The organism is Vibrio sp. S11_S32, from assembly GCF_014694465.1.
Taxonomy (GTDB): Bacteria; Pseudomonadota; Gammaproteobacteria; order Enterobacterales; family Vibrionaceae; genus Vibrio; species Vibrio algicola.
On the sequence record NZ_JAAUWS010000002.1, the window covers coordinates 1 to 115,343 of the forward strand.

Consider the following 115,343-nt stretch of genomic DNA (forward strand, 5'->3'; position numbering starts at 1 on the left):
AGAATATTGCTTGGCGACCATAGCATTGTGGACCCACCTGATTCCATGCCGAACTCAGAAGTGAAACGCAATAGCGCCGATGGTAGTGTGGGGTTTCCCCATGTGAGAGTAGGACATCGCCAGGCTTTGATTTAGTATACTGAATAGACACTGCGGAGTGGTAGTTCAGTTGGTTAGAATACCGGCCTGTCACGCCGGGGGTCGCGGGTTCGAGTCCCGTCCACTCCGCCATTATTCATAGATGTAAATTATACTAGATTTTAGGGGTGTAGCTCCAACTGGCAGAGCAGCGGATTCCAAATCCGCGTGTTGGGAGTTCGAATCTCTCCACCCCTGCCATATTAAGGCCTTAGCAGAAATGCTAAGGCCTTTTTTCGTATTATAGTAATATCATACCAATTCAAATAATTAACTGGTCAATTGACACCAATCTCTAGAGCAGAGTGATTTCACTCTGCTTTTTGTGCTACTAAATATATTCAATGCTGAACAAAGTTTATTAATGATATTGTCGTAGCCATTAAAGCATCAGTTTGCGACTTCATTCTAACGCAACCAACTCTATACCGGCTCAATTGGATTTAATTCTGGTGAATAAAGTGGGATGAAGCATACTCACATTATCCAAATTATCTGCAAGATGACTTTGATGTCAACTTTCCGGGTCCACCATAACAAGTGAGTGTTTGCCGAATAGCGTTGTTACCGACGATATTAATTCAAGTTGTTTTCTCATGATATCCATATTGCTAAAAGGAGCCACGATGGCTTCGGTGCATCTGTTGTAATACATACAACTCTAAACAAATAGGAATATTCAAATAGTTACTGCTGAATTGCTCTTGGACGAGAGTCTTTCTCTGCCTAAATTGTTGTTGTGATATGACGTTGAGCAAATATTGCTTTATCTTGAAACCAGATCAATACATCATCGAGATGAACGTGACTAGGGAGCTTAAGGGTCGTTTCAATTTTGAATTTTTTTAAAACTCTCTTGGGTTTCTTCTGATTGCTTAGGATACTGGAACGAGTGGTGATCAAGCTTAAATTCAGATGGTGTAAAAGCTGATAGATTCAAATATTGAGCAATTTCAGTTCGTTTTTTCCCATCAAGAAAATGCTCAGAGCTCCAGAGCTTAACAATTAGCTATGAGCCTGTTGCTTGTTGATGAAAATATCTTTACTCCAGTTAAATATGATTAGAATTGCGAGTATTCCACCGCAACTAATCGTCAGCCAATGTGGTAATAATTCATGCTCCGGCCCAATTTGTGGTGTCACTTGAAAGCCATATTGAGTCACTAAGTAGTCGACAAAGCTCCCCATTATCAATGCACCACCGAGTACTCCACCTAAGTAACCAAAGAGTGCACGTTTTCCCATTTCTTTGGCTACAATACCTAAACTAGCAACATTACTGGCCGGGCCAGCTAGCATAAAGACTAAAACTGCTCCTGGTGATATTCCTGCTAATAAAAGTCCTGCAGCTACAGGGGTTGATGCGGTGGCGCATATATACATAGGTATTGATATTAGAACCATTAGTAACATAGCCAAAATACCACTGCCCCAGCCTTCTAAAAAACCATCTGGCATATAAGCTTGAATTAACGCTGCAAAGCCTAACCCTACCAATAACCACCCACTGGTATCTTTTAATAAGTCTGTTGAAGCAAAAGTAAGTGATAGTTTGATCTTACCTATTAACGTATTAGGTTTTTCTGTATCAGAATCGGATGAAGAACCACAAGAAGTTGTTTTTTTATTTGAACAACACGATGGCTTTATTTTCAATATTCCATTGGGTTTAAGCATGGCACTATCTGGTTTTAGAATAGTAGTTTCTGCATTGCTGCAACATGATGAGGCAGGTGTTAGCTTTGAAGGGGATGATATTGATGAAACCGTAATCTTCTTCTCGTCTCTACCGACTAATATTCCAGCCAAAATTGCACTGAAAATTGCTGATATTGGACGCATTATTGCCATAAATGGGCCTAATAAGACATAAGATATCGCGATAGAATCGACGCCGGTTTCTGGTGTTGAAACTAAAAATGAGGTGGTTGAAGCTTTAGAGGCTCCGGCTCTACGTAAACCTACTGCTGCTGGGATCACGCCACATGAACACAGAGGTAATGGCGCACCGAAAATAGCCGATTTTACAATTGCTTTAAAGCCACTACCACCAAGTTGACGATTAAGCCATGTACTTGGAATGAATACTTTGATGATACCTGCTGTGATTAAACCGAGTAGCAACCAAGGTGCCGACTCTAAAAATAATTCTACAAAGTGAGATAAGAAGTTCATTTTACGCTCCTCGGTTATGTTGATGGTGCTGATGTGTTTCTGGTTTTACATCATCGGTATTGGTTTCTAATGCCTGCAAGATAGTGCAATCCACTGCGCTATTTGGGCCGCCACAACAAGCTGACGATAGAGTTTGTAATGAGCGTTGAAAATGAAGAAGTTCAGCTAGTTTTTGTTCGACTTGTTGTAACTTGAGATCGACAACTTGTTTAACATCGGCGCACGCATTGGTGGCTTTATTGACATCTATATCTAATAATTCTTTGATATCAGAAAGATTGAAGCCGATTTTTTTGGCGCGTAGGATAAATTGAAGCGCTTGTTTATCTTGCTCGGTATATAAGCGATAACCTGAATCAGTTCGAGCGGAAGGGATCAATAACGCTGATTTTTCGTAAAACCTCAGAGTATCGTTATTCACATTACACAATTTTGCCAGTTCGCCAATCTTATACATATCTTGAAACCCTATTTTTAAGTTATAAAGAGTATAAACCTTGGAGGTAACTCTAGGGTCAAGTGTTAAGCGTTATTTAAACAATTAGGGGTTAAAAAAGCTCATAGAAGGCGATCTATGAGCTTATTTTTATGCTTTTATTAAATTGCAGTTTTAAGCTTGATGCTTTTTAAAGATAATCGACGTATTGATGCCACCAAAAGCAAAGTTATTACTCATGATAGTATCGCAATGCATTTCTCTGCCGCTGCCTTTAATATAATCAAGATCACCACAAAGAGGATCGACATTGTTTAAGTTTAGAGTTGGGCTAAACCAACCTGCATGCATCATCTCAAGGCTTAACCAAGCTTCGACCGCACCACATGCTCCTAACGTATGACCAAAGTAACTCTTAAGAGAGCTAATGGGTGTTTTATTTCCAAATAGATTGGCAGTGGCATTACTTTCGGCAATATCCCCACGGTCGGTAGCGGTGCCGTGAGCGGAAATATAATCGATTTGTGAGGCTGGAATATTGGCATCTTCTAACGCTAATTCCATACAACGTTGCATATTATCCATTTGTGGTTGAGTCACATGAGCGGCATCACAGTTGCTGGCAAAGCCTATGATTTCAGCATAAATAGTCGCACCACGCGCAATAGCATGTTCATATTCCTCAAGAACTAAAGTTCCTGCACCTTCACCAATAACCAGCCCATCACGGCTTTGATCGTAAGGACGAGGGGTGGTCTTCGGTGCTTCATTTTGTAAACTGGTGGCAAATAAAGTATCAAACACCGCAGACTCCGTTGGGCAAAGCTCTTCACCTCCGCCTGCCACCATAACCGTTTGGTAGCCGTGTTTAATCGCTTCATAAGAATAACCAATCGCTTGGCTACCAGATGTGCAAGCACTGCTGGTCGGGATCACTCGTCCGCGCAGCCCAAAAAATAACCCGACATTAACCGCAGCAGAGTGTGGCATCATTTGTACATAGGTTGTGGCAGTGATGGCTCGGGTTGATTTCTCGTTCAACATCACCCCAAAGGCAGCAATGGCAGGTGTACTACCAGTGGATGAACCATAGGCCACGCCAGCTTGACCATTGGTTAACGTATCGTGCTTATCGCCATTTTCGTTAATCAGGCCGCTTTGCAATAAAGCATGTTCAGAGGCCAGTGTTGCCATTTGAGAAACTCGACCCATTGAGCGGATCTTCTTGCGAGTGTAGTGCTTTGGCAACTCAAAATTATCAATTGGCGCGGCAAGTTTGGTATTTAAGCCATCATACTGCACATAGCTTTGCATAAATTGGACGGCATTTTCGCACGCCTGAAGCTTGGGTAAAATCGTTGCCCAATTATTACCAAACGCGGTCACACCAGACATTCCAGTTACTACAACGCGACGATTCATATTAAACCTCCATTAACTGAAATAACTTGTCTTGTGATATAAGCAGCATTATCCGACATTAAATAGCGGACTAACCCAGCCACTTCTTCGGGTTTCCCCATTCGGCGTAAAGGCACTTGTGGTAAGGCATGTTCTTTTACGTGCTCATCCACCATTCCGGTATCGATCAAACCTGGAGCGACACAGTTTACGGTGATTTTTCGCTTAGCTAACTCTAAGGCTAATGATTTTGTTGCGCCAATCACACCGGCTTTGGCTGCGCTGTAATTGGTTTGTCCTCGATTTCCCATAATGCCAGAAACAGAGGCAATAGTAACAATTCGGCCACCACTGCGTTTCTGCACCATCGGCATCACGCATGGGTGCAGGACGTTATAGAAACTGTCTAAATTGGTATGGATAACACTATCCCATTCATCTTCCATCATGGCGGGAAAAGCGGTATCTCGGGTTATGCCTGCATTGCTGACGACTCCATAATAAGCACCATATTGTTCAATATCCGCTTCAAGTTTCGCGCGAGCTTGTGCACGATCACTAATATCGAATTGAATAATATGAGCTTGTCCACCGGCTTGTTCTATTTGAGCCTGTGTGTCTAAAGCACCGCTTTGATCCGACATATAATGGATAGCGATATGAAAACCATCTTTTGCCAGTTGAGTAGCAATCGCTTTGCCTATCCCTTTACTGGCTCCGGTCACAAGAACGTGTTGAGTCATTAGTTTTCCTTTTATTTGGTATCCGATATTGCCGGTTGCCCCAGCATTTCGTGTAATTGGGTTTTAGATGGCACAAAAGCATTTAATTGCGCACTGGCGACAGACTCACCTTGATATTTAATTTCGCACTGAAAGACCGCCATACCATTATTCTCCATCACTTTTTCTGCGTGAATATCTAAAGTCGTGTGCAATGGGAAGTGCGGCTGTTGGCTGTGATAACGACGCGATCCAAGTAAGAAGCCAATCGAGGGTGTAGCCCCTTGTTTCCATGCTTGATAACCTGACCACGCCGCGATAGATTGCGCCATAAATTCGATTCCAACATAAGCAGGAACGGTTTGGGATTGTTGATCAAAAAACAAGTTGTTAGATTGAATATCGACTTGAGTATCAATATGTTCATCACCGACATCGATCAAACGATCCACTAAGATCATTGGCGCTTGATGTGGGATCAACTGGTGAATAGGCGGTATGCTTGATTCAATCATGTGGGTACCCAAAAATAAGACTGACGTTATTGCCACCAAAGGCAAAAGAATTACTTAAAATCGCAGAAGATGATTGTGGGTGCGATGAGAGTAAGGAGTTTGATGATGCTAATTGAATACCTAAATCTTTATAAGCAGCAGTACTCGATTGAATCGGAAGCGGCAGTTGATAACGTAAAATATGCCAACAAATCGCCGCTTCAATCGCACTGGCGGCGCCTAATGTATGCCCAGTTAAAGGTTTGGTTGAACTGACTGGCACTTGAGCGCCAAATACTCGTGCAATTGCTTTAGATTCCATCGCATCGTTAAGCGGGGTTGCAGTGCCGTGAGCATTGATATAGCCGATATTCTGCGGCTCTAAATGGGCATCAGCTAATGCTTTACGCATGGCTTGTTCTGCGCCATTTCCCTCGGGATGTGGCGCGGAAATATGATGCGCATCGGAACTGTCACCCACACCTAATAAAGCGATCGGTTGTTGGTTTAGGTCTGACGTTGGCTTATCTAAACAGAGCAACATAAAGGCGGCAGCTTCACCTATATTGATGCCATCCCTATCACTGGCAAAAGGTTGGCACAAAGTATTGGATAAGGCTTCTAAGCTATTAAAGCCATTGAGAGTAAGCTTGCACAGCGTATCTGCACCGCCGACGATCACCGCATCCACTAAGCCAGAAAGCAATAATCGTTTAGCTGAAATAAACACTCGACCACTGGAAGAGCACGCGGTCGAAATGGTGTAACACGGCCCACAAAGATCAAAGTAATCGGCGATAAACTGACTGGTATTGGCGATCTCTTGTTGATGATAATGATAGTCGCTCGGCCAATGTTGCTCTTGTTGATGAGCGAGCAATGCTTGTTCACCATCGGCAATACCTGAAGTACTCGTGCCAACCACCACTGCGATCCGATCGACGCCATAACGTGTAATTGCAGCATCAATATCGGGTTTTATTGCTAATAAGGCTGATAACGCTAACCGATTATTGGCGGTATTTTGATCCACAAAGTTATCTGCAATAGTCGGACGATCACCTGTGGCATAACCGACGACGGTTGATTTTCCATCATTAAGCCATTCATCACTGAGTTTCATATCCGGTGATATACCTTGTCTTAGACGATGATGGATCTGATCCGCTTGTTGCCCTAAAGCTGAGTGGGAGCCACAAGCATGGATATAAATGGGTTTAGACATGTAAAATCATTACCTTTAAAAATCGGGTTGGTGTAACAAACAAAGCTATTTGTATTGTAAGGTTTTTATTTTAATGGTGAAGCCTAATGACGGATTTATAAAAGTGATATCACCTTTCAAGGCATTTTGGTTTTGATAATGGATATCTGCCACCACCTGACCTTTATCATCAATTAATTGGCGCTGCTTACCTTGGCTAGAAGGATCATCAGTTTGAGTTAATCGCCAACCCAGTTGCGACAGCGGTTGTTGCCACACCTCAATTGGCCACAAGGTGATCATTAAATTAAACAGCACTTGTTGCGGTTTTGGCAGCGTATTTCCAAGGCCGGTCATCACATGTGAATCAATCTGATTGTCGGCATACTGCAAACTGAGAATACGCGTGCCCCAAGAGGAGAATCCGGCTAATACCAACGTGTTATCCGACACTTGCAGTTGAGTTGGCAACTGATTATTGGAATCTTGATAGGTGACAGAAATTAATTGGCTCGCGGTTAAGTCATAGCCTAATTGGTTTGGGGTTGGTAGCGTCACCCAGACATCTTTTGCGATCTCTACTTTGGCTTGATCTTTGTCGGAAGAGGTAACGCTATTAGCAGTACAAGCGCTTAATAGCAGCAATATAGCCGTTACCAACAAGCCCTTAATATGATATGAATCTATTCGTTTTAGCATGCAGTATTCTTCCTTATGAGCTTATTTTGCTCGCTGATACCTTCATGGCGAGTGGTGCCAATAACCAACAAACAATAATGCCAAACAGTACGGTAATACCAAAACTGTGGATTGCTTGGGTGTCACTCAAGGCTAATAAACCAAATGATAATAATGTGGTTAAGCCAGACAAACTGATCGCCAGTAAGGTGCTATGCAGTGGTTGCGAGTGGCTTATCGTGGTTGAAGCGATCTTAGCTCGACTGTACTCGGCAAAAAATAAGGTGTAGTCGATCCCGATACCTAAAATTAAAATCAACGCCAGCAGGTTAAATAAATTCAATGGCGTGCCAGTTAAAACGGTCACCGCAATTCCAGCACCGCCAGCAATTAAAGGCGGGATCATAATTTTAATACCTTGTTTGACACCATAACGCAGCGCCACCACCATGAAAATAATCGCACTGGCGAGCGCCAATAATTCTGCCACTCGTTCCCGATACAAGCCAAACAAGCGCGAGATATCATCGGTTTTATCCAGGTAAGTTAAATTCGATTGGCTATTGGCATAGCGTTGAATAAAGGCGGCATCTTTTAATCCGGTTAAGCGCACCACGGCCGATTGTTGACCTTCAATTTTACCTAACCACATAAAACGCACCGGATCGGAGATCGGTGAGGCCAGAAAATCGTTGACGGTTACGGGCTTAAATTGAGCATCAAACTCAATCTTTTGGCGTAGCTTTAAGCTTTGTTTTAATTTCGCGCCTTGTTGAGCGTAAAGTTGTTGGCTCAATTGATAGTTTTGATGTTGGGTCAGCGCCGAAGGAATATACTGAGTGAGACTTTGATAACCCTGCAGTTTGTCTTGAGTCACAAAACCATCGAGTTGTTTGGAAACTTGTTCAAGTCGTTGCAGTAGGGCTTGTTCATTTTTAGCCTTAACCAATAGCATTTGCTGGCCATTTTCGATACCAGAGATCGCTTTAATGCTATTTTCTTGTTGTTTGAGTTGCACCGGCAAGGCTTGCAGTTGGCGAATATCATCATTGTAAGTCGCTTGTGATAAACCGAGGGCTATCATAATAAACAAAGTTAAAGGCAAGCCAATCCGAACGCTGCGCTTGTGCCATAACTCTAACCACCACGACATGGCTTGAGTGAGCGGAAGTTTGGACACTTTAGAAGGTGTCGAGGCTAAGATCGGATACCAACACACCACCGAGGCATACGCGGCGCATAAACCAACTGCCGAGAACAACGCCAATTGTTGCAACCCTGGGAAGGGCGCGACTAACATACCTAAATAGCCAATCAAACTGGTGATCAAGCCAAAACTGATCGAGATAAAAATATGGCGTAAACCTTGTTGGCTATCCCAATTTTTACCCGCCGCTAATCGGTCGGTTAAATAGTGGAAGGCATAATCAATGGAGACTCCAATTAAGCTCGCGCCAAATACCAAACTAAATAGATGCACTTTGCCAAATACGCTGACCGTCACCACAAAGGCACTGAGCAAACCACAAGCGATCGACAATAAAGCTAAATTGAGCGGAGTTATGCTACGGTAAATAAATAAGATCAACAAGATGATCCCAATTAGCGAGCCAACCCCGATGGTGCTGATTTCGCTTTTGGCACTTTCGGTTCCATGAGCGGCATAAAAGATCACCCCTGTGTGCAGGATCTCAACTTTGCTTGATGCATTTTTCTCGCTCGAAGCAGGAGTGAAGCTTTGCTCTATTTGATGCTGTAGCGCATTAAGGGCTGGCAGTTTTGATTGCAAATCTAACGCGTAAGGTGAGCCTTTTAATTCCGCATTGATCAGGGCGTAGGTTTTACCTTGATATTGGGCGGTTAAAAAGCCATTAGAAAGAACAAAATTGCCAGAGTTTGCTGATAATTGAGTTAAAAAGTCGCGAAATAACAAAAATGGGTCGTTTTGTAATTCTGCGCCGGTAACCCCAGAAAATGGATTGTAGACACTTTGGATCACATGCTGAGTCTGCTTGGCGCTTGAGGTTTGTAATTGTTTTCGTTGGGTCGATGTCAGCATTTGAAAGCGATTTGGATAATAGAACTTGCCCCAAGCTTGTTGAGAGTCTTGACCCATTTTCCCTTGGATATGGCTAAATAACGATAAATCATCCAGCTTTTTAGTCAGTTCTGATGCCGCCGCAATCGCATTGCTTTTATTTTGACTGCCAACTAAAAAGATCACCTTATTGCTCATGCTGGTGGCGATATTATCAAATGCAAACTGAGAGCTTGGGTCTTGCTTATCTTTTGGCAGCAACGCCATGATATTGGTTTCAATTGGGCTACTGGTCCTTGAAAGTTGCCACGTCAGTGCCACACAAAGCAGCAATACCATGACCAGCCAAGAGAGTGCTAATGTTTTGCTTTTATTGCTCCAATGCGCCATTACTGATTTACTCTCTAAGTATAAAGTGTTTAAAAATAAAGGTGATTAAAAACGAAATGCGTCTTGCTCTGTGGGGTTAAGGGCATTGGGTTGATTGGTTTGTTGGCTAAATTGCATATCGGATTTATCACCTCGAACTTCTTGTAATAACACCGAATCAATATAATCGCCGCCTTGAATCGTAATGCTGGCGAACACCTTATTTAATGGCGCCGCTTTAGGGGTGAGCACTAACGTCCAATGCTTATCGTTAGAGCTGAGATCTAACTTGAATTGCTCGGTTAGAGTTTTGGTGTCGCCTTGGAATAAAGATAAAAAGATATGGCTAAAGTAAAACACCATTGGGTTATCTTTTTTGGCTAACACTTGAGCTGGTTGATCGGCCATTTTTTGGCTAAGCTTATCTTGTGTCAGCACTAAAGAGACCGGAAAAGGTTGGCTTTGTTGCCACCATAAACCTTGTTTCTCCGACAGTAAAAATTGACCACTTGACTCTAAAGGCGCATCAAACATCTTCATGCTGCGAGTTTGAGTAAAATCGCCTCGCACAATTGGATGTTGCGCCAGTTTGGTTTGTAATTGATCAAGCGTGATCGCCTGAGCGGGGATCGTCATTAAACTGATCATTAAGATCAGTACAGATTGCAGTAATAAACCGATCTTATTGCGCATGCCAGATCTCCAGTTTGTCGGTAAAGGCTTTGGGAGAGGTGAAACACATTTCTTCGCTCTGCATATCGACTGCTACTTGCATAGTGTAGCCTTTGGTGAGACGAACACCGCTTTCGGCATTATAAATCACATAATCCACTTTTAAACGGTTCTCCCACTCGGTCAGTTTCGCTTCAACTCGTACGCTGAGATCAAATGGGATCGGCTTAATGTATTTCACTCTAACATCAATAATCGGCCACATATAACCAGAGGCTTCCATGGCGCGATAGTTATAACCAATCTTATCGAGCATCACTCGGCGCGCCTCTTCAAAAAAGCGAAAGTAATTACCGTGATACACCACGCCCATAGGATCGGCATCTTGAAAAGAAGGCGTCATGATCACGCTGGCAGAAAGAGTTTTTTCAGTCATAACGTACTCATTATTAGTGATGGGTTCGATTGATGGTTTAATCATTAGTGATGCCAATCTTGGTTAAGCGTCTAACCAAGATTATCCATTCCGAAAAGACGTTTAAACTATCCATGGGCACTTGGAAAAGAGCGTCCATGCACTTTTAACACTTTTCTCTATAGATAACATAGATAGAGCTTTTAATCGGTTCAACTTAATTCAGATGCTATTAATATAACGGCCATTGTTGCTGTTGGATCTTAGCGACAAATTTGCGTAAATCCGCTTCTAAAGGTCGATCTTCTTCGACAAATTCAAACTCAGCTTGTACCGCTTCCATCATCGCTTTAAGCGCAGGGCTAAAATGCTGGTGGTCGAGTTCATTATTGCGTTTGCGCAGTTCAATCGCTTGAGTCGCAGCCAGTAAAGACGCTGAAGTCACTTGTTCGGTTAATTGCAACACGCGTAAACAATCACGAGAAGAAATCGTGCCCATGCTGACTTTATCTTGATTGTGACACTCGGTTGAGCGCGAGAACACACTGGCCGGCATGGTATTTTTTAACGCTTCTGCGGTCCACGCTGAAATGCCAATTTGTACCGCTTTAAAGCCATGATTAATCGGTTTACGCTCACCAGTTGCACCAGTTAAGTTAAAAGGTAAACCGTTATTGAATTTGTAATCCATCAATTGCGCCATTTGACGATCAAGTAAATCAGCAATATTGGCGACCGCAGTTTTTAAGGTATCCATCGCCATGGCAATATGACCACCATAGAAATGGCCACCGTGCAGCACACGTTCGTTATCACCATCAATAATAGGATTATCGTTAGCGCTGTTAAGTTCGTTTTCGATCATCTGACGCAACCACGGTAGGGTATCTTGTAATACGCCAATCACATGCGGCGCGCAACGTAGAGAATAACGATCTTGCAGACGATCACTGTTGCTTGGTGGGCGCTCTGCTTGTAGATCTGAGCGCAACCATGCCGCAATTTGTTGTTGTCCTTGGTGGGGCTTGACCGCAAATAAGGCTTCATCAAAATGGAAGTCATTACCTTGCATACCGAGCGAAACCATTGCGGTAATTTTAGTTGCCATTTGAGCTAAATATTCCGCGCGTTTAAAAGCTATACACGCCAATGCGGTCATCACCGAAGTGCCGTTCATTAAAGCTAACCCTTCTTTGGGCTTGAGCTTGATCGGTTGAATATTTAACTCGGCAAACACCTCAGCGGTTGGACGTACTTTGCCTTGGTATAACACTTCACGCTCGCCGATCAGTACCGCGGCTAAATAAGAAAGCGGGGTGAGATCGCCACTGGCGCCGACGGATCCTTCTTGTGGGATCATTGGGGTGATCCCTTGATTGATCAAAGTAACGATTTGGTTAAGAAGATCATGGGTCACGCCAGACATGCCTTGAGATAACGAGCACAAACGAGTAGCCAGTACTGCGCGTGCTTGTTGCTGATCTAAATGCTCACCTAAGCCACAGCCGTGAAAACGAGTTAAGTGCAGCGGCAGTTCATCCACCAAGTTCATTGGGATCGCCACGGTGCACGAATCACCATAGCCTGTGGTCACGCCATAGATTACGCCTTCTTCTTTTAATAAACGCTCAAGAAACGCTACGCTGCGGTCTATCTTACAGGTGAAAGCATCGGTCTGGTTCATTTGCGCTTGGCTGCCTTGAGCAATGTTCATCACATCTTCAATGGTCAGACGCTGCGCGCCAAAGGTAATCGTTTGATTATTTAGATTCTGAGTTGTCATGCTGCTCACTCGAGTTAGATTGATTAGGTGAATTAAATGATGAGCGGGTTTTATTTTCCGCTTCGCCACTTAATTGCCAAAAATTAAAAAAGTTATACCACTGCAAAGGCGCTTGTAGCGTGAAGTGCTGTAAGCGATTGGCATACTGTTGTACTAAAGCTTGCATCGCTTGAGTACGTTGTTTGCGGGGTAATTTGATTTGCTGATTAAAAGGTTCGAAATAGACATCAAAATGCGGTCTTTTGCCGGTATGAGTTTCATCTCGTAGGCCAAATAATAAATACACTGGCGCGGCAAGTATGGTGGCCAACAAAAACGGACCTTGGGGAAAGGGGGCTGGTTTGCCTAAGAAATCGGCCCAGACTACCCGTTGTTCTTTGGTGGTCGAAGTACGGTCGCCAACAATCACAATCCATTCGCCTTGTTCGAGTTTTTGCTGTAATAAAATGGCGGTATCCGGCCCCATGCTATTGACTTGAATAAGATGAATTGAAGAGTCAGGATTGACCGCCTTCATCACATTGTTAAAACGCTCTGCATGCTCGGTAAAGACTAAAGCATTTATGGTGACTTTATTGCGCGATTGACCTAATGCGCGGCACAGTTCTAAATTTCCTAAATGCGAGCCTAGAATGACGATGCCTTGTTTGGCGTTGATCACCTGATCAAAATGTTGCTGCCCATGTACGGTGAGATCGCCAGTATTAATATCGCCGCGCCAACCGGCTAATTTATCTAGCATCGTTTGGCCAAAAGAAAGCAAATGTTGATAGCTAGAAACGGGCGTATTTACGGCGAGATCATGTTGCTGTGCATAGGCTTGTACTTGTTGTAAATACTGCTCGGATGCTTGGCGAGCTTGCTTACCAGTACGGTGGTAGTAACGCATCACTAACTTGAGAATAGCGGTAAAAAATCGTCGCCCAAATAGCGAATACACTGCCATCAATAACTTAATCCCAATCACAGTGCCGCGTTCTTTCCTTTTGGCCCAATGTGGCTGAGAAGCGATTGGTTGCGCCTCAGGATTTGTGGCTTGAGAGGGGAAATGACGTTTAATTAATTTCGGTATGCGTGGCAACATGCCAAAGAATAAACGAGTGTGCATTTTGCTGATACGAATATTGTCATGCAAGGCATCAAAGTGAGAAATGCCACCTTCAGGGTAAAACACGCGGGTATCAATAAAGTGAAAATGCATCCCTTCCCAATACAATTTGACTAATATTTCACTGTCAAAGTCCATGCGCGAGCCAATCGAATAATGATCAATAACTTTAATCGTGACCGCCAGTGGGTAGGAGCGAAAACCACACATGCTGTCTTTTATTTCCAGCGATAGTGTTTCAATCCATACCCAGATATGAGTGGCATAACGGCCATATAAACGCGATTTTGGCACCGAATCATCATAGACAGGTTTGCCTGAAATCAAATGCAGCGGTTGCTGTTTCGACGCGGCAATTAATCTTGGTATCGCTTCAATATCATGCTGACCATCGGCGTCGATTTGCAGAGCATGACTAAAGCCTTGCTGATGGGCCAGGCGCATACCCGCCATCACCGCGCCACCTTTACCTTGATTTTTTGCTAGCGTGATCAGTTGAACGTCAGGTTGAGTTTGTAATGCCTCGAGCACCTGTTTGGTGTTGTTATCACTGCCATCATCGACGATAAGAATTGGGAAATTAAACACCTGCAATGATGCCACTACCGCTGCCATCGTTTGGCCGTGGTTATAACAGGGGATCAAAAAGCAGGGTGAAAATGTGCTCATACTGATAATCGTTTCCTTAATCCTTTAAAGTGACACAAGCAATAACCTAAGCATAAATGAAACGTAAAATTAACCTAACAAAATACGACCCGATGAATGGGTAACGAGGCTGCTTTCACTTGTTGATGTATCCGAGTGAACGGTATCAGGCGAAGTATATGAGAAATACAATTTTTGTTTATCACTATGCCAATCTAGCGTAAGCGTCACTTGGCTATCTTTTAAGATTGGCTGTTGGAACTTAATCACTTCCATGCCTTTAAAGTCACTTGGCGTGGCGAGTAATTGTTGAGCAAAATAGATCGCCCAATCGACTTGAGTGACGCCGGGTAATAACGAATAAACCGGAAAATGACCTTTAAAATCTTCAATCTCAGCCTCTACATGTAAATCTAATATGGCGGTAATTTGCGCCGGATGAGTTTGGCTAATTTGCTGGCTGAGGATGCTAGGTTTACGCTTCATTTTGTTTGTCCTTGCTCGGCGCTGAGGTTAAGGTTGGCACGCTAAATAGAGTCTCAATATTACTGATTAAGCGTTTACCTTGGGTATTGAGCGGGATCTCATCGACCACTTTAAAGCGGCGTGGAATGCCCACCGGTTCAATCCATTGATGTAACTCACTGCGCAAATATAGCCAAAACTTCCCTTTGCCTAATTGCGTTAATTTGGCGAGGCCATCAGTGGTTAACGTAATAGCGGCAGCGGTGATCAAGCGTTGCTCGGTTTGCAAGGCAATCACTGCGCTTTCAGCAACCTCGTCAAGTTGATTTAGGCGGCGTTCGATCTCGGTTAATGAGATACGTTTTTCTTCAATCTTAACCACACGATCAGCGCGACCTTTTAAGACAAACTGTTGCGAGTTTAATAATTCACATTGATCGGCGGTTTGATACCAAGATTGACTGTCTACCAGTGGCGATAAAATCCGTAAACATCCTTCCGCGTTAAGCTCTATTTTTATCGCATCAAAAGCTTGCCAAGGTGTGGTATTACTCACTTGTTGGCGATGCGCAATGCCGCCGGTTTCAGTACTGCCAAGTACTTCTCTTGGCCATTGATTATATTGCTCAAAGCAAGTGCGAGCAGCGTCAAAAGCCAATGGACCGCCGGATGAAAAGATAGCGCGATAATTGGATTTCACTTCGCCTTTAGTCACTCGCTTTAATAGCGCTGGGCTGCTGGCTAATACCGTATTGGGTGAGGCGTGCTGTTGCATTTGTTCTGGGTATTGCCAATCGTATGGATAAAAGGCACGACCGGCCGCCAGTGGCCATAACACCCGAAATAATAAACCGTAAATATGCTGGTGGGAGACGGTGCTAGCAATAATAGCGCCGCTGAGTTCTTGCCCCCAAGTTTGCTCCAATTGCGCCAGTTCGGTATCAAGCAGTACTAATGTTTTTTCGATGGCTTTAGGCGCGCCACTAGAGCCTGAAGTGAACAAGGTGATTGGAGTGTCGCCGAGTAATTCAAAGGGGTAAGCTGTTTTTTGTTTGGCGTCACTAAAGGGCAAACTAATGCTGGATTGAAGCAATGGTTCGGCGAACGCATTAATATCAATCACTTCATCATGCAGTAAAGCCTCAAAATGATCGGATAATTCCAACAACGCACCCGATTGTAAATTGCCCGGTAAGATGATGTGCTTTTGAGCATGGCATGCCGCCATAAATGCCACCGCAAACCAGTAACTGTCTTGAGTGCAAATCGCCCATTTTTGTTGTGGGACGCCACGTAAGCGAGAGGTTAATTGCTCCACATGAGATTGAAAATCAGCCCAAACATAATAAGCATCGTTATCGTTTAAGCCTACCGTTACGGCCAATGAAGGCTCACGCGACGCTTGCATTAAACGATAAATAGGCTGAAATAGGCTAGGCGATTGAGTCATGCGGCTTCCGTGTTAAGTCTTTCCATGCACTGTCATTTACAGTGGGGTAAATCAATTAGAGTTTAATTTTAAGCTATGTTTATATCGTTACTGTTGCTGATGTTTTTTTTGAACAAACTGCCGGACTACCCATTCACAAGCAAATAAACTGCCACCACAAATGTAGCTAAGCAGGCCATTGTAAAGCATCCAAATTTCAATCGGTTGAAAGCAAGTGTAAAGTGCGATCGAGCCATTTAAAACAAAGTAACCACACCACACCTTAGTGACGGTGCGGGTATATTGCACCCCACTAGGAGGAAGATCAGGGTCTTGCAGACGAGCAAGACGCTCCACTAAGGTTTGCTTTTGCCATAAGCTACTGCCAAATAATATAAACATTAGGGCACTAACAATGATGGGATAAAAGGTAAACCAGCCCTGTTGTTTAAAAATAGTAGCGAAAATGGTTAAGATGATCCCCGCACCACCGCTTAACCAAGCAATGTATTTTAATTCGGTTAAACGAGTACGATTACCGGCAATAATGCGAATTAAAAACAACACCCCAAGCAAGCCGGCAATAACGCCAATTCCCCAACGATTTAGCCCATAATAAACGGCCAATGGATAAGCCAATAAGACCAATCCAGACAAGGCGGTGAGAAATTTCATAATCTTGTTATCACTCAGCTTTCCTTGAGTAATTCAACCACAGCATCGACCACATCATTGACGCTGCGTACGGCTTTAAACTCGTCAGGCTGAATCTTCTTACCGGTTAATTTTTGTAGATGCACCACTAAATCAACCGCATCAATGCTATCAAGGTCGAGCTCTTGATACAGTTGCGATTCAGGTTTGATGTCATCAGCATCAATTTCAAACAGCTCAACAAAAGCATCCCTTACTTTGTTGAAGACTTCTTCACGATTCATTTCGGTCATAATATTAGTACGCTTATTGTTAGACGATTAGTTAGAAGATGAATGAGTTACACGCTTACTCTTGGCTCGCTGCGACATATTTAGCCAGATTGGCAACCGAAGAAAAATGCTCACGCGTATTGGCATCATCGGCATCAATTACCACGTTATAGCGTTTTTTGATCGCCAGACCAAGCTCAAGTGCATCAATAGAGTCCAAGCCTAAACCTTCACCAAATAAAGGGGCGTCACTGTCGATGTCGCTCACTTGAATATCTTCAAGATTCAATGATTCGATAATTAAGGTTTTTAATTCGTTGTGTAGTTGTTCCACAGTAACCTACCTAAAAGTATTGTTATGAATAGTATTTAATTTTTATTATCAGTATTTTCTGGAAAAAGTGCAGTCGATAAATAGCGATTCAATTGGCGTGCCGCCGTGGTCGGTGAGTCGCTGTTATCAAGAAAAGTATCAATGGCTATCTTACCTTTCACTTGTATATGAAAAAAGGGTTTTACGTCAGGAACTTGATACCACTTCATTTGTTTGGTCAAAAAAGCGGGTGAGACGGTAATATGGATCAAGCGTAAATCGGATTGAGTGCGGACTGCAATTTGCGCCGCGCCGCGTTGTAATGTCGAGGCTTGTCCTTGCGTGGTGCGAGTGCCTTCAGGAAAAACCAATAATACATTACCGTCATTTAAACGCTGATTACATTGCTCTAATAATGTTTCAGGTTCACGATTGGGAATATAGCCGGCGGCTTTGACGATGCCTTGCATAAATGGATTTTGCCAAATACTGGCTTTCACCAAGCAATCACATTGCGGTAAACGTGAGGCAATCAGCACGTAATCAATTAAACTGGGATGATTGGCAATGATTAAACAGTTTTTATCTTGTAAAAGGATGTCGGTACCGTCAAAGCGATAATCAATCGCTCCCGTAAACTTCATGGTTTGACAAAAGAGGGTGAAAGCGTGCTTGATGATCCCTTGCACCCGTATTTCACGTTGCTTAGGGTGGCGAGAGGTTGCGGTCATCACCGGAAACACGATAAACGTCAAAGCCAGAGCGCCAATCCCAAAGATCGTAAAACAACTGCCGGTCGCAATTACTCGCCAGTATTTATTTAATCGTTGAAACAATGTCAATTTAGCATGCGGCATCTTGTTTGGTCGCGTCCTTAGAGATAAAAGATCGTAATGGTTAGAGTTCAGTTAATCGCTAATCTGTGTTGAATCGCAGTGCCATTGCCAACAAATGCGACTGTCATCAATCTGCCATTGTGATTGTGGCAGCGCAAGATTCGCCAGTATTTGTAAGCTTTGAGTCTCAAATATTGGCGGTGATATTGAAGATTTGGTGCGGTTTGGAGTCGAATTTTTGCGCCAACTCAGTTCAACTTGATTGCCGTGGGTTAACACTAAGCCGAAAGCGTAACCGGGGTGAGGTTGTGATTCAAAATGTTGATAAGGCTGTGACAGTGACTCATCAAAATCGATCACCAACACCCGATGAGTTGGGTGCTGGCTTAAATAACTGCTGGCCTCAATTAAAGCATGATGCAAGGTACTTTCACCCGCTGCTAAAGAGGTGGCGGGAATTGGGCTGTGAGTCGCAATAGTAAACAGACCTGCACTGGTATTATGCACCGATTGAGAAAACGCAGTCGGAGAGGCATCTTCACCACTGAGTACTTGTTGTAATAAGGTGGTGGTACGAGCCAATTCGCCATGACGACAAGAAAATATTAAGTAATCGATTGCTTGTTGTTGCGTATCTAAACGCTGTTTTAATGAGATCGCGACCTGCAAAGCCTGCTTGCTTAACGGACTCATACGACGACGCATCATAGCCGGAATGAGATCCGATTTTGGCGTTGGAGTGTCTTGTGGCCAAGCTTGGCTGGTTTGAGATGGTTTTTTAACCGTCATTTTTAACTGCGCCCAGGCTTGCCAAGACTGAGATGAATCGAGCCCACAAGATAACGCTTGCCAATGCTGAATATTGAACGCAATAGTACTCATAAACGGCTGTAATCCATTATTTCGTCGTATGAAGCGTAAAATAACACTTTTTATGATGAAAACGCTATCTTGTGATAGAAATTATTCGCTAGTATTGAGTCACATACGTCATTTTCTTTCATTTTTCAGGACGAACCTTTGAATACTTACCAAACTGATCCTTATACCGCTTTAGAGGCGAAGACCGAAGCGCAAAAACTCGCCTTTGCTCCGATTGTTTTTCATACCGCCCGCACCTTGCGTGATTTAGGTATTTTAACCGCGCTTGATCAAGCTAAAGATGATGGCCTAGCAGCAGCTCAAATTGCCCAGCAAACCCAAGTTTCAGAGTATGGCGTAAAAGTATTACTCGATATGGCATTAAGTGCGCGCATTGTCACTTGGCAAGCACCGAATTATGTTATTGCTAAGCTCGGTTACTCCTTATTGCATGACGGAATGACCCGCGCCAATATGGATTTTACCGCCGATGTTTGTTATGCCGGCATGATGCACCTCACTGAAGCGATTAAAGAAGGCACACCTGCTGGGCTGAAAGAGCTGGGTGACTGGACCACCATCTACGAAGGGCTTTCAAGCTTGCCAGAAAAAGCCAAACAGAGCTGGTTTACCTTTGATCATTTTTATTCTGATAACTCATTTCCAGTGCTGCTAAAGAAAATATTTTCGAGTCAGCCAAAGCAAATTTTTGATATCGGTGGCAATACTGGTAAGTGGACATTACAGTGCTGTAAACACTCGCAAGATGTGGCGCTGACCTTGATTGATCTGCCGCAACAGATCGCGCTGGCGAAAGAAAATGTGGCGCAACATGGTTTTTCAGATCGAGTGACGTTTTATCCTGCCAACATGTTAGATAAAAGCCAAGATCTGCCACAAGGTGCTGATGTGTGGTGGATGAGCCAATTTCTTGATTGTTTCTCGCCAATGGAAATTTTAAGCATTTTACGCCGAGTGCGCGCCGCCATGAAGCCAGAAGCCAAAGTGTATATTCTGGAATTATTTTGGGATGCCCAGCGTTACGAAGCCGCATCTTATAGCTTAAATGCCACCTCGCTTTATTTTACTTGTCTGGCTAATGGTAATAGTCGTTTTTACCGTAGCGAAGATTTTTTAGAAATCGTCGCGGAAGCTGGTTTCAATGTTAGCGAGCGTACCGATGATATTGGTTTAGGCCATACCTTATTAGAGCTAGTGGCGAGCTAATACCTAGAGGTGTCACTAGCGGGGCATCGAATTACTTTGACCGGTATTTCGCTTCGATTTATCAAGGCGCGATTAACATAATTCTTCGATAAAAATGTAAAGTGCATGGAAGTATTTTTCTTCGGCAGCTTGCCACATAACAATGGAACAAGAATGACAGCAGGAACAGAAGATGATTAAGCAATGCACTCAAGTCGCTAAGGCCCATCCGGTTCAGTTGCCGCTGCACTGTTAAAGCAGCGTGGTGTCGACTGTATCGTTTGGAACGAAGCGTTTTTCCACGTTTTTTGATTGGAGAAAGCTTGCTCCCTGCTTGTATGGAAACCCTCAAAAAAGCCAATATGCTTGATGCGATTAATGATGCTGGATTCCAATTTAAAAATGGCGCGGCATTTCGTCGCAACGATGCGTTTACCTATTTTGACTTCACCGATAAACATAGCCTTGGCGAAGGTACGACTTTCCAAGTTCAGCGTGGACCGTTTGATCAGTTATTAGCTGATGAAGCAATAAAGCAAGGAGTCGAGATCCGTTTTCAAAATACGGTGACCGCCGTTGATATTGAGGCAGATAAACCGTTGTTATCTGTAACCGATGAAAGTGGTGAAGGCTATCAAATTGAAGCGGAATTTATCTTTGATGCCAGTGGCTATGGTCGAGTGCTACCGCGCTTATTGGATTTAGAATTGCCATCGGATTTTCCTGCACGCAAAGCGGTATTTACGCATGTGGTGGATAATATCGACGACAGCACCGCACAAGCGATAAGCTATGATCGCAATAAAATCACCATCTATGTCCATCCAGATAATAGCGATACTTGGTATTGGTTGATCCCGTTTTCAAACGGTGTCTGCTCATTTTGTGTGGTGGCAGCCCCTGAATTTTTTGAGGCTTATCCGCAAGATTCGATTGCCGCATTAGAGCAATTAATTAGCGAAGAACCTCATTTACGCCAGTTATTTGTTAATACGACGCTGCCTAACTCTGGTGGCGTGATTGACGGTTACTCGGTAGATGTGAAGCATTTAGCTACCTCTAAATATGCGTTATTAGGTAATGCGGGTGAGTTTTTAGATCCGGTATTTTCATCCGGTGTTACGATTGCGATGAAATCGGCAGAGTTAGCCGTGGACGCATTATTGCCACAACTAAACGGTGAAACCGTCGATTGGGATAAAGCCTGCTCGGAGCCATTAATGATCGGAGTCGATACTTTCCGCGCTTATGTTGAAGGTTGGTATGACGGCCGCCTGCAAAGCGTGATTTTCACCGAGCACCCAAATCAAGCAGTGAAGCAAAAAATCAGTGCCATTCTGGCAGGTTATGCTTGGGATACCAGCAATCCATTTGTTGAAAAACCGCAAGCTAGACTGACCACACTCGCGGAGTTGTGTTCATAATTAGAGCGTAGCAGATATAAAAACACCCCATTAGTGCAAAACTAATGGGGTGTTTTTTTAGGTTAACGCTTTGCTCGGTACTCAATGTTGATAGGCTATTAAAGTTGATAGGCCATTAAATTTATGCCATCGACATCAGTTAGCATTAGTGATCGAGGTAAATATAGTTCTGCCAACTCTTCATGCGGATCAACACTTTACGCATCACCGCTACATGATGGAAATGCTCAGTATATACCGCGATCTCGGCGTTAACCCCAAGTGGTAAGTTATAACTTGAGAGATCATCGGTAACCTTAAACAGCACCATAGTACGACCTTGGGTGTTTAGCGTGCTGGTGCCAAGTAACGAACCGCTGGCTTGAATTTGACCCTCAGCAATTGCTGGGATCACTTGTACCAGTTTGGCTTTAAAGACTCTTCCAGGAATCGAGCGGAACAACAATTCTGCATCATCACCCACACTTAAGCGTTGTAACGAATTTTGACGAAATGCACCGACAAAATAACGGTCTTGTTTGTTTACAAATGTCAGCATAGGTTTTAGTGGTAATGGCACCGCCATCATACCTGGGTGCAACGCCAATTGAGTAACATAACCTGTGGTGGGCGCGCGAACCGTGGTTTGATCTAAATCGAACTCGGCTTTATCGAGCCTTGCTTGCGCCTCGGCGACATCGGTATTGATGCCATCCACTTGGGATTCAAATGCCAATTTAGCTTCATTAGCACTGGCGATCGCAGCGTTGTAAGCGGCCTGAGCTGCTTTAGAGGCTTGTTGGCGGTCATCAACTTGTTGCACGGTAAAGGCACCATGTTTGTAACCTTTAAGGTAACGTGCAGCTTCACGCTTGGCTTTGTCTCGCTCCGCTTCTGCTTGAGCGGCGATCGACTGGGCTTGCTTGTAAGACGACTCTAACCTAAGAACATTTTGCTGCGCGGCGGCTACCATAGCTTTACGTTGCGTGACCACAGACTTAAACGGGGTGTCATCAATTTTAAATAATACGTCACCTTGTTGTAATAAGGTATTCGGCTTAACCGGAACTTCAGTTACGCGTCCTCTGACATTCGGCACTATAGGGGTTGTCGCATAAATTTGTCCACCGACTTGGGTGAAAGGATGATTGTAATTCATTAATAAAATCAAGGTGCCGATCAACGCAATACCACCGAGTACTGCCGTAGGAACGGTCCATTTATTTAATGGAATACGAAATATTTTAAAGATCGCCACACAAAAAGCGGCGTAAGTCAGAATCAGTAATAAATCCATTATTTAGCCTCTCCATCAGTACTTTTAGGATCGGACTTCTCTACATTTGAGAGTGGGAAGCTCGAGGAGTCGGATTGCGCTGGATCATGATTTAATGGTGCTTGTGATGAAGCATCCTGCGGCGTAACGGATGCGTGTTGCTGAGAAAGGAGTAACGACAGTTGAGTGATTTGTTGTTGTAGCCCCGTGACTTGCTCGGTAAGAACATCGACTCTATGGTGAGCATCTTGTTGCTCTTGCTCTATTTGTTTAAAACCCCAACCGCGATCTTCGCGCCATAATGTTGCCCAAATCCACAGAAACGGCCACAGTACATGTAAAGTAAATAAACTGACCCAACCCGCAACATGAATCGCATCTTGGTGGGGGTGATTACGAGATTTTGAAATTTCGTATGGAATGTCATGCAGTGCAATTAATCCATAGAAAAGGAACAACACTACAAAAATAAGTAGGCCGAGAGCAAAATAGTCTAAAAACATAGGGACTCCTTAAAGTTTTTTGATGATAATCTGACTAGAGAAAATAACATTTTATCTATCGGACTGACTGAAATGAGTATATGTCAATTTAAGGTTAATGTAATGAGTTAATATCGTTACTGTTATAGATCTAGCAATTGAAATGTAAGTATTTTTATTATTACGAGCATGGTGTAAGGAATAAAAGGATTGTGATAATAAATGGCGATAAACATGATAAAGGCAATTAAGAAAGAATGGTTTTTAGTCGCAATGGTGGTGGCAATGGCGCTGGCGACTGTTATCCCTAATGTCGGTCGTTCTGGCGGATTGTTGCATTTAGACCAAGTGACAGGGATAGGCATTGCAATTGTGTTCTTTTTGCACGGCATTGGTTTATCGCCGCAAGCATTAAAAGATGGCGTCAATAATTGGCGGCTGCACCTGTTTATTCAGTGTGCCACCTTTGTCGTTTACCCTTTGTTATGGGTGATCTTTGGTCATGGCATGCAATCGATCATGCCTGCGGCTTTAGCGTTTGGTTTTTGTTTTTTATTTGTACTGCCGAGTACCATTTCATCTTCTGTTGCCATGACCGCGATTGGCAAAGGCAATATGCCGGGCGCCATTTTTAATGCGTCACTATCGAGCATTTTAGGCGTGTTTATTACCCCATTTCTTATCCAGTATTTTATGGGGCTTGCTGGTGGGGCAATCAATATAATGGATTCGATCACGTCAATTTCGAAGTTACTGTTATTACCGATGGTGCTAGGGCAACTTTTGCGTCCGCTATTATTTAGCTTTATTGAAAAGCATAAAAATATTGTAGGAAAACAGGATAAATACGTCATATTGTTAATTGTATTTAACGCTTTTAGTGATTCAATTGCAGAAGGGATCTGGCACAGTTTTTCGGTCGATGATTTACTGCTGTCAGTGGTGATTTGTTTGGTGGTGCTGCTATTTATCGTAAACTTTATGCGTTGGAGTGCGAACAAGATCGGCTTTAACCATGCAGACGAAGTCGCGGCGGTATTTTGTGGCAGTAAAAAAACCTTGGCTGCAGGTATTCCTATGGCTAAAGTGATCTTTGGCGCCGATCCAAGGCTGGGAATGATCTTGCTACCGATTATGATTTATCATCCATTACAGATTTTTTATTGCGCAATTTTAGCCAGCCGTTACCAAAAGCACGCCTTAGCGCTTGAGCAACAAACAAGGACAGAACCATGAACCAAGAATGGATCGCGATACTGCAACAATATTATCAATGGATTATTACCGTAGTGGTATTGATCTTCTATCCGATGTTACGCCGCATTCCTGCTCGAATTTTTTTAGGCAGTATGAAAACGGGGATCAGTCCGCACCGTAAACATCGAGCCACCTTATTACTGAACACTATTACTTCAATAATTATCATTGCGCTCTTATTGATGGCGTGGGGAATAGAGTTGCGTGGTTTGCTGGTGGTCGGTTCATCGATGTTTGCACTACTCGGTGTAGCGTTATTTGCAGGTTGGTCTTTGCTAAGTAACTTAACCAGCTTTCTTATATTATTTGGACAAAATGATTGTCGAGTCGGGCGCTGGGTGCGAGTAATTGATGGTGCCAATTATATTGAAGGCGAAATCACAGAAATGGCATTTATGAGTGTCCAGTTACGAAATATCGACGGTAATGTGGTGCTTTATCCAAACAATCTATTTTTAACGCGACCTGTGATTGTATTAACAACACCGCCACAAGCAAGTTCACCAGCCGATAGTACTAAAACAGACAGCAGCAAAACAGACAGTGCAAAAATAGAACCACTACTAAAAGCAGAGACGGTTACGATTGAAGATCCAAAAGTAGAGAAAAAACGTTGGATGAAACGTTCTCGAAGCCATTCTCATAACAAACCAATGTAATGATATTTTTTTGCTGTTAATCTATTGAATATTAATCATTTTAATTTAGATTGAATTCGGTTTTTATATCGAATTCATTCTAAATAACATGATTTAAAATAGTTTTTTGTGATTTAACTCGTAAAAATAATTTACAAACCTAAAATCATCGATAATAATACGCCGCTTTTCTTTGTTCCGATCATATTTTAATCAGGTAATATTATGTCAACGCCAAATTCTGCAAAACCAGCAAATCCAGCACCATTAGGCCTAATGGCTTTCGGTATGACCACTATTTTATTAAATCTACATAACGTAGGTTTATTCCCATTAAGCTCTGTTATTTTAGCCATGGGCATCTTTTACGGCGGCATCGCGCAAGTTATCGCCGGTATCATGGAATACAAAAACGGCAACACCTTTGGTACCACTGCATTCACCTCTTACGGTATGTTCTGGTTATCATTAGTTGGCTTGATCTTAATGCCAAGCATGGGTCTAGGCGAAGCAACGTCGGAAGCATTCCTTGCCTCTTACCTTGCGATTTGGGGTATCTTCACGACTTTCATGTTTGTAGCCACTTTAGCGCGCTACCCAGTAGCCAAACAAACCGTATTTGGCAGCCTAGCAGTATTGTTCTTCTTACTAGCGGCTGGTGACTTCACCGGCAGTGTGGCGATTGGTCACCTTGCTGGCGTAGTGGGCATCTTCTGTGGCTCAAGCGCGATTTACCTTGCAATGGCCACCGTGATCAACAATGAATTTGGTCGTACGGTATTGCCAATCGGCGAGAAAAAAGTATCAGCATCGGTAGAGTCTATTAAAGCCGCTGCTTAATACTGAATAAAAGCAACACGATGAAAACCTCAGTCATATGGCTGGGGTTTTTTATTGTTTGCGATTTATGAGATAGATTTTATTTTGAGGCTGTAATACTATTGAACCACACCATTAGGTGTTAACAATTTTATTAATTATTCTCAGGGCGGGGCGCAATTCCCCACCGGCGGTATATAGCGCAATACGACGTTATCAGCCCGCGAGCGCTTGATCTCATGATCAAGGTCAGCAGATCTGGTGAGAACCCAGAGCCGACAGTGATAGTCTGGATGGGAGAGGATAAATATACGCGTTGCGTTGAAGTTAATACTTCACGATGACGGGTATGACATTTAGTATTTTACTAAGTGAGTTTGACCTTGCTTGCGCGATTTAAAATGCATGGCACTGTCTTACCCCTTCTGCAATAGCCCTGATTCTGGTACCTACAGGAGCTTTACCATGAATCAGAACCAACCTTCTCTACTTGCCGAATACGGTAACCCAATCGAACGTGTTGAAGCGGCATTAGTGGCACTACAGCAAGGTAATGGCGTATTAGTGCTTGATGATGAAGATCGCGAAAACGAAGGCGATATCATTTATTCAGCAGAAAATCTGACCGATGCACAAATGGCATTAATGATCCGAGAAGGCAGCGGTATTGTGTGTTTATGCTTGTCTGATGAGCAAGCCGAGAAACTGGCATTGCCGCCAATGGTGGTTAATAACAACAGCCAAAACCAAACGGCTTTTACCGTGTCGATTGAAGCTAAGCAAGGCGTGACAACTGGCGTTTCAGCAGCTGATCGCGTCACAACCATTAAAACTGCTATTTTTTCGGATGCCAAGCCTGATGATCTGGCGCGTCCTGGTCATGTGTTCCCATTGCGTGCGCGTAAAGGTGGGGTGCTGAGCCGTCGCGGTCATACCGAAGGCACAACCGATCTGATGCAATTAGCCGGTTTAAATCCTGCGGGCGTATTGTGTGAAGTGACCAATCCAGATGGCACTATGGCACGAGCACCCGAGATTGTCGCTTTTGGTAAATTGCATAATATGCCAGTCTTAACCATTGATGATATAGCGTTATATCGCGAAGCGTTAATGAAGAAGCAAGCGTAACGCTCACCAATAAGTCGAAGCTAGATTAGAAACCTCGAACCGAAAATAACCAGGTTCGAGGTTTTTTTATGCCGCTAGCAAAATACTCTCCATGAATGTGATGTAAGCGTGATTTTTATTTTTCAAACTGGCGTTTAATTACTGGATCGTTAGTAGCACATAAAAAGAGGCAACAAAATGTAAACATCAACACTAAATAAAATCATGATTATTGGTTCAGGTGTACTTGGCGGTCAAATCGCTTTCCAAAGTGCATTTAAAGGCAAAGATGTCATTTTTATGATATTAATGATGAAGCGTTAGATCGCTGTCGTGCTGCGCATGCGAGCTATCATGCGATATACAAAGATCAAGTTGGTGCTACTGAAGCTGAAATTAACGCGGCGATTCAGCGCCTCACTTATACCACTGATCTAGAAGGTTCGGTGGAAGGTGTGGATTTTGTGATTGAAGCTGTGCCAGAAGTACCAGAAATTAAAAATAGCTTTTATGCACAATTAGCGGCATGCCTACCTGAAAAAACCATTATCGCCAGCAACTCTTCAACGCTTTTACCAAGTGATTTTGCTGCCGTGACTGGTCGTCCAGAAAAATTCTGTGCGCTGCATTTTGCCAATTATGTATGGGAATATAACTTTGCCGAAGTGATGGCTCATGCCACTACGAGTGAAGCGACACTAGAACAAGTATTCAAATTCGCGATTGAAATTGGCATGGTGCCAGTACCAGTTGAAAAAGAAAGTAACGGTTACGTGCTAAATGATTGGTTTATGCCTTTATGCCAAGCCAGCTTAACGCTATTGGTTAACGGTGTCGGCTCGGCAGAAAATATCGACCGTTCATACATGCTATTTAATCGTGGCGGTAAAATGGGTCCACTCGCAATGCTGGATATGGTTGGTATGAACACTGCGATCAATATTCTTAATTACTGGGGTAATGTCGGTAACGATCAGCAAATGCTCACCAATGCTGAATACCTAAAAACCCATTACGCCGATAAAGGTCACCTTGGCGTATTAAGCGGCCAAGGCTTCTACACCTATCCAAACCCAGCGTTTGAATCAGACGATTTCTTATCTGTGCAGAACTACGACGTAGTGGCTGAAATGGTGGCAAAAACCAAGCATTAATACTGTTGTCGCTTGCTAAAACCTCAAGCAATACAAACAAAAAAGGCGTAGTAGGAATTAACCTGCTACGCCTTTCTTTAATATGGTGGCCCCTCCCAGACTCGAACTGGGGACCTAACGATTATGAGTCGTGCGCTCTAACCAACTGAGCTAAGGGGCCAAATTTGTGCTGTGATTATAGGGGAATGAGTGAAAGCTGTCTAGACTCTAGGTTGCCCAATTGTGTACGCTTTATAACCACTTAAACCAATGTTCTATTCTAGACGCAAAAAAGGTGAGCTAAGCCCACCTTTTTAATTATTCATTACAGCAAATGTGCGTATTCAATAAAGAATATTACTCGTCTAGGAAGCTGCGCAATGTTTCTGAGCGGCTTGGATGACGAAGTTTACGCAGTGCTTTCGCTTCAATCTGACGGATACGTTCGCGTGTTACGTCGAATTGCTTGCCCACTTCTTCTAACGTGTGGTCGGTGTTCATATCGATACCAAAACGCATACGCAGCACTTTCGCTTCACGTGGCGTTAGACCTGCTAGAACATCTTTAGTGGCAAACTTCAAGCTGGTTGAGGTTGCAGAGTCTAAAGGTAGCTCTAGGGTAGTATCTTCAATAAAGTCACCTAAGTGCGAATCTTCGTCATCACCGATAGGTGTTTCCATTGAGATTGGCTCTTTAGCAATTTTCAGTACTTTACGGATCTTGTCTTCCGGCATTTGCATGCGTTCAGCCAATTCTTCTGGTAACGGTTCACGACCCATTTCTTGTAGCATCTGACGAGAGATACGGTTCAATTTGTTAATGGTTTCGATCATGTGTACCGGAATACGAATAGTACGTGCTTGGTCGGCAATTGAACGAGTGATTGCTTGACGGATCCACCAAGTCGCATAAGTTGAGAACTTATAACCACGACGATATTCAAACTTATCAACTGCTTTCATCAAACCAATGTTACCTTCTTGGATCAGATCCAAGAATTGTAAGCCACGGTTGGTGTATTTCTTCGCGATAGAAATAACCAGACGCAAGTTCGCTTCAACCATTTCTTTCTTGGCGCGACGAGCTTTTGCTTCACCGATAGACATACGACGGCTAATGTCTTTAATGTTTTGTACGCTTAACGACGTTTCATCTTCAATGGTTTTTAGCTTGTAGATGCAGCGACGAAGATCTTCCTCACTTTGACGAATTTTCTCAGAGTAAGGTTTGCCTGACGCTAATACGTCATCTAACCATGCATCGGAAGATTCATTACCAGTAAAGGCTTGGACAAATGCTTTTTTCGGCATTTTTCCGTATTCAACCACGGTACGAATGATCAAGCGTTCTTGAGTTCGTGCACGATCCATTGAGTTTTTCAAACCATTAACAAGGTAATCAAACTGTTTTGGGATCAAACGGAATTGACGGAAAACATCCAAGAATTCTTGTTTGCTGGCGTTAATCGCTTTGCTTTGACGACCGTGTTCATTGATCGACAATTGGAGATTCTGATAAGTATTACGAAGCTCAGTGAAGCGTTCAAGAGCAAGCTCAGGATCGATACCTGTGTCTTCTTCTTCCTCGTCCTCATCTGAATCGCTGTCTTCATCATCTTCGTCATCACTGTCATCATCACTAACAGCAAGCTCAGAACCAACGTGTGTTGCGGTTGGCGCAGCATTGCCATCATCATCAGGATCAACAAAGCCTGAAATGATGTCAGTAAGGCGAAGCTCTTCAGCTTGAACTTTATCGAACTGTTCAAGGATGTAAGAAATAGTGCCAGGGAATTCTGCAACCGAACACTGTACTTGGTTGATGCCATCTTCAATGCGTTTTGCAATGTCGATTTCACCTTCACGAGTCAGTAGTTCCACTGTTCCCATTTCACGCATGTACATACGGACTGGGTCGGTGGTGCGGCCAATTTCACTTTCTACGCTTGAAAGTGCGGCAGCAGCGGCTTCGGCTGCATCTTCATCGGCTACGGCTTCATTCAACATTAGATCGTCCGCATCTGGTGCGGTTTCAACGACTTGGATGCCCATGTCGTTAATCATTTGAATGATGTCTTCTACCTGTTCTGAATCTACGATTTCTTCAGGTAGGTGGTCATTTACTTCGGCGTAGGTCAGATAGCCTTGTTCCTTACCTTTTGCGACAAGTAACTTTAGCTGTGACTGCGGATTTTGATCCATCGACGATATCCAACTTGAGGTCTGAGTGAAGAATATTAGTATGCGAAATGCAAACCGCCAATAATAACAAATTTATTCATTGCTGACCACCGAGCTTTAACAACCCAAAGTTATACCAACTTTAAACGCGGTACGCTTTAAGTTTTGATTGCCTGAGTGTTAATGGCTAAGTGGTTGGAGCGAGATAACTAAGGACGTTGAAGAATCAAGTCTTGCAACTCCCGTCTCTCCTCGACTGATAAGCCGGAGCTTCTTTCTCTCGCTTGCAAAGTTTCAATTTGTTTACTGATACATTGAGCTAGTATTTTATCCAATGTATCTAAAAAAACATCTTGTTCATTATCATCATTGAGGGGGATATCCCAATTCATTAATCTTGACAATAATGCTTCAATTTTGGTTTCACGCCAGTTTTCTATTAACTGACCCGACTTGATATGGGGCTTTTCTCGACAAATATCAAGTACGTTGAGCAATAAACTTAATCCGGGTATGTCTATATCTTTAATACTGGTTAGATCCGGTACTAATTCAGCATAGCTCGGTTTTTGCAAAAGCAGAGCAATAACTACCCTCATTGGGGTGCGTTTTATTTCTTTATGTGGTTGAGGCACGCTTTGCTGTTGGCTGGTTTTTGAAATCAACTGCTGCAGTTGTCTTTCGTCCAATAGTCCGAGTTTTTTACCGAGTAAATCTCGTAAGTATAGTCGTAATGTGCCACCAGGGACTTTTTCGATCAAAGGGACCGCTAATGCTGTAAGTTTAGTTTTACCTTCATTGCTACTGGTATCGACTTCCTTCATCAAGGTGCCAAATAAAAATTCAGACAATGAGGTGGCATGAAAAACTTGTTGCTCGAACGCTTCTTTACCGTGCTGGCGAATGTAAGTATCAGGATCTTCACCATCGGGTAAAAACATAAATTTTAGTTGTCGGCCATCATTAAGATAAGGTAGGGCATTTTCCATTGCGCGCCAAGCGGCTTCTCGGCCAGCGCGGTCACCATCATAACAACACACCACAGTCCCGGTTTGACGATACAAGAGTTGCATGTGATCGCCTGTGGTTGACGTGCCCAATGCCGCAACAGCGTAATCGACGCCATATTGCGCTAGTGCCACCACATCCATATAGCCTTCAACCACTAAGATCTGTTCTGGATCTTTGTGACTCTGCAATACGTCGTATAAGCCGTATAGCTCTTTGCCTTTATGGAATACGGGGGTTTCTGGTGAGTTAAGGTATTTGGGTTTTTCATCACCAAGTACACGGCCACCAAAGCCAATAACTCGGCCACGGCGATCATGAATCGGGAACATCACTCGACCACGAAAACGGTCGTAGCGGTTGCCTTTTTCGTTCTCAACCAACATGCCGCCTTCAACCAGCATGTCTTGAATATGGTTTTGTTGGCCAAAGTTTTTGCGCACGCTGTCCCATTCATCGGGCACATAACCAATACCAAACTTTTGAACGATTTCACCCGATAGGCCGCGATTTTTTAAATAATCAATCGCCGCTTTATTAGCGCCCAGTTTAAGCTGAGAGCGATAATATTGGCTAATACTGCCCAATAAATCATAAAGATTGCGTTTTTGTTCAGCGTTAACTTTGGGCGTGTTTGATTGGATTTCTTGGCCAGTTGCGCTTTCGCGTGGCACTTCTAAACTCAACTTGCTGGCTAGCTCTTCTATTGCCTCTACGAACTCGAGACGTTCGTATTCCATCAAAAAACCAATCGCATTCCCGCTGACGCCACAACCAAAGCAATGGTAAAACTGCTTGTCTTGGCTGACGTTAAAAGAAGGGGATTTTTCGTTATGGAAAGGGCAGCAGGCGGTGTAGTTCTTCCCTTGCTTTTTTAACTTAACGCGCGGATCTATCACATCGATAATATCGGTGCGAGAAATAACATCGTCGATAAAGTTGCGGGGAATTCTTCCAGCCATAAAGAAGTTTGAGTCCTTAAAATACAAACAAGCCGTGCGATCCCGAAGGAGTGCACGGCTTATTAAAACTTAAGCTTGGGAAATTAAGCTACCTAAGATTAGGCCAGTTTAGAACGAACTAAACCACTTACTTTGCCCATATCTGCACGACCTTGAAGTTGAGGTTTTAATACCCCCATTACGTTACCCATGTCTTGCATGCCCGCAGCACCAGATTCAACAATAGCACTTTCAATCAGTGCAATCACTTCTTCTTCGCTTAACGGTTGAGGCATAAATTCCTCAAGTACGGTAATTTCTGCTTTTTCAGCATCAGCAAGATCTTGACGATTTGCTGCTTCAAATTGCGTAACAGAATCGCGACGTTGTTTAACCATCTTAGTCATTATCGCAATGATGTCTTCATCGGTAAGCGTAATACGCTCATCGACTTCACGTTGCTTAATGGCTGATAGAGCTAAACGAATAGTGCCAAGGCGCGGTTTGTCCTTGGCTTTCATCGCTGATTTTTGCTCTTCTTTGAGTTGTTCAATTAGAGCCATAACTCAGTCCTTAATTGGAATAAGTTATTAGTACAAGCGAACGCGACGAGCGTTTTCGCGAGACAGCTTCTTAGCATGACGCTTTTGAGCTGCTGCTTTAGCGCGTTTACGTACAGTTGTTGGTTTTTCGTAATGCTCACGACGACGCACTTCAGAAAGAACACCTGCTTTTTCGCAAGAGCGCTTGAAACGACGTAATGCTACGTCAAACGGTTCGTTATCACGTACTTTAACTACTGGCATATGCCTTTCACCTCAGGGGTTATTATTTAATGCTGATTCTTACAATCGACCCTAAAAAGTTAGAGTAGATATTAATCAGCCAGATCAAAATGGTGCGGAATTTTAATCCGATCACTACCTATTTGTAAAGCATTATCAAGGTAAGAACTGGTTAATTTTTTTCCGAGGCGGTAAGATTACCCATAATTTAAGAAAAATCAACTATTCGACACCATTGGTCGTGAGAAATTTTATGCGCATTTTAGGAATTGAAACATCGTGTGATGAAACTGGCATCGCTATTTTTGATGAACAACAGGGTTTGTTATCACATCAACTGTACAGCCAAGTAAAATTACACGCCGATTATGGTGGCGTAGTGCCTGAGCTGGCATCGCGAGATCACGTTAAAAAAACCATCCCTTTAATTAAGGCGGCCTTAGCAGAAGCTGGCTTAACCTCAAAAGATATTGATGGCGTGGCTTATACCGCAGGCCCTGGACTAGTCGGGGCGCTATTGGTTGGCGCAACTATAGGCCGCAGTTTGGCTTATGCGTGGGGCGTTCCTGCTGTACCTGTGCATCACATGGAAGGGCACTTACTTGCACCAATGTTAGAAGACAATCCGCCAGAGTTCCCATTTGTGGCATTGTTGGTATCGGGTGGTCACACCATGATGGTCGAAGTGAAAGCGATTGGTGAATACACTATTTTAGGGGAGTCGGTCGATGATGCCGCCGGTGAAGCGTTTGATAAAACCGCTAAGCTGATGGGATTGGATTACCCTGGTGGACCATTATTATCGAAGCTGGCAGAAACGGGCACCAAAGGGCGTTTTCGATTCCCACGCCCAATGACCGATCGTCCGGGCTTGGATTTTAGTTTCTCCGGTTTAAAAACTTTTGCCGCTAATACCATTCGCGCCAATGACGATGATCCGCAAACTCGCGCAGATATCGCTTATGCGTTCCAAGAAGCGGTATGTGACACCTTGGTGATTAAATGTCGCCGCGCGCTAGAACAAACCGGTTTAAAACGTATCGTGATTGCCGGTGGCGTGAGTGCCAACAAGCAATTGCGCTTGTCATTAGAAGCGCTCGCGAAGAAAGTCGGTGGTGGAGTGTATTATCCACGAACTGAATTTTGTACCGATAATGGCGCGATGATCGCGTATGCCGGAATGCAGCGTCTACGCAATGGTGAGATGACTGATTTATCGGTGCAAGCGCAACCTCGCTGGCCGATTGATCAATTAAAACCGATCACTGAGTAATACCCACTCCATTTTGATAAATTATTAAATATCTGGAATGGGTATAACCACAACTTCAGCTCTATCCATAAACTAAAAACGGCAACCTATTGAAGGTTGCCGTTTTTGTTGGGTATGCTTTTGATTCGGGGCTAGATCGTACTCTTCGATTTCACTTTTGGCTCACTGCCATCGATCAGGCGTTTGATATTTTGATAGTGCCGAAAGATAATTAAGCACGACAGCATTGCCACCGGAATAGTGTACTGCGGCTTCACCATCCAAGTGTAAAACGGGATCAACAGCGCGGTGATAATCGCCGCCAGTGATGAGTAACGAGTAAAGAAAAAGGTCATTAACCAAGTGGTGATCACCATGCCGGTTAAATCCAGTCCAATCGGGGCCAGTGTTCCTAATGCCGTCGCCACCCCTTTACCGCCTTTAAAGTGAAAAAATAACGGATAGATATGGCCGATACAAGCCGCTAAGCCAATAAAGCCTAACATTAAAGGTTGAATATTAAGAAAGTAACTGGCCCATACCGGGATCATGCCTTTTAACACATCACATAATAATACAGCAACGGCCGCCCATTTACCGCCGACTCTTAATACATTGGTGGCGCCGGGGTTGTTTGAGCCTTGGGTGCGAGGGTCGGGAAGATGGCAGACACGACAGATCAGCACCGCACTCGAAATGGATCCGAGTAAATAGGCGAGAATGATCATTATGAGTACCACTATGCTCATAGTCTTCCTTGGAGGTAGTGTATTATCTTGAAGTTACTTGGGTATATAATATTATGCTCAGCATCTTACGTGTTTTTATACCGCTTGGGTATCCGATCAGTCACACTCAAGGGGAAAAACCAATCAAAAGGAATCAACATGGCTTTGGATAAAGTATTTATCGACCAACTCGAAGTGATCACCACCATTGGCGCTTACGATTGGGAGCAAGAGATTAAGCAGAAGTTAGTACTTACTATTGAAATGGCGCATGATAATAGAAAACCCGGTTCAAGTGATGATGTAGAAGATGCTTTAGATTATGCCAAAGTGAGTCAGGCGGTGTTGGCGCATATTGAGGGTGGTCGATTCTTGTTGGTAGAGCGAGTAGCAGAAGAAGTGGCGCAATTAATTATGCAAAGCTTTAATGTGCCTTGGGTTAAAATCCACTTAACCAAACCAGGCGCAGTACCACAAGCTAAAGGTGTTGGCGTGATCATTGAACGAGGCCGTCTGTGACCCTAGCTTACATTGGGGTAGGCAGTAATCTTGAGCGGCATCAGCATATCCAAGCAAGCTATCAAGAATTATTAAAAGTAAGTAATCACTTACGCTGTTCTGCTGTGTATGAGTGTCAGCCGGTTGGTTTTGATAGTCATGCTTTTTATAATTTGGTCATCGAGATAGAAACCTCTCTGTCTTTGCTTGAACTGCAACAAAGGTTAAAGCAAATCGAGCTAAAATGGGGTCGAGCCAAAGATGCCCAGAAGCTGCAAGATCGTACTCTTGATTTGGATATATTGCTGTTTGGTGAGCAGGCTTCAATCGATAACCCAGTGTTACCGCGAAGCGATATTTTCAACTATGAATTTGTGCTGAAACCATTGTATCAACTAAACCCTTATTTAGTCTTACCTGATGATTGCCGAACGGTTGCGAAGGTATGGCAGCAGTTTGAAAACAAAGGCAGTTTAACGGTGGTTGAGTTTAAATTTACGCCTTAAGCTCTAATGACAATAAGTTCTAATAGTTCGAAAATGAACATAAAAAAAGCAGAGAATATGATCTCTGCTTTTTTGATTTAGCTGTTATGAATAGCTGGTTAGGGTTATTACAACCACGCCATGCCCAGCAATAACAAACCAAATAGAATGCGGTAAATACCGAAGCCGACAAAGGTAAATTTGGCTAAGAAATTGATAAACCATTTGATCACAAAGTAGGCCACGATAAATGCGGTGATAAAGCCAACTGCTAAGTTGATAAAGTCGCTACTAGTGAAATCTTGATAATGCTTTAATAAGTCATAACCTGATGCCGCCGCTAAAACTGGCAAGCCAAGCAAGAATGAAAATTCAGCACAAGTTTTACGATTCAAGCCAACTAACATCGCGCCAATAATGGTTGAACCCGCGCGGCTTGTGCCGGGAATTAAAGCAAAAATCTGCGCAAAACCAATCCACATAGCTTGCTTCATGGTGACGTCATTTACATCGGTAGTCGGGCATTGTTCTTCTTTATAAAAGCGCTCAACCCAAATAAAGATGATACCACCGATAATAAACATAGTGCCAACAATAGTGACACTAAACAACGCTTTCACAATATCACTCATCAAGAAACCAATAATACCAATCGGTAAAAATGCCACTGCAACTTTGACCCATAACGAGAAATATTTAGGGTGGAATTTTTCTTTATAATTGGCAATGACCGCTAAAATAGCCGCAACTTGGATGATAACTTCAAAGGCTTTATTTGAGGCAGTATCAGGAATGTTTAACCATTGGCTGGCAACAATCATATGTCCGGTCGACGAGATAGGTAAAAATTCCGTGATCCCTTCAATGATACCGAGAATAATAGCGTGAAAAATATGCATATCGAGTTGTGATCCTTATACATTCCATTACATCAATAATGGCGATTTAGCGTTAATATTAAAAAATTATGCACACTTTGCCTTGCTAACGGTTAACAATCAACCTTGTAACGGGCTTATTTGCGTTATTGACAATAACCTTACTTATATCGTACTTATGACAGTGCTAATTTGATCTGCTCAATACTGGCAATGCGCTGCTTATCCAGCTCTTCTCGAATCGCTTTACCCTGAAAACCTTGGGCAATAATATCACTGACATCAATCGCGTTTGCAGCTTGATAATAAGCTTGTAGGCGCTTGGCTTGAGGATACGGTTGTCGCTCCAAGCCTTTGCGCCCTTGATGGTCCGCTTGGCAGCAAAGTAATACTTGCTTAAAACGTTCAGGTCTTCGCCAAGCATCGAGTTGACTCAGGAGTTTGAGGGCGGTTGAAGCTTTTAGTTCCGCCGCGCGATGAATATTGGAATGATGCTGGCAAACCAGTAGTGCTAGCTCTCGGCATTCATTTGGCACTTTCACGCGCGTGCTGAGGGCTTTGATTAAGTTAAGGCCAGTATGACAATGCATCTTATGACTTGGCCATTCGGACTCAGGAGTGACCCCTTTGCCTAAATCGTGCACTTGAGCAGCAAAACGGACACTGACTTGTGAGCTTAGTAATGCCGCTTGCTCTGCCACCATTAAAGTGTGAATGCCGGTGTCGATTTCTGGGTGCCATTTTTCAGGTTGAGGTACGCCAAATAATGCGTCGATTTCCGGTAAGATCACCTTTAAAGCGTCGCAATCTTTGAGCACTTGTAAGAACACTTGTGGGGCGGATGTTGTTAACGATTTATGCCACTCTTGCCATACACGTTCCGCAGTTAGGTGAGTCAGTTCTCCACTGTCTGCCATGCTTTTCATTAAGGTTAGAGTTTCTGGCGCTACGCGAAACCCTAACGGTGCTAACTTAGCCGCAAAACGAGCCACACGCAGCACTCGCAGAGGATCTTCACTAAAGGCGTCGGAAACGTGGCGCAAGATCTTATTCTCAAGATCGGCTTGGCCACCGTAAGGATCGTACAAGGTACCTTGTGCATCTTCAGCAATGGCATTAATGGTGAGATCGCGCCGAGCCAAATCCTGTTCGAGGGTGACATCGGGGGCGTAAAAGCACTCAAAGCCGTTATAGCCTTGGCCCGATTTACGTTCTGTGCGAGCAAGGGCATATTCTTGTTGGGTTTTGGGGTGTAAAAATACCGGAAAGTCTAACCCGACCGCGCGAAAGCCTTGGCTTAGCATTTGCTCGGGCGAACTGCCGACCACTACCCAATCTTGGTCGTGACTGGCAATGCCAAGCAATTTATCGCGCACCGCCCCGCCTACTAAGAATATCTCCATCATCAATCCTATTTCCATTCGCTAGCAATATGCTATTCATTTACACCTAATATGCCAACATTCTAACAAGAAAGCGAAGTACACCGCATGTGTGTAGCTATAAATAAAGTGGCGATTAGTGTAGTTTAGGACGCATTAGAGAGTGAATCTCCCGACGATTTGAGAGTGTGACATGTACAAGGACTTTTTTGGCCTATCAGAATTACCGTTTACCATAGTGCCGAGCTCGCGTTATATCTTTTTAAGTGCCCGTCATCGAGAGGCGATGAATCACTTGCAAGCCGGTTTAGGTGGCGGCGGCGGGTTTGCGTTATTAACGGGGGAAGTAGGAACCGGTAAAACCACGGTATCCAAAGCCATGTTGACGCAACTGGAAGATAACGTCAAAACCGGATTATTACTCAATCCAACTTATAGCGGTTCGGATTTATTGGAAGCGATTTGTGATGAGTTCTCAATTGAATATCAAGAATCGGCATCATTAAAGCAATTGACTCAAGCGATTTACCTCTACCTACTTGAGAACCACGGCCAAGGGCTGCAAACCCTATTATTGATTGATGAAGCCCAGCATTTATCGGCAGCTGTGCTTGAGCAGTTACGCTTATTGACTAACCTAGAAACTGAAAACCAGAAGCTACTTAAAGTGCTATTAATTGGCCAGCCAGAATTGCAATATAAACTGCAAACGGAAGAGTTGCGCCAATTAGCTCAGCGTATCACCGGTCGTTATCATTTATTGCCTTTGAGCACCCAAGAGGTGGCGCAATATATTCAATTTCGAGTAAAAGTTGCTGGCGGCAGTTACGATATGTTTAGCGCCAAAGCAGTCAAAAAAATAGCCAAGCAAACTTATGGTGTACCTCGACTGATTAATTTAGTTTGTGATAAATGTTTGTTGTATGCCTACTATGGCGGCGAGCCGATGGTGTCGGGGGCGATCGCCGCCAAAGCGTGTGAAGATGTGATGACATTTCAGCGTCCTAGGTCTACTCAACTGGCCAATGGATTGGTGCGAATGGGCTCTCAACAAACTCATGCAGGTTTACAGCACCAGGGTTTTCAATTGGCAGCTAAGTCAAAAAAACCTTGGTTGAGTTACAGCATAAGTCTGATACTTGGCGTTGCGGTCGCGGTATCAGCTTGGTTGTATGCCCCGCAATTATTAAATAAAGCCACGGGTTTAACCTCCAAAATAGCCTTATCCAATCAAAGTTCAACCCAACAAAAAAATAACCAAACCGACCCTGTTATTAGCACGAATACCGAACAGGTTGAGCAGCTTATTTCCCCTTATATTCAATTAAGCCATAATCCAATTAGTGCGATGCAGTCATTATTTTCATTATGGGGTTATCAAGTTGATAGTTCTGATGCCAATTGTGACCAAGCGGTTCGAGCCGATTTATATTGCTATCAATCGAAAGGCAGTTTAAATGATCTGGCAGTGATCAATCGCCCGGCAATGTTGACGCTACAAGCCAATTATCGCACCTATTTTGCTATTCTTTACCGAGTAAATAAAAGCCAATCGGAATTGTTGTTAGCTGATAAACGGGTGCGAGTACCCAATCAGTGGTTGGCAAAGAATTGGAACGGAGAGTATCAATTACTTTGGCATAGTAAAATGGCCGATCAAACCTTAAAAATCAATGATCGTGGTTCAAATGTGACTCAGTTAAATAATGAGTTATCTCAGGTTTTAGGTGACTCATTATCACAAACTTCAGTGTTTGATCAGAGGGTGAAAAGTAAAGTTGAAGCCTTTCAAATGTGGCAAGGGATCAATGTCGATGGTATAGCCGGTAAAAAAACTTTGATGCTTCTCGATAGCTATTCCAATACGAATGCCCCTCAATTGTTGGTTTCACCGACCAAAGCGGTTTCTCCAAAAATTGGGAGTGAGAGCTAATGTCACAAGTGATGAAGGCACTACAACAATCAGAACAAGCACATCAATCTCAACTGCCACCTAAGCCTGATGTCGCCAGTTATCGTTATGTTCCAGTACAAAAAACAGTGCGCAAATGGTTGATGGTCGCTTTGTTTGTTTTACCTTGTTTGGTGGTGCTGGCTTGGTTGTTGATTAAGCCACGAATAACGCCAAAACCGATTGAAAAACCACTACCGACAGCGATGGTGCAATCAAAGCCAACTGCCGAGTTATTACCTTTTCCATCGGTGGGGGATTTACGTCCGTTACCTGCTAAAAAAATAAAGCCAAAACCAGCAGTAAGAAAAGTCACCACAGTGGCGAGTAAACCTAAGGAATCAAAATCGCAAGGTCGCGTGATCAAAACCAATCAAGTCAATGCTTCATCAGAGCAAAACCAAGCATGGAATGTCGATGATATTGATATGTCAGGTGTGTCTTCGGATATTGCCGAACGCTTTAAGCAAGCAATGGAAGCTCAAGAAGTCTCAGACGATACGCCAACGTCAATCAGCGAAAAAAGCACCATTCAGACCTATAAAAATCCGAAGTCTTATGCTAGCAAGCCCCAACCTAATCCGACTTTTGATAAGCCGATGGTGAACTTAGTGGGTAATGAAAAACGCTATAAAGGTCGACTGCCTAAAATGAATTTCCAAACGCACATGTATTCTTCTAAATCGAGCAGTCGTTGGCTTAAAGTCAATGGCAAAGATATGCACGAAGGAGATTGGATCATCGACGATACGGTGCAGTTAGAAAAAATTCTACCGGGTAGTTTAGTGGTGCATTTTGATGGGCAGAATATTCAAATTCCCGCTTTATATGAATGGGGTGGTTAGGCAATTTTTCCTACCAAATAATCTAGAAAAAACATAAAAATCGTGGTCTAGTGCCACGATTTTTTTTGGCTTGATATTTTTAAATGCGCGCCATTTTCGCAACGTAATCGATTTCTTATTGATAATAACAGCATTTAGCGCAATGTTTGTTGTGTTTTTGATGGTAGAATTCGCGAGTTTGTTTTTCATATCAAAAGAAGGGTGATGTATGTTACAGGTTTTACAAGGTGCTCAAATGTTGTTTGTCGCATTTGGCGCGCTGGTATTAGTACCGTTATTAACTGGGCTTGATCCCAACGTTGCACTATTTGGTGCCGGTCTGGGTACTTTGATTTTTCAGGTGATCACTAAGCGTAGCGTTCCAATTTTTCTTGCCTCTTCTTTAGCTTTTATCGCTCCGATTATTTATGGTATCCAAATGTGGGGCGTACCAAGTATGCTCGGCGGCCTGATGACAGCCGGTGCGGTTTATGTGTTATTAGGTGTGGTGATCCGCATTCGTGGGGTTGGTTTTATTCATAAATTACTACCACCAGTTGTGGTTGGCCCAGTGATCATGGTGATCGGTTTAGGGCTTGCGCCAGCAGCGGTTAACATGGCAGTCGGTAAAAGTGGTGATGGCGGGGTGCAAATTGTGGCGCATGATGCCGCATTGTGGATCTCGGCAATTTCACTGTTCGTTACCATATTATTAAGCGTATTTGGCAAAGGCTTTTTTAAGTTAGTGCCTATTTTAGGTGGCATTACCTCGGGTTATATCGCCAGTTTATTTTTGGGGGTAGTTGACTTTACCCCAGTACAACAAGCGGCATGGTTGGCACTGCCTAACTTTACCTTCCCTGAGTTTAATATTAACGCCATGTTATTTATGATCCCGGTAGCCATTGCACCGGCAGTCGAGCATGTGGGCGATATTCTGGCGATTTCCAATGTGACCGGTAAAGATTACCTTAAAAAGCCGGGCCTACACCGCACTATGATGGGCGATGGTTTTGCCACTATGGCGGCATCGATGTTTGGCGCGCCACCGAATACCACTTATTCAGAAGTAACTGGCGCGGTAATGCTGACCAAAGCATTTAATCCAGTGATCATGACATGGGCTGCGGTAACGGCGTTAGTGTTGGCGTTTGTGGGTAAACTGGGCGCGATTTTACAAACTATTCCTGTCCCTGTCATGGGCGGTATTATGACCTTATTGTTCGGCTCGATTGCGGTGGTGGGCTTAAACACCTTAATTAAAAACCAAGTCGATCTGCATAAATCACGCAATCTTGTGATCGTGGCGGTGACCTTAGTGTTTGGTATCGGTGGCATGGCATTTGGTATTGGAGAGTTTAGCTTACAGGGTGTGAGCTTAAGCGGTATTGTGGCGATTTTATTGAATCTACTATTGCCAAAAGATCTTGGCGAAAACCATGTAGTAGACAGTGCTCAAATGGAAGTGGATAAAGAATAATACCAATTCAAGAAACTTAATGATCTCTCTATATTGTTGGTGATGAAAAATGTCAAAGAACAGGGACGTTCTTTTTCAAGTGCCCAAGGAGGGTTTAAACGTTTTTTCTTAATCAACAATATGAGCGAGAAAGTTAATGTATAGTGTTTTTTGCTATTTAAGAACTCTCAATTTTACGCTATTCCCATCACCTCAATCCTCTCGGCGATCAACTTGCCACACTCTTGTTTTACGACTTTTCTGAGCCACTCTTGTGCGGGTGAATGATGACAGCGATCATGCCAAATCATCGAATAATCAAATGGCTCGAGACGAAACGGCAAGGTCTTAATGATTAAGTTGTAACGCTTAGCCACTAAGTAGGCCAGATCGGCCGGAACGGTGATAATCAAGGGAACGGTATTGATTATCGCAAGAGCGGCTTCTAAATGATAAGAGCGTAAAACCAGTTTGATCTCGGGTTGTTCAGCTAATGCATCATCAATCAAGGCTTTAACACCGTCACTGATCGCGATCATGGCATGACGAGCGTTTAAGTAATCCTCTAAAGTGAGCGTTTTTTCTGCCAGCGGATGAGACTTTGAGACTAAGCAAAACACACTGACTTTACCAAGCACTTCGCTGTGCAAAGGTGCAACCGCATAAGTTGGGCGACAGATCGCCAGATCGGCCCCTTGGGTGGTCAACTGTTGAGTCAATTGACCATGTTGTAATGGCATCAATTCTAATCTAATGTCGGGCGCTTCTTGGTAGATGCGTGGCAAGGCAAACGGCAAAATAGTCTGAGTGGCATAATCGGTCGCGGCAATAGTGAATTTTTGCTGACAAGCTTGGGGATCAAAATCTTGCGGTGATAATAAATCGCGTAAATTTTCTAATGGCGTGGTTAAAGAGCGATTAAAATCGAGTGCTTTTTGGGTAGGGATTAACGATTGCCCCTGGCGGGTAAATAACGGATCGTCGAGCAATAAACGTAAGCGAGCTAGAATTCGACTCATGGCAGACTGGCTTAGATTCAAACGCACCGCCGCTTTACTGACGCTGCCTTCTTCGATCAATATGCGTAGCGCAACTAATAGATTTAAGTCGCGGCGATAGATATCTTCAAGTTCCATCTCAATGCTTCCGTTAATGCGAATAAAATTATGACAAGTGCAAATCGAGCGGGGTTTTGCTTTTCTCTCCGCCTATTTCACGGGCAAGTTTTGGCACCAAATAGCCTGAAACTTGCGTCAGTAGTCCAGCCATGATTTCTCGTGCTCGCTTATCACTAACAAAGAAATGCGCCGCGCCTTGGACTTTATCTAACACATGTAAATAATAAGGTAACACGCCAGCTTGGAATAAAGCTCGACTGAGATTAGCTTGCGCTTGCACCTCATCGTTCACCCCTTTTAATAATACACTTTGATTGAGTAACATCACCCCAATCTGCTTGAGTTTATTTAACGAGTGAGTGAGATCGTGATTGATCTCATTCGCATGGTTGATATGAGTCACCATCACCACTTGTAGCCGAGTGTTGTGCAATAGTTGGCATAATCGCTCAGTGATCCTGGCGGGGATCACCACAGGTAAGCGGGTATGAATGCGCAGGGTTTTAATATGCTCAATGGCGCTGATCGCATCAACTAACCATTGCAACTCTTGATCTTTGGCCATCAAAGGATCGCCGCCCGACAAGATCACTTCATCTAGCTCAGGATGGGCGGCAATATAATCTAAGCTGATTTGCCACGCGCTTTTATTGCCTTTGTTATCTTGATAAGGAAAATGGCGACGGAAACAATAACGACAGTTAATCGCACATCCCCCTTTGACTATCATTAATACTCGGCTTTGGTATTTATGCAACAAGCCCGGAATATCGTTATCTTGTTCATCAAGTGGGTCGGTTGAGTAACCTTCATGCACTTCAAATTCTTCACTTAAAGGCAGCACTTGACGCAATAGGGGATCGTGTGGGTTGCCTTTTTCCATTCTATCGACAAAACTTTGTGGTACTCGTTGGGCAAAAAGTTGACGTGCTTTTATGCCTTCAAGCCATGGCGCAGCATCAATTTCAAGTTGAGCGAGTAATTGTAATGGATCCGAAATGGCACCATTGAGCTGCGTTAACCATTGATTTGGGTCATTAGAATGCTCTTGTAATAGCTTTTGTGAGCAACAAGACGAGGAATTTAGGCTGTTTTGCTCAACAGACTCGACTTTTCGGGTTATGATATGCGGCATTGAAATTAACTCAAAGATCTGTAAGAGGACATCATGGCTACAGTTAGCACTAATGAATTCAAAGGCGGTTTAAAATTCATGTTGGATAATGAGCCTTGCTCAATCATCGACAACGAATACGTTAAGCCAGGTAAAGGCCAAGCGTTTAACCGCGTAAAACTGCGCAAACTTTTGTCTGGCAAAACGTTAGAGAAAACGTTCAAATCGGGTGAAAGCTTTGAACAGGCTGACGTGGTTGATGTTGAACTCGGTTACCTATACAGCGATGGTGAATTCTACCATTTCATGAACAACGAAACGTTTGAGCAAATCGCAGCTGATGTAAAAGCGGTTGGCGATATGGCGAAATGGTTAGTTGAAAATGACGTTTGTACTCTAACGTTGTGGAATGATACCCCGATTACAGTCACTCCACCAAACTTTGTTGAACTAGCGGTAACAGAAACCGATCCTGGCCTTAAAGGTGATACTCAAGGTACTGGCGGTAAACCAGCGACATTGAGCACTGGCGCCGTGGTTCGTGTACCACTCTTTATCGCCATTGGTGAAGTAGTGAAAGTGGATACTCGTACTGGTGAATATGTTGGTCGTGTTAAGTAATTTTCATCGTACTAAGTTTAATTCACACTCTATGTTTCAGACGTCATCCCATACCTGATCCTAAGCGAAGAAGATACGGGATCTCGCTTTTTATCTTACTGATGAATTAAGAGCGAGATTCCGGATAACTCGTCCCTCGTTTCCAGAATGACTAATATTGTTATTAATCATTAATTTAATGATGGGGTAATGATAGCGAGGGCAGATATAAAAAAGCGAGTCACTTCCATTTTGAAGTGACTCGTTTTTTTTTGTTGCTTAGTTGCTTATACCCATTCCATAAATGTAATGCTCGTTCAAAATTGAGTACAGAGAAAAGTGTCAAAGGCCATGGATGGCCTTTTCTCAGCGACCAAGGACGGATCAGCGTCTTTTCGGCGTATTCAAATTGAGCAAATATTAAATGGAATTGATATCAGTTGCTTAGTTGAGTGATTGGTCTTAAATTTAGCGTAAAAATGACGCTACGGCGAAGTTCTGAGTTTGCGCCATAAGCAAGCCAATAATGATCAACAATAAGCCGGCAACCGTTTTACCTATAAGTGAGACATACTGCATATTAAATCGAGAGCTGCCTTGATAGATCTGAATGATCTTCTTACCAGACAGGGTTAATAAGGCAATAGCTGAAATCGTCAACGCAGTACCTATTCCCATTAAAAAGCTGCTTAATACCCCGAGCCAGTACAATCCCATCACATGCGAAAACAGCAACACCATGATCGCACCCGTACAAGGGCGCATGCCTATCCCCAGAATGATCAATAAGTATTGTTTAAAGTTATTGGCATTATTAATGTCATCGGCTGCCACGAAATGCTGGTGGCCACAACCACAGTTTGCATCGTGCTGATGGTTTGTATCGTAACTCTGCAGATTGAGTGATGAGGTGAGCGGTTGCATCGAATGAGCCGCGTCAGTTATCGGCGTCATTTTTTGTATTGATAATCCGGCAGGCTCGCGATTCTTACGCGCTTTGACAAAGTTTTTAACCCCATTATAAATCATCAATATGCCCAGTAATGCCATGATCAACGAACTAGCATCCATAAAATAAAACGATTTATTGTTCACTTCACGCATCGAGGCATTAAATACCCATAATAATGTCGTGACTAAACAAATCGCGACTAACGCTTGAGTGATAGAGGCGGTCACCGTCAACCATAAGCTGGTTTTTACTTTGGTTGGGTGGGTCGATAAGTAGGTAGTGACGATCACTTTGCCATGGCCTGGGCCGAGCGAGTGCAAAATCCCATAAGCAAAACTTAACCCCGAGAAATATAAAATAGCGTGCAGATTATTTGATTTACTTTCAATCAATAAGTTAGCCAGTACATCATTGATTTCTTTTTGCCAATGCATACTTTGCACCAGCAAGTAAGGCCAGATTTGATAGAGAAAATACAATAAACCAGTGAATAACAATGCCAAGATAAAAAACAGGGCATTAGGATTGGTTTTTCTCGCAGTCAACTTCGCTGTTGATGTTGACGGTTTAATAGTGAGCATGAATATCAGCCTTTATTGACAGTTAAGGTGAATGGTTTGGGCAAATAACTGCCCGAGTGGTATGTCAGGCACTACATCCGGTGGGAGCGAGGCTGCATACATCATTTGTTTTGGACTTGGATTGGCCTTATCAATAGATGCTTGGCAATGTGATTTTAATTGATCCGAAAATTGGATTGATGACGTATTTTCCCATTACATATCAACATAATAGGTCGGTTCATATATTTTCAAGGTTAGGTTTTTACTACTGATTGGTACCGGTTGAGCTAACTCTAAATCAAACGATAAGATCAACCTTTTCTTATCATAGCGATAGTTTGCTCGCTCCGCTTCTAAATAACGAATAGGTGTCTCACCTTGGTAGAAATAGGTGTAGTAATGCTCATTTAACAGGTTTTTAATCACATTATCGGCCAATGATTGTAAGGTTTTATCTATGTGTGGCGGCGACGTATCGAGTCCGTCAAGGTTATAAGCACTGATGATCGGATCGTAACGCCAACTCATGGAAATTTTATCAATGCTTTTCCCATCACCATGGAATGTGGTTTGCATATCAATCCAAGCGTGCGGGTGCGCATTGGCTGATAGCGGCAGGAAGACGAAAAAGAGAAATAACGAGATAACTTTCATTGGGTGCCTGTTTAGATTGATTGACAAAAAATGATGGGCTTAGAAAGTAGAATAGTACTTGTCACTTTTTGCCACGCCAACCTTTTCGAGAGTTTTTTCTCATTCATATTTTGAAACACTTTAATTGTTATGATATAACATAATAAATATTTTTGTTATTTCTATAAATAAATGAGGTTGAAATGCGCTGTTTTCTATCAAAGATCCAAACATGTATTGTTATATTATTGACTGTTTTTACGCATAATAGTTTCGCTAAATCGGATGTTAGCCCTAAGGTTTTAGCTTCAATCAAGCCGCTTGCTTTGATTAGTAATGAAATTACTCAAGGGGTAACCGAAGCCGATGTGTTGCTGAATAAAACCGCAAGCCCACACGATTATGTTTTAAAACCTTCCGACATGGTGAAGTTAAAGCAAGCCGATTTAGTGATTTGGGTTGGGCCCGTCCTAGAGCATTTTCTCAACAATACCTTAACGGATGCTTCAAATTCATTGGCATTGTCTGCTCAACCTAGTATTGAGTTCCAGCACTTTACCCATGAAGGGCAAATTTCTATTGGCGATTTTGAGGATGGTGATGGCGACTTGAATCCACATATTTGGTTGGGGCCAGATCAAGCGCTGCAAGCGGCAACGGTGATAGCCAACCGTCTGTCACAAATCGATCCTCAGCATAAAGAGCAATATCAAACCAACTTGGTGAAGTTTAAACTTAACTTACAACATACGGTCGACAGCATTCAACAGCAATTGGCCTCAGTGCGCGATCAAGGATATTTTGTTTTCCATGATGGGTATGATTATTTTGAAAACAAATTTGGTTTGGATAATTTAGGTTATTTTACCGTTGATCCTGAGCGCAAGCCTGGCGCTAAAACAGTGGCAAAGATTCATCAAGCGTTACTGAGCCATAAAGCCGTCTGCGTATTTTCTGAGCCGCAATTTACCCCAGCCATCGTGACCACGGTAATCCAGGGTACGCCGGCAAAACATGGCGAGGTTGATCCACTTGGCAGCGATATTAAAATTGAACCTGGTGCCTATTTTAACTTCTTAACCTCAGTCGCCACGGGTTTTAAGTCGTGTTTACAGCAAGGATAAGACGGGGTTCTGTTTTTATCGTATGATAAGCCTCTATCAATCATCATAGGTTTTACAATGAAACGATATGGGCTGTTATTACTGATGTTCTGGGTGTGCTTGCCAGTACAAGCGCACCCTCATTCATGGATTAGCATGAAAACAAAAATAGTGGGTAGTGATGGTTATATCACGAAGCTTTCTATGGCTTGGCAGATGGACCCTATGACATCGGCTTATGCACTCGATGGTGAAAATGTTTCTCCGGCTAAAATCAAAAAAAACTTAGATGCGTTAGCTTATGAAGCGGTCAGTAATATGTACCAACAGCATTATCTGACTCAAATGCTGGTGGGGAATAAATCGATTGATTTTGTCAAAACGAGCAAAGGGCATTATCGATTAGATGGCGCGAAGTTGACCTTGATGTTTGATTTAACCCTGCAACACCCAATCCCATTATCAAGCTCAGATATTCGATTACAAGTGTATGAGCCAACCTATTATGTGGATATGGAGTGGCAGAAGGCATCGGATGTGAGTTTATCGGAGCAGCTAGCAAAGCAATGCAAAACCACGCTAGTGCAACCACATCCGACCGCTAAACAGATTAGTTATGCCGCTTCAATACCAATTGATGTAACAGGCGATCCTGATTTGGGGAATCTATTTGCTCAAACGATCAAGCTTGATTGTCACTAACGAGGGCGATACCTCAAAGATAAAACAAAGCGAGCCACTTACATTGAAGTGGCTCGCTTTTTTTTACCGCTCAATATCGACGATTTAAGCAACGCCAAGTATGGTCCACCAACTTAAGCCAACCGCCATAAAGGCAATCGCACCAACGATGGAAATCACTAAGCCGATTTTCATCCATTCGCTGTCAGTGTGGTAACCGTAACCGAGCAATAATGGGTTACGTGCATGGCTATAAGTCGCCAAGTTACAACCAATATTCATAATACCGGCAATCGCTAATACCGCCATTAAAGGTGATACGTGCAATGATACTAATGCCCCTAAAATTACCGGACCTAACGCCACAACTTTCGCGGTTGCCGAAGCAAAGAAATAAGCGGTAAATAGGAAGAAAGACATCATCGCCAGCAGGAAGATAATGGCACTGGCACCGCCTAAATGGACGGTTAGGAAGTTTGAAACCATATCGCCAACCCAGTTTGTAAAGCCCAGAGTTTTTAAATTATCGGCCATACCCATTAATACCGAGAACCACACTAAGGTATCCCATGCACCTTTCTCGCCTTTAATATCATCCCAGCTTAATACGCCAAAGACTAATAAAGCGGCAAGGCCAATGAAGGCTGCAGTCGTAGCATTTAAATCAAATGCCGCACCGCCAACCCAAAGCACAATTAAACCAATAAAAACGCCAACCAGTTTCCATTCACTTAATGAGACCGAACCCATTTTGCTTAGTTCACCTTTGGCAAATTTAGGTGCTTCAGGTGTTTTCTTAGTTTCTGGGTTAATGGTTTTATAAAGTACAAATGGTAGTAACACCAACAAGAATAAAGCGGGAACCAATAAGTACAGCGCCCAATCGGTAAAGGTTAACGTAATACCTGCCACGCTTGAGGCAATACCGACTAGGGCTAAGTTACCGGCAAAACCAGTTTGAAAACCAATGGCGGAGGCATCGTTCATCGCACTTGATGATGAAATTAAGAATTGACCTAATTTACGATCTTCAGCATTGACGGTTTTAGCGAGTGAATCGGCGATTGGCGACACAATGGCAGAACGCGCAGTGTTACTTGGCGTTGCTGGTGCAATTAAGAAATCGGCGATGCCTAAGCAATAAGCGATGCGTAATGTCGATTGACCAAATTTACTCAGCAGCATCAAGGCAATACGACGCCCTAAATCGGTTTTAGTAAAGGCGCGAGCAATCATAAAGGCGATGACGATCAGCCAAATTAAGCCGTTATTAAAATCGTTCATCGCGTTTTTGATCGCAAGCGCGCCATTCACTTCGCCGCCTGCTTTTAAGGTGGCATAGCAAGCAAGGCTTAATATTGCCAGCGAACCAGTTGGCATCACATTGGCAACAATTGCCGCAATGGTAGCGATGAAAATAATCGCAGTATGATAGGCCGGTTGCGCTAAGCCAGTTGGTGCATCAAATTGCCAAACAATGGCAGAAAGGATCAAAATGACAAAAAATGGGATCGGTTTTACTGCCAACCAGTTGGTTGATTTATCAGAGGGGGGATTCATATTTTTTAATCTCAGTTACAACAAACGACTAAGAGATAATGAAGCTTGGATGATCTCACCATATCCAAAATAAAATGGATTGCGTGTCTCGTTGCTTGAAAATCACCGTCAAGGAAACGGTGAAGGGGCTATCTATGATGTTTTCATTCCGTGAAACAAGTATGTCCTATCGGGATAACTTTACACCTGCGTGCGTGATAAACACGACGGCCAATGTTTAAGTCTACCCATACCACAATCTAGTACCTTTTATCTTCGAGTAACGAGGCTTGAGATCCCAAGCCTCGTAATTTTCTTTTATAGTAAGAAAATAAACACGATAGCTAATACGCTAACAATTGCCGCAATAACATAACAAGCAATTTTGCCAATTAAGCCAGTGTGGAATTTTAGGTCGTGCATGCCGTGATGAACACGGTGCATTGCATGCCACATTGGTAGCGCAATAGAGGCGATTAAAAATAATCCGCCAATAAAGCTGCTAGCAAAAGCATGAGCTCTTAAGAAGTTAAAGGTGCCCATATCGAACACACCTAACGGCATTAAGATGCCAAGTACTAAAATCGTTACAGGGGTGATCATGGCGAACCATGTACCGCCAGCGCCAAATAAAGACCACCAAATTGGCTCGTCTGAACGTCTTGGATTTGGATTAATCATGTCTATCTCCTACACCAAAGCCAATACAATCAATGAGATCACAGCAACTGCGCCCCATTGTGCGGCAATAATTACTTTCGGGCTCAGTAGTTTACCTTTTACGCGAATAGGCATTACTTGAGGCATCATGCTAAAGAAGGTGGTCGCATGGAATAAGCTGCCTGCCAGTGCCACGATGTTAATCGCGATCACCAGTGGATTTTGCATAAAGTGCTGCCACTCAACCCAAGATTGTGGGCCTTTCACTAAACTTGCAAGGCCACATAGCATAAACAATGTGAACAAGATTAATGGTAGAACGGTTGCTTCACGAACCATGTAAAAACGGTAGAACGGATGTTTGCTCCACCAGGTACGCTCCATTGTGCGAACATAAGGCTTACGTTTGCTCATCCTAGATCTCCTCAGACTTAAACATAGAGATAACGAAATCCATTGAAGATTCTACTTTGCCTTGGTTTACAGCAGCAGCAGGATCGACATGTTTTGGACAAACCACTGAACAGTAACCAACAAAGGTACAACCCCAAGCGCCATTTTCACTGTTGATCAGTTTCATGCGCTCTGCTTTACCGTTATCACGGTTATCGAGGTTGTAACGATGTGCAAGGGTTAGTGCCGCAGGACCAATGAACTCTGGGTTCAAACCAAATTGAGGACAAGCCGCGTAGCAAAGACCACAGTTGATGCAGTTAGCAAATTGCTTATACTTTTCCATCTGTGCTGGAGTTTGCTTGTTGGTGCCATCTTCAGGTTTACGGTCGTTACCAATAATGTATGGCTTGATCGCTTCCAAGCGCTCGATGAAAGGGCTCATATCAACGATAAGATCTTTCTCGATTGGGAAGTTAGCTAAAGGCTCAATCGTGACGCCATTTGGGTAGTCACGCATAAAGCTTTTACAACCAAGTTTTGGCACGTTATCCACCATGATGCCACACGAACCACAGATCGCCATACGGCAAGACCAGCGGTAAGACAGATTTTTATCAAGGTGATCTTTGATATAACCAATCGCATCTAAGATTGATGTTGTGTCATCACAAGGGACTTCAAATGTTTGTAGGTATGGCGCGTCATCCACTTCTGGATTGTAACGTGACATATGTACTTTTTGCATACGGGTCGCAGTTATTGACATTATTTGGCTTCCTTCGCTGCAGCGGCTTCTTTGGCGGCGGCTTCTTCAGCAGCAGCACCATATAAGCGAGCTTTAGGTTGAGATTTGGTGATTTTTACTGCGCTGTAATCGATCACTGGTGCTGCATCTTCTTGGTAGAAAGAAAGCGTGTGCTTCAAGAAGTTGTCATCATCACGAGTTGTACAACCTTCGTCTAAACGCTGGTGAGCACCACGAGATTCAGTACGACGAATCGCAGATTGAGCCATCGCTTCAGCAACATCTAAGCCGTAACCAATTTCAATCGCGTAAAGCAGGTCGGTGTTAAACACTTGGCCTTTATCTTTAATGCTGATTTTCTTGTAACGAGCTTTAAGTTCAGTCAGCTTGTCGATCGTCGCTTGCATTGATGCTTCTTCACGATAGATACCACAACCGGCTTCCATTGAGTGGCCCATTTCAGTACGAATATCTGACCAGCTTTCATCGCCTTCTTGATTCATCAGTGCCGCGATACGAGCTTCAACCGCTTGCATTTGAGCTTTGATGCCTTCCTCATTCCAGCCTTTGAATTCTTTAGCGCGATCAGCGGCATTTTCACCGGCAACACGACCAAAGACAACAAACTCGGCTAATGAGTTAGACCCTAAACGGTTTGCGCCGTGTAGACCAACTGATGCACATTCGCCTACCGCAAAGAGACCTTTAATTTGAGTCTCACATTGACCATTGGTTTCAATACCGCCCATGGTGTAGTGCACGGTTGGACGAATTGGAATTGGCTCTTTAGCTGGATCAACGTTGACATAAGCTTTAGCAAGTTCACAAATAAACGGTAGACGCTCATTTAAGTACTCTTCACCTAAGTGGCGCAAATCAAGCATCACCACATCACCTAGTGGGTGCTTAATGGTGTTGCCTTTTTGCATTTCGTGCCAGAATGCTTGAGAAACTTTATCACGCGGACCGAGTTCCATGTATTTGTTCTTAGGCTCGCCAATAGGGGTTTCAGGACCCATGCCGTAATCTTGTAGGTAACGGTAGCCGTCTTTATTGACGATGATACCGCCTTCACCACGACAACCTTCCGTCATCAAGATGCCAGTGCCAGGTAGGCCGGTTGGGTGATATTGAACAAATTCCATATCACGTAGTGGCACGCCGTGACGGTAAGCCATTGCCATACCATCGCCGGTTACAATACCGCCATTGGTGTTGGTATGGTAAACACGACCTGCGCCACCTGTAGCAAGAACCACAGACTTTGCTTTAATCGCCACCAATTCACCTTCAGACATGTGAATGGCAACAATACCTTGTGCTTCTTTCGCGTCATTCTCTCCATCAACCAGAAGGTCGACAACAAAGTATTCGTCGAAACGTTTGATATTTGGGTATTTGATAGAGGTTTGGAACAGAGTATGAAGCATGTGGAAGCCAGTTTTATCGGCCGCAAACCAAGTGCGTTCGATTTTCATGCCACCAAAACGGCGTACGTTTACATCGCCATTTTCTTTACGGCTCCAAGGGCAACCCCATTGCTCCATTTGGATCATTTCACGAGTAGAATTCGCAACGAAATATTCAACAACATCCTGTTCACATAGCCAATCACCACCACCAACGGTATCGTTGAAATGGTTGTCTAAGCTGTCTTCTTCCTTGATAACTGCTGCTGAACCGCCTTCGGCTGCAACCGTATGTGAACGCATAGGATACACTTTTGAAATCAGTGCAACTTCAAGTTCAGGGTTTGCTTCTGCTGCCGCAATTGCAGAACGTAAGCCAGCGCCGCCGGCTCCGATTACTGCGATATCTGTGGTTATGACTTTCACAGTTATCCTCCAGAGTTGGTGTGTTCTAATACTGAACACGATTGGAAAAATAGTTTTTGTTTTTGCTAGGAGTAATTGTAGGTAATTCAACAGCAGAATAAATTGATCTGACAAGGTATATGGTGGTAATTCATAATACTAAGTAGGTAATAAGTAGTTAAAAATGTTACATCACGCGTGTTTTCAGATTTTTAATGAGTGGCATCTATTCATTGAATGAAATTGTGTTTGTTTTTAAAGTTTATTGCTTAGTTAGGGGCTGTTGATCTTTCGTGGTTGTTTTGCCTCGATTAAAAGGCTTTTATCTCGAACAAAATTGAATCACAAAAGATCAACCGCCCCTAGTTTTACATTAATTTACAGCTTGATTTGTTGGCTCTGGCTATAAAACCCTCTATGGTGTGCGCACTCATTCCCGAATAAGAATATCTAATGAATCACCTGTCACGCTTTGTCACTTTATGCTTATATGCCGTCGCTTTATTGTTACCGACAATATCGATGGCACAAGTGAAAGCAGAAAAAGACAAACTGCCGGAAGATCCGACTAAAGTCGTGACGCAAGTAGGGATCAGTTACAGCAGTTCAGTGCATATTATGGGTTCGGTTAATGTCGGTAATACCAAGAAAATTAATGCTAGTATTAGCCCTGATGGTGATGAGTGGCGCTTAGGCGGTTCTTGGTTATTTGATATTGGCATAATGAATTTTAATTTTGGCAAACACCAAATGGATCATGGCGCCGAGCAAACCAACTATAGTGTCGGCACTTTTGTTCCGCTAAGTTATTTTAATGTTGAACCCCTTGGCTGGCAGTTATTTGTTATGGGGGGAGCTAATTACAATGATGGTGATGCAGCCTGTGAAGTAAATAAAGATGATTGCGCTGAAACAAGTGATAACTTTGACGATGATTATGTATTAACCCCCAGTCATTCTGCTGGTGGTTATGTCGGCATGAAAGCAATGAAACCTCTAGGTAAAGACTGGACATTAATCGCAGCGACGGCTTATTCTCGCGGTTCGGATGATTACTCTGGTTATGTGTTTGGCGGCGGAGTGGGTTACCATATTACCAAGCATCAATCGCTCAGTTTACATGGTAAGGTGCAGCATAATAGTTATGGCGACGACGATAAAATTGGTATTGGGTATAAGTATCAATTTAATTAAACCTTTCTAACTGAAGAACGGTTGTGCTTTCTTTGTTATGCCACTCGATTTATTATCACGCCTCTATTTCATCAATGAGATTTTGTGATGCACACTTGGCAACCTTCCGCTTCTATTCCTCAGCTTCAACAACGAGCACAAGTCATTCAAAGGATTCGCGCCTTTTTTAGTGAGCGCAATGTGTTAGAAGTGGACACCCCCGCCATGAGTCATGCCACCGTGACTGACGTGCATCTGCATACTTTTAAAACTGAGTTTGTTGGTCCTGATTATGCGCATGGTCAAACGGTGTTTTTGATGACCAGCCCTGAGTTTCACATGAAGCGCTTACTGGCAGCGGGCAGTGGCTGTATTTATCAAATCAACAAAGCCTTTCGCAATGAAGAAAATGGCCGTTATCACAACCCAGAGTTCTCTATGTTAGAGTGGTATCGAGTTGGATTTGATCATCATGATCTGATGGCGGAAATGGACGCATTATTACAAGCGGTTTTAGCTTGTGAAAGGTGTGAGAAAATCACCTACCAACAGGCTTTTTTACAAGTACTAAAGGTGTGTCCGCTTGAAGCGTCAATGACTGAATTGAAAGTGGTCGCAGCGCAATTAGGGCTGCAAGATATTGCTGAGCCAGAAGACAATCGAGATACCTTATTACAGTTATTATTCAGTGTCGGAGTTGAAGCGAAAATAGGGCAGAACGTTCCCGTCATGGTGTACGATTTTCCGGCCTCACAAGCGGCACTGGCTAAGATAAATCAACAAGATCCAAGAGTGGCCGATCGCTTTGAAGTGTATTTTAAAGGTATTGAACTGGCGAATGGCTTCCATGAACTGGACGATGCTAAGGAGCAATTAACCCGTTTTGAACATGACAATCAGCAGCGCATTCAAATGGGGTTAAACCCACAACCGATTGATCACCATTTAATTGCTGCACTTGAAGCTGGTTTGCCGCAATGCGCCGGGGTGGCATTAGGGATTGATCGCTTAATTATGCTGGCGATCGGTTGTGATCATATCGATCAAGTCACCGCATTTCCGTTTCCGAGGGCGTAATGGTTTTTCTTCATGTGTATATCGGCAAGTTTATAAGAACAAGGTTAAAAATAATGAGAAATAGCCAGATAGCGCGTGCGGATATGCTCGATTAACAACCTGACATTATTAGGAAGTTGTCGAGTGAAAGGGTACACCGCATACACCCCCAATTTTTTCCCAACCTGCTCAGGAAAAATATCAATTAACTCCCCATTACGTAGGTCGTGGTAGACAAGGCAGCGAGGTACATAAGCAACACCGTGTCCAGCTAATGCGGCTTTACGGAGTGCGGTGGCATTATCGGTAGAAAAAGACCCTGATACCTTAATTAAATAATTACCTTTATTTCCCTTAAATTCCCAGTCGCAAGCACCTGTTGTTTGGTAGGCGTATTGCAAGCAATTGTGTGTGGTTAAATCGCTTGGTTGAAGTGGTTTTCCGTTGCGAGCGACATAAGTGGGAGAAGCGCACACGACCCATTGAGAATCTAAAATATGACGGGCAATTAAACTGGAGTCGTCTAAGTAGCCAGTACGAATAGCTAAGCCATAACCGCCTTCAATTAAATCAACAAATCGATTATCGAGAGACATATCGACCGTTAACCCTGGGTGTAAATTACAAAATTCTGCCACGGCATCCGCTAAGATGAGATCGCCAGAGATAGTTGGCACTGACATTTTTATATGACCACTGATATTTTCGCCTAACCCCGCTACGGCATCGATCGCTTCTTGAGTGGCGAGCTTCACATTTATCGCACTTGCCAGTAGAGCTTTACCTGCTTCGGTTAGCGTCAATTTACGCGTTGTTCGATATAATAGCTGTACTCCTAACTCCTTTTCTAATCTTGTTATTCTTTTACTAACTACTGAATTTGTAAGGTTATTTTTATCTACGACCTTAGTGAAGCTCCCCAGCTCGACGACCTGAGCGAATAAAATTAAATCATCAGCTCTCATTAATTAAACCTATTTTGGAAAGAATGAAATTCATTATTTCCCTAAATGCATAAAATAAAAAGCCCTATATTCACTCCGAGTTAACAACTTGTTCATAAATTATAAAAATAACGTGAAACGAAGTTCATTACTTAATTCGCACCTTACACAGGCGAATTAAGGCATCAATTAAGATTAAGAGCTTAACGACAAGGAAGCAGCCTATGAATGATTCATTATTAGCCATCATCGCATTTTCTCCCATAGTGGTAGCTGCGGTTCTTTTGGTTGGTCTTAATTGGCCAGCGAAAAAAGCCATGCCAGTTGCATTTGGATTAACCGTTTTGGTTGCGTTAACTTTTTGGGATATGTCAGCCAATAGAGTGATTGCTTCGATATTGCAAGGGTTAGGGGTCACGGTAACTGTGTTGTGGATTGTGTTTGGAGCGATCCTTTTACTCAACACCTTAAAATACACAGGAGCTATCACGACCATTCGGAATGGTTTTATCGATATTTCACCCGATCGCCGAGTTCAAGCCATTATCATTGCTTGGTGTTTTGGTTCGTTTATCGAGGGTGCTTCTGGATTTGGTACGCCTGCAGCGATTGTGGCTCCACTGCTTGTCGCGATTGGTTTTCCTGCGCTGGCGGCGGTGTTAATGGGCATGATGATCCAATCAACACCGGTTTCTTTTGGCGCGGTTGGCACGCCTATTTTAATCGGTGTAAGTAAGGGGTTAGATACCCATAATATTACCGAAACTTTAGTGTCTCATGGCTCTAATTGGGAGGTGTACCTACAACAAATTACCTCGACCGTTGCATTGACTCATGCGGTTGTGGGGACATTGATTCCTGTGCTTATGGCAATGATGCTGACTCGTTTTTTTGGTCAGAAACGCAGTTGGACTGCCGGATTGGATATTCTGCCATTTGCTTTGTTTTCAGGCATTGCCTTCACGGTGCCTTATGCGATAACCGGAGTGTTTCTTGGTCCTGAATTTCCATCGCTAGTGGGCGGGCTATTTGGATTGGCCATTGTGGTTACCGCAGCAAAGTTCAATTTCCTTGTGCCTAAAACCACTTGGGACTTTCCTCAAGAGAAAGATTGGCCCGCCCAATGGTTAGGTTCATTAAAAATGAATCTTGATGAGATTAAAACCAAACCGATGGGCTTGGTGTTAGCGTGGTTACCTTATTTATTGTTAGCCATCATTTTAGTATTAAGCCGTGTGAATAAAGACTTTTTGGGCTGGTTGCTAAGCATCAATGTGTCCTTCAATAATATTTTAGGTGAAGCGGGAGTGAGTACCTCTATTGCACCTCTTTATTTACCTGGTGGGATCCTGGTTTTTGTTGCTTTACTCGCGGTATTACTGCAGTCACGTAGTTTGGTTCCGATGGGAAAAGCATTGGGCGAATCTACCAAGACGTTGATTGGCGCTGGATTTGTACTGATTTTTACCATTCCAATGGTGCGCATATTTATTAACTCTGGTGTGAATTACTCGGATTTAGCCAGTATGCCAGTTATGACTGCAAACTTTGCCTCGAATGCGGTTGGCGAGGCTTTCCCTGCTTTAAGTGCGACCGTTGGTGCGCTGGGAGCTTTTATCGCTGGATCCAATACGATTTCTAATATGATGTTTAGTCAATTTCAATTTGAAGCTGCACAGACGTTGGGAATATCCAGTGTTGTTGTTATTGCCTTACAAGCAGTCGGCGCAGCAGCAGGTAACATGATTGCTATTCATAATGTTGTGGCTGCTTCGGCAACGGTAGGTCTACTTGGACGAGAAGGCATCATTTTACGCAAGACCATTATACCGACATTTTATTATTTGGTGGTGACTGGTGTGATCGGAATGGTATTGATTTACGGAGTCCACATGACCGATGTTTTGATGGTATCCCCATAATATCGATTTATAAATTAAAAGATTAAATGAGTAATCGCTGGCTATGGAATGTGAATAGCCAGCTCTTTATCGGAGAAGCCCATGCGTATTTATCCTGCAAAACCGAAAAAGGTGTATTTCTACGCCACTTGTCTTGTGGATGTCTTTGATCCAGAGGCAGGTCTTGATGCCATGACGTTATTAGAACAACAAGGGATCGATGTCGTTTTTATTGAAAAGCAAACATGCTGCGGTCAGCCTGCTTACACTTCCGGTTATGATGATGAAGCGAAAAAAATCGCGCTAAGCCAAATCGCACTGTTTCTTAAACCTTACCCGGTGATTGTATTGTCCGGCTCTTGTGGTGGGATGATGCATCATCATTATCGTCGTTTATTTAAAGAAGATAGCCACCAAGAAAAGGTGGGTGAATTTTGTGATCGCGTATTTGAGCTAACGGAATTTTTAATTAAAGTGTGCAGAATTCGCTTGGAAGATCAAGGCGATCCTATGGCGGTAGTGATGCATACTTCATGTGCCGCTCGTCGTGAAATGAATGTACATGTTACCGCCACACAGCTTATCGAACAGTTAGATAATGTGGATCTACGAATGCAAGATTATGAAAGTGAATGTTGCGGTTTCGGTGGCACATTCTCTGTTCGTCATCCGGATATTTCGGCCGCCATGGTAGAAGAAAAAACTCATCATATCCTTGAAACCAAAGCAGAAACACTCGTGAGCGCCGATTGGGGGTGTCTACTGAATATTAACGGCGCTCTTGAATATCAAGGAAAAGCGATGCGTGGACGACATTTAGCGAGCTTTTTATTAGAGCGTACGCAAAGGAGCCCATCATGAGCCAGTCACCGGAGCATTTCCATGAGCAAGCAAAGGTAGCGCTTGCCGATCCGCAATTACGTGCCAATTTTAGAGGTGCGATGGATTACCTACAGGATAAGCGTAAAAGTGTTTTTCCTAATGCCACAGAAGAAGCGGACATTCGAGATTTAGCGGAATCTATTCGTCAGCGAAGTTTACGAAAACTCCCGGAATTACTTGAGCAACTTGAAGCTAACTGTATTGATAATGGTATCCAAGTTCATTGGGCGTTAAATGCAGAAGAAGCCAATCAGATTATTGCCAAGATTGCGGAGCGTCATCAAGCCAAGATGATCATCAAAGGTAAGTCGATGGTCAGTGAAGAAGTAGAACTTAATCATGAGATGGCGAAGCTGGGCATAGAATGCCTTGAAAGTGATATGGGTGAATACATTGTTCAGCTTGATGGCGATAAACCATCGCACATTATCATGCCGGCTATTCATAAAAACAAACAAGAGGTCAGTGATACTTTTGAAAAGAATCTTGACGATTTCACGCCGACAGTCGATGTTGATGAATTGATCCAAACTGGTCGAACACGTTTACGCCAAAAATTTCATGATGCCGATATTGGTTTGTCTGGTGTGAACTTTGCGGTCGCCCAAACGGGCACATTATGCTTAGTTGAAAATGAAGGCAATGGCCGCATGTCGACGACCATTCCGAATGTTCATATTGCGATTACGGGGATTGAAAAAGTCGTCGAAAACCTGGCTGATGTACCGCCACTGTTTAGTGCTTTAACTCGTTCTGCCACCGGACAAGCGATCACCACCTACTTTAATATGATCACATCGCCGAGAAAGCCAGGTGAAAAAGATGGGCCGAAAGAAGTACATTTAGTGCTGCTTGATAACGGTAGAAGCCAAGCCTATCAAGATGAAGAGGTGCGTAAAACCTTACAGTGTATTCGCTGCGGTGCCTGCATGAATCATTGCCCTGTATACACTAAAATTGGCGGTCATGCTTATGGCACGGTTTATCCGGGGCCAATAGGAAAGATCATTTCACCGCATCTTTTAGGCTTAGATAAAACGAAAGATTTAGTGACGGCGTCAAGTTTATGTGGGGCATGTGGTGAGGTGTGTCCGGTTCGGATCCCCATACCTGAAATGTTGCAGCGTTTACGACGTGAAGCAAAAAATTATCCCAAGCCAAATACGACACCAATTCAAGGGCAAAAATCAGCCGAGAGTCGTAGTGAACATATTGCGATGCAAGGATTTTCTTACGCGGCTTCTCACCCCAGTCTCTATCATTTTGGAACCGGAATGGCGACAAAATTGCGCTCATTCATGCCTAGCAAAATAGGGCCTTGGACTCAATGTCGAACTGCGCCTAAGTTGGCTAAGCGATCACTGCACCACATCATGGCTCAACGTCATAAACTTAGCGGGGAAAAATAATGACGACTTCTCGTAACCAGATTTTAGAGCGTTTAAAAATGGCAAAGGTCAGCTCACAGGCGCAGAAGGATATAGCGTTTCACCCTTGGGGAAGTGATGGTAAAAAAAATGAACAGAAAATGACTCGATTTTGCCAGGCTTTGAGCGCAAATCATGCTGAGATTAAATCCATCCATAGTGAGCAGCTAAGCCAAACATTAAATCAGTTGAGCGATGAGAAAGGATGGAAAAAGGCTGTCATTGGTACGCAAGGAAAATGGCGCCATGTTTTTCAACAAAGCCTTACCGGAATTGATGTAAAAGAATTTAGTCAGGAGATAGAAGGTTGGAAAACTGAACTATTTACTGATATTGATGTTGGTATTACGCATGTTCTAGCGGGGATTGCGGATACTGGAACTTTGGTTTTATGGCCTACACCACAAGAACCAAGAACTTTATCTTTAGTGCCACCTTGTCATGTTGCGGTTATTCATGCTTCGACCTTACATCATCATTTTTTGGAAGTCATGGCGGTGCAGAATTGGGCGGATAACATGCCAACCAATGCGTTGTTGATTTCAGGGCCCTCTAAAACGGCGGATATCCAACAAACGTTGGCTTATGGGGCTCATGGGCCCAGCGAGCTAATCGTAGTGATTTTAGAAGATCAATAAGCTGCTCCTTAGCTTACTAAAATACTGGTTCCAACGACTGCCAGCACCGCCCCCATCCATGCAAAAGGAGAGGGGCGTTGTTTGGTGTAGATCCAAAGCAAAGGTAAAATCATAATCGGGGTGGTGGAGGATAATAATGCCACCATGCCGACATTGCCTTTTTGTAGGGCGTATAAAATTAATGTCATGCCAAACACCATTGCTAGCAGACCATTAATGGCGGTGATGCCTAAAATTTTCCAGTTAATGTGTTGCAACGGTTTGGCAATGTTTGCGCCGGTTGCTCTTAATGTCAGATGTGCAGCAAAAGCGGTGATCATTCGAATCGCAGAAGCGGCCACTGGATCGGCGGCGGTTTCCATGACGGGCTTGGCAATGATTCCTCCCATTGCTTGGCAAAATGCAGCTAATAAACCTAATCCTATCGCGATATGAATTTTGCCTTGAACAGCTTCCCAAGTATGTTGATTTGCTTGCTTACGGCCAAAGAAAATAGCTATGACGACACCAGAAAAAACCATGGTTGCTCCGAATAGCTCTTTTCCACTTAAGGTTTCATGAAATAACCAATACCCCAGAATCGTTGAAAATACCGCATGGCAAGAAAATAATAATCCTGCTTGCCGAGGTCCCATGCGATTCATGCAGGCAAAAAGAGCGGTGTCACCAATAAATATGCCAACAAAACCAGACAGAGCCATCGGCAATATGTGACTTGATTCTATGCTTGCCCAACCACCAATAAACCATGCCAAGCTAGTGAGCATCATTGCTGTACAACCCATGCGCCAGCGACTATAAGCAAATGAGCCTAAATGACGCGCAGGAGTCACCGATATTAAGCTAGAAATTGCCCATAAAGCGGCAGCAGTGAGGGCTAGCCATTCGTAGGTCATCGTGATTGTTCGTCCTTGAAAATGTTGCTTTGTTACGACTAAATGGCGTGTCTAATTAAAGTGGATTATTGCCACAAAAATGAGCTAGGTTGGGGATAAAGTGCAATCGCATTGGCGGGACAATCACAAAACACCCCATCGACACCGATATCCGCTAACCATTGCCAATCTTCAGGCTGATTAACGGTATACACAAATACCGACAAACCTAATTGCTTGGCATGATGAACGTAATCCTCATCCACAATATCCAGATCGAGGTTAATACTTGTCGCCCCCAGATCTTTGGCAAATTGCGATTTATCTATACCCTTTGAGGCACTTAGTGCGCCGAGTAACCATTGTGGTTGTTGTTGTTTTATCTGCTTTAACCAATCGTGCTTAAAGGACGAAATAATTAACTGATCAGCGTCGAAATTGCATTGTTCAAGCGCGAAATCAAGATGGTGATAAAGCAATTCAAGATGTTGAACCCCTTTGAGTTCAATGTTTAATGCACATTTTCCATCAATCAGTTTCAACACTTCGATTAAGGTTGGAATGGTTTCGGTTTTGGCCACTTTCACTTTTTTGAGTTTCTCAGCACTAAGCCAATGCAATTTACCAATATGGTCAGTGGTGCGATTAAGCCATTTGTCGTGGATCACCCAAAATTGACCATCGTGCTCCTGCACATCGATTTCAATTGCTTGGCAACCAACATCTAATGCAGCTTGAATGGCAGACAGTGTGTTTTCTGGATGAGTTGAGCGTGCGCCACGGTGAGCGATGATGAGCATAATAGTTAACCACCATTGTCAGTATTCATAACGGATATCATAAGTATATAAAAAAGGGTGAACATTTATCATGCTCACCCTGATTGGTTGTTCTTATATTATGTATTTATTTGGCAATATCGGTATTTTCAGCATTGTTTTCCGCTGCTTCAGACACATTGTTGTGAGCATAAGGCGTACCCAGTACGGTTTTTTCACCTTCTTGCATGCTGTTATCAAAGCGAATTGAGTCTTTAGAAAATAGGTTAATCACGGTTGAGCCTAATTTAAAGCGACCCATTTCCTCACCTTTTTTGATGGTGATAGCTTGTTCGCCTTCGTAGTTCCAACGATGCACCGACGATCCGGTTGGTGGGGTAATGGTGCCACCCCAAATGACTTCAATGCTGCCGACAATCGTTGCACCAACCAGTACTTGCGCCATTGGGCCAAACTCGGTATCAAAGATACACACTACACGCTCATTACGGGCAAATAAGTTCGGTACATTCGCGGCAGTTAATGGATTGACCGAGAATAAATCCCCTGGGACATAAATCATCTGACGCAGCACACCATCGCATGGCATATGGACGCGATGATAATCACTTGGTGATAGGTATAAAGTGGCAAACTCACCGTCAGTAAATTCTTCTGCTAATGTGGCATCGCCACCTAATAATTCTTGCGCAGAGAAGTCATGGCCTTTAGCTTGAATTAAACGACCATTTTCAATTGGGCCAAATTGACTTGTACGAGCATCTGCAGGGTGAACAATCACATTCTCACCTTCTGCAATTGGGCGCATGCCATCTTTAAGTTCACGAACGAAAAACTCGTTAAAGCTATTAAAATAAGCTGGATCAGAGTGAACAGCTTCATCCATGTTGACTTTGTATTGTTTAATAAACCAACGGATCACTGCTGTGCTTAAACTGCCCATTTTAGCAGAGGCTAATTTGCCCATTAGGCGAGTTAAACCATGTTGCGGGATCCAATATTGCAAAGTTACTTTAATTTTATCTATCACGTTGTTATCCATTCTTATCAGGGCTTTTCGGTTTGACTCTATAACAGAGTTAAATGAAAGGGACGATAGTATTATTAAAACTCGACCTCTGTCAGAGTTTTCATTTGACGTTACTTAATGTGAATTTTACAAATCTTTCTTGTTTTTAGAAAAGGTTCGATTGGCTTTATTTTCGCCCATGCTTTCGATAATACGATGGTAGTTATCAAAGCGAATACGATGAATCGTGCCTTTTTCGACAGCATCACGAATGATACAGCCAGGGTCATCATTATGCTTACAGTCGCGGAATTTACAGCCGCCTAAGTAAGGGCGAAACTCAATAAAGGCTTGTGTGACTGCATCAGCCTCTAAGTGCCATAAACCAAATTCACGCACCCCAGGTGAGTCGATTAAATCACCACCTTTAGGGAAATGATATAAACGTGCGGTAGTGGTGGTGTGTTGACCTAAACCGGAGTTCTCCGATACTTCCCCTTCGAGTATTTGCACTTCTGGGATCAGCGCATTGACTAGGCTGGATTTACCCACACCAGATTGACCAACAAAGATATTTAAGCGATCAATTAGAGCAGTTTGTAGCTGGTCTAAACCTTCTTCTGTTTCACGGCTGACGAATAATACCTCATAACCAATCGATTGATAATGACTGAGCGCTTTTTGATATTGTGCCAGCTCACCTGCTGGAATAAGGTCGGTCTTATTTAATACGATTAATGGTGCGATCTGTAAGGTTTCTGCTGCGATCAGGTAGCGATCGATAATGTTTAATGATAGTTCTGGCAAAACAGAAGCAACAATTACCATTTGATTGACATTTGAAGCAACTGGCTTAATTCCATCGTAATAATCAGGACGAACCAGAATAGAGGTTCTTGGTTCTACCGCCTCAACCACGCCTGAAATGCCCGCCATCGATTCTAAACCAGGGCGCCAAATAACGCGATCGCCCGTCACTAAGCTTTCAATGCCACGACGTAAATTACAACGATGGATCTCTCCGCTCTGTGTATCTTCGATATCGGCATGTTGACCAAAGCGAGTGATCACCAATCCTTTTTGCAATTCACCCAACATTTCATCATCCCATTGGATGGAATCTTCGCGTTTGAGGCGTTTGCTTTGATTAGTGCGTACTTGACGTACTTGACCTTTAGTCAGCTTTTTCTTCTTAGCCACAGGTAATATATATTCCGTAATAATTAAGAGGGTTTTGGATTTAACCCTAGCAGGGTATGATACACCTATTATGTCTTAAATAGACAATTCATCGAATAGGAAATGCTATGACACAGTCTCAAAATCCTAAGTTTCATCAAGATAACTTAATTTGGGTTGATCTTGAAATGACTGGATTGGATCCAGAAACGCATAAAATCATCGAAATCGCTTCGATTGTTACCGATAGCGAATTAAATATTTTAGCTGAAGGTCCAATGCTGGCTATCCATCAATCGGAACAAGAATTGGCAAAAATGGATGATTGGTGCACTAACACCCATACTAACAGTGGATTAGTGAAGCGTGTGCAAGAGACTACTGTGACAGAAGATGATGCAATTGCTCAAACTATTGCCTTTTTAGAGCAATGGGTACCAAAAGGGAAATCACCAATTTGTGGTAATAGCATTGGTCAAGACCGTCGTTTTTTATATAAACACATGCCATTGCTGGAAGAATACTTCCATTATCGCTACCTTGATGTCAGCACGATTAAAGAATTAACACGCCGCTGGCAGCCAGAAACTTTAGAGGGTTTCTCTAAAAGTGGCAGTCATTTAGCATTAGATGACATCCGTGAGTCGATTGCTGAATTGAAATATTACCGTTCAACAGTGTTTAAAATCTAACGCTTTTGCAGGCAATAAGAGCAATTTGTTTTATTTTCAATCAATCAAACGATTATTTTCATTTTTTTGCAAACTAGGGCTTGCATCAAAATCAAATGCTCTTATAATTCGCACCCCTAAACGGAGAAACTGTTTAGACCTGCGAATCTCTGAAATAGTGAGAAACGTTATGCGACACTAGCTCAGCTGGTAGAGCGCAACCTTGCCAAGGTTGAGGTCACGAGTTCGAGCCTCGTGTGTCGCTCCAAATTTTAAAACGAAATACGAGAGTGCTTGTGGCAGAGCACATCCTTGCCAAGGTTGAGGTCACGCCTAAGCCTTGAAGACCGGGAGTCTCGTGTGTCGCTTCAAATAAAAAGACTTTTAGTTTATGCGAATTTAATTTCGAAAGCTGGAAGTCTCTAGATTAGAGACTCGATTCTAATCAACTAAAAAAATCGGACGCGGGATGGAGCAGTTTGGTAGCTCGTCGGGCTCATAACCCGAAGGTCGTAGGTTCAAATCCTGCTCCCGCAACCACAATAGTTTTCATTGTTATTTTATAACGATGAGAGCACATAGTTTAACGCGACACTAGCTCAGCTGGTAGAGCGCAACCTTGCCAAGGTTGAGGTCACGAGTTCGAGCCTCGTGTGTCGCTCCAATTTCTTTTAAGAAAGATATTGGAAGGTAAAGTTCTCATTGTACTTAACAATGACATCCGGACGCGGGATGGAGCAGTTTGGTAGCTCGTCGGGCTCATAACCCGAAGGTCGTAGGTTCAAATCCTGCTCCCGCAACCACATTAGTTTTCATTGTTATTTTATAACGATGAGAGCACATAGTTTAACGCGACACTAGCTCAGCTGGTAGAGCGCAACCTTGCCAAGGTTGAGGTCACGAGTTCGAGCCTCGTGTGTCGCTCCAATTTAAAATGAAGTTGAGTTACTCAGTTTCTTTTAAGTGGAAGGTAAAGTTCTCATTGTACTTAACAATGACATCCGGACGCGGGATGGAGCAGTTTGGTAGCTCGTCGGGCTCATAACCCGAAGGTCGTAGGTTCAAATCCTGCTCCCGCAACCACATTAGTTTTCATTGTTATTTTATAACGATGAGAGCACATAGTTTAACGCGACACTAGCTCAGCTGGTAGAGCGCAACCTTGCCAAGGTTGAGGTCACGAGTTCGAGCCTCGTGTGTCGCTCCAATTTAAAATGAAGTTGAGTTACTCAGTTTCTTTTAAGTGGAAGGTAAAGTTCTCATTGTACTTAACAATGACATCCGGACGCGGGATGGAGCAGTTTGGTAGCTCGTCGGGCTCATAACCCGAAGGTCGTAGGTTCAAATCCTGCTCCCGCAACCACATTAAAAGATTTTGTGAAAACGCTATAGCTCGTCGGGCTCAGCACTTCATAAAATCGGCGAAGGACGTAGATTTAAACCCTGCTTCTGGAACCACATTAGTTTTCATTATTATTTTATAACGATGAGAGCACATAGTTTAACGCGACACTAGCTCAGCTGGTAGAGCGCAACCTTGCCAAGGTTGAGGTCACGAGTTCGAGCCTCGTGTGTCGCTCCAATTTGTAAACGAAACACGACGCGCTTGTGGCAAAGCGCACCCTTGTCAAGGTTGAGGTCATGCCAATACCTTGAAGATCAGGGAGCCTCGTGTGTCGCTCCAATTTGTAAACGAAACACGACGCGCTTGTGGCAAAGCGCACCCTTGTCAAGGTTGAGGTCACGCCAATACCTTGAAGATCAGGGAGCCTCGTGTGTCGCTCCAATTTTTAAACGAAACACGATATGCTTGTGGCAGAGCGCATCTTTGCCAAGGTTGAGGTCACACCTAAGCCTTGCCTCTTTGCTTAAAGAGAAGCAGGAACCTCGTGTAGCGTAATTAAAAATAAAAAACGATCTCATCTGAGATCGTTTTTTATTCCCTGCAATATAGTGATTTGTATACCGCGAATCGATTTCATCGTTAATCCATAATTAATGGATTATAGCTCTTTTTAGTTTGACTCCTTACCTTGATGTTAGTGTCACTTCTCAAGTTGTCATACTCTCAAAACGATTACCCGCTGTAAGCACCGTTTTTATTGGTGATGAAAAAGCTATCTACAAGTTTATCCACAGATTGATTTTTGTGGATAACTTGGTGTGTAAGTTGTTTTTTAGCCGTTGATATTTCGATATTCATTTGGATCTTTCTGGTTTTTAATAAATTAAAAAGCGAATGAAATTGTCATAAGTTATTGTTTTTTATATCAAAGAAAAAGTAACTGTATAAAAGATCAGGTTCAATAAAAGATCTTTATTTGATGTTTACTTGATCTTTATCATGAAATTTGAATGTGTTTAACTTTTCGTTACACCTTGTCACGTTGCCTATCTTGATACTTTTTCCACATTACAATTTTTTTTGAGATCAGTATCACTATCCTCGGCTTGGGCGTTAAGCATCGCGCGGTAAACCTTTCTCAATAATTCTGACTAACCGCTCCAATTTAATGTTTCTTACCGCGACTTCTTTTTTGTTGTCTTGCTGCTCTAAAGCCCAATGGATATGAACATCTAATAGCGCATTTAACCCTAACCTTGCATTTAAGGCGTCATAAATTTCGTTCTGATAAGGGGCATTGCCTAAAGCAATCGCGATATTTCTTAGCCATTGAATATGACCAATTCGGCGAATAGCAGAGCCTTCCATATTTTTTAGGAAAGCCGCTTCGTCCCATGTAAATAATCCGATGAGATTACTGTCATTAAATATAGGGCGTCGATGGAAACTGTCTTGTTCGGTAATATCGCCTTCACGGTTCCACGGGCAAACTAACTGGCAATCATCACAACCATAAATTCGATTACCCATCTTGCTGCGTAACTCTTCTGGGATCACGCCATCAAACTCAATGGTGAGATAAGAAATACATAGACGAGCATCCACCACGCCATCACTTAATATCGCCCCAGTCGGGCAAGAGGTGATACAAGCGGTACATTTTCCACATTGATTGCTCTGCGGTTCATCAACTGGAAGAGGAAGATCAATCAGTAGTTCACCTAAGAAAAACCAAGAGCCTTTATCTTTATCAAGAATAAGCGAGTGTTTTCCTGTCCAACCAAGTCCGGCTTTTTGAGCTAATGGACGTTCTAAAATAGGTGCGGAATCTACGAATGGGCGATAACCAAAAGCGCCAACTTCTTGTTCAATACGCTGACCGAGCTTTTTCAGTTGGTTACGCATTAATTTATGATAGTCACGACCTAATGAGTAACGACTAATATAAGCTTGGGTAGGATCGGCAAGGTTGGCGGCAAACTGGGCTTGCGGTGGAAGGTAATCCATTCGCACGCTGATCACTCGCACTGTGCCAGGGTGAAGTTTGGCCGGACGCGCACGCATCATGCCATGTCTTGCCATCCAGTCCATGTTGCCATGGTGACCTGCATCTAACCAGCGCTGCAGTTGAGCTTCATGTTCGGATAAATCGACATCACAGATCCCCACTTTTTGAAAGCCAAGCTCTTGGCCCCACTGTTTGATGTTTTGTGCAAGTTCGGTGTAATTCATGGCGGTTGGCTTTTAAGTGATAATCGAGGGCAGATTTTAACCAATCTAATCCAGGGTTGCGATGGCTCTTAATGGTTATTTATTAATTATATTCTTTCGCCAATCTTACTTGAGCCACTTCTTGCCAGAGTGCTCTTAATTCTGCATCTTGACCTTACTTGGGTATAGATAGCAGAATAAAGCGGATATTGAGTTAAATTCTGACACTTTGTTTAGAATTTATTGGCAATATGTAGAATAATGACGTGCTTAAGAGAATATTACTCTTAACACTGTATTTAAACTCTTTTTATACCCACTGAAATTGAAGCTTTATGTTGGTGGGTATATAGCGTTAGACCATTACCTTTTGATGAGCAAGAGTAACATGACAAAAATCAAACAAGCATTATTGATGGATGAAGCCGCTACTATAGATTTAGGGACTCAATTAGCCCATTTATGCTCACAACAAACTACGATTTATTTGCATGGTGATCTTGGTGCTGGAAAAACCACATTCAGTCGTGGTTTTGTTCGAGCATTAGGTCATCAAGGCAATGTAAAAAGTCCAACGTATACCTTAGTTGAACCTTATATATTAGATAAATGGCAGGTCTATCATTTTGACTTGTATCGCTTGGCCGATCCTGAAGAGTTGGAGTTTATGGGGATCCGAGATTACTTTACCCCAGATGCGATTTGTTTGGTTGAGTGGCCTGAAAAGGGCGAGGGCATTTTGCCGCTGGCCGATTTAGATATTGAATTGCGCTACATTGAAACCCATAGACAAGTGGTGTTGACCGCCAATAACGAATATGGACAATCTTTATTAAGCGAGCTGACGTTGTGATTAAATTAGTTAAGGCAAGAACCTTTTTTTTAGTCATGATACTGGCGGCATTGTCATCGACCGTATGGGCTAACTCTTTAAATACTATTCGTGTATGGCCCTCAGAAACCGATACCCGTGTTGTAATGGATATGGGAAGTGAACCCACCTTTAGTTATTTTACCCTCTCTGGGCCTAACCGTTTAGTCGTGGACATTAAAAACACCAGTTTAAAAACAAAACTACCCGTTAAAGTTACCGACAGCCCTATTTTGACTAAAATTCGTCGCAGTGGCGCGCCGGTTGCTTCAACTTATCGGTTAGTGTTTGAATTAAAATCGAAGCAAAATCCTGAAGTGTTTAAATTAGCCCCTACCGCCAATGGTCAATATGGTCATCGTTTGGTGGTGGATTTTAAACATGGATCAGCGGCAGTTAGCAACCAAAAATCAGGGCTAGTTAGCCATGCTTTGCCGGTAGTCGCTAAACCAACAGTAATAAAACCTGCGACTAAACCTCAAGCAATACCGAATACAGTGTCGAGAACTCCAACTCGAATTATAGTGGCGATAGATCCTGGGCACGGAGGCCAAGATCCAGGCTCTATTGGCCCAACCCGAAAATATGAGAAAAACGTCACGTTAGCGATCGCTAAAAAAGTGGTGAATGATCTTAATAAGAAGACCCCTAATATTCATGCGATATTGACGCGTAAAGGGGATTATTACGTTAACTTAAATGAACGTTCAGAGATCGCACGTAAGAATAAAGCGCTGTTATTAGTGTCAATCCATGCTGATAGTTACACCACATCAGGCCCGCGTGGTGCGTCGGTGTTCGTATTAAGTACTCGTCGAGCCAATACTGAAATTGGTCGTTGGGTGGTAAAAAAAGAAGAGCAATCTGAGTTATTGGGTGGTGGTGGTCTATTGCTAGCCAAAAATGCTCATGATAAAAACGTCAGCCAAACGGTACTCGATCTCCAATTTGGCTATTCACAAACTGAAGGTAACAAGCTAGCACTGCATGTGATCAAGCAATTGCGTCAAGTAACACGGATGCATACCTCTAAACCCGTTTATGCCAGTTTAGCGGTTTTGAAGTCTCCTGATATTCCATCAATCTTGGTTGAAACTGGTTTTATTTCCAATCCTGCGGAAGAGAAGTTATTGGTGCAAAACTATCATCAAAATCAACTTTCAGGAGCTATATCTAAGGCTATTCAGCAATACTTTAAAGATAACCCAGTACAAGGAGCAATGGTGGTTAATCATGCTTCTTCTGGCACTCACAAAGTAAAAAGTGGTGAATCGCTTTCGGTTATCGCTAAGAAATACAACACCAGCACAGCCAATCTAATGCAGTGGAATAACTTAAAAAGCTCGAGCTTAAAGGTGGGGCAGCAATTAAAAGTAACCGCACCAAGCACAACGGCTTCCACTTCAAGCACTCAAGCTTCTTCGTTGTCAATCGGTACGCAAGACATTACTCATGTGGTTCAACGTGGGGATTACTTAGGTAAAATAGCTGAAAAATACAATGTATCGATCAGACAAATTAAGGCACAAAACAACTTGCGCAGCAATACGCTAAAGTTAGGTCAGAAGCTTAAAATCGCGGTGCCAAAATCGACTAAGACCGTCACGCACCAAGTAAAAAGTGGTGAATATTTAAGTGGTATCGCACAAAAATATAACGTCAAGGTGAGCGAAATCCGTAAAGCCAATAATTTGCGCTCTGATAGTTTGGCGGTGGGTCAGAAGTTAACTATTCCTCAATAAGCAATAAGCAATAAACGATAATCTGAGATAGCGTTAAACATTAAACATTAAACATTAAACATTAAACGTTTGTTGAGGTATTAGTATTCATAGTGAAAATCAGTGGTGTAGCGATGGCAATTAAAATTTTACCAGCTCGACTGGCCAACCAAATCGCCGCTGGTGAAGTGGTAGAACGCCCTGCATCTGTGGTGAAAGAATTAGTTGAGAACAGTATTGATTCTGGTGCGACCCGTATTGATATTGATATTGAAAAAGGCGGTAGCAAGCTCATTCGAGTGCGAGATAATGGCTCGGGAATCGCCAAAGATGAATTGGGTTTAGCGTTAAGTCGCCATGCCACTTCAAAGATACACAGTTTAGATGACTTAGAAGCGATCATTAGCCTTGGTTTTCGCGGTGAAGCGCTGGCCAGTATTAGCTCGGTTTCTCGTTTAACCTTAACCTCGCGTATTGCCACTCAAAGCGAAGCTTGGTCTGCTTATGCTGAAGGGCGAGATATGACGGTGCAATTAACCCCAGCCGCTCACCCTATTGGCACCACAGTTGAAGTGGTGGATTTATTTTTTAATACTCCAGCGCGACGCAAATTCTTACGCACGGAAAAAACCGAATTTACCCATATTGATGAACTGTTAAAGCGAATTGCGCTCAGTTGCTTCGAGGTGTCGATTACCCTGCGTCATAACGGCAAAGTGATCCGCCAATATCGCGCGGCAAAAACCGATATTCAAATTGAAAAACGTATCGGCGTCGCTTGTGGTTCGAGCTTTATGCAGCATGCGGTGTCGATCGCTTTAGATCACAACGATCTCAAACTAAAAGGCTGGATCACTACTCCCGACGGTGCGCGCAGTCAAAGTGATTTGCAGTACTGCTATGTTAATGGCCGTATGATGCGAGATAAGCTTATTAATCATGCGATTAGGCAAAGTTACGAGTCGGCGCTGCGCCCAGATCAATTTGCCACCTATGTACTCTTTATTGAAATAGATCCACATCAAGTTGATGTCAATGTGCACCCTGCGAAACATGAAGTCCGTTTTCATCAAGCGCGCTTAGTGCATGATTTTATTTATCAAGCATTGCGCGATGGATTATCGCAAGTGGTCGATATTACCGCTCCTGCTATTGCTAAATCAGCGTATGCTAGCCCGCCTCAAGTGGATGAACAAACTGAACATTCATCTCAAAACGAGGATCTTCAGGGCCGAGATGACAGCGCGCAAGGTAAGCGCAATGCGAGCCAATACATTAGCGATCAGCGACAAGGTTATACTGTATCGACTCATCAGGCTTGGCAAACGGACGATCAAGATGAAAACTCGCGCCCTAATGCTAATGCTAATGCTAATACTAATACTAAAGCTCATTCGAGTCGCCCAAGAGCGTCATCGACAAGTTATCACCCTAAGCAATCAGAAGTCTATCGCGCCTTATTTCAAACACTCGACCCAATTGAAAAACCAGAATGCGTAGAGCAACCAGAAAATCACCAATCCAGTCATGCCTCAGAGTCAACTGAACCGAACATTATCACCAGTTTGGGTAAGTCTCTAGCGGTGGTGCAAGAGTGTTATTTGTTGATGCAAAATCCTCAAAGCTGTCTATTGGTGGATCTCAACAAGGCGGCGAGTTTAAAGATACAAGGCCAATTTTTGCTTAATGGCGAACCAAGCTTGAAAGCTCAGCCTCTATTGATCCCGTTAAGTCTTCCGCTATCGCTGGATTTGATAACGACCGCAGCAAGTCAGCATGCACTCTTAGCGCAACTGGGGGTTGAATTACAAGCCAAAGGGCAGCATTTAATGGTGGTGGGGGTACCACAACCGTTAAGACAACAGAATTTACAAATCTTGATCCCTGAGCTTTTAGGCTACCTTAACCGTCACCAATATGACAACCAAAGTGGTGGCGAAGAAATCACTTATCAGGCTTTGAGTTTATGGCTCACAAAACATATTAGTGTTACTCAGACTCGCTATACTTTATCGCAAGCCATTCAATTGGTGTCGGAACTTGAACAAATTTGGGGAACCGCTTTGCCATTACAACAATATAACTGGGTTCAACCCGTTGATTTTTCATCTACTCTAGCGGTGCTGCAATCATGAGCCAAACATTACCTTTAGCATTATTTTTGATGGGGCCGACAGCCTCAGGTAAAACCGAGCTGGCAATACGTTTACGTCAAAAGTATCCAGTGGAAATCATCAGTGTCGATTCCGCCTTGATTTATAAAGGTATGGATATCGGCACCGCTAAACCAGATGCTGCAGAACTGGCATTAGCGCCCCATCGATTGATTGATATTTTGGATCCTAGCGAATCTTATTCGGCGGCGGATTTTCGTCGTGATGCACTGCAACAAATGGCGGAAATTGTCGCGCAAGGCAAAATTCCATTATTAGTTGGCGGGACCATGTTGTACTACAAAGCACTGCTAGAAGGTTTATCCCCATTGCCAGCTGCCGATCCGGTTATTCGCCAACAAATAGAGCAGCAAGCACAAGATATTGGTTGGGAAGCACTGCACCAAGAGCTTGCCAGTATCGATCCAGTTGCAGCTAAAAGAATCCACCCGAATGATCCACAGCGTTTATCTCGTGCGTTAGAAGTTTTCCGTATTTCAGGTAAAACCTTAACTCAACTAACCGAGCAAAAAGGCGAGCCGATCCCGTATCGAGTCAAGCAGTTTGCGGTTATGCCGAAAGAGCGAGCGGAATTGCATCGTCGGATTGAGCTGCGATTTGAGAAAATGATCGAGGCAGGGTTTGAACAAGAAGTGAGCGGTTTACATCAACGCAGTGATCTACATCTTGATCTACCATCAATTCGGTGCGTAGGTTACCGACAAATGTGGGAATATCTTGATGGAAATGGCACACTAGATGAAGCGGTATTTAAAGGGGTGTGCGCTACTCGTCAATTGGCGAAAAGACAAATCACTTGGCTGCGTAGTTGGGGTGATTTAACTTGGCTAGACAGTGAAAAAATTGACGCATCAGTAGAAACTTTATCAAATGCGATAACCAGTGACGGCTGATCCGTGCATCTTACCGTGATTTGAGTATATACTGAGACTAATCAGTATGATTGCTACTTTGATCGCTGAAAGTAAGTATCTAGGAACTAACTAGCCTAGAAGATTCATTATTTTCAATATGAAGATAAAAATTCGGCAGTCGAGCCATTTTGCTCGTTAATGCACAACTTCTTCTATTTTAGATGAAGTCTTAGCACTGCTTTTATTGTGTGACCACTTTCTTGTATCGGTTTTTTGTAACTTGATGCGTAGCAAAGTGAGATTAGCTAAAAATAAAATAACAAATAAATAAGGAAGAAAAACATGGCTAAGGGGCAATCTTTACAAGACCCATTCTTGAATGCATTACGACGTGAACGTATCCCAGTTTCAATTTATCTCGTTAATGGTATTAAGCTGCAAGGACAAATTGAATCATTCGATCAATTTGTTATCTTGTTGAAAAACACCGTCAGCCAAATGGTTTATAAACATGCCATTTCAACGGTTGTTCCTGCCCGCGCGGTGAGTCACCATACGACTGAGCGTCCGGCGCAGCAAGAGAAACCACAGCAAGATAATTCAGAAGATTAAGACTATTTTATTACCAAAACTAAGGAGCGAACTACTTGTTTGACCGTTATGAATCTGGTGAACAGGCAGTGCTTGTTCATATCAACTTCACCCAAGAAGGTGAGTGGGAAGATCTCAGAGAATTTGAAATGCTGGTTTCTTCCGCTGGGGTTAATAAGTTACAGGTTGTGACAGGTAGTCGCCAATCCCCGCATGCTAAATATTATGTAGGGAGCGGCAAAGCACAAGAGATTGCCGATACAGTGCAAGCTCAAGGTGCTGAAATTGTTATCTTTAATCATGCATTAACACCGGCGCAAGAGCGTAACTTAGAAATGTTGTGCCAGTGTCGAGTACTTGACCGTACCGGCTTGATCTTAGATATCTTTGCTCAGCGCGCTCGAACCCATGAAGGTAAAATGCAGGTTGAATTGGCGCAGTTGCGTCATTTATCGACGCGTTTGATCCGAGGCTGGACCCACTTAGAGCGTCAAAAAGGCGGGATTGGCTTACGTGGACCGGGTGAAACTCAACTAGAAACGGATAGACGATTACTGCGTGAGCGAATTAAAGCCATTTTGCGTCGTTTAGCTAAAGTTGCAAAACAACGCGAACAGGGCCGAAAAGCCAGGCAGAGAGCTGAAATTCCGACCGTTTCATTAGTTGGTTATACCAATGCGGGTAAATCGACGTTATTCAATCGAATTACTGAAGCCGGAGTGTATGCTGCCGATCAGTTATTTGCGACATTGGATCCCACGTTACGTAAAATCGAACTAGAAGATGTGGGCGATGCAATCCTAGCCGATACGGTTGGTTTTATTCGTCACCTTCCTCATGATCTAGTTGCAGCATTTAAAGCGACCTTGCAAGAGACGCAAGAAGCAGACATTTTGTTACATGTTGTCGATGCCAGTGATGAGCGTTTTCGTGAGAACATTCATGCGGTTGATGTGGTTTTAGAAGAAATTGATGCGCATGAAGTACCGTCACTGTTAGTGATGAACAAAATTGATAGTATGGATGGACAAAAACCAAGAATAGATCGAGATGAAGAAGGTCTTCCTCGTGTGGTTTGGGTTTCTGCCATGAATGGAATTGGCTTAGATTTGTTGTTTACCGCGCTTACTGAGCGTTTGGCGACACAAATTGTTCAATATCAGCTGTGTATTCCACCTATGCATCAAGGACGTATTCGTAGTTTATTCTTTCAAATGAATGCGATCCAAGCAGAAGAGTACGATCAAGATGGTAACTTATTGATTGATATTCGAATGCAACAAGTTGATTGGTTAAAATTAGAAAAAAGAGAAGAGGTGGTTTTGAGTGACCTTATCGTCACAGACTTAACTACTACAATATGATATCAAAACAGCGATATTATTAAGTGGTTTACGACTAATGGTTTGATTAAAAACTATTTTGTATGAACTTTTTATTATTAATGATTGGTATGAACGTCATATCTACACGATGGAGCTTTCTAATGGCGTGGAACGAGCCTGGAAATAACAACGACAATAATGGCAGCGATAAAGACCCTTGGGGTAAGAATAAAAATCGCGGCGGTCGAGATCAAGGACCACCTGATTTGGATGAGGTGTTTAATAAACTCAGCCAAAAATTAGGTGGAACATTCGGTAAAAAAGGAAATGGAAAACCACTCTTTGGTGGCGGCGGTGCAATGGGCTTTGGTGCTATTGCTCTGATCGCAGTCTTAATCTGGGTTTTCTCTGGCTTCTATACCGTTGGTGAAGCTGAGCGCGGTGTGGTACTTCGCTTAGGTAAGTATGAGAAAATGGTTGACCCTGGTCTAAACTGGCGTCCTCGTTTTATTGATGAAGTGACGCCTGTTAACGTACAAGCGATTCGTTCATTACGCGCTAGCGGTCTCATGCTAACCAAAGATGAAAACGTGGTAACGGTAGAAATGGGGGTTCAATACCGAGTATCAGACCCTTATAAATACCTATATCGCGTAACCAATGCTGATGACAGCCTACGTCAAGCAACCGATTCTGCGCTTCGTGCCGTAATTGGTGATTCTTTGATGGACAGCATTCTAACCAGTGGTCGTCAGCAAATTCGTCAAACCACAGAAGAAACGTTAAACCAAATTATTGATAAGTACGATATGGGTCTAACGGTAACGGACGTTAACTTTCAATCTTCTCGCCCACCAGAGCAAGTAAAAGATGCCTTTGATGATGCGATTGCAGCTCGAGAAGATGAAGAGCGTTTCATTCGTGAAGCCGAAGCGTATAAAAATGAGATTTTACCGAAAGCAACCGGTCGTGCCGAGCGCTTGAAGAAAGAAGCTCAAGGTTATACCGAACGCACAGTGAACGAAGCATTAGGTCAAGTGGCTCAGTTTAATAAACTATTGCCTGAATACAACGCGGCGCCAAAAGTAACGCGTGATCGTCTGTATCTTGATGCGATGGAAAAAATCTACACCCGCAGTTCGAAAGTGCTGATTGATTCTGAGTCATCTGGCAACATGTTGTATTTACCGATTGATAAGTTAATTTCGGACGCTAAATCAAAACCAGCGAAAGCCCGCACCGGAGATAAATCCTCTTCTGAGTATGATGGCATTCAGCTAGATGCAAGCAAACCAAATGGTGATGAAACTGATCAACATTCAAGTTCGACTTCAACACGTAAAGGGAGATTCTAAACATGCGTAAGTTATTTATCCCTTTAGTGGCGATTTTAATTGTTGTGACACTGATGTCAGTGTTTGTTATTCCTGAAGGTGAGCGCGGAATCGTGATCCGTTTTGGACGAGTGCTTAAAGATACCAATGATGTGTCTTCAAGAATTTATCCACCAGGTTTGCATATTAAAATGCCTTTCTTTGATAACGTCAGAACGCTCGATGCTCGTATCCAAACTATGGATGGCAAAGCGGATCGTTTTGTTACATCAGAGAAAAAAGACGTCATCATTGATACCTATGTAAAATGGAAAATCAGTGACTTTGGTAAGTATTACCTAGCCACTGGTGGTGGTAACGCATTAACAGCAGAAGCATTGCTTGAGCGTAAAGTGACTGATGTTCTTCGTTCTGAAATTGGTTCGCGTGAAATTAAGCAAATTGTTTCTGGTCCTCGTAGTGAGATCGTTGCAGCAGATACCATTAAAGATGATGAAGGGTTGCCAGAATCAGCTAAAGAAGCATTAGAAGTTGATGGTGAACGCGATAAGATCATGCAAGATGTATTGGATGATACGCGTGATAGTGCAATGAAAGATTTAGGGGTTGAACTGGTTGACTTCCGTATGAAGAAAATCAACTTACCTGATGAAATCAGCGAATCTATTTATCGTCGTATGCGTGCTGAACGTGAATCTGTTGCTCGTAAGCACCGTTCTCAAGGTCGTGAAAAAGCCGAAATCATTCGTGCTCAAGCGGAACTTGAAGTGGCAACTACACTAGCAGAAGCGGATAAAACAGCTCGAGTGACTCGTGGTAACGCTGATGCAAAAGCGGCGGCGATTTATGCACAGTCGTACCAAAAAGCACCTGAGTTTTATAGCTTCTTGCGTTCACTTAAAGCTTACGAGAAATCGTTTAGCAATAAGAGCGACTTGTTAGTACTCGATCCTAAGAGCGACTTCTTCAAGTACATGAATGCCAGTGATGGACGTAAAACTGACAAATAATTATCTATTGATGAATACTCAATCAATATCGATATAAACTAGGGAGCCGAATTGGCTCCCTTTTTTTCATGAAATCTATGATGATAAATCGTAGACAAAATATGAGTAATGAACATGACATCTTTATTAATAGCGCTAGGCTTGGTATTGGTTTTTGAAGGTTTAGGCCCAGCATTTGCACCAAAAGCATGGCGTAATATGGTGGCTCAAGTCGCTCAACTGCCAGATGCTCAATTAAGGCGAGTGGGTGGCGCATTAGTGGTTGCCGGTGGGGTAATGGTATTTATGTTGGTAAAGTAGTAGTGATTAACGCTGATATATCATTGATACCAGCCACAACATACTGTCAAGTAAGAAAAAATCAGCAAAAAATGAAACTGCATAAAAATTCATCTAAAAAATGACTGCAACAACGATTGTTGGTATGCTAGAATCCTTTTTTAACTAGCAAGCAGATTTAAAAATGGCAAATAACGTAGTCGTTCTAGGCACCCAATGGGGTGACGAAGGTAAAGGTAAAATAGTTGACCTTTTAACTGAAGATGCAAAATATGTGGTTCGCTATCAAGGCGGTCACAATGCAGGTCACACTCTAGTCATTGACGGTGAAAAAACCGTTCTTCACTTAATTCCATCAGGTATTCTACGCGACAATGTGAAATGCATTATCGGTAATGGCGTAGTACTGTCACCTGACGCTTTATTAAACGAAATGAAACCGCTTGAAGCGCGAGGCATTCCTGTTCGTGAACGCCTATACATTTCTGAAGCTTGTCCTCTCATTCTTCCTTACCATATTGCTTTAGACCAAGCGCGTGAACTCGCTCGCGGTAAAAAAGCGATTGGTACAACCGGTCGTGGTATCGGTCCTGCTTATGAAGATAAAGTATCTCGCCGCGGTTTACGCGTTGGCGATCTATTTGATATGGAATCTTTTGCAGAGAAACTAAAAGAAGTAATGGAATACCATAACTTCCAATTAGTGAACTACTACAAAGTAGAAGAAGTGAACTACGAAGAAGTACTTGAGCAAGTGAAAAGCTATGCTGATCTACTAACTTCTCTTGTTATCGATGTAACCGATGAGCTGGATGCTGCTCGTAAACGTGGTGATAAAATCATGTTTGAAGGCGCACAAGGTACATTACTTGATATCGACCATGGTACTTACCCATACGTAACTTCTTCAAATACTACCGCTGGTGGTGTTGCTGCAGGTTCTGGTTTTGGTCCGAGTCACTTAGGTTACATCTTAGGTATCGCGAAAGCGTACTGTACTCGTGTAGGTTCAGGTCCGTTCCCGACTGAATTATACGATGGTATTGATAAGCAAGATCCAATTGGTAAACACCTTGGTACTGTTGGTCACGAATTTGGTGCAACCACGGGTCGTTTACGTCGTACTGGTTGGTTTGATGCGGTTGCGATGCGTCGTGCGGTGCAACTAAACTCAATTACCGGTTTCTGCTTAACTAAGCTTGACGTTCTTGATGGTTTAGAAGAACTTAAAATCTGTACTAGCTACCAAATGGAAGATGGTTCAGTAATGAACGTGTCTCCATTAGCGGCTGATGCATTTGAGAAAGCGACTCCAATTTACGAAACCATGCCAGGTTGGTCTGAAAATACTTTCGGTGCTAAATCAATCGATGCGCTTCCACAAGCTGCTCTTGATTACATCAAACGTATTGAAGAATTAACTGGTGTGCCAGTGGATATCGTTTCAACGGGTCCAGATCGTAACGAAACTATCGTTAAGGTTCACCCATTTAACAGCTAATACTTGCTCCAATCTTCTGTGATTGGTTTTCAATGTATTTAAGTTAAATGAACAATCAAAAAAGCCGACGTATAATGCGTCGGCTTTTTGTTATCTAAAATATTACAGTACTTTGTGTGGTCCGAAGCATTCATAGTGAATACGATCTTCGCTGACACCTAATGCTAATAATTGCTTAGCAACATGCTGCATAAATACCACAGGGCCACAGAAGTAGAAATCGGTTTTATCCCAATCTATATCGGCTTTAATTTGGTTTAAATCGATCAGACCGTCAAGATGTTCAATTTCGTCATCTTTTTCTTGATACCAAGTGTATTGATTCAAGTTAACGGTTTGCTGGGTAAGCTCATGTAGGCGAGCTTTAAAACCATGACGCTGGCTATTATCTGCTGCATGCAACCAATGGATCGGTGCGCTGTGAGTTCCTTTAATCGCTTCTAACATCGCCATCATTGGCGTAATACCAACACCGGCTGAAATGAGCGCGATAGGGGTATTTGGTTCTGTGGTTAAGAAGAAGTCTCCAGCTGGCGCAGCTAACTGAACGCTATCGCCAACATTAATACTGCTATGCAGGTGATTTGAAGCAATACCTTGATCTTCACGTTTAACTGAAATGCGGTAAGTTTTGCCATTTGGCGCATCTGACAAGCTGTATTGACGAATTTCTTGGTTATCAAACTTATCTGAGTTTAGGTAAATACCGATATACTGCCCAGGCTTGTAACCTACCACCGTATTATCATCAACTGGTGCAAACACAAAGCTGGTGATCACTTCGCTTTCGACGATTTTTTCGATGACTTTGAATTCACGGGTACCACGCCAACCGCCACTTTGGCTTTCGGTTGCTTGGTAGATTTCTTCTTCACGAGTAATAAATACGGTAGCTAACAGGCCATAAGCTTCAGCCCAAGCATCAATCACCGCTTGTCCTGGGCTCATTAATTCATCAATGGTTGCCAGTAAGTGACTACCAACAATTTGATATTGCTCGGCGGTAATATTAAAGCTAGTGTGCTTTTGGGCAATTTTTTCAACCACTGGCAATAGAACTTCAATATTCTCAATATTGCTGGCATAACCATAAATCGCATTAAATAGCGCTTCACGTTGGCTGCCACTTTCTTGGTGGGTGAGATTGAAGATATCTTTCAGTTCTGGATTATGCGATAGCATGCGATCGTAAAAGTGCGCAGTAAGAGCCGGACCCGCTTGTTCGATCAGCGGAGCGGTAGATTTTACGATGTCGATAGTAGATTGAGTGAGCATTGTTAGAACACCTTTATAGTTATATGGACGATTACTTTGTAAGTTGTATCTAAAATGTATCTTTTAGTCAAATGAATATTTATAATGAAGTCACATCAGCAAGATGACCTTGAGGTTAATTAAGCGTATATTGAACACATTCAACAGGAGATAGTATGCAATTAACCACTTTTACCGATTATGGACTGCGGGCGCTAATTTATTTAGCCTCACTACCTGAAGGTGAAAAAACCAATATCAACACCGTAAGCCAAGTTTTTAATGTGCCTAAAAATCACATGATCAAAATTATCAATAAATTGGCTCAGCTTGGTTATATTACCACGATCCGTGGTAAAAATGGTGGGATCTTGCTCGGGTTACCGGCAAAAGATATTATTATTGGCCAAGTGGTACGCGGTATTGAACCAATGCAGTTAGTTAATTGTGCTCCTGAAGCGTGTCATATTACTTCTGCTTGCCGTTTAAAAAGCCATATTGCCAAAGCAAAACAAGCTTTTATTGCTGAACTCGATAAAGTGACACTGCAAGATCTCTTAGCGGATAATGACGAATTACTTTTGTTTTTAACGCCAGTTTAAGAATATAGGCCGTTTTTTTCGCTATTTTTGTCATTTTCCAAACCATTTCTGTAGCTTAATGCTGCTGTCAGATATAATCATAATTACACTTTGCGTCTATAAGCAGGTTTGTCATGTCCGAACGTCCCGAAATAATTGATCCTTTTGCCAAGCGAGAATCAGAAAAATACGAAAACCCCATTCCGAGTCGAGAATTCATTTTATCGTTCTTAACTAAGGCGAATGTGCCGATGAATCGTAATGATCTCTTCGAAGCGCTAAATTTAGCAGGCGAAGATAATTATGAAGGACTGCGCCGTCGTTTACGTGCGATGGAGCGTGATGGTGAATTAATTTTCACTCGTCGCCAATGTTACGCCGTACCTGAAAAAATCGATCTGATTAAAGGTACCGTCATCGGTCATAAAGATGGCTTTGGTTGGGTGCGCCCAGACGGTAGCGTAGGTAAAGATAACGATGTCTTGTTACCATTTCATCAAATGCGCACTATTATCCATGGCGATTACGTATTAGTGCAACCCAATGGCGAAGATAAGCGTGGCCGTAAAGAAGGGCGTTTAGTGCGCATTCTTGAAGCGCGTAAAACTAACTTGGTTGGCCGCTTCTTTATGGAAGATGGCCATGCTTACGTGGTATCTGATGACTCTCGTATTTGCCAAGATATTCTCATTCCTGAAGAGTTTCGTGCTGGGGCTCGTATGGGCAACGTGGTGATCGTTGAGCTGACCGCTCGTGCCACTCGTTCACGCGCCATGATGGGTAAAGTCATCGAAGTATTAGGCGAAAATATGGCGCCAGGTATGGAGATCCAAATTGCGATCCATACTCATCAAATCCCCAATGAATGGCCACAAGCAGTTGAGCAACAAGTTAAAAATTTAGCCGAAGAAGTACCAGAAGAAGCGAAACAAGGTCGAGTTGATTTACGTGATTTACCGTTAGTGACCATTGATGGCGAAGATGCGCGTGATTTTGATGATGCCGTTTATTGCCAAGCTAAAAAAGGTGGTGGCTGGCGTTTATGGGTGGCAATTGCTGATGTAAGTTATTATGTTCGCCCTAAAACATCCCTCGACAAAGAAGCGATTAAGCGCGGTAACTCGGTTTACTTCCCTGCGCAAGTGGTGCCGATGTTGCCAGAAGTTCTGTCCAACGGCTTATGTTCACTTAACCCTCAAGTAGATCGCTTATGTATGGTATGTGAAATGACCATTTCAGCGGCGGGTAAGCTGTCGGGTTATAAGCATTACGAAGCAGTAATGAACTCTCATGCTCGTCTTACCTACAACAAGGTTGGGGCAATTTTAGATGGCAATCAAGAGCTGCGTGAGCGCTATTCAAAAGTGGTGCCGGATCTCGAGCAGTTGCATAAGATGTATCAAGTGCTGAAAGTAGCGCGTGAACAACGTGGCGCTATTGAGTTTGAAAGCACCGAAACGAAGTTTATCTTTAATGAATTACGCAAGATCGATCGCATTGAACCTGTAGTGCGTAACGATGCGCATAAGATCATTGAAGAATGTATGATCTTAGCCAATATCGCTTCAGCAACGTTTGTTGAAAAAGCCAAAGAGCCGGCTTTGTATCGCGTGCATGATACTCCGGGTGAAGAGCGCCTCACGGGTTTTCGATCTTTTCTTGGTGAACTCGGTTTAGGTTTAACTGGCGGATTAACCCCAACACCAACCGATTATGCCGCCTTGATCCAATTGATTGCCGAGCGTCCAGATAAAGAGCTTATCCAGACCATGTTGCTGCGTTCAATGAAGCAAGCGGTGTATAACCCAGCTAACGGTGGTCACTTTGGTTTAGCGTTGCAACGTTATGCACACTTTACCTCGCCAATTCGTCGCTACCCAGATTTGCTGCTGCATCGTGCGATTAAGTATCTCATCTCTCAAGGCGAAAGTTCATCAACCGGTGGTCATCACTATAACGTTGATGAAATGGACTTTTACGGTGAGCAATGTTCAACCACAGAGCGTCGCGCCGATGATGCTACCCGTGATGTATCCGATTGGCTTAAATGTGAATACATGCAAGATCATGTCGGTGAAGAGCTTGATGGCGTGATCGCAAACGTGACCGGTTTTGGTTTCTTTGTGCGTTTAAGTGATTTGCATATTGACGGCTTAGTGCATATTTCATCGCTGGCCAATGACTACTATCAGTTTGATCCTATGGGTCAACGCTTAGTCGGTGAAAGCTCAGGCCTGATTTATCGCTTAGGTGACACTGTTAAGGTGAAGGTTTTAGCGGTGAATCTTGAAACCCGTCAAATTGATTTTGAAATTGTTGGCAGCAGCCGCGAAGTGCGTGGTAAAGGCAAAACCGCCAAGAAACGCGCCGCGAATGCAGATAAAAAAGAAATCAGTAAAAAGAAACAAGCGGTAAAAGCCAATAAGCCAGGCAAAAAAGCCAAGCCTTTAATTGAACCGACTAAGCGACCGGAAGAAACATTAGGCAAACCGGCGAAAAAGAAAAAAGCCAAGCGTAAGCCAAAAGAGGCGGGTAAACCTGGCACTAAGCCAAAAAGCAGCAAACCGTCGGCGTCGAAGCGCGCGAGCAGTAAGTAATATTATTTTCAGTCATTAGGATCGATCACTAAGATCGATCCATAATTAATATGGGGTCGATGATCGACCCACAAGGTAGACCATGAGTAACGAATTTATCTTTGGCATCCACGCCATCAATGCGGTTCTAGAAAAAGATCCTGCGCGCTTAATTGAAGCTTTTGTTTTAAAAGGCCGTGAAGACGACCGTTTAATGCCGGTAATTAACCAACTAAAGAAGTATGGTATTTCGGTACAGCAAATGGGGCGTAAAGCGTTAGATGACAAGTCTGAAGGGGCTAACCACCAAGGTATTATCGCTAAAGTAAAACCGGCTAAACAGCTGAATGAGAATCATCTTGATGACATTATGATCGCTTACAAAGCCAAAGGTGAGCATCCGTTATTATTGGTGCTCGACGGTGTGACGGATCCGCATAATCTAGGCGCTTGTTTGCGTAATGCCGATGCGGCAGGTGTTGCCGCGGTTATCGTACCCAAAGATAAGTCAGCGCCATTAACCGGTACAGTAAGTAAAGTCGCGTGTGGCGCGGCAGAAAGTGTTCCATTTGTGCGTGTCACCAACTTAGCTCGCACGATGCGCGCGCTGCAAGAGCAAGGTGTCTGGTTTGTGGGTACAGCGGGTGAAGCGACCCAAGATATCTATCAAGCAAAATTAACAGGACCTTTGGCGATTGTGATGGGCGCAGAAGGTGATGGAATGCGTCGTTTAACTCGTGAAACCTGTGATGATTTAATCAAGATCCCAATGGCAGGTAGTGTTTCAAGTTTGAATGTATCGGTTGCCACTGGCGTATGTTTATTTGAAGCGGTAAGACAACGCTTGGCAAAATAAGCCATCATTGAAGCAATGCTATACACAAAAAAGCGATCCGGTTGGATCGCTTTTTTTATGGCTGAAATAACCAGCAAGTTGACTATAGCAGTCCGACCTCTTTGTAATAACGGATCGCTCCAGGGTGAAGTGGCACTGAAATCCCATCTTTGACCATATTCTGCTTTTTTAAATGGGCAAATGCCGGGTGCAGACGTTTGAATATCTCAAAGTTTTCAAATACCGCTTTGGTTATTTGATAAGCGGTTTCATCGGGCAGTTCGGTGCTGGTGACGACGGTTGATAGTACCCCAAAGGTTTTTATGCTGTCTGGATTGTTAGGGTAAATTCCGCCAGGTATGGTGGTGTAAGTATAAAATGCACTGCGTTTAACAATATTATCTACCCCTTTTCCGACCACCGGAATCAGTTGGGCTTTACAGGTTTGGGTGGCTTCTTTAATTGAAGCATTGGGGTGGCCAAGAAAAGCCACAAAAGCATCGATTTGATTATCACATAATGCTTTAGCGCGATGAGAACCCGCGAGAGCTTGGGTTGAGGCAAAGCTATCATCATCCCATTTTGATTGTGCCATTAAAATATTCATAGTGGCGCGATCGCCCGAACCATTGCCGCCTAAACTGACTCGCTTATTTAATAAATTGGGTAGGCCATGAATGGCTGAGTCTGAGCGCACTAATAAATTAAAAGGTTCGTTATACAAAGAGAACAAAGCGCGCTGCTCTTTATAGGCTCCTGCACTGGCAAAAGGACCACTGCCATGATAGGCGTAGTATTGCCAATCAGCTTGAGTGATCGCGATATCAATATCTTGCGCTTGCAGCTGAGTGAGATTATCGATTGAACCATTACTGGATTCTACCGAGCAGCGAATATGATGTTGTTTACGACCTTTATTGATTAACTTACAGATAGAAGCGCCAGCAGGATAATAGACACCCGAGACCGAACCGCTACCAATGGTGATAGAGGTATTTTCTTGGGCGTGTAAAGCGGAGCTAATCACTAATAAGGCAGACGCGAGCCATAACCAGCAAAAGCGCAGAGGTGAATCAGGTGAAATCATCGTAACGATCCTTGTCGTTTTAACCATAAATAACGCAATCCATCGCGTTAAGTCCTTGCTGCTAGAGTTGAAAACCAAAGGGCTCTACAGGGAATAACAAGGTACACAGTTATCCTAAAGGCAAATGTCATGGAAGGGGTAGAAAAAAACGAGAAAAGTTGTGTATTTGAGAAGGCGTTCACGTCATGAACGCCAATATTGCTTTAGTCGGCGTATTCGAATAAATCACAAACAGAATCAAACAGTTGCTTTGTAGTATAATTCATTGTCGGGGTGATAAAAATGGTATCATCGCCAGCCACTACGCCAAGAATGCCTTCTGACTTACCTAGTGAGTCCAATAAACGCGCGATAAGTTGCGCTGCGCCCGGGCCAGTATGGATCACTACGAGCGCATCATTGTGACCAACATCGAGTACTAATTCTCGTAATGAGCTTGATACTGTTGGCACCCCGAGCTCAGCAGGTAAGCAGTACACCATGTCCATTTTGGCGTTGCGGGTACGAACGGCGCCAAACTTAGTTAGCATGCGAGAGACTTTAGATTGGTTGATATTATCGAAGCCTTCTTCTTTAAGGGCATCGACAATTTCGCCTTGTGAGCCAAAACATTCTTCTTTCAATAATGATTTGAATGAACGGACGAGTTGATCTTGTTTATCGCTATTTCGCATGAGACACATCTTTAATTTACATAGAATTGCATTATTTTCGCATAGAAAGGCACTTTGTGCCAATAAGAACTGGTGGCGGAGTTAACGAAAAAGAAAAATTGAAATGTAATATATATTATTGAGATTTTAATCACTGACCTAATATCCTTTATACCTGAAAATAAGAGGTCAGATGAGGGGAAGATCTCAAACTAAAGGTTAATGAATTGTAATCAATATGTCTATGTTGTAGTTTGTTTTTAGTCACTTTATTGACGTAATTATAAAATTGTTTTCCAAAGGAGAAGGTTTATGAAAGTAGCGGTAATTGGTGCTGCAGGTGGTATCGGACAAGCATTGGCTTTATTGCTTAAAAATGGCTTGCCAGCAGGTTCAGATCTTGCATTATATGATATTGCACCAGTAACCCCAGGGGTTGCGGCTGATCTTAGTCATATTCCAACCCCTGTTTCGATTAAAGGTTACGCTGGCGTTGACCCTACACCGGCACTGGAAGGTGCGGATGTGGTGCTGATTTCTGCAGGTGTGGCGCGTAAGCCCGGCATGGACCGTTCTGATCTTTTTAATGTTAATGCCGGTATTGTTAAGTCATTAGCAGAAAAAATTGCGGTAACTTGCCCTACAGCGTGTGTCGGTATTATTACTAACCCTGTTAATACTACGGTTCCTATTGCCGCAGAAGTATTAAAGAAAGCGGGGGTTTACAATAAAAACCGTTTATTTGGTATTACTACTCTTGACGTTATTCGTTCAGAAACCTTTGTGTCTGAATTAAAAGGGGTATCTCTTGACGGTCTAGAAGTACCGGTTATTGGTGGTCACTCTGGTGTGACTATTCTGCCATTACTTTCACAAGTGAAGGGCGTTGAATTTAGCACGGAAGAAACCGCAGCATTAACTAAGCGTATTCAAAATGCCGGTACTGAAGTGGTCGAAGCTAAAGCGGGTGGCGGTTCAGCTACACTGTCGATGGGCCAGGCGGCTTATCGTTTTGGTCTGTCTTTAGTTAAAGCGCTACAAGGCGAGCAAGGTATTGTTGAATGTGCATATGTTGAAGGTGATGGCGCAAATGCCCGTTTCTTCGCTCAGCCTATTCGTTTAGGTAAACAAGGGGTTGAAGAGATCTTAAGCTATGGTGAGCTAAGTGATTTCGAACAACAAGCTTTTGATAGCATGCTAGAAACACTGAAGAGTGATATTGCCCTAGGTGAAGAGTTCGCTCAATAATATAGCAGACGAACCTACACAAGTATTTTAGAAAAACAAAACCCCGTGATGGCTTAAACCGTCACGGGGTTTTATTTTAATCTCGTTCGCTATTTATGGTCACGAAGCCTAAGGCCGGAAACCTAAAGCTAATAGCAATTCCATTTAATATTTGCTCAATTTGAATACGCCGAAAAGACGCTAATCCGTCCTTGGTCGCTTGAGATAAAGGTTATCCATGGTCTTTGACACTTTTCTCTGTACTCAATTTTGAACGGTCATTAAATTTATAGAATTGCTATAAAGCTAAAAACGGAAGCTATTTTGTTCTTCTCACTGCCATATGCGCTAGTGTGATCAGTGCTTGCTTATATTCAGACTCCGGAACGACCGCTAGCTCTGCAATCGCTTTATCGGCTTCTTGCTCGGCGCGTTGAGTGGTGTACTCCAGTGAGCCAGTTTGATGCATCGCATCCATAATGGCATCGAGCTTTTCCATTCCATTCGAGTGCTCAATCGCTTCACGGATCATGGTTGCTTGTTCCGGAGTACCATTACGCATCGCGTAAAGCAGTGGCAGCGTCGGTTTGCCTTCAGCAAGGTCATCACCGACATTTTTTCCCATCTCTTTACCATCAGACGTATAGTCCATTACATCATCAATTAATTGGAATGCAGTACCTAAATAACGACCGTAGTTTTGCAGCGCAGTTTCGGTTTGTTGCGGGGCGTTAACCAAAAGGGCACCGATTTGAGTGGCCGCTTCAAATAAACGTGCAGTTTTCGAATAGATGACCTGCATGTAGCTTTCTTCTGTGGTATCTGGATTATTGCAGTTCATTAATTGCTGAACTTCGCCTTCGGCTATTACGTTTACCGCATCACTCATTAGCTTGAGGATTTCCAAAGAGCCTAAAGCGGTCATCATTTGGAATGAGCGAGTATAGATGTAATCTCCGACCAGAACGCTAGCAGCATTACCAAATGCCGCATTGGCGGTTTCCTTGCCACGGCGCATATCAGATTCATCGACAACGTCATCGTGCAGTAACGTCGCGGTATGAATGAATTCTACAAATGAGGCGGCGGTAATGTGGTCTTGACCTTGATAACCAAGCGCCTTGGCTGAAATAAGCGCGAGCAAAGGGCGAATTCGTTTGCCACCACTACTGACAATGTAAAAGCCTAATTGGTTAATTAGGCTTACATCTGAATTGAGTTGAGCGTGAATGGTTTCATTCACTTTGGTCATGTCATCAGAAGTCAAGGCTTGGATAGCAGTAAAATCCATATTCATTCCAGCGAAAGTTAAGCGTGATATATCCCCATGTTACTTGAAGCCACCGTTTGTTTGATTAACGGTGAATCAGTCAGAAAGTCGAAGCAAATAAGACATATCCGAGTGTTACTTCAATTGGTTTGGGGGATAAATGAAAATAATGTTGGATTCTACACTAAAAAATATTGATAAACACGGCTCTAAACGGCATCATTACACCACTTTAATCAGGCGATGATCTTTTCGCCATTTTTTTTAATATTTATCTTGTCAAAGGCTAAGCTCTCAAGTAGAATCTGCGCCCTATTGATGACAAGTTTAAGCGCACACCTGATATGTTTAAAATAACTAACATGATGCTGTGCGGAAAAAGCGGAGTAAAATATGTACGCTGTTTTCCAATCTGGTGGTAAACAACACCGTGTAAGCGAAGGTCAAACTCTTCGTTTAGAAAAATTGGACGTAGAAACTGGCGCAAACGTAGAGTTTGATTCAGTTCTTATGGTTGCTAATGGTGAGGAAATCACTATTGGTGCACCTCTGGTTGCTGGCGGTAAAGTAACTGCAGAAGTAGTTAAGCACGGTCGTGGCGATAAAATTAAAATCGTTAAGTTCCGTCGTCGTAAGCATTCTCGTAAGCAAATGGGCCACCGTCAGTGGTTCACTGAAGTCAGAATTACTGGCATCAGCGCTTAATTAACATAACGGAGAAGCTAACATGGCACATAAAAAAGCTGGTGGTTCTACTAATAACGGTCGCGATTCAGAAAGCAAACGTCTAGGCGTGAAGCGTTTTGGTGGCGAATCTGTTCTTGCAGGTAACATCATTGTTCGTCAACGTGGTACTAAATTCCACGCAGGCACCAATGTTGGTATCGGTAAAGACCATACTCTATTTGCTTTATCTGAAGGTAAAGTTAAATTTGAAGTTAAAGGTCCTAAGAACCGTAAGTTTGTAAGTATCGAAACTGCATAAGTTTTCTACTTACATTATGAATTCAAAGCCCTGCCTTAACGGCGGGGTTTTTTATTTATAAAGTACCAATTGATATTCGAAATAGACCCTAGACCCTAGACCCTAGAATGAATCATTTAGATATAGCAATATCACTGGGATTTATAGTCTGTGGTCTACACTCATAATAGACTTGCCAACATGCAGGTGGAGTAGCAAATGAAATTTGTTGATGAATCAACCATAAAAGTAGAAGCGGGCGACGGCGGTAACGGCGTAGTCAGTTTCTGGCGTGAAAAATTCGTAGAAAAAGGTGGCCCTGACGGCGGTGATGGCGGTGATGGCGGCGATGTGTATATGCAAGCCGACGAAAACCTCAACACCTTAGTTGATTATCGTTTTGAGCGTTTCCATAAAGCAGAACGTGGTAAAAATGGTAGTGGCGGCAACTGTACCGGTCGTCGTGGTGCGGATAAAACCATTCGTGTGCCTGTTGGTACTCGTGCGGTTGATATCCACACTAACGAAGTCGTAGCCGAAGTCACCGAACATGGCAAAACCATTATGATCGCTAAAGGCGGTTGGCATGGTTTAGGTAACCAACGTTTTAAATCGTCGGTTAACCGTGCACCTCGTCAAAAGACAATGGGGACGAAAGGTGAAGTTCGTGAATTGCGCCTAGAATTATTGTTGTTGGCTGATGTTGGCATGCTAGGTTTGCCCAATGCCGGTAAATCGACTTTTATTCGCGCAGTTTCTGCCGCTAAACCAAAAGTTGCCGATTACCCGTTTACCACTTTGATCCCAAGCCTTGGTGTGGTTCGTGCCGGAGCTGAGCGTAGCTTTGTAGTTGCCGATATTCCTGGTTTGATTGAAGGTGCCGCAGACGGTGCTGGTTTAGGTGTGCGTTTCTTAAAACACTTAGAGCGTTGCCGCGTATTGTTGCATATGATTGATCTTCTACCGGTTGATGGCTCGGATCCAATCACCAATGCTCTAACGATTATTGATGAGTTAGAGCAATACAGTGAGAAAGTTTCGGCTAAACCGCGCTGGTTGATCTTCAATAAAGTGGATCTTATCAGTGAAGAAGAAGCAGACGAAAAGATCCAAACGATCATCGACGCTTTAGGTTGGGAAGGCCGCACAGCCCGTATTTCAGCCATCAATAAATTAGGCACCAAAGAGCTGAGCTTCGAATTAGCTGAGTTTATGGAATCGTTGCCAAAAGAAGCATTGGAACTGACCGTTGAAGAAGAGAAAGTCGACTTCAAATGGGATGATTACCATAAAGATGCGATCAGTGGTAAAGATGTTATCACTGAAGAGTGGGACGATGATGATTGGGATGATGATGACGAAGATGATGGTCATGTTATCTATGTTCGTGACTAATCCCCATCTTAAACTGAAGTGATACCAAGAAAGCTGCAATTCTCTTTTGAGATTTGCAGCTTTTTTATTTTAAATCATATTTTCCAATCTCGTAGTGATGCACACTAATAATGATAGGCAGGAAGCCTATTATTAGTTTGATTTCTTAATGAGGAAGAGTGATTGGCAATGGAAGCAAATCAGAAAAATATAACCCGCTTTATCATCAATGCGGGACAGATGTTATTAGCCCACGGCGCGGAAAGCACGGTGGTGGCCGATATCACTCGCCGTTTAGGTTTAGCCTGCGGAATGGAAGAAGTCGAAGTGTCGTTATCGGCCAGTTCTATTATTATCACCACCATTATGGATGATAACTGCGTGACTACGGTTAGACGCAGCCCTGACCGAGGGATTAATATGTCGGTTGTGACCGATATTCAACATATCTGTATTATGGTTGAGCGTCGCGTGCTTGATTTTACCTTAGCTCAACATAAACTCGAACAAATCAAGCCTAAGCGCCATAACCGGTGGATTGTGGTTTTAATGATAGGTTTATCCTGTGCCGCTTTTTCGCACCTTGCGGGTGGGGATCGCATTGCCTTTGCTATCACATTTGTCGCCTCAGCGATTGGTATGATTGTGCGACAAGAAATAGCTCACCGAAATTTTAATCCGTTGCTTAATTTTGCCGTCACTTCTTTTGTTATCACATTAATATCCTCACAAGCGGTGATTTATCAAATCGGTAGTCACCCTTTTCTTCCTATGGCTTCCTCAGTGTTAATGATGGTGCCAGGCTTTCCGTTAATTAATGCCGCCGCCGATATGCTCAAAGGTTATATTAATATGGGAATCGCTCGTTTTGTGATGGCAACATTGCTGACCTTGGCGACCAGTATTGGTATTGTGGGGGCGATGACGCTCACTGGTGCATGGGGGTGGGTACACTAATGGATCTATTACTCGCACTGCTCAATGATATGTTTTTTGCTTCTATTCCAGCGGTCGGTTTTGCTTTGGTGTTTAATGTGCCGGTTAAAGCGTTAAAGTATTGCGCACTGGGTGGGGCGCTTGGTCATGGCACTCGTTTTTTACTTTTGCACTATGGCGTACCGATTGAATGGGCGACATTATGCGCCGCGACTTTAGTGGGGATGGTGGGGGTGCATTGGTCGCACCGATTCTTAGCTCATCCGAAAGTATTCACTGTGGCGGCGATGATCCCAATGATCCCTGGGGTTTATGCCTTTAAAGCCATGATCGCAGTGGTTGAGTTGAGTCATGTCGGTTATAGCCCTGAATTACTAGCAATATTAATCGATAATTTTTTACAGGCGATATTTATCATTGCCAGTTTAGCGATTGGACTCGCGATGCCGGGATTATTATTTTATCGGCGTAAGTCAGTGGTATAATCCTCTGATATTTAACTGTTGAAGGATGGATAGTGCGTGAAAATTAGCATGATAGCCGCAATGGCGAACAATCGAGTGATTGGCAAGGATAATCAAATGCCTTGGCACCTTCCGGCTGATTTTGCTTGGTTTAAACGTTGCACCTTAGGTAAGCCAGTAGTGATGGGAAGAAAAACCTATGATTCAATAGGTCGCCCATTACCAGGCAGAATGAACATTGTGATCAGTCGAGATAAGACCTTATTCATTGAAGGTGTGACTACGGTGTCCAGCATTGAACAAGCAAAAGAGGCCGCCGGTAACGTTGATGAGTTGATGATCATTGGTGGTGGCAGTATCTACCAAGCTTGTTTAGCTTTTTCTGATCGACTTTACTTAACTTATATTGACGCTGATCTTGATGGTGATACTCAATTTCCTGATTGGGGCAAAGGTTGGCATGAAATTCAAAATGAAACTTATGCCGCTGATGACAAAAACGGTTATTCGATGCAATTTGTTTGCTTAGAACGAAAATAATAATAATTGAAGGTAATTAATGCGTCTTAATAGCGCGGTTTCTCCCTTAGAGCTTTGGATATTTAAATATTATCGCTTTGTACATGGCGCTCGTATTGCACTTGCGTTTGTGATGATGTTAGCTATAACACGCTTACTTGATATTCCAGACAGCACTTGGCCATTGATCACATTAGTGGTGGTGATGGGGCCTATTTCTTATTGGGGGAATGTCTTTCCTCGCGCGATTCAACGAGTACTCGGAACCTGTATCGGTGCGGCATCGGGCATGGTGGCTTTATACCTAGAAACCTTTTCAACCCCATTATTGATGTTGTGGTGTGCGATTATTATGTTTTTGTGCGGCTACCTTGCATTAGGTAAGCGGCCTTACGCCGGTCTATTGATTGGTATTACTTTAGCTGTGGTGTTAGGGGCGCATAGTGGCGAGTTTGAACAGGCATTATGGCGCAGTGGTGATGTGATTTTTGGCTCAGCATTTGCGTTGTTATGTTGCAGTATTTTCCCCCAACGTGCCTTTATTCACTGGCGATTAAATGTCAGTGAGCATTTACTTCAAATTGCTACGCTGCACCATACATTATTATCACCTAACGTGGTTGAGCGTCCTCGCCTACAAGCAAGACAAAAAGAAATGTTGGGTAACATTATTCGTAATCGCAGCTTAGTTTCGCCTTCGGCGGCAGAAACACATTTAAGCTCTAGTTTATTAAGTAGCATTCAAAGCAGTATGGTGAACTGTCTATATACTGTCGATAAATTGTCGGATATTTATTGGCAAGACCGCCACCATCATTTAGCTTTAATTCAGGCTAAAAGTTTAAAGATAAGTCATCAAGCGACCGAAAAAACCTTATATCAATTATCTCATATGCTGAAAACCGGAGAGATTGAAGGGGGAGAGTGGCATTTTGACAATATGAATGAAGCAATTGAAGAAGTGAAAAGCTTGTTAGATAAATCCCAACACGATACTTCATTGTATGGCTATGTGTGGTTAAATGTGCAACTTATTGAAGAGCTGGCCAAGTTGCGCCGTATGATTATGTTAGCTTTGAATCTCACCAAGTCTTCAAATTTTACTTAGAGCCGCTTTGTTGCTTTGCTCTACTGTGTTACTGATTTTTTGTGTTGGCCACAATACGTAAAAATAGAACATCAGCAATACGGTTATAAATTAAATACTATCAATGGTTTATTTGGTTTTTTTGGGTGTTTGAGTTAGGTTATCTTGAGTAAATACCTGCTGATCTTCCCAACATAGCATCGAGAGATACTCTCCCCATACGCATCCGGTATCCAATCCAATCACGTTCGCTTGCTTATCATGACAGCCCATTAATGATGCCCAATGACCAAAAATGACAGTTTTTTCCAATGGAGTACGATTAGGTACTTGAAACCAAGGCACTAAACCATTGCTGCTGGCTTGCTCTGGTGGCAGTTTGCATTCTAAATTAAGCTCACCATCTGACTGGCAAAATCGCATGCGGGTAAAAGCATTGATGCTATAACGTAAGCGATCTAGGCCTTGTAGCATCGGATCCCATTTAGTCGGTTGATCACAATACATATTTTCGATTAGCCAAGGCCATTTTTCACCTTGTAAGTGAGTGGAAATCTGCGCTGATGCTTGACGTGCATCTGTGAGATCCCATTGTGGCGAAATACCAGCATGGCACATCACAAATTGATCATGTTCGGCCAATAATGGTTGTTGGCGTAACCAATCCATTAACTCATTTCTATCAGGCGCGGCAAAAATATCAGCAGTTTTATCTTTTGTTTTACAAGGGAATAAACCAAGATGCACGGCCAGTAAATGCAGATCATGATTGCCTAATATACAACGAGCAGCTGAGCCTAAAGAGCGTACAAAACGCAGCGTCTCGAGTGATTTAGGCCCACGAGCCACAAGATCGCCCGCCAGCCAGAGCGTATCGATTTTAGGATCAAAGGCCACTTGTTGGAGTAGTTTTTGCAATTCATCCAAGCATCCTTGAATATCACCGACAATATAAGTCGCCACAAGGCCTCTCTAGTTTAAAATGTTGGGAATGGCTAAGCGGAACGGTTCAATTTCAGCAATGAATGCCTGTCCTTGTTCATCGAGCATGCCGTAATGACCTTGCATAACACCAACCGGCGTTTCAATCGCAGTACCACTGGTATAAGTGTATTCTTGCATCGATTCAATCACAGGTTGCTCGCCGACCACGCCTTCACCTTCAATACTTAATTGCTTGCCATTTGCATCGGTAATTAACCAACGTCGAGTCTGTAGTTGTACGCTTTGCTGGCTTAAATTACGGATAGTGATGGTATAGGCAAATACATAACGGTGTTGTTCCGGTTGAGATTGCTGAGGAATGTAACGGGTATGCACTTGGCATTTAATACAAGGGGTCGAAACTGCTGGCATGGAGTTCTCCTATCCTTAGGGGAAGGTATGTTTTGTCTTTCAGTATTGGTTGTTAGGGTATCTAGGGTTTACCCCAATCACCGAAACAAGTTTGGCTAATGGGGTAAACGACCTTGCGAGCTTTCAATTCTTAACGTTCTAGCATCATTCGCATTTTAATTATTCAATCAAAAGCGAAAGGCACTAAATTAGAAGCATTGATTTAAGCTTATTCTTCAGCGTCTGACTGCGCTTCAGGCGAACCTGATCTAGCGTGAAGGTAATTAGCTAAATCGACAAACTGCACCAAAGTTAAGTTCTCAGGACGAACGCTTGGATTAATTCCCACTTGTTCGAGTTCTTCCACTGTCGCCAGGTTTTTAAAACAGTTACGTACGGTTTTACGACGTTGGTTAAAACCTTCACGGCATACACGTTCTAGCCATTTTAAGCTAGTGGTCGGATGCGGAAGCACTTCGTATGGCATTAAGCGAACCACGGCTGAATCTACCTTTGGCGGCGGAATAAAAGCCGTCGGTGGCACTTCTAATACCGGCATCACTTGGCAATAATATTGCGCCATCACAGTTAAGCGACCATAAGCTTTTGAGCCCGGGCCCGCCGCTAAGCGATTAACCACTTCTTTTTGCAACATAAAGTGCATGTCTTGAATATCACTATGGAATTCAAACAAGTGGAACATTAATGGGGTTGAGATGTTATATGGCAAGTTGCCGAAAATGCGCAGTTTATTGTTTGGCTTCACCAGTTGGTTAAAGTCAAAACGCATCGCATCGCCCTCATGAATGGTGATTTTACTTGCCAGTTCAGGGTGGTTGCGTAGCCGTTCTGCTAGATCTCTATCTAGTTCAATCACGGTCAGTTTATCAACTTCACGTCCAACCGGCTCTGTAATTGCGCCAAGGCCAGGACCAATTTCGACCAAGTTTTGCCCAGGTAGTGGGTTAATTGCCGATACAATACCGTCAATAATATAAGGGTCATGAAGGAAGTTTTGACCAAAACGCTTACGCGCTTTATGACCTAGATGGACATCATTACTCATTAATATTTCTCATTTTTTAATAAAACTAACACCATTAAAGATAGGCTTTAAATGCGGTTAGTGCTAGAGCTTTCAGCAAGCTCTAAAGCGTGGGTGATAGCAGTTAAAAAACTGCCAATGTCGGCTTTCCCTGTGCCGGCTAAATCAAGTGCAGTCCCATGATCAACTGAGGTGCGTATAAAAGGCAGACCTAAGGTAATGTTGACTGAATTACCAAAGCCTTTGTATTTTAGTACAGGTAGGCCTTGATCGTGGTACATAGCTAATACTGTATCAGCTTGTTCCAAGTATTTAGCATTAAAGATGGTGTCGGCAGGTAATGGGCCAACTAAATCCATGCCATCTTGTTGTTTAAGTTTTTCCAGTGTCGGGCTGATGGTTTCAATCTCTTCACGCCCTAAACAGCCATCTTCACCGGCATGTGGATTAAGACCACACACATAGATCGATGGTTTTTCAATACCAAATTTGGTCACCAAATCAGTATGTAAAATTCGGATGATGCTTTCTAAGCGTTCGGCAGTAACCGCTTGGCTAACATAAGCTAACGGAATATGAGTGGTGACTAAAGCCACGCGTAAACCTTCGGTTGCCAGCATCATAACCACCAATGGGGTATTGGATTGCTCGGCAAAAAATTCGGTATGGCCACTAAATGCCACACCAGCGCGATTGATTACACCTTTATGTACCGGACCTGTAACTAAGGCATCAAATTCTTTACTAATACAGCCTTGGCAAGCGTGCTCTAAGGTTTTAAGTACATAATGCCCATTGGCTTCATTCAGTTCGCCTGCCACTACTTCAACCGAAGCCTCGATATGCTGAACGTATAATTGCCCTGCAATAGAAGCGCAGACTGGTTGCTTGGCTTGATAATCGAGTAAATTGACTTTGATCCCTAACAATTGTGCGCGCTGTTGTAACATATTTTTGTCGGCGCAGACAATCAATTGATGTGGCCAATCGCTTTGAGATAAAGCTAAAACCAGGTCTGGACCAATACCAGCCGGCTCACCTGCTGTAATAACAATCCGCTTGATCGTGGCGGTGGTATGGTGATGCTCTTTATGGGGTTGATTGTTATTTTGCATCGTTCGTACCTTGATCATTATCAAGCATTTCAACATAAGCACTGGCACGAATTTCTTGTAACCAAGCACCGGCTTCTTCATTAAATTTACGCTTAAATAGGATCTCATAGGCACGGTTTTTCATGGCCGATTCAGTGCGGTCGACAGTGCGACGATCGAGGACTTTGACAATATGCCAACCGAAGCTGGTTTTAAAGGGTTGGCTGATCTCACCAATCGGTAAAGTATCGACTTGATGTTTAAATTCAGGCGCATAATTATCAGAAGTTTGATAGCCGAGTTTACCATCATTAACTGCCGTACCTGGGTCTTGGCTGTATTGTTTCGCCAACTCACCAAAGGTTCGCTTGCCAGATTCAATTTGATCAATAAAGCCATTTAGTTCTTGTTCGGCGCCTTGATCACTTAAAATAATCGAAGGTTTGATTAAGATATGTTGGGCGCTAGTTTCCGTTACCGCTACCGTTTTAAGCCCTTTAACATCTTCAATCTTCATAATGTGAAAACCAACGCCGCTGCGGAATGGACCAATAATTGCGTCTTTTCCTTGAGTGGTTATTTGGTCGGCAAAAATGGTTGGCATTTCTTCTTTACGCATCCAACCCCAGTCACCACCTTCTAACGCTTTTGGACCTTTTGAATAAGTGTAAGCCAGCGTAGAGAAATCTTCCCCTTGTTTTAAACGCTCGACTAACTCTTTTGCTTGTTTTTCGGTTGCGGTTTTATCATCACCAAAGCGTAGTTGTAATTGGGCGATCTTATATTCAACCGTTGAGGTGGTTTGGTCGGCCAGTAAAGCTGATAAAGTATCAACTTCGGAAGGTGAAATATTAACGCGGCGTCGAACCTGAGCATTACGTGCTTCACTAATCGCAATTTCTTTGCGTATTTGTTCACGGAAAATAGGGTAAGTTAAGCCTTCACTCTCAACCGATGCTTTGAGTTGATCAACGGTTTGTTTATGTCCGCTGGCAATTCCCTTTATCGCTTGTTCTAAACGGTCATCATCGATTTGGATGCCCATTTTTTTTGCTTCTTGCAGTTGGATCTCATCTAAAATCAGTTTTTCTAGTACTTGTTCATGCAAAACCTTGGCATCCGGCAGGCCTTTTTTACCTGCGTTTGCCTTGACCGTTTTCATGGCATTATCGACATCGGTTTGTAAAATAACGCCAGTGTTGACAATGGCGACGACGCTATTTAGCTCTTGCGGCGCAGCAAAGGCGGTGTGCCCAATACCTAGAGTGAGTATGCTCAATAATGCAGGGATCCATTTTTTCATTACTACTTCCAAAATAATAGAGATAGAAAGCCAGCCCAATTGTGGCTGACTTAGTCATTTATTTGTTGTTTTGTGATCGTTTTTTATGATTAATTTAAGCTAAATGGACGACCATAACTTAAGGCGTTACCACCATCGCTGTAGGCAAGACCTGCACTGGTACCTAAGCCTTTAATACCAATGTTGATACTGACTTTACCTTCGTACTCTGGTCCTGGCCCATTCTGGGCATATACATTTTCAACACTACCTGATGACATAATATGATGCGAATAGGTGACACCTAAGAACCAACAATCATCGTTGTAAGTGACGCCCGCTAAGCCTTCTAACATGTTGTTTTCAGTTAAATCATAATAATAACTGGCATTAAAGTCCAAACGCTTCGTAATTTTAAATTTCGTTAAAGCACCAAGTTGAGAAATACCACTTCGAGTGTATGAATCGAGCTGGGACTCTAAAATATTGGGTGCACTCTGTTGGATATAATCTTTCGATGTATAACGATAGTTTAACTGGGTATAACCGGTTGGCAATTTATATTCAAGCGTACTGTTCGCTTGCTGTAAATTGGATAAATTGGAGTCATATTGAAGACCACCTTTATATTGCCATTTGTCACTGATATTCCATTCGTTCTCTAATGCCCATGCCGAGAGATGATTATTGTTAGAATTATCACTTTCTTCCGATGGTGTAAGATAGAGTATCTGGCCTAATGAAATATTAAAACGTTCTTTAAAATCGGCATCATAAAAACGAGAGGTAGCACCATAACTAAGCTGGTTAGCTGAGGCGATATAATCGACACTGCTGTATTTCATATCACGGAATAATCCGTAATAATCTTGCGGCATTAAAGTTGTGTCATAACCATGATAAATCTCATCTTGATCGACTTTGGGAATATACAAGTATTGCAATCTTGGCTCGATGGTTTGGGTGTAATCACCAAAGAACTTTTCGTTACTGTCCATGAATAGATTACCGTTAATTCTAAATTCTGGCACTACTCGTTGAGTGTGCTCTTTTAATTTGGGAACGTTGGTGTTTTTTAAATCTTGATCATAGTAGGTATACATTACCTTAGCTTCTGAAGTTAACTGCCCCCATGGCGCAGAAAAAGGCAATATAACGCCTGGCTCCATATGTAAGCGTGTTGCATCTGGGAGTTTATCGTTATCGGTTTCAAAACGCGAGATATGGCTATTCCACTCAAAATCTAGGTGTGGCAATGCGCGTGGACGATAATATTTAAAGCCCAACTGTGGTAATAATCGGTATGGTTTGTTATTGGTGAGCACCTGGAAATTACGCACCTTTAAGGTGGTGTCAGAGAATTCGGTTCGGTAATCGACTTCACCAATTTGGTTCAGCTGCCCATCTTCACGCTGACCAATATTAGAATCGAGATCATCTAAATAAGTATTATCACTGATTTTTGCGTAATCGACCGAAAATTTCCAGTGTCGATTATAGATACCTTCATGCTGCAAGTGCCCCCCCCAACGAGCGCCTTTATCGGTGTAGAGACCATCTTTATTCAGGTATTCAAATTGAGCTGAACCTGCACCAAAGCCATCGGTTCGGTAGCGAAACTCGTTCTCAAATTGAGTGCCGCGCTTTTGCATGTAGTTGACGGTGGTGGTGAGATCGTAATTGGGTGCTAAGTTGAAATAAATGGGAATATTTAACTCTAGGCCATTTTTTGTATCATAAGCAGCATTAGGGTATAGAAAACCGGTTTTACGTTTAGCACCAATCGGCACGGTGATGTATGGCCAGTAAAAAATAGGAATATCTTGCACTTCAAAGCGAGTGTTGTAAAAAGTAGCTTCTTGCTCGTCGTTATCAATATCAATGTCACTGGCTTTCACGCGCCATGATTTGTTATCTTCTGGACAGGTAGTTAAGCTGCCATCTTGCATTGAATAAATCGCTTGGCCATCTTTTAGAATATAGGCTGCGTCACCACGAGCCGTTTGGCACAGTAAATTATATTTAGTATTGTACAGTTCAACTCGATTCCCTTTCAGATCTGAGTTAACCTTGGTCGATTGTGATTTAATTTGACCATCATTGGTGACCACGTTGCCATCGGCTACCGCGGTATTATTGGCTTGATTGAGCGTTACTTTGTCGGCTGTTATGGTCTTATGACCTTGAGTTACCACCACATTGCCATGATAGGTCGCTTGATTTTGACCTTGAGACGTTACACTATCTGCTTGAATATTAACTGGGATACTATTGCTGTTTTTCGGTTGACTGGCTGGATCAATACATTGATCTACTGGGGGCGTATTGATTGACGCGCTATCATCAGAGTCACTCTCATTTAAAGGAGTGTTACTTGTACTTGAGTCAGCAGGGGTAGCATCAACCACTGCGGTTTCAGACACACTATCGCGACTGCTATCGTCAGCGAAAGCAGGAGATAAAAAAGCAGCACTAAGAAGAGTGGTGAAAAAAGTGCGAGAAAGTCGAAGCATTGAGTAAAATAGTCCTTTGCAACGTTAAAGTTGATATTGTTTTTTATAAAATTTCATAAATAAGACGAACTCTATAGAGATTTCTATATCATATACGGAAACGGCTTTAAGATACATTGTTCAACCAGATAAAAATGGTTTGTATTTCACATCGTCAAATGGCGAAATAGAGAAGACCAACCTCGCTCGGGTTGAGAACAATAATCATCTCGTGCGATTGTTACTATACAGACAACGGTAAAGAATAAAAATTCATAGTTTGGGAATTGGATAAGTAGATGATAGGTAAATTACTCGGTATTTTGTTTGGCTCCATGGTAGGTAATATCCCAGGGGCGATTATTGGCTGCTTTATTGGTCATATGTTTGATAAAGCTCGTACAAATCAACAAGGTTTTCAATCTGCGTTTGGTTCTGGTGCGTCACAAGCGGAGCGCCAAACGGAGTTCTTCCAAGCTGCATATGCAGTGATGGGACACGTTGCTAAAGCCAAAGGGCAGGTGACCAAAGAAGAAATCCAACTGGCGAACGTGATGATGGATCGAATGAACCTGAGCGCGGCGCAAAAAACAATTGCTCAAGAGGCATTTCGTCAAGGTAAGGAAGCGTCTTTTCCATTACAAGAAACGTTACGGAAAGTACGGTTTTCAGCCGGACGTAGACGTGATTTGTTACAGTTTTTCTTAGAGCTACAAATCTCAGCCGCTTTTGCTGATGGTGATTTACATCCTAGCGAAATTCAAGTTTTGCAGGTTGTGGCTCAAGAGTTAGGGTTTACTGCGCAATATTTACAGCAACGTTTACGCATGCAAGAGGCTGCTTTCCGTTTCCAGCAGCAAGGTGGGTTTGGTGGCTATCAACATCAAGGCCAGCAATCGGGCGGCCAATGGCAACAACAAACATCGGCTTCGCAACTAAACCATGCTTACGACCTACTAGGGGTGAGTAAGGATGATGATGCAAAAACCATTAAACGTGCCCACCGTAAGTTGATGAATGAACATCACCCAGATAAATTAGTGGCAAAAGGTTTACCGCAAGAAATGATGGAAGTGGCAAAGCAGAAAGCGCAAGAAATTCAAAGTGCTTATGACCTGATCAAGAAAGAAAAAGGCTTTAAGTGAGTTTAAAGTAGAAGGGGCGGAACGCTTCGCTTGAGAATCAATGATATAAAATAGCCTATGCCTATTTATCAAACGGGAGCATATTAGGCTCCCGTTTTTTTTGCTTTTATTTTTTAATCCCTTATCCCTGCACGCGCATTGATAGATCCATCGCTTTAATGTGCTTCGTCAGTGCGCCGACAGAAATGTAGTCCACTCCTGTTTTAGCGTATTCATTTAAGGTCTCAAGGGTTATGTTACCTGAGTTTTCTAATGCGGCTTGACCAGTGGTTAAACCGTTTTCTTGGCCTATCTGCTGATTTAATGCCACCGCTTCAATCATCATGTCTTTAGTGAAATTATCGAGCATCACAATATCTGCACCGGCTCGGATTGCGCGTTCCAATTCGGCCAGTGATTCAGTTTCAACTTCCACCGGTTTACCTGGGTTTAATTGCTTAGCCGTCGCGATCGCCTTTTCAATCCCGCCACAGGCAATAATATGATTCTCTTTAATTAAATAACCATCAAAAACTCCAATCCGATGATTAAAACCGCCACCACACGTCACCGCATATTTTAATGCGCTGCGCAGGCCAGGAATGGTTTTACGAGTATCTAGCAAGCGACAGTCCGTGCCTTGCAATTGCTGAACATATTGAGCGGTTAAGCTGGCGCATCCAGATAAAGTTTGAATAAAGTTCATCGCATTACGCTCACCGGTGAGTAGTGCGCGGGAAGGACCGGTTAGGGTGCAAAGGGTTTGATTGGGTTTGACGGTATCGCCATCGGTGACATGCCAATCTATGCTTACTTGGCCGCCAAGTTGTACAAACACTTCATCAGCCCAAGCTTGACCACAAAAAACGCCATCTTCACGTGTAATAATGGTGGCAGTATTTACCGCATCTGCAGGAATTAAACTGGCGGTAATATCGGCATTCGGATCAAGTGTGCCGCCTAAGTCTTCTTTTAGGGCATCACTTACCATACGAGTGATTTGTTGTGGTAGTTGCTGCTTTAGATAGTTAAGGCGAGAATCTGAATCGTGAGTATTTTTCATGCGAGAGTGATCCGGTTGAAGTTTGCGATAATGGTATGATACTGCAATCTGGATCAAAAGGGGAAGAGCGCGATTATTTAGTAGTATTAATACTAATCGCTTTAGATCTGATCCAGCATTAATACAAGGATTGCTTAAATATGGATTTATTTTACTCTATATACACATTTCTTTTCCGAGACTAAATTTTATATACCCCAAGTAAGATGGGTATAAGCACTTTAAGGACATATATGTATATCAAGGCTGATCACTGGTTGTCAGAGGTTAAGCACATTCCCTCACCATATTGTGATCAACGGCCAGATCAAACGCCGATTTCACTATTGGTGGTGCACAATATTAGTTTGCCTCCGGGTCAATATGGTGGACCTTATGTCGAACAGTTTTTCACCGGACAACTCGATCCTAATGCGCATCCTTTTTTTAAAGTGATCCATAGAATGGGGGTTTCGGCGCATTGCTTTATTCGACGTGATGGTGAAGTGATCCAGTTTGTGCCTTTTAATGCTAGAGCATGGCATGCGGGGCGATCGAGTTTTGCAGGAGTGGATCGTTGTAATGATTATTCGATAGGTATTGAGCTTGAAGGTACCGATTTGGATAGTTATAGCCAAGCGCAATACCAAGCTTTGGTCGCAATAACTAAAGCGCTGATGACCACTTACCCCGACATTACACTACCAAGGATCACTGGCCATCAATATATAGCGCCATTACGCAAAACCGATCCTGGTTTAGGGTTTGATTGGCGAAAATATCGCGCCATGATTAAAGCGTAGTTCCCATTCAAATCAATTTGAATACGCCTAAAAGACGCTGAACCGTCCTTGGTCGCTTGAGAAAAAGCCATCCATGACCTTTGACACTTTTCTCTGTACTCAATTTTGAACGATCATTAAATTTATGGAATTGGTATTACACTTTTCTTGTATCCAATTTTGATGCTTCATTAAATTTCTTGCATTGGCATAAAAAAGAATAAAACGTAAAAATCCTAGAAACCAGATAAAAGAGGCTTCTAGGATCATTGCTTATTGCTTATTGCTTCTATTTCAAAAAGCTAGGGATGTTGTTTTCAAACTCGGTAATTTTATCGGCATGTTGCAGTGTTAACCCGATATTATCCAAACCATTTAACAAGCAATGACGACGAAACTCATCAATTTCAAAGGAATATTGCTTACCATTGGCGGATACCAGCATAGCTTCAAGATCAACCGTCACTTGCGCGCCTTGATTGGCTTCAACAAACTGGAACAGTTCATCGACTTCCGCATCAGTGAGTCGAACCGGCACCATCTGATTATTGATTGAGTTGCCATAGAAAATATCGGCAAAGCTTGGCGCGATCATCACTTGAATACCATAATCGGCTAATGCCCACGGCGCATGCTCACGCGATGAACCACAACCAAAGTTTTCACGCGATAATAAAATACTCGCCCCTTGGTAGCGGGGTTTATTCATAATGAAATCAGGATTTGGCTGTTGACCGGCATCATCTAAAAAGCGCCAATCATTAAAAAGATGTTGACCAAAACCAGTGCGAGTGACTTTTTGCAGAAACTGCTTAGGGATAATCGCATCGGTATCGATATTAGCAATATCCAATGGCACCACTAGGCCAGTATGTTTTTGAAATCCTTGTGACATAGTGTTTTCCTTATTGTGCTTGTTCTGCGAAGGCAAGTTCGAATGAACGAATATCCACAAAGTGACCGGCGATCGCCGCTGCCGCTGCCATAGCCGGGCTGACTAAGTGAGTACGACCATCGCGCCCCTGACGACCTTCAAAATTACGGTTGCTGGTGGAAGCGCAACGCTCTTGTGGACCCAAACGATCATTGTTCATCGCCAGACACATAGAGCACCCCGGTAAGCGCCATTCAAAACCGGCATCGATAAAGATTTTATCTAATCCTTCAGCTTCGGCTTGCGCTTTGACTTGCTCTGAGCCTGGTACGATGAGGGCTTGCACATTGGCGGCAACTTTCTTGCCATTAGAGGCGCTAACAACGGCTGCTGCCGCGCGCATATCTTCAATGCGAGAGTTAGTACAAGAACCGACGAACACTTTATCAACAGGATAATCCGACAGTTTTTTACCGGCTTCAAGTCCCATATAAGCCAAGGCTTTTTTGGCTGAACTTTGCTCAACAGGATCAGCGAAACTTTCTGGTGCAGGAATAACCCCATCGACTGACATCACTTGACCAGGGTTGGTACCCCAAGTGACTTGTGGAGTAATGTCTGCCGCGTTTAACGTAACGACAGCGTCAAATTGAGCGTCATCATCAGATTGCAGCGTTTTCCAATATTCAACCGCCGAGTCATAATCGCCGCCTTTGGGAGCAAATTTACGCTGTTTAATATAATCGAAAGTGGTTTGATCGGGAGCGATAAGGCCGGCTTTAGCGCCAAGTTCGATCGCCATGTTACATACCGTCATGCGGCCTTCCATCGAAAGATCGGTAATCGCTTCACCACAAAACTCGACCACATAACCGGTGCCACCCGCTGCCGTGGTTTTGCCAATAATGGCTAGCACGATGTCTTTGGCGGTAATGCCATCAGCCACTTTGCCTTTGACTTCAATTTTCATTGTTTTAGCTTTGGCTTGTTTCAGCGTTTGAGTGGCTAATACATGTTCGACTTCCGAGGTGCCAATACCAAAGGCTAATGAACCAAATGCGCCGTGAGTGGCGGTGTGCGAATCCCCACAAACAATGGTCATGCCTGGTAGAGTAATACCAAGTTCAGGCCCCATTACATGTACAATGCCTTGATATTTATGGTTTAGATCGTAAAGTGTCACACCAAACTCTAAGCAGTTTTGCATCAGAGTTTGCATTTGAATGCGCGCCATTTCACCCGAAGCATTAATGTCTTTGGTGGTGGTGGAGACGTTGTGATCCATAGTCGCGAAGGTTTTGCTCACTTGGCGTACCGGCCGGCCTTTTTCGCGTAAACCATCAAAGGCTTGAGGGGAAGTCACTTCATGTACTAAATGACGATCAATATAAAGGATAGGTGTTTCACCTTCCGCGGCGACTGCGACATGAGCATCGTAGACTTTTTCATATAGCGTTTTGGCTGTAGTTTGTTTTATAGACATTGCTCTACCTGCTCGTGTTTAGCGATTAATGGCTGGGGAGTTAAGGATATACTGCGCGATCTTGTCACCCATTTCTGAGGTCGAAAGTGCAGCTTTATCTCCGGCTAAATCACCCGTTAGCTCTCCGGCTTCTAGGGCTTGAGATACCGCTTTTTCAATATCTTGCGCAGCCGCTTCTTCATTTAAACTATAACGAAGCATTAATGCGGCTGATAAAATTTGCGCCACTGGATTAGCAATGTTTTTACCTGCGATATCCGGTGCACTGCCGCCCGCAGGTTCATACAAACCAAACTTGCTTTCATTTAGGCTGGCAGATGGCAACATGCCCATTGAACCTGTGATCATGGCGCATTCATCTGAAATGATGTCACCAAAAATATTAGAACAAAGCATGACGTCAAATTGCGATGGGTCTTTGATTAGTTGCATGGTGGCGTTATCAATGTAGATATGTGATAACTCTACATCTGGGTAGCCTTTGGCGATGTCTTCGACCACTTCACGCCATAAAATCGAGCTTTGTAGTACGTTGGCTTTGTCGACCGAGCACACTTTTTTGCCGCGTAGACGAGCCGATTCAAATGCGATTTTGGCAATACGTTCAATTTCATAACGGTGGTAAATTTCGGTATCAAAGGCTTTTTCTTCTGGGCCTTGGCCTTCACGACCTTTAGGTTGACCAAAATAAATACCACCAGTTAATTCACGCACCACCACAATATCAAAACCACGCCCTGAGATATCGGCGCGTAATGGCGAGAAGTTCTCTAAACCGGAATGAATTTGTGCGGGGCGTAGATTACAAAATAATTGGAAGTGCTTACGCAGAGGAAGCAAAGCGCCACGTTCAGGTTGATCGTTTGGAGGTAGGTTTTCCCATTTCGGGCCGCCGACTGAGCCAAATAAAACCGCATCGGATTGTTCGCACGCTTTAACTGTGCTGTCCGGCAGTGGCGTGCCATGGTTATCAATCGCGATCCCACCAACATCATGTTGTTCACGCTCAAAGGTGATCGTGTGTTTTTTCTCTATTGCATCCAGAACCTTGTGCGCTTGTTGCATAACTTCTGGACCAATGCCATCACCAGGTAGTACGGCTATTTTATATGAACCTGCCATGGTTATTTCTTCCTTAAAAATTAAAATTTAAACAGTTGCGATTTTTTTCGAGTGTTTGATCTCGGCAATTTGATCGGCGCGATGAATACTATTGATCACATGAAGCAGCGCTTGACCAGAAGCCTCGACAATATCGGTCGCCAAACCCGTACCATGATATTTACGGCCTTTGTAATTAGCAATAATGTCAGCCTGACCTAAGCCATCTTCGCCTTCACCCTTGGCTGTCAGATCAAATTTATCCAATACGATTTCATAGCCAGTCAATTTATAGATACATTGGTATAACGCATCAACCGGACCATTACCGACTGCTGCTTCACATTTTTCTTCATCGCCACACTGCAATTTAATGCTGGTGGTCGCCATCACGCTGCCGGATTGTACGCTTAGGTAATTCAACTTAAAGTAGTCGTCTTCATCGCGCAAGTTCGCAAAGTGCATTAATGACTCTAAATCGTAATCAAAGACTTGGCCTTTACGGTCTGCCAGTTTTAGGAAATCATCATAAAGAGTATTAAGATCGTATTCGCTGTCGTGATAACCCATAGTGTCCATGTGGCTCTTGACCGCCGCGCGACCAGAGCGACTGGTTAGGTTTAAGGCTTGATTTTTAAGACCGATGGTTTCTGGTGTCATGATCTCATAAGTATTTTTATTTTTTAGCATGCCATCTTGGTGGATACCGGATGAATGGCTAAAGGCATTCGAGCCCACAATGGCTTTATTGCTTTGAATTGGCATATTGCACAGTTGGCTGACAAGCTTGCTGGTGCGATGGATCTCATCGTATTTAAGACCAGTATTGACCCCTAGGAACTCACCACGGGTTTTGATGATCATGGCGATCTCTTCCAGTGCACAGTTACCCGCGCGCTCACCAAGCCCATTGATTGTCCCTTCCACTTGACGAGCACCTGCTTGAACTGCCGCCATTGAATTGGCAACCGACATACCCAAATCATCATGGCAATGCACAGAGATCACCGCTTTATCAATGTTAGGAACGCGATTAAATAGGGTGGCGATAATGCCGCCGAATTCGTTGGCCATGGTGTAGCCGACGGTATCGGGAATATTAACCGTGGTAGCGCCAGCATCAATGGCCGCTTCGACAATGCGACATAGATTATCGATTGGAGTACGGCCGGCATCTTCACAAGAAAACTCAACATCGTCGGTGTATTTACGCGCACGTTTAACCGAGCGGATCGCCATTTCAACTACATCATCATAGCTGCGACGCAGTTTGTCTTGTACGTGAATGGTCGAAGTGGAGATAAAGGTATGAATACGGAAAGCTTCTGCCACTTTTAGCGCTTCGGCGGCGACATCAATGTCTTTTTCTACTGCGCGAGACAGGGCGCAAATACGACTGTTTTTAATATTTTTGGCAATGGTTTGTACCGATTCAAAATCACCAGGAGATGAGATAGGGAAGCCAGCTTCGATAACATCCACCCCTAAACGCTCTAATGCATAGGCAATTTGCAGTTTTTCTTTTACTGTCAGGCTGGCAGAAAGTGCTTGCTCGCCGTCGCGTAGGGTAGTGTCGAATATAATTACTTGATCATTCATAGTGGCTTCCTTTCTATGTGTGTACGCGATCCAACGCGATTTTAGCTTTGGTGAGCTAAATATAATAAAAAAGCCCGCATGGTAATGCGGGCTTTTTTGGAATTCTTATGTGGTATGTTTCGTCCACTTCCTACCCGCGCGATGGTTTCACGATAAGGAGGAGGTTGAGTAGAGTTGAAACATGTTTAGTCATTAATTTTCATCCACAAAGTTAGTGTCTAAATTAGTACCGCATTTACCTTATCATCGTCAAGGGTTTTGATTGAAAAAGTGACAATAAGTTAACATTTTATCTTCATCTCTTTTAATTCTGGTTATTCCCTATGAGTTATCTTTTTCAACTTATTGGTTTGATTTTCAAAGCAATCACTCAGTTTTATCGTTACAATCGAATTAAGCATGCAATTGCTGATAACATCTAGAACTGTAGAGATGGCATGTAGACCAAAGGAAGGGTAGATGCGCAATAAGTTACAACAAAACAAGTTTGTTTTTAATCGGCTATGTTGCTTGAGTTGCATAGTGTTACTTTCCGGCTGCCAAATATTAAATCAATCGGTTCCAGGGGCTGCTTTCTCTCCATCAACTAATCAACCCGTTTCGATGCTAGCGAAAATGGGGAACGATATCGATCAGGCCTTATCCTCTGATGGTCAGAAAAAATTGCTAAACCAAATCAATATCGCTTTAGAGTCTTATTCTCGCCGTAATTTTACCGAGCAAGATAAAATCAGCCAATCAAGTTGGTCGATTGCTGTCGGGGATAATAATGTCATAAGCAAAACGTTAAAACGTCAAGTGACACAAGGCGTCACTCTCGATATCGCATCTGAATGGCGAGACTTACCTTATCTGGCGACCACCACGGTTAATTTACGTTCTGAACCGTCATCGCAAAGTGAAAAGGTTGGGCAGTTGCAAAAGGGCGAACGATTTACCGCTCTGGTTCGAGTAAACAACAAACGTTGGTTTATGGTAGAGCAACATGATGTAGTTTTAGGTTATGTGCATATGGATTATGTTCACCCGATGAATACTGATAGAACCTTACTCTCAACATACCCTTCTGCCTTTAATATTGATCCTCATACAATCACAGAGCAAGAATCGGCGTTACTTACATCTTTTAAAACTGCTCTTCGTTGTAAGTCGATGACGTATACCTTGTCTAATCAGGCACAAGAAACGCAATCACCCCCTTTCACCGTTTGCAGAAAAGCCCTCAATCGTTGGTATATTCAAACTCATCAATAGCCTTGGTCTGATCCATTGTCTTTGTATATTTATTATGCCAAACCATGATCTAAAACCACTCAAATCATACAGTGGATGGATGGTTTGTGTTTTAGAATAATTTATATTTTTTCTGTCTTTTTTAACTGGTTGTTTTAATTGGTTATTTTGAGGTGTTCATCTAAATTATATTATATAATATAAATATAGTTGTCATCAATGTTTCTTGAGTGGATAGTGTCCTCAGACCGCTTCCAAGTGGCATCAAATTAAATCATTATTAATTATCTTTTCTTATCGACAGTGTGGTGAGCGATTACTCATTTAAGAGTGCTATCTGTTAAGAATTGTAGAGGCAAGCAGCATGACAAACTCAACTGAACAAAACCAAACAACAGTAACTAACCACCGTATGGAATCAACATTACGTGGTGTTGACCTTAACCTCCTTACAGTGTTTGATGCGGTAATGCAGGAGCAAAATATCACTCGTGCAGCTCAGTATTTGGGTATGTCACAACCGGCAGTAAGTAATGCCGTTGCTCGCTTAAAAGTGATGTTTAACGACGAACTTTTCATGCGTCATGGTCGTGGTATTCAGCCAACTCAACGTGCTCGTCAGTTATTTGGTCCAATGCGTCAAGCGCTGCAATTAGTGCGTAATGAATTACCGAACTCTATTTTCTTGCCAGAAACTTCAAGCCGTAGTTTTAAATTGTCGGTATGTAGCCCATCAGATATCCGTTTTGCTCCTCGTATTATGAGCGGCATTGCAGAAAAATCACCAAGCATTCAACTGCACCTAGATGCAGAAAATGACACTAACTTGGCTGAAAAACTTCGTTACCAAGAAGTGGATTTCGTGATTGATTACGCTCGTTTTGATGCACCAGGATACTCAAGTACTGAAATTTTTAGTGATGAATTAGTAGTGGTGGTTTCAGCCAATCACCCTCGTATTGGTTCTCAGATTTCTAGCCAAGAATTCTTAGCGGAAAACCATGCAACATTATCGAAAGTAAATGGTGTTAGCAGTTTCTATGAGCATGTGTATGGCGCAGAAACTCAGTATAAAGAATCTTATCAGGGTACCGGTTTGAGCAATGTTCTTTATGTTGTTGGCCAATCTGAGCTTGTGACTGTGGTACCACGTTGGTTAATGGATATCATGCCAAATCGTCAAAACTACAAAGTATTGCCTTACCCATTCGCCGATAACAAAGTAGCGGGTTACCTAAGCTGGCACGAATCACGCGAAAAAGATAAAGGCCACATCTGGATGCGTGATCAACTGATGATCCTTTGTGGTGAAGCACTAGCTGATGCACAGCGCGCATAAGCCGTGATGAAGTGAAGTAAAAACAAGCACAACTTCTAAGCTATTCAATATAAACGCAGAGTCTTTACCGGCCCTGCGTTTTTTGTTGTCTGGCACAAAGTCGTTATTTGCGGATTTTAAATTTACGCATATATGCAATGACAACTTCTGATCACGTTATTTTATCATCACGGAACCTTAGAGATAAAATTTGTCCTATGTTGCAAAAATGATAATATT

Annotated in this window: 106 protein-coding genes, 12 tRNA genes, 1 rRNA gene, 1 pseudogene and 1 riboswitch; of the genes and pseudogenes, 60 read left to right on the top strand and 60 right to left on the bottom strand. The window is 43.0% G+C overall.

Annotation, left to right across the window (positions count from 1 at the left end; translation table 11 throughout):
* Nucleotides 1-9: 9 nt before the first annotated feature.
* From rrf to HC723_RS01655, 3 genes are all read left to right on the top strand, one after another.
* Nucleotides 10-125: ribosomal RNA gene (gene rrf / locus HC723_RS01645) — 5S ribosomal RNA — on the top strand.
* 29 nt (nt 126-154) lie between these two features.
* Nucleotides 155-231, top strand: a tRNA-Asp gene (locus HC723_RS01650).
* A 31-nt stretch (nt 232-262) separates the two neighbouring features.
* A tRNA-Trp gene (locus tag HC723_RS01655) sits at nt 263-339 on the top strand.
* An 804-nt stretch (nt 340-1,143) separates the two neighbouring features.
* Here the strand turns inward: HC723_RS01655 and HC723_RS01660 are convergent.
* The 19 genes from HC723_RS01660 to HC723_RS01750 all read right to left on the bottom strand — a co-directional run bounded on the left by HC723_RS01660 (nt 1,144) and on the right by HC723_RS01750 (nt 19,132).
* Nucleotides 1,144-2,313, bottom strand: a complete 1,170-nt coding sequence (locus HC723_RS01660) for an SO_0444 family Cu/Zn efflux transporter (RefSeq protein ID WP_190337988.1) — start codon at nt 2,311-2,313, stop codon at nt 1,144-1,146.
* 1 nt (nt 2,314) lies between these two features.
* On the bottom strand, nt 2,315-2,770 hold the full coding sequence (gene zntR, locus HC723_RS01665; RefSeq protein WP_153447853.1) for a Zn(2+)-responsive transcriptional regulator: 456 nt from the start codon (nt 2,768-2,770) through the stop codon (nt 2,315-2,317).
* Nucleotides 2,771-2,923: 153 nt separating this feature from the next.
* Nucleotides 2,924-4,171, bottom strand: coding sequence for a beta-ketoacyl-ACP synthase (locus tag HC723_RS01670; protein ID WP_153447852.1), 1,248 nt, complete (start codon nt 4,169-4,171; stop codon nt 2,924-2,926).
* Entirely contained in the window at nt 4,168-4,893 is a 726-nt protein-coding gene (gene fabG, locus HC723_RS01675; protein ID WP_153447851.1) for a 3-oxoacyl-ACP reductase FabG, read from the bottom strand. The genes HC723_RS01670 and fabG overlap by 4 nt, the downstream gene beginning before the upstream one ends.
* Before the next feature lie 11 nt (nt 4,894-4,904).
* Nucleotides 4,905-5,387: a hotdog family protein gene (locus HC723_RS01680; RefSeq protein WP_190337989.1), complete on the bottom strand. Its 483-nt coding sequence runs from the start codon at nt 5,385-5,387 to the stop codon at nt 4,905-4,907.
* Nucleotides 5,380-6,591, bottom strand: coding sequence for a beta-ketoacyl-[acyl-carrier-protein] synthase family protein (locus HC723_RS01685; protein WP_153447849.1), 1,212 nt, complete (start codon nt 6,589-6,591; stop codon nt 5,380-5,382). Before HC723_RS01685 ends, HC723_RS01680 begins: the two co-directional genes overlap by 8 nt.
* A gap of 45 nt (nt 6,592-6,636) precedes the next feature.
* Nucleotides 6,637-7,269 (bottom strand): DUF3261 domain-containing protein, encoded by a 633-nt coding sequence (locus tag HC723_RS01690; protein WP_190337992.1) that lies wholly within the window; start codon nt 7,267-7,269, stop codon nt 6,637-6,639.
* A gap of 13 nt (nt 7,270-7,282) precedes the next feature.
* On the bottom strand, nt 7,283-9,676 hold the full coding sequence (locus HC723_RS01695; RefSeq protein ID WP_190337994.1) for an MMPL family transporter: 2,394 nt from the start codon (nt 9,674-9,676) through the stop codon (nt 7,283-7,285).
* 45 nt (nt 9,677-9,721) lie between these two features.
* A complete protein-coding gene (locus HC723_RS01700; RefSeq protein WP_153447846.1) occupies nt 9,722-10,348 on the bottom strand; it encodes a LolA family protein in 627 nt (208 codons plus the stop codon).
* Complete coding sequence (locus HC723_RS01705) at nt 10,338-10,763, bottom strand: acyl-CoA thioesterase (RefSeq protein ID WP_190337995.1); 426 nt, start codon at nt 10,761-10,763, stop codon at nt 10,338-10,340. Before HC723_RS01705 ends, HC723_RS01700 begins: the two co-directional genes overlap by 11 nt.
* A 211-nt stretch (nt 10,764-10,974) precedes the next feature.
* Nucleotides 10,975-12,525: an HAL/PAL/TAL family ammonia-lyase gene (locus HC723_RS01710; RefSeq protein ID WP_153447844.1), complete on the bottom strand. Its 1,551-nt coding sequence runs from the start codon at nt 12,523-12,525 to the stop codon at nt 10,975-10,977.
* Nucleotides 12,503-14,302: a glycosyltransferase family 2 protein gene (locus tag HC723_RS01715; protein ID WP_153447843.1), complete on the bottom strand. Its 1,800-nt coding sequence runs from the start codon at nt 14,300-14,302 to the stop codon at nt 12,503-12,505. Before HC723_RS01715 ends, HC723_RS01710 begins: the two co-directional genes overlap by 23 nt.
* Before the next feature lie 69 nt (nt 14,303-14,371).
* On the bottom strand, nt 14,372-14,767 hold the full coding sequence (locus HC723_RS01720; RefSeq protein WP_153447842.1) for an ApeI family dehydratase: 396 nt from the start codon (nt 14,765-14,767) through the stop codon (nt 14,372-14,374).
* Nucleotides 14,757-16,196, bottom strand: coding sequence for an AMP-binding protein (locus HC723_RS01725; protein ID WP_190337997.1), 1,440 nt, complete (start codon nt 16,194-16,196; stop codon nt 14,757-14,759). Before HC723_RS01725 ends, HC723_RS01720 begins: the two co-directional genes overlap by 11 nt.
* A gap of 87 nt (nt 16,197-16,283) precedes the next feature.
* Nucleotides 16,284-16,853: a COG4648 family protein gene (locus HC723_RS01730; protein ID WP_178306473.1), complete on the bottom strand. Its 570-nt coding sequence runs from the start codon at nt 16,851-16,853 to the stop codon at nt 16,284-16,286.
* 11 nt (nt 16,854-16,864) lie between these two features.
* Nucleotides 16,865-17,122 carry an acyl carrier protein gene (locus HC723_RS01735; RefSeq protein WP_153447840.1) on the bottom strand — a complete coding sequence of 86 codons (258 nt, stop codon included), beginning with the start codon at nt 17,120-17,122 and terminating at the stop codon, nt 16,865-16,867.
* Between the two features lie 55 nt (nt 17,123-17,177).
* Complete coding sequence (locus tag HC723_RS01740) at nt 17,178-17,435, bottom strand: phosphopantetheine-binding protein (protein WP_153447839.1); 258 nt, start codon at nt 17,433-17,435, stop codon at nt 17,178-17,180.
* A 35-nt stretch (nt 17,436-17,470) separates the two neighbouring features.
* Nucleotides 17,471-18,271, bottom strand: coding sequence for a lysophospholipid acyltransferase family protein (locus HC723_RS01745; RefSeq protein WP_190337999.1), 801 nt, complete (start codon nt 18,269-18,271; stop codon nt 17,471-17,473).
* Between the two features lie 51 nt (nt 18,272-18,322).
* Nucleotides 18,323-19,132, bottom strand: coding sequence for a beta-ketoacyl synthase chain length factor (locus HC723_RS01750; RefSeq protein ID WP_190338001.1), 810 nt, complete (start codon nt 19,130-19,132; stop codon nt 18,323-18,325).
* A gap of 138 nt (nt 19,133-19,270) precedes the next feature.
* Between HC723_RS01750 and HC723_RS01755 the strand changes: the two genes are divergently transcribed.
* The gene (locus HC723_RS01755; protein ID WP_153447836.1) at nt 19,271-20,338 is read left to right on the top strand and encodes a class I SAM-dependent methyltransferase; all 1,068 of its coding nucleotides are present in this window, start codon (nt 19,271-19,273) and stop codon (nt 20,336-20,338) included.
* Nucleotides 20,339-20,539: 201 nt separating this feature from the next.
* Nucleotides 20,540-21,741, top strand: a pseudogene (locus HC723_RS01760) (NAD(P)/FAD-dependent oxidoreductase); the annotation flags it as partial.
* A 145-nt stretch (nt 21,742-21,886) separates the two neighbouring features.
* On the opposite strand, the gene HC723_RS01765 reads toward HC723_RS01760, so the two are convergent.
* Together HC723_RS01765 and HC723_RS01770 are read right to left on the bottom strand one after the other, a co-directional pair.
* A complete protein-coding gene (locus HC723_RS01765; RefSeq protein ID WP_190338002.1) occupies nt 21,887-23,017 on the bottom strand; it encodes an HlyD family secretion protein in 1,131 nt (376 codons plus the stop codon).
* Nucleotides 23,017-23,499, bottom strand: coding sequence for a DUF3302 domain-containing protein (locus HC723_RS01770; protein ID WP_153447834.1), 483 nt, complete (start codon nt 23,497-23,499; stop codon nt 23,017-23,019). The genes HC723_RS01765 and HC723_RS01770 overlap by 1 nt, the downstream gene beginning before the upstream one ends.
* Nucleotides 23,500-23,712: 213 nt before the next feature.
* On the opposite strand from HC723_RS01770, the gene HC723_RS01775 reads away from it, so the two are divergent.
* From HC723_RS01775 to HC723_RS01795, 5 genes are all read left to right on the top strand, one after another.
* Complete coding sequence (locus tag HC723_RS01775) at nt 23,713-24,714, top strand: bile acid:sodium symporter family protein (protein WP_274601929.1); 1,002 nt, start codon at nt 23,713-23,715, stop codon at nt 24,712-24,714.
* On the top strand, nt 24,711-25,394 hold the full coding sequence (locus tag HC723_RS17850) for a mechanosensitive ion channel domain-containing protein (RefSeq protein WP_190338005.1): 684 nt from the start codon (nt 24,711-24,713) through the stop codon (nt 25,392-25,394). Before HC723_RS01775 ends, HC723_RS17850 begins: the two co-directional genes overlap by 4 nt.
* Nucleotides 25,395-25,598: 204 nt before the next feature.
* The gene (locus HC723_RS01785) at nt 25,599-26,213 is read left to right on the top strand and encodes an acetate uptake transporter (RefSeq protein WP_153447832.1); all 615 of its coding nucleotides are present in this window, start codon (nt 25,599-25,601) and stop codon (nt 26,211-26,213) included.
* A 135-nt stretch (nt 26,214-26,348) separates the two neighbouring features.
* Nucleotides 26,349-26,501, top strand: a riboswitch (FMN riboswitch).
* Nucleotides 26,502-26,657: 156 nt separating this feature from the next.
* Nucleotides 26,658-27,320, top strand: coding sequence for a 3,4-dihydroxy-2-butanone-4-phosphate synthase (ribB, locus tag HC723_RS01790; RefSeq protein WP_190338007.1), 663 nt, complete (start codon nt 26,658-26,660; stop codon nt 27,318-27,320).
* 284 nt (nt 27,321-27,604) lie between these two features.
* Nucleotides 27,605-28,453, top strand: coding sequence for a 3-hydroxyacyl-CoA dehydrogenase NAD-binding domain-containing protein (locus HC723_RS01795; protein ID WP_342365642.1), 849 nt, complete (start codon nt 27,605-27,607; stop codon nt 28,451-28,453).
* Nucleotides 28,454-28,536: 83 nt separating this feature from the next.
* Here HC723_RS01795 and HC723_RS01800 read toward each other — a convergent pair.
* From HC723_RS01800 to rpsU, 5 genes are all read right to left on the bottom strand, one after another.
* Nucleotides 28,537-28,613: transfer RNA gene (locus HC723_RS01800), tRNA-Ile, on the bottom strand.
* 176 nt (nt 28,614-28,789) lie between these two features.
* On the bottom strand, nt 28,790-30,634 hold the full coding sequence (gene rpoD / locus HC723_RS01805) for an RNA polymerase sigma factor RpoD (RefSeq protein WP_153447830.1): 1,845 nt from the start codon (nt 30,632-30,634) through the stop codon (nt 28,790-28,792).
* A 188-nt stretch (nt 30,635-30,822) separates the two neighbouring features.
* Nucleotides 30,823-32,583 (bottom strand): DNA primase, encoded by a 1,761-nt coding sequence (gene dnaG / locus HC723_RS01810; RefSeq protein WP_153447829.1) that lies wholly within the window; start codon nt 32,581-32,583, stop codon nt 30,823-30,825.
* A gap of 98 nt (nt 32,584-32,681) precedes the next feature.
* On the bottom strand, nt 32,682-33,125 hold the full coding sequence (locus HC723_RS01815) for a GatB/YqeY domain-containing protein (protein WP_153447828.1): 444 nt from the start codon (nt 33,123-33,125) through the stop codon (nt 32,682-32,684).
* A gap of 27 nt (nt 33,126-33,152) precedes the next feature.
* On the bottom strand, nt 33,153-33,368 hold the full coding sequence (gene rpsU, locus HC723_RS01820; RefSeq protein ID WP_153447827.1) for a 30S ribosomal protein S21: 216 nt from the start codon (nt 33,366-33,368) through the stop codon (nt 33,153-33,155).
* Between the two features lie 232 nt (nt 33,369-33,600).
* Here rpsU and tsaD point away from each other — a divergent pair, with 232 nt between their 5' ends.
* Nucleotides 33,601-34,620: a tRNA (adenosine(37)-N6)-threonylcarbamoyltransferase complex transferase subunit TsaD gene (gene tsaD / locus HC723_RS01825; RefSeq protein WP_153447826.1), complete on the top strand. Its 1,020-nt coding sequence runs from the start codon at nt 33,601-33,603 to the stop codon at nt 34,618-34,620.
* A 131-nt stretch (nt 34,621-34,751) separates the two neighbouring features.
* Here the strand turns inward: tsaD and plsY are convergent, their stop codons facing one another.
* On the bottom strand, nt 34,752-35,348 hold the full coding sequence (gene plsY / locus HC723_RS01830; protein WP_153447825.1) for a glycerol-3-phosphate 1-O-acyltransferase PlsY: 597 nt from the start codon (nt 35,346-35,348) through the stop codon (nt 34,752-34,754).
* 138 nt (nt 35,349-35,486) lie between these two features.
* Here plsY and folB point away from each other — a divergent pair, with 138 nt between their 5' ends.
* Both folB and folK read left to right on the top strand, forming a co-directional pair.
* Nucleotides 35,487-35,846 carry a dihydroneopterin aldolase gene (gene folB / locus HC723_RS01835; protein WP_153447824.1) on the top strand — a complete coding sequence of 120 codons (360 nt, stop codon included), beginning with the start codon at nt 35,487-35,489 and terminating at the stop codon, nt 35,844-35,846.
* Nucleotides 35,843-36,331, top strand: coding sequence for a 2-amino-4-hydroxy-6-hydroxymethyldihydropteridine diphosphokinase (gene folK / locus HC723_RS01840; RefSeq protein ID WP_190338009.1), 489 nt, complete (start codon nt 35,843-35,845; stop codon nt 36,329-36,331). Before folB ends, folK begins: the two co-directional genes overlap by 4 nt.
* 107 nt (nt 36,332-36,438) lie before the next feature.
* Here folK and HC723_RS01845 read toward each other — a convergent pair whose 3' ends face one another.
* Both HC723_RS01845 and HC723_RS01850 read right to left on the bottom strand, forming a co-directional pair.
* On the bottom strand, nt 36,439-37,209 hold the full coding sequence (locus HC723_RS01845; protein ID WP_190338011.1) for an undecaprenyl-diphosphate phosphatase: 771 nt from the start codon (nt 37,207-37,209) through the stop codon (nt 36,439-36,441).
* Between the two features lie 155 nt (nt 37,210-37,364).
* Nucleotides 37,365-38,591: a multifunctional CCA addition/repair protein gene (locus HC723_RS01850; protein ID WP_190338153.1), complete on the bottom strand. Its 1,227-nt coding sequence runs from the start codon at nt 38,589-38,591 to the stop codon at nt 37,365-37,367.
* Nucleotides 38,592-38,763: 172 nt separating this feature from the next.
* On the opposite strand from HC723_RS01850, the gene HC723_RS01855 reads away from it, so the two are divergent.
* The 3 genes from HC723_RS01855 (at nt 38,764) to HC723_RS01865 (ending at nt 42,825) form a co-directional block, all read left to right on the top strand.
* A complete protein-coding gene (locus HC723_RS01855; protein WP_190338013.1) occupies nt 38,764-40,503 on the top strand; it encodes an AAA family ATPase in 1,740 nt (579 codons plus the stop codon).
* A complete protein-coding gene (locus HC723_RS01860) occupies nt 40,503-41,366 on the top strand; it encodes a general secretion pathway protein GspB (protein ID WP_190338015.1) in 864 nt (287 codons plus the stop codon). The genes HC723_RS01855 and HC723_RS01860 overlap by 1 nt, the downstream gene beginning before the upstream one ends.
* Before the next feature lie 208 nt (nt 41,367-41,574).
* Nucleotides 41,575-42,825, top strand: a complete 1,251-nt coding sequence (locus HC723_RS01865; RefSeq protein ID WP_190338017.1) for a uracil-xanthine permease family protein — start codon at nt 41,575-41,577, stop codon at nt 42,823-42,825.
* Nucleotides 42,826-42,998: 173 nt separating this feature from the next.
* Here HC723_RS01865 and HC723_RS01870 read toward each other — a convergent pair whose 3' ends face one another.
* The gene (locus HC723_RS01870; protein WP_190338019.1) at nt 42,999-43,940 is read right to left on the bottom strand and encodes a LysR family transcriptional regulator; all 942 of its coding nucleotides are present in this window, start codon (nt 43,938-43,940) and stop codon (nt 42,999-43,001) included.
* Nucleotides 43,941-43,968: 28 nt separating this feature from the next.
* A complete protein-coding gene (gene epmB, locus HC723_RS01875) occupies nt 43,969-45,057 on the bottom strand; it encodes an EF-P beta-lysylation protein EpmB (RefSeq protein WP_190338021.1) in 1,089 nt (362 codons plus the stop codon).
* A gap of 33 nt (nt 45,058-45,090) precedes the next feature.
* Here epmB and efp point away from each other — a divergent pair, with 33 nt between their 5' ends.
* On the top strand, nt 45,091-45,657 hold the full coding sequence (gene efp / locus HC723_RS01880) for an elongation factor P (protein ID WP_153447816.1): 567 nt from the start codon (nt 45,091-45,093) through the stop codon (nt 45,655-45,657).
* 447 nt (nt 45,658-46,104) lie between these two features.
* Here efp and HC723_RS01885 read toward each other — a convergent pair whose 3' ends face one another.
* Nucleotides 46,105-47,169, bottom strand: coding sequence for a nickel/cobalt transporter (locus tag HC723_RS01885; protein ID WP_190338022.1), 1,065 nt, complete (start codon nt 47,167-47,169; stop codon nt 46,105-46,107).
* Between the two features lie 195 nt (nt 47,170-47,364).
* Nucleotides 47,365-47,805, bottom strand: a complete 441-nt coding sequence (locus tag HC723_RS01890; protein WP_190338024.1) for a DUF1007 family protein — start codon at nt 47,803-47,805, stop codon at nt 47,365-47,367.
* A 227-nt stretch (nt 47,806-48,032) separates the two neighbouring features.
* Between HC723_RS01890 and znuA the strand changes: the two genes are divergently transcribed.
* Together znuA and HC723_RS01900 are read left to right on the top strand one after the other, a co-directional pair.
* Nucleotides 48,033-48,908, top strand: a complete 876-nt coding sequence (gene znuA / locus HC723_RS01895) for a zinc ABC transporter substrate-binding protein ZnuA (protein WP_233282229.1) — start codon at nt 48,033-48,035, stop codon at nt 48,906-48,908.
* A gap of 57 nt (nt 48,909-48,965) precedes the next feature.
* The gene (locus tag HC723_RS01900) at nt 48,966-49,589 is read left to right on the top strand and encodes a DUF1007 family protein (protein WP_190338026.1); all 624 of its coding nucleotides are present in this window, start codon (nt 48,966-48,968) and stop codon (nt 49,587-49,589) included.
* Between the two features lie 84 nt (nt 49,590-49,673).
* Here the strand turns inward: HC723_RS01900 and HC723_RS01905 are convergent, their stop codons facing one another.
* The 5 genes from HC723_RS01905 to frdA form a co-directional block, all read right to left on the bottom strand.
* The gene (locus HC723_RS01905) at nt 49,674-51,128 is read right to left on the bottom strand and encodes a DASS family sodium-coupled anion symporter (RefSeq protein ID WP_190338028.1); all 1,455 of its coding nucleotides are present in this window, start codon (nt 51,126-51,128) and stop codon (nt 49,674-49,676) included.
* A gap of 297 nt (nt 51,129-51,425) precedes the next feature.
* The gene (frdD, locus tag HC723_RS01910; RefSeq protein ID WP_153447810.1) at nt 51,426-51,788 is read right to left on the bottom strand and encodes a fumarate reductase subunit FrdD; all 363 of its coding nucleotides are present in this window, start codon (nt 51,786-51,788) and stop codon (nt 51,426-51,428) included.
* Between the two features lie 9 nt (nt 51,789-51,797).
* Complete coding sequence (gene frdC, locus HC723_RS01915; protein ID WP_190338029.1) at nt 51,798-52,181, bottom strand: fumarate reductase subunit FrdC; 384 nt, start codon at nt 52,179-52,181, stop codon at nt 51,798-51,800.
* A 1-nt stretch (nt 52,182) separates the two neighbouring features.
* Nucleotides 52,183-52,923, bottom strand: a complete 741-nt coding sequence (locus tag HC723_RS01920; protein ID WP_153448209.1) for a succinate dehydrogenase/fumarate reductase iron-sulfur subunit — start codon at nt 52,921-52,923, stop codon at nt 52,183-52,185.
* Between the two features lie 5 nt (nt 52,924-52,928).
* Nucleotides 52,929-54,743: a fumarate reductase (quinol) flavoprotein subunit gene (frdA, locus tag HC723_RS01925; protein ID WP_190338031.1), complete on the bottom strand. Its 1,815-nt coding sequence runs from the start codon at nt 54,741-54,743 to the stop codon at nt 52,929-52,931.
* 432 nt (nt 54,744-55,175) lie between these two features.
* On the opposite strand from frdA, the gene HC723_RS01930 reads away from it, so the two are divergent.
* On the top strand, nt 55,176-55,916 hold the full coding sequence (locus HC723_RS01930; protein WP_190338033.1) for a hypothetical protein: 741 nt from the start codon (nt 55,176-55,178) through the stop codon (nt 55,914-55,916).
* An 84-nt stretch (nt 55,917-56,000) separates the two neighbouring features.
* The gene (gene epmA / locus HC723_RS01935) at nt 56,001-56,972 is read left to right on the top strand and encodes an elongation factor P--(R)-beta-lysine ligase (protein WP_190338034.1); all 972 of its coding nucleotides are present in this window, start codon (nt 56,001-56,003) and stop codon (nt 56,970-56,972) included.
* Nucleotides 56,973-57,016: 44 nt separating this feature from the next.
* Here the strand turns inward: epmA and HC723_RS01940 are convergent, their stop codons facing one another.
* Nucleotides 57,017-57,916 carry a LysR family transcriptional regulator gene (locus HC723_RS01940; protein WP_190338036.1) on the bottom strand — a complete coding sequence of 300 codons (900 nt, stop codon included), beginning with the start codon at nt 57,914-57,916 and terminating at the stop codon, nt 57,017-57,019.
* Between the two features lie 203 nt (nt 57,917-58,119).
* Between HC723_RS01940 and HC723_RS01945 the strand changes: the two genes are divergently transcribed.
* The 4 genes from HC723_RS01945 to HC723_RS01960 all read left to right on the top strand — a co-directional run bounded on the left by HC723_RS01945 (nt 58,120) and on the right by HC723_RS01960 (nt 62,743).
* The gene (locus tag HC723_RS01945; RefSeq protein ID WP_190338038.1) at nt 58,120-59,817 is read left to right on the top strand and encodes an L-lactate permease; all 1,698 of its coding nucleotides are present in this window, start codon (nt 58,120-58,122) and stop codon (nt 59,815-59,817) included.
* 81 nt (nt 59,818-59,898) lie between these two features.
* Nucleotides 59,899-60,657, top strand: a complete 759-nt coding sequence (locus HC723_RS01950; RefSeq protein ID WP_190338039.1) for a (Fe-S)-binding protein — start codon at nt 59,899-59,901, stop codon at nt 60,655-60,657.
* The gene (locus tag HC723_RS01955) at nt 60,654-62,087 is read left to right on the top strand and encodes a LutB/LldF family L-lactate oxidation iron-sulfur protein (RefSeq protein ID WP_190338042.1); all 1,434 of its coding nucleotides are present in this window, start codon (nt 60,654-60,656) and stop codon (nt 62,085-62,087) included. Before HC723_RS01950 ends, HC723_RS01955 begins: the two co-directional genes overlap by 4 nt.
* The gene (locus HC723_RS01960; RefSeq protein ID WP_190338044.1) at nt 62,087-62,743 is read left to right on the top strand and encodes a LutC/YkgG family protein; all 657 of its coding nucleotides are present in this window, start codon (nt 62,087-62,089) and stop codon (nt 62,741-62,743) included. Before HC723_RS01955 ends, HC723_RS01960 begins: the two co-directional genes overlap by 1 nt.
* A gap of 8 nt (nt 62,744-62,751) precedes the next feature.
* Here HC723_RS01960 and HC723_RS01965 read toward each other — a convergent pair whose 3' ends face one another.
* The 4 genes from HC723_RS01965 to rsgA form a co-directional block, all read right to left on the bottom strand.
* Nucleotides 62,752-63,639 (bottom strand): DMT family transporter, encoded by an 888-nt coding sequence (locus HC723_RS01965; RefSeq protein ID WP_190338046.1) that lies wholly within the window; start codon nt 63,637-63,639, stop codon nt 62,752-62,754.
* A gap of 65 nt (nt 63,640-63,704) precedes the next feature.
* Nucleotides 63,705-64,418 carry a glycerophosphodiester phosphodiesterase gene (locus HC723_RS01970; protein ID WP_190338048.1) on the bottom strand — a complete coding sequence of 238 codons (714 nt, stop codon included), beginning with the start codon at nt 64,416-64,418 and terminating at the stop codon, nt 63,705-63,707.
* 106 nt (nt 64,419-64,524) lie between these two features.
* Nucleotides 64,525-65,424, bottom strand: a complete 900-nt coding sequence (gene asd, locus HC723_RS01975) for an archaetidylserine decarboxylase (RefSeq protein ID WP_190338154.1) — start codon at nt 65,422-65,424, stop codon at nt 64,525-64,527.
* Nucleotides 65,425-65,553: 129 nt separating this feature from the next.
* On the bottom strand, nt 65,554-66,606 hold the full coding sequence (rsgA, locus tag HC723_RS01980) for a small ribosomal subunit biogenesis GTPase RsgA (RefSeq protein WP_153447803.1): 1,053 nt from the start codon (nt 66,604-66,606) through the stop codon (nt 65,554-65,556).
* A 107-nt stretch (nt 66,607-66,713) separates the two neighbouring features.
* Here rsgA and orn point away from each other — a divergent pair, with 107 nt between their 5' ends.
* The 10 genes from orn (at nt 66,714) to HC723_RS02030 (ending at nt 68,838) form a co-directional block, all read left to right on the top strand.
* Complete coding sequence (gene orn, locus HC723_RS01985) at nt 66,714-67,277, top strand: oligoribonuclease (RefSeq protein WP_153447802.1); 564 nt, start codon at nt 66,714-66,716, stop codon at nt 67,275-67,277.
* Nucleotides 67,278-67,448: 171 nt separating this feature from the next.
* Nucleotides 67,449-67,524 (top strand) — tRNA-Gly (locus HC723_RS01990).
* 195 nt (nt 67,525-67,719) lie between these two features.
* A tRNA-Met gene (locus tag HC723_RS01995) sits at nt 67,720-67,796 on the top strand.
* A 48-nt stretch (nt 67,797-67,844) separates the two neighbouring features.
* Nucleotides 67,845-67,920 (top strand) — tRNA-Gly (locus tag HC723_RS02000).
* 62 nt (nt 67,921-67,982) lie between these two features.
* Nucleotides 67,983-68,059: transfer RNA gene (locus HC723_RS02005), tRNA-Met, on the top strand.
* A gap of 48 nt (nt 68,060-68,107) precedes the next feature.
* Nucleotides 68,108-68,183: transfer RNA gene (locus tag HC723_RS02010), tRNA-Gly, on the top strand.
* A gap of 79 nt (nt 68,184-68,262) precedes the next feature.
* Nucleotides 68,263-68,339 (top strand) — tRNA-Met (locus tag HC723_RS02015).
* Nucleotides 68,340-68,387: 48 nt separating this feature from the next.
* Nucleotides 68,388-68,463 (top strand) — tRNA-Gly (locus tag HC723_RS02020).
* A gap of 79 nt (nt 68,464-68,542) precedes the next feature.
* Nucleotides 68,543-68,619 (top strand) — tRNA-Met (locus tag HC723_RS02025).
* A gap of 143 nt (nt 68,620-68,762) precedes the next feature.
* Nucleotides 68,763-68,838: transfer RNA gene (locus HC723_RS02030), tRNA-Gly, on the top strand.
* A gap of 495 nt (nt 68,839-69,333) precedes the next feature.
* Here HC723_RS02030 and HC723_RS17675 read toward each other — a convergent pair.
* Together HC723_RS17675 and queG are read right to left on the bottom strand one after the other, a co-directional pair.
* Nucleotides 69,334-69,459, bottom strand: coding sequence for a hypothetical protein (locus tag HC723_RS17675; protein WP_267904232.1), 126 nt, complete (start codon nt 69,457-69,459; stop codon nt 69,334-69,336).
* Between the two features lie 255 nt (nt 69,460-69,714).
* Nucleotides 69,715-70,833, bottom strand: coding sequence for a tRNA epoxyqueuosine(34) reductase QueG (queG, locus tag HC723_RS02035; protein WP_190338050.1), 1,119 nt, complete (start codon nt 70,831-70,833; stop codon nt 69,715-69,717).
* Nucleotides 70,834-71,200: 367 nt separating this feature from the next.
* Here queG and tsaE point away from each other — a divergent pair, with 367 nt between their 5' ends.
* From tsaE to HC723_RS02085, 10 genes are all read left to right on the top strand, one after another.
* Complete coding sequence (gene tsaE, locus HC723_RS02040; RefSeq protein ID WP_153447800.1) at nt 71,201-71,665, top strand: tRNA (adenosine(37)-N6)-threonylcarbamoyltransferase complex ATPase subunit type 1 TsaE; 465 nt, start codon at nt 71,201-71,203, stop codon at nt 71,663-71,665.
* Between the two features lie 35 nt (nt 71,666-71,700).
* Nucleotides 71,701-73,425, top strand: coding sequence for a LysM peptidoglycan-binding domain-containing protein (locus HC723_RS02045; RefSeq protein WP_190338155.1), 1,725 nt, complete (start codon nt 71,701-71,703; stop codon nt 73,423-73,425).
* 113 nt (nt 73,426-73,538) lie between these two features.
* Entirely contained in the window at nt 73,539-75,539 is a 2,001-nt protein-coding gene (mutL, locus tag HC723_RS02050) for a DNA mismatch repair endonuclease MutL (protein WP_190338051.1), read from the top strand.
* The gene (gene miaA / locus HC723_RS02055) at nt 75,536-76,471 is read left to right on the top strand and encodes a tRNA (adenosine(37)-N6)-dimethylallyltransferase MiaA (RefSeq protein ID WP_153447798.1); all 936 of its coding nucleotides are present in this window, start codon (nt 75,536-75,538) and stop codon (nt 76,469-76,471) included. Before mutL ends, miaA begins: the two co-directional genes overlap by 4 nt.
* A gap of 303 nt (nt 76,472-76,774) precedes the next feature.
* The gene (gene hfq, locus HC723_RS02060; protein WP_153447797.1) at nt 76,775-77,044 is read left to right on the top strand and encodes an RNA chaperone Hfq; all 270 of its coding nucleotides are present in this window, start codon (nt 76,775-76,777) and stop codon (nt 77,042-77,044) included.
* Between the two features lie 35 nt (nt 77,045-77,079).
* Nucleotides 77,080-78,387 (top strand): ribosome rescue GTPase HflX, encoded by a 1,308-nt coding sequence (gene hflX, locus HC723_RS02065; RefSeq protein ID WP_190338053.1) that lies wholly within the window; start codon nt 77,080-77,082, stop codon nt 78,385-78,387.
* Between the two features lie 122 nt (nt 78,388-78,509).
* Nucleotides 78,510-79,703 (top strand): FtsH protease activity modulator HflK, encoded by a 1,194-nt coding sequence (gene hflK, locus HC723_RS02070; protein WP_153447795.1) that lies wholly within the window; start codon nt 78,510-78,512, stop codon nt 79,701-79,703.
* A 2-nt stretch (nt 79,704-79,705) separates the two neighbouring features.
* Nucleotides 79,706-80,692, top strand: coding sequence for a protease modulator HflC (hflC, locus tag HC723_RS02075; protein ID WP_190338055.1), 987 nt, complete (start codon nt 79,706-79,708; stop codon nt 80,690-80,692).
* Nucleotides 80,693-80,806: 114 nt separating this feature from the next.
* Nucleotides 80,807-80,992, top strand: coding sequence for a DUF2065 domain-containing protein (locus HC723_RS02080; RefSeq protein WP_190338056.1), 186 nt, complete (start codon nt 80,807-80,809; stop codon nt 80,990-80,992).
* A gap of 163 nt (nt 80,993-81,155) precedes the next feature.
* Nucleotides 81,156-82,472, top strand: a complete 1,317-nt coding sequence (locus HC723_RS02085; protein ID WP_153447792.1) for an adenylosuccinate synthase — start codon at nt 81,156-81,158, stop codon at nt 82,470-82,472.
* Nucleotides 82,473-82,574: 102 nt separating this feature from the next.
* Here HC723_RS02085 and hmpA read toward each other — a convergent pair whose 3' ends face one another.
* Nucleotides 82,575-83,747: an NO-inducible flavohemoprotein gene (gene hmpA / locus HC723_RS02090; protein ID WP_153447791.1), complete on the bottom strand. Its 1,173-nt coding sequence runs from the start codon at nt 83,745-83,747 to the stop codon at nt 82,575-82,577.
* 155 nt (nt 83,748-83,902) lie between these two features.
* On the opposite strand from hmpA, the gene nsrR reads away from it, so the two are divergent.
* The 3 genes from nsrR to rlmB all read left to right on the top strand — a co-directional run bounded on the left by nsrR (nt 83,903) and on the right by rlmB (nt 87,739).
* Nucleotides 83,903-84,328, top strand: a complete 426-nt coding sequence (gene nsrR / locus HC723_RS02095) for a nitric oxide-sensing transcriptional repressor NsrR (protein WP_190338058.1) — start codon at nt 83,903-83,905, stop codon at nt 84,326-84,328.
* Between the two features lie 113 nt (nt 84,329-84,441).
* Nucleotides 84,442-86,904: a ribonuclease R gene (gene rnr / locus HC723_RS02100; RefSeq protein WP_190338060.1), complete on the top strand. Its 2,463-nt coding sequence runs from the start codon at nt 84,442-84,444 to the stop codon at nt 86,902-86,904.
* A gap of 82 nt (nt 86,905-86,986) precedes the next feature.
* Nucleotides 86,987-87,739: a 23S rRNA (guanosine(2251)-2'-O)-methyltransferase RlmB gene (gene rlmB / locus HC723_RS02105; RefSeq protein WP_153447788.1), complete on the top strand. Its 753-nt coding sequence runs from the start codon at nt 86,987-86,989 to the stop codon at nt 87,737-87,739.
* A gap of 82 nt (nt 87,740-87,821) precedes the next feature.
* Here rlmB and HC723_RS02110 read toward each other — a convergent pair whose 3' ends face one another.
* A complete protein-coding gene (locus HC723_RS02110) occupies nt 87,822-88,805 on the bottom strand; it encodes a TAXI family TRAP transporter solute-binding subunit (protein WP_190338062.1) in 984 nt (327 codons plus the stop codon).
* A gap of 203 nt (nt 88,806-89,008) precedes the next feature.
* A complete protein-coding gene (argR, locus tag HC723_RS02115; protein ID WP_153447786.1) occupies nt 89,009-89,479 on the bottom strand; it encodes a transcriptional regulator ArgR in 471 nt (156 codons plus the stop codon).
* A 291-nt stretch (nt 89,480-89,770) separates the two neighbouring features.
* Here argR and mdh point away from each other — a divergent pair, with 291 nt between their 5' ends.
* Entirely contained in the window at nt 89,771-90,706 is a 936-nt protein-coding gene (gene mdh / locus HC723_RS02120; RefSeq protein ID WP_153447785.1) for a malate dehydrogenase, read from the top strand.
* A gap of 298 nt (nt 90,707-91,004) precedes the next feature.
* Here mdh and ispB read toward each other — a convergent pair whose 3' ends face one another.
* Nucleotides 91,005-91,976: an octaprenyl diphosphate synthase gene (ispB, locus tag HC723_RS02125; protein ID WP_190338063.1), complete on the bottom strand. Its 972-nt coding sequence runs from the start codon at nt 91,974-91,976 to the stop codon at nt 91,005-91,007.
* A 372-nt stretch (nt 91,977-92,348) separates the two neighbouring features.
* Between ispB and rplU the strand changes: the two genes are divergently transcribed.
* From rplU to HC723_RS02160, 7 genes are all read left to right on the top strand, one after another.
* Nucleotides 92,349-92,660, top strand: a complete 312-nt coding sequence (gene rplU / locus HC723_RS02130; RefSeq protein WP_153447783.1) for a 50S ribosomal protein L21 — start codon at nt 92,349-92,351, stop codon at nt 92,658-92,660.
* A 22-nt stretch (nt 92,661-92,682) separates the two neighbouring features.
* A complete protein-coding gene (rpmA, locus tag HC723_RS02135; protein WP_017026335.1) occupies nt 92,683-92,940 on the top strand; it encodes a 50S ribosomal protein L27 in 258 nt (85 codons plus the stop codon).
* Nucleotides 92,941-93,138: 198 nt separating this feature from the next.
* A complete protein-coding gene (gene cgtA, locus HC723_RS02140) occupies nt 93,139-94,314 on the top strand; it encodes an Obg family GTPase CgtA (protein ID WP_153447782.1) in 1,176 nt (391 codons plus the stop codon).
* Nucleotides 94,315-94,482: 168 nt separating this feature from the next.
* Complete coding sequence (locus HC723_RS02145; RefSeq protein ID WP_153448206.1) at nt 94,483-95,250, top strand: threonine/serine ThrE exporter family protein; 768 nt, start codon at nt 94,483-94,485, stop codon at nt 95,248-95,250.
* Nucleotides 95,250-95,714: a threonine/serine exporter family protein gene (locus HC723_RS02150; protein WP_225874265.1), complete on the top strand. Its 465-nt coding sequence runs from the start codon at nt 95,250-95,252 to the stop codon at nt 95,712-95,714. The genes HC723_RS02145 and HC723_RS02150 overlap by 1 nt, the downstream gene beginning before the upstream one ends.
* 36 nt (nt 95,715-95,750) lie before the next feature.
* Nucleotides 95,751-96,233: a type 3 dihydrofolate reductase gene (gene folA / locus HC723_RS02155; protein ID WP_153447780.1), complete on the top strand. Its 483-nt coding sequence runs from the start codon at nt 95,751-95,753 to the stop codon at nt 96,231-96,233.
* 19 nt (nt 96,234-96,252) lie between these two features.
* Nucleotides 96,253-97,320, top strand: coding sequence for an FUSC family protein (locus HC723_RS02160; RefSeq protein WP_153447779.1), 1,068 nt, complete (start codon nt 96,253-96,255; stop codon nt 97,318-97,320).
* Between the two features lie 108 nt (nt 97,321-97,428).
* Here HC723_RS02160 and HC723_RS02165 read toward each other — a convergent pair whose 3' ends face one another.
* The 6 genes from HC723_RS02165 to lptD form a co-directional block, all read right to left on the bottom strand.
* Nucleotides 97,429-98,262 carry a symmetrical bis(5'-nucleosyl)-tetraphosphatase gene (locus tag HC723_RS02165; protein WP_153447778.1) on the bottom strand — a complete coding sequence of 278 codons (834 nt, stop codon included), beginning with the start codon at nt 98,260-98,262 and terminating at the stop codon, nt 97,429-97,431.
* Nucleotides 98,263-98,271: 9 nt separating this feature from the next.
* Entirely contained in the window at nt 98,272-98,655 is a 384-nt protein-coding gene (apaG, locus tag HC723_RS02170; RefSeq protein WP_190338065.1) for a Co2+/Mg2+ efflux protein ApaG, read from the bottom strand.
* A 208-nt stretch (nt 98,656-98,863) separates the two neighbouring features.
* A complete protein-coding gene (gene rsmA, locus HC723_RS02175; RefSeq protein ID WP_194704448.1) occupies nt 98,864-99,700 on the bottom strand; it encodes a 16S rRNA (adenine(1518)-N(6)/adenine(1519)-N(6))-dimethyltransferase RsmA in 837 nt (278 codons plus the stop codon).
* 47 nt (nt 99,701-99,747) lie between these two features.
* On the bottom strand, nt 99,748-100,794 hold the full coding sequence (pdxA, locus tag HC723_RS02180) for a 4-hydroxythreonine-4-phosphate dehydrogenase PdxA (protein ID WP_153447775.1): 1,047 nt from the start codon (nt 100,792-100,794) through the stop codon (nt 99,748-99,750).
* On the bottom strand, nt 100,784-102,076 hold the full coding sequence (gene surA, locus HC723_RS02185) for a peptidylprolyl isomerase SurA (RefSeq protein WP_153447774.1): 1,293 nt from the start codon (nt 102,074-102,076) through the stop codon (nt 100,784-100,786). The genes pdxA and surA overlap by 11 nt, the downstream gene beginning before the upstream one ends.
* 89 nt (nt 102,077-102,165) lie before the next feature.
* A complete protein-coding gene (lptD, locus tag HC723_RS02190) occupies nt 102,166-104,568 on the bottom strand; it encodes an LPS assembly protein LptD (RefSeq protein ID WP_190338067.1) in 2,403 nt (800 codons plus the stop codon).
* Between the two features lie 278 nt (nt 104,569-104,846).
* Here lptD and djlA point away from each other — a divergent pair, with 278 nt between their 5' ends.
* Entirely contained in the window at nt 104,847-105,692 is an 846-nt protein-coding gene (gene djlA / locus HC723_RS02195) for a co-chaperone DjlA (RefSeq protein WP_153447772.1), read from the top strand.
* Nucleotides 105,693-105,813: 121 nt separating this feature from the next.
* On the opposite strand, the gene nadC is transcribed toward djlA, so the two are convergent.
* Nucleotides 105,814-106,734 carry a carboxylating nicotinate-nucleotide diphosphorylase gene (gene nadC / locus HC723_RS02200; RefSeq protein ID WP_153447771.1) on the bottom strand — a complete coding sequence of 307 codons (921 nt, stop codon included), beginning with the start codon at nt 106,732-106,734 and terminating at the stop codon, nt 105,814-105,816.
* A gap of 233 nt (nt 106,735-106,967) precedes the next feature.
* On the opposite strand from nadC, the gene ampD reads away from it, so the two are divergent.
* A complete protein-coding gene (ampD, locus tag HC723_RS02205) occupies nt 106,968-107,516 on the top strand; it encodes a 1,6-anhydro-N-acetylmuramyl-L-alanine amidase AmpD (RefSeq protein WP_190338069.1) in 549 nt (182 codons plus the stop codon).
* Nucleotides 107,517-107,784: 268 nt separating this feature from the next.
* Here the strand turns inward: ampD and leuD are convergent, their stop codons facing one another.
* The 4 genes from leuD to leuA are packed head-to-tail and all read right to left on the bottom strand — an operon-like array spanning nt 107,785 to nt 112,552.
* Nucleotides 107,785-108,390 carry a 3-isopropylmalate dehydratase small subunit gene (gene leuD, locus HC723_RS02210; protein WP_153447769.1) on the bottom strand — a complete coding sequence of 202 codons (606 nt, stop codon included), beginning with the start codon at nt 108,388-108,390 and terminating at the stop codon, nt 107,785-107,787.
* Nucleotides 108,391-108,400: 10 nt separating this feature from the next.
* Nucleotides 108,401-109,852, bottom strand: a complete 1,452-nt coding sequence (gene leuC / locus HC723_RS02215; RefSeq protein WP_153447768.1) for a 3-isopropylmalate dehydratase large subunit — start codon at nt 109,850-109,852, stop codon at nt 108,401-108,403.
* Between the two features lie 18 nt (nt 109,853-109,870).
* Nucleotides 109,871-110,974, bottom strand: coding sequence for a 3-isopropylmalate dehydrogenase (leuB, locus tag HC723_RS02220; RefSeq protein WP_190338070.1), 1,104 nt, complete (start codon nt 110,972-110,974; stop codon nt 109,871-109,873).
* A 27-nt stretch (nt 110,975-111,001) separates the two neighbouring features.
* Complete coding sequence (gene leuA / locus HC723_RS02225) at nt 111,002-112,552, bottom strand: 2-isopropylmalate synthase (RefSeq protein WP_190338072.1); 1,551 nt, start codon at nt 112,550-112,552, stop codon at nt 111,002-111,004.
* A 459-nt stretch (nt 112,553-113,011) separates the two neighbouring features.
* On the opposite strand from leuA, the gene HC723_RS02230 reads away from it, so the two are divergent.
* Entirely contained in the window at nt 113,012-113,806 is a 795-nt protein-coding gene (locus tag HC723_RS02230; protein WP_190338074.1) for an SH3 domain-containing protein, read from the top strand.
* 343 nt (nt 113,807-114,149) lie between these two features.
* A complete protein-coding gene (gene leuO / locus HC723_RS02235) occupies nt 114,150-115,124 on the top strand; it encodes a transcriptional regulator LeuO (protein WP_153447764.1) in 975 nt (324 codons plus the stop codon).
* The last annotated feature ends 219 nt before the right edge of the window (nt 115,125-115,343 follow it).

What these genes read in the sequence shown, in the direction of transcription:
- HC723_RS01660 (WP_190337988.1), bottom strand. Translation starts at nt 2,313, where the DNA reads ATGAACTTCTTATCTCACTTTGTAGAATTATTTTTAGAGTCGGCACCT.
- zntR (WP_153447853.1), bottom strand. Translation starts at nt 2,770, where the DNA reads ATGTATAAGATTGGCGAACTGGCAAAATTGTGTAATGTGAATAACGAT.
- HC723_RS01670 (WP_153447852.1), bottom strand. Translation starts at nt 4,171, where the DNA reads ATGAATCGTCGCGTTGTAGTAACTGGAATGTCTGGTGTGACCGCGTTT.
- fabG (WP_153447851.1), bottom strand. Translation starts at nt 4,893, where the DNA reads ATGACTCAACACGTTCTTGTGACCGGAGCCAGTAAAGGGATAGGCAAA.
- HC723_RS01680 (WP_190337989.1), bottom strand. Translation starts at nt 5,387, where the DNA reads ATGATTGAATCAAGCATACCGCCTATTCACCAGTTGATCCCACATCAA.
- HC723_RS01685 (WP_153447849.1), bottom strand. Translation starts at nt 6,591, where the DNA reads ATGTCTAAACCCATTTATATCCATGCTTGTGGCTCCCACTCAGCTTTA.
- HC723_RS01690 (WP_190337992.1), bottom strand. Translation starts at nt 7,269, where the DNA reads ATGCTAAAACGAATAGATTCATATCATATTAAGGGCTTGTTGGTAACG.
- HC723_RS01695 (WP_190337994.1), bottom strand. Translation starts at nt 9,676, where the DNA reads ATGGCGCATTGGAGCAATAAAAGCAAAACATTAGCACTCTCTTGGCTG.
- HC723_RS01700 (WP_153447846.1), bottom strand. Translation starts at nt 10,348, where the DNA reads ATGCGCAATAAGATCGGTTTATTACTGCAATCTGTACTGATCTTAATG.
- HC723_RS01705 (WP_190337995.1), bottom strand. Translation starts at nt 10,763, where the DNA reads ATGACTGAAAAAACTCTTTCTGCCAGCGTGATCATGACGCCTTCTTTT.
- HC723_RS01710 (WP_153447844.1), bottom strand. Translation starts at nt 12,525, where the DNA reads ATGACAACTCAGAATCTAAATAATCAAACGATTACCTTTGGCGCGCAG.
- HC723_RS01715 (WP_153447843.1), bottom strand. Translation starts at nt 14,302, where the DNA reads ATGAGCACATTTTCACCCTGCTTTTTGATCCCCTGTTATAACCACGGC.
- HC723_RS01720 (WP_153447842.1), bottom strand. Translation starts at nt 14,767, where the DNA reads ATGAAGCGTAAACCTAGCATCCTCAGCCAGCAAATTAGCCAAACTCAT.
- HC723_RS01725 (WP_190337997.1), bottom strand. Translation starts at nt 16,196, where the DNA reads ATGACTCAATCGCCTAGCCTATTTCAGCCTATTTATCGTTTAATGCAA.
- HC723_RS01735 (WP_153447840.1), bottom strand. Translation starts at nt 17,122, where the DNA reads ATGACCGAAATGAATCGTGAAGAAGTCTTCAACAAAGTAAGGGATGCT.
- HC723_RS01745 (WP_190337999.1), bottom strand. Translation starts at nt 18,271, where the DNA reads ATGCCGCATGCTAAATTGACATTGTTTCAACGATTAAATAAATACTGG.
- HC723_RS01750 (WP_190338001.1), bottom strand. Translation starts at nt 19,132, where the DNA reads ATGAGTACTATTGCGTTCAATATTCAGCATTGGCAAGCGTTATCTTGT.
- HC723_RS01765 (WP_190338002.1), bottom strand. Translation starts at nt 23,017, where the DNA reads ATGGATTTATTACTGATTCTGACTTACGCCGCTTTTTGTGTGGCGATC.
- HC723_RS01770 (WP_153447834.1), bottom strand. Translation starts at nt 23,499, where the DNA reads ATGTTTTTAGACTATTTTGCTCTCGGCCTACTTATTTTTGTAGTGTTG.
- HC723_RS01775 (WP_274601929.1), top strand. Translation starts at nt 23,713, where the DNA reads ATGATAAAGGCAATTAAGAAAGAATGGTTTTTAGTCGCAATGGTGGTG.
- HC723_RS17850 (WP_190338005.1), top strand. Translation starts at nt 24,711, where the DNA reads ATGAACCAAGAATGGATCGCGATACTGCAACAATATTATCAATGGATT.
- HC723_RS01785 (WP_153447832.1), top strand. Translation starts at nt 25,599, where the DNA reads ATGTCAACGCCAAATTCTGCAAAACCAGCAAATCCAGCACCATTAGGC.
- ribB (WP_190338007.1), top strand. Translation starts at nt 26,658, where the DNA reads ATGAATCAGAACCAACCTTCTCTACTTGCCGAATACGGTAACCCAATC.
- rpoD (WP_153447830.1), bottom strand. Translation starts at nt 30,634, where the DNA reads ATGGATCAAAATCCGCAGTCACAGCTAAAGTTACTTGTCGCAAAAGGT.
- dnaG (WP_153447829.1), bottom strand. Translation starts at nt 32,583, where the DNA reads ATGGCTGGAAGAATTCCCCGCAACTTTATCGACGATGTTATTTCTCGC.
- HC723_RS01815 (WP_153447828.1), bottom strand. Translation starts at nt 33,125, where the DNA reads ATGGCTCTAATTGAACAACTCAAAGAAGAGCAAAAATCAGCGATGAAA.
- rpsU (WP_153447827.1), bottom strand. Translation starts at nt 33,368, where the DNA reads ATGCCAGTAGTTAAAGTACGTGATAACGAACCGTTTGACGTAGCATTA.
- tsaD (WP_153447826.1), top strand. Translation starts at nt 33,601, where the DNA reads ATGCGCATTTTAGGAATTGAAACATCGTGTGATGAAACTGGCATCGCT.
- plsY (WP_153447825.1), bottom strand. Translation starts at nt 35,348, where the DNA reads ATGAGCATAGTGGTACTCATAATGATCATTCTCGCCTATTTACTCGGA.
- folB (WP_153447824.1), top strand. Translation starts at nt 35,487, where the DNA reads ATGGCTTTGGATAAAGTATTTATCGACCAACTCGAAGTGATCACCACC.
- HC723_RS01845 (WP_190338011.1), bottom strand. Translation starts at nt 37,209, where the DNA reads ATGCATATTTTTCACGCTATTATTCTCGGTATCATTGAAGGGATCACG.
- HC723_RS01850 (WP_190338153.1), bottom strand. Translation starts at nt 38,591, where the DNA reads ATGGAGATATTCTTAGTAGGCGGGGCGGTGCGCGATAAATTGCTTGGC.
- HC723_RS01855 (WP_190338013.1), top strand. Translation starts at nt 38,764, where the DNA reads ATGTACAAGGACTTTTTTGGCCTATCAGAATTACCGTTTACCATAGTG.
- HC723_RS01860 (WP_190338015.1), top strand. Translation starts at nt 40,503, where the DNA reads ATGTCACAAGTGATGAAGGCACTACAACAATCAGAACAAGCACATCAA.
- HC723_RS01865 (WP_190338017.1), top strand. Translation starts at nt 41,575, where the DNA reads ATGTTACAGGTTTTACAAGGTGCTCAAATGTTGTTTGTCGCATTTGGC.
- HC723_RS01870 (WP_190338019.1), bottom strand. Translation starts at nt 43,940, where the DNA reads ATGGAACTTGAAGATATCTATCGCCGCGACTTAAATCTATTAGTTGCG.
- epmB (WP_190338021.1), bottom strand. Translation starts at nt 45,057, where the DNA reads ATGCCGCATATCATAACCCGAAAAGTCGAGTCTGTTGAGCAAAACAGC.
- efp (WP_153447816.1), top strand. Translation starts at nt 45,091, where the DNA reads ATGGCTACAGTTAGCACTAATGAATTCAAAGGCGGTTTAAAATTCATG.
- HC723_RS01885 (WP_190338022.1), bottom strand. Translation starts at nt 47,169, where the DNA reads ATGCTCACTATTAAACCGTCAACATCAACAGCGAAGTTGACTGCGAGA.
- HC723_RS01890 (WP_190338024.1), bottom strand. Translation starts at nt 47,805, where the DNA reads ATGAAAGTTATCTCGTTATTTCTCTTTTTCGTCTTCCTGCCGCTATCA.
- HC723_RS01900 (WP_190338026.1), top strand. Translation starts at nt 48,966, where the DNA reads ATGAAACGATATGGGCTGTTATTACTGATGTTCTGGGTGTGCTTGCCA.
- HC723_RS01905 (WP_190338028.1), bottom strand. Translation starts at nt 51,128, where the DNA reads ATGAATCCCCCCTCTGATAAATCAACCAACTGGTTGGCAGTAAAACCG.
- frdD (WP_153447810.1), bottom strand. Translation starts at nt 51,788, where the DNA reads ATGATTAATCCAAATCCAAGACGTTCAGACGAGCCAATTTGGTGGTCT.
- frdC (WP_190338029.1), bottom strand. Translation starts at nt 52,181, where the DNA reads ATGAGCAAACGTAAGCCTTATGTTCGCACAATGGAGCGTACCTGGTGG.
- HC723_RS01930 (WP_190338033.1), top strand. Translation starts at nt 55,176, where the DNA reads ATGAATCACCTGTCACGCTTTGTCACTTTATGCTTATATGCCGTCGCT.
- HC723_RS01940 (WP_190338036.1), bottom strand. Translation starts at nt 57,916, where the DNA reads ATGAGAGCTGATGATTTAATTTTATTCGCTCAGGTCGTCGAGCTGGGG.
- HC723_RS01945 (WP_190338038.1), top strand. Translation starts at nt 58,120, where the DNA reads ATGAATGATTCATTATTAGCCATCATCGCATTTTCTCCCATAGTGGTA.
- HC723_RS01950 (WP_190338039.1), top strand. Translation starts at nt 59,899, where the DNA reads ATGCGTATTTATCCTGCAAAACCGAAAAAGGTGTATTTCTACGCCACT.
- HC723_RS01955 (WP_190338042.1), top strand. Translation starts at nt 60,654, where the DNA reads ATGAGCCAGTCACCGGAGCATTTCCATGAGCAAGCAAAGGTAGCGCTT.
- HC723_RS01960 (WP_190338044.1), top strand. Translation starts at nt 62,087, where the DNA reads ATGACGACTTCTCGTAACCAGATTTTAGAGCGTTTAAAAATGGCAAAG.
- HC723_RS01965 (WP_190338046.1), bottom strand. Translation starts at nt 63,639, where the DNA reads ATGACCTACGAATGGCTAGCCCTCACTGCTGCCGCTTTATGGGCAATT.
- HC723_RS01970 (WP_190338048.1), bottom strand. Translation starts at nt 64,418, where the DNA reads ATGCTCATCATCGCTCACCGTGGCGCACGCTCAACTCATCCAGAAAAC.
- orn (WP_153447802.1), top strand. Translation starts at nt 66,714, where the DNA reads ATGACACAGTCTCAAAATCCTAAGTTTCATCAAGATAACTTAATTTGG.
- HC723_RS17675 (WP_267904232.1), bottom strand. Translation starts at nt 69,459, where the DNA reads ATGAATATCGAAATATCAACGGCTAAAAAACAACTTACACACCAAGTT.
- queG (WP_190338050.1), bottom strand. Translation starts at nt 70,833, where the DNA reads ATGAATTACACCGAACTTGCACAAAACATCAAACAGTGGGGCCAAGAG.
- tsaE (WP_153447800.1), top strand. Translation starts at nt 71,201, where the DNA reads ATGACAAAAATCAAACAAGCATTATTGATGGATGAAGCCGCTACTATA.
- HC723_RS02045 (WP_190338155.1), top strand. Translation starts at nt 71,701, where the DNA reads ATGATACTGGCGGCATTGTCATCGACCGTATGGGCTAACTCTTTAAAT.
- mutL (WP_190338051.1), top strand. Translation starts at nt 73,539, where the DNA reads ATGGCAATTAAAATTTTACCAGCTCGACTGGCCAACCAAATCGCCGCT.
- miaA (WP_153447798.1), top strand. Translation starts at nt 75,536, where the DNA reads ATGAGCCAAACATTACCTTTAGCATTATTTTTGATGGGGCCGACAGCC.
- hfq (WP_153447797.1), top strand. Translation starts at nt 76,775, where the DNA reads ATGGCTAAGGGGCAATCTTTACAAGACCCATTCTTGAATGCATTACGA.
- hflK (WP_153447795.1), top strand. Translation starts at nt 78,510, where the DNA reads ATGGCGTGGAACGAGCCTGGAAATAACAACGACAATAATGGCAGCGAT.
- hflC (WP_190338055.1), top strand. Translation starts at nt 79,706, where the DNA reads ATGCGTAAGTTATTTATCCCTTTAGTGGCGATTTTAATTGTTGTGACA.
- HC723_RS02080 (WP_190338056.1), top strand. Translation starts at nt 80,807, where the DNA reads ATGACATCTTTATTAATAGCGCTAGGCTTGGTATTGGTTTTTGAAGGT.
- HC723_RS02085 (WP_153447792.1), top strand. Translation starts at nt 81,156, where the DNA reads ATGGCAAATAACGTAGTCGTTCTAGGCACCCAATGGGGTGACGAAGGT.
- hmpA (WP_153447791.1), bottom strand. Translation starts at nt 83,747, where the DNA reads ATGCTCACTCAATCTACTATCGACATCGTAAAATCTACCGCTCCGCTG.
- nsrR (WP_190338058.1), top strand. Translation starts at nt 83,903, where the DNA reads ATGCAATTAACCACTTTTACCGATTATGGACTGCGGGCGCTAATTTAT.
- rnr (WP_190338060.1), top strand. Translation starts at nt 84,442, where the DNA reads ATGTCCGAACGTCCCGAAATAATTGATCCTTTTGCCAAGCGAGAATCA.
- rlmB (WP_153447788.1), top strand. Translation starts at nt 86,987, where the DNA reads ATGAGTAACGAATTTATCTTTGGCATCCACGCCATCAATGCGGTTCTA.
- HC723_RS02110 (WP_190338062.1), bottom strand. Translation starts at nt 88,805, where the DNA reads ATGATTTCACCTGATTCACCTCTGCGCTTTTGCTGGTTATGGCTCGCG.
- argR (WP_153447786.1), bottom strand. Translation starts at nt 89,479, where the DNA reads ATGCGAAATAGCGATAAACAAGATCAACTCGTCCGTTCATTCAAATCA.
- mdh (WP_153447785.1), top strand. Translation starts at nt 89,771, where the DNA reads ATGAAAGTAGCGGTAATTGGTGCTGCAGGTGGTATCGGACAAGCATTG.
- ispB (WP_190338063.1), bottom strand. Translation starts at nt 91,976, where the DNA reads ATGGATTTTACTGCTATCCAAGCCTTGACTTCTGATGACATGACCAAA.
- rplU (WP_153447783.1), top strand. Translation starts at nt 92,349, where the DNA reads ATGTACGCTGTTTTCCAATCTGGTGGTAAACAACACCGTGTAAGCGAA.
- rpmA (WP_017026335.1), top strand. Translation starts at nt 92,683, where the DNA reads ATGGCACATAAAAAAGCTGGTGGTTCTACTAATAACGGTCGCGATTCA.
- cgtA (WP_153447782.1), top strand. Translation starts at nt 93,139, where the DNA reads ATGAAATTTGTTGATGAATCAACCATAAAAGTAGAAGCGGGCGACGGC.
- HC723_RS02145 (WP_153448206.1), top strand. Translation starts at nt 94,483, where the DNA reads ATGGAAGCAAATCAGAAAAATATAACCCGCTTTATCATCAATGCGGGA.
- HC723_RS02150 (WP_225874265.1), top strand. Translation starts at nt 95,250, where the DNA reads ATGGATCTATTACTCGCACTGCTCAATGATATGTTTTTTGCTTCTATT.
- HC723_RS02160 (WP_153447779.1), top strand. Translation starts at nt 96,253, where the DNA reads ATGCGTCTTAATAGCGCGGTTTCTCCCTTAGAGCTTTGGATATTTAAA.
- apaG (WP_190338065.1), bottom strand. Translation starts at nt 98,655, where the DNA reads ATGCCAGCAGTTTCGACCCCTTGTATTAAATGCCAAGTGCATACCCGT.
- rsmA (WP_194704448.1), bottom strand. Translation starts at nt 99,700, where the DNA reads ATGAGTAATGATGTCCATCTAGGTCATAAAGCGCGTAAGCGTTTTGGT.
- pdxA (WP_153447775.1), bottom strand. Translation starts at nt 100,794, where the DNA reads ATGCAAAATAACAATCAACCCCATAAAGAGCATCACCATACCACCGCC.
- surA (WP_153447774.1), bottom strand. Translation starts at nt 102,076, where the DNA reads ATGAAAAAATGGATCCCTGCATTATTGAGCATACTCACTCTAGGTATT.
- lptD (WP_190338067.1), bottom strand. Translation starts at nt 104,568, where the DNA reads ATGCTTCGACTTTCTCGCACTTTTTTCACCACTCTTCTTAGTGCTGCT.
- djlA (WP_153447772.1), top strand. Translation starts at nt 104,847, where the DNA reads ATGATAGGTAAATTACTCGGTATTTTGTTTGGCTCCATGGTAGGTAAT.
- nadC (WP_153447771.1), bottom strand. Translation starts at nt 106,734, where the DNA reads ATGAAAAATACTCACGATTCAGATTCTCGCCTTAACTATCTAAAGCAG.
- ampD (WP_190338069.1), top strand. Translation starts at nt 106,968, where the DNA reads ATGTATATCAAGGCTGATCACTGGTTGTCAGAGGTTAAGCACATTCCC.
- leuD (WP_153447769.1), bottom strand. Translation starts at nt 108,390, where the DNA reads ATGTCACAAGGATTTCAAAAACATACTGGCCTAGTGGTGCCATTGGAT.
- leuC (WP_153447768.1), bottom strand. Translation starts at nt 109,852, where the DNA reads ATGTCTATAAAACAAACTACAGCCAAAACGCTATATGAAAAAGTCTAC.
- leuB (WP_190338070.1), bottom strand. Translation starts at nt 110,974, where the DNA reads ATGGCAGGTTCATATAAAATAGCCGTACTACCTGGTGATGGCATTGGT.
- leuA (WP_190338072.1), bottom strand. Translation starts at nt 112,552, where the DNA reads ATGAATGATCAAGTAATTATATTCGACACTACCCTACGCGACGGCGAG.
- HC723_RS02230 (WP_190338074.1), top strand. Translation starts at nt 113,012, where the DNA reads ATGCGCAATAAGTTACAACAAAACAAGTTTGTTTTTAATCGGCTATGT.
- leuO (WP_153447764.1), top strand. Translation starts at nt 114,150, where the DNA reads ATGACAAACTCAACTGAACAAAACCAAACAACAGTAACTAACCACCGT.